The sequence below is a fragment of the Anabaena sp. WFMT genome (assembly GCF_051781005.1).
Lineage (GTDB): Bacteria > Cyanobacteriota > Cyanobacteriia > Cyanobacteriales > Nostocaceae > Anabaena.
The window spans coordinates 57,672-173,014 of sequence record NZ_JBPWOA010000026.1 but is presented as its reverse complement, the minus strand read 5'-3'; the positions used below and the strand labels follow the sequence as shown (position 1 = coordinate 173,014).

Here is a 115,343-nt window from a genome sequence, read left to right as displayed (position 1 = left end):
TATTGTTCGATAGCGTTTATTTTCGGTAAAAGCTGTACCAATAATAGCTAACATGGGGAACACAAAAAAGCCTAACATCAACCAAAAAATTCCTGAAACTTCATTAAGTGATGTAGCTGGTTGAGATTCAACAACATTTAAACCGTGAAATAGTGGCATTAAACCCAGTTGGGTATGGAACAGTGTCCCCAGCAAAAACACTATCCATAAAACGATAATTTTTTCTCGATAATTAATCGTCATACTCACCTCAGCTATAACTTATAACCTATATGACGCAGTAAATCCTGACGTGATTTTATATCTTTATTGCCTTCTACACCCTTTGGAGAAAATCCATCAATCACACCGAGAATACCTTGCCCTTGTGAGGTTTCTGCCAAAATTACTTGTACAGGATTAGCTGTAGCACAATAAATTGTACAAACTTCTGGGCATTGTTTAATCGCATTGAGAAAGTTAATTGGATATGCGTCTTTGAATACAATTAAAAAACTGTGTCCTGCGGCTATATTTTTAGCATTAATCGTGGCTATTTCTTGCAAAAGCTGGTCATTTCCAACAACTCTAATTAAACAAGCTCCTGATGCTTCACAAAAGGCGATACCAAACTTGACTTGTGAGGATATCCCCACCATTATTTCATATAAATCTTCTACCGTTTTGATAAAATGTGTTTGTCCTAAAATCAAATTACAACCGACTGGAATTTCTAAAGTAACCGTTTTGAGTTCCATATTTTTAGTACATGACCAGTTACCAGCCCCAACAGAAATGATGAGTATACAAACGAAATGCTATATTGTTTTTTGTAGGCGTTGGTGAATTTGAGGTATGAAAATCAAAAATTCCATTGCTCAAACTCTTACTCTTTGCGCCTCTGCGTGAGACAAATTCATAATTTTATTCACCAACGCCTATTGTTTTTGTAAAGCAATATCCTTAAATTTACCTTGTAATTTTTCCCATGTCATACCTGCTAAATTAGGTAAAATGATGTGTGCAGCCCCGACTCTTTCCGGTGGACCCATGCCTACAGCCCACATACCTGCGGCTAAAGCAGCATCTACACCTGCGGCTGCGTCTTCAAAAACTACACATTGTTGAGCGGGAAGTCCTAACTGCTGGGCTGCGAAGAGAAATAAATCTGGTGCGGGTTTGGGTCTTTGGACACTATAACCATCTGCGATCGCATCCATCTTATCAGCAATTCCCAATTTCTCAATGACTACATGGGCATTTTTACTTGCTGAACCAAGCGCTATCTTCAACCCAGCTTGACGCAAATCATCCAACAAGGAAACCACACCGGGTAACAAATCCTTGGATGTAATGTCTTGAATCAACTGTGTATAATAGTCGTTTTTGCGTTCCATCATCTCCTGTATTTGCACTTCCGAATACCGTCTATCGCCAATAATCAACATCAGCGAAGCACGTCGGGAGATTCCCCGCAACGCCTCATTAGCTTGACGGTTAAAAGGTATACCTTGCTCATCTGCTAATTTCTGCCAAGCCAAATAATGATATTTTGCAGTATCAGTTAACACTCCATCTAAATCAAATATAATTCCCCGGATAGTAGGGGCGTGGTATCCCCGCCCTTCCCCAGTCCCCAATTCTTGATGTAAATCGAATTCATGCCATTTCCCACGCCAGTATAATTTAAACTTCAACCTTGTCCAACCTGGCGGTAAATGGGGATGAGCTACGGGTTGATTATCGGTAAATTGGATACCGCCAAAGCCGAAAACCACAGCTTGCCAAATTCCCCCAGCACTAGCACCGTGAATACCTTCATTTGTATTTCCCCGTCTATCTTCTAAATCCACCATTGCTGCTTGCATGAAGCGTTCGTAAGCTTCCTGGGTTTTGCCTAAATCTGCGGCTAAAATAGCGTGAATTGCAGGGCCGAGAGAAGAACCATAGCTAATATCTGTGCGAGGTGCGTAATAGTCCCAATTTACCTGTAATGTTTTTTTGCTGTAAGGGAACTCAGCAGATTCCCGCATGAGATAGAGTAACATTAATACATCTGGCTGTTTTAGGACTTGGCGTTTGTTCGCTCCTTCAATCCCCAAAATAGCTTGCATTGACTTTTGACGCGGTTCGTAGTCTGCTAAATTAATATCCTCTAATTGGAAAAATCCCTCACATTGCTCAATTAATTCCGTTTCTGGGTTGTAGAGAATCCAGATTTTTTTGATGATATCTTGCCAATTATCACGGATTTTGGCGGTAAGTTGCAATTTTTCCGCTAACTCTGCACTACGTTCAGGGAAACTACGCTGTAACCAGTCGTAAATTATACAAGCTTTTTCTAAATGCCATTGCACCAAGCGGTTAGTAAATGTGTTGTTATGTACTAACTCGTGGTATTCATCTGCACCTATGACCCCGCGTATTTCATAACGTTCGGCTTGAGAATTAAATTCAACTCGACTATCCCAAAAAATTGCCGTATCGAGGATGATCTCTGCACCATAATCTCTCATCCATTCATCGTCCCCAGTGACTCGCCAATAGTACCACACCGCATAGGCGATAACTGCACTAATATGAATTTCGCGATCGCGACACCAAATCCGTATATCTTCAGCATAAAAATCACTTAGGAGCGCCCACCGAGGTGTTACCTCATCACCTGTAACCGCACTTTCCCAAGCATACATAGCTCCCTGATAACCATAATGAGCCGCTTTCCGTCGCGCTCCATTTAAACTATGATAACGATAACTCAGTAAATTCCGAGCTAGTACTGGTTGAGTAAATGTAAAAAATGGTAATATAAAAATTTCTGTATCCCAAAAAATATGCCCGTGATAGCCAAATCCAGATAGGGTTTTAGCAGGAATACTCACCTTTTCATCATCACGGGGAGCAGCAATTAATAGCTGGAATAGATTGTAACGCACTGCAAAAGCGGCTTTGCTATCTCCCTCAATCACAATGTCGCTTTTGTCCCAAACTTCTGTCCATGCCTGTTCATTAGCATTGCGTAAGGTGATATAGTCTGCTAAGTCTGCGAGTTTTTCCTGTGCGGCTGCAACTGGTTGCTCAACATCCCGCGAGGTAAAAACTGTGACAATCTTCTCTATGGTTACTGTCTGGTGTGGTTCAATGAGAAAAGTTGCACTGATGCTAGGATAGCCAGGTGCAGTATTAACTTGTAGAGCCGCTTCAATTCCTGAAATCCTCATTCTCGCAGCCATACCAATATCAATTTGGGAGGTGCGGGTACGACTGTGGAACCAGAAACCTTTGTCAATTTTCCCTTGGTCTAGTCCTTCCCAGTGATTGAAACCTTTATTTTCGGGGTAGCCGTTGATACTACCTTGTATTTCAATTAATCCGTGAAAATCTACTGCTTCTAACTGGCAACGTTGCCCTAATACATGATGATCCGCTAAACTTGCAAAGCGTTCAAAGGTGATATTTATTGTTTTTCCACTGGGACTACGCCAACGCAGAGAACGGCTAAGAAGTCCTTGACGCAAATCAAGCTTCCGATTGTATTCCAATATTTTACCTTGATCTAGGCGAAAGCGTTCGCCATCAATCATCACTACCAATGGTAGCCAGTCTGGACAGTTTGCTAGTTCGGTATAGACGACGGGAACTGCGTCATAAATACCATGAATAAATGTAGCTGATAATGCAAGAGGATGGCTTTCTTCAAATGTTCCTCTTGTACCTAAATAACCGTTACCAATGGTGAAAATTGTTTCTCTGGCGTGTAATTCTTCAGGTTCAAACTGAATTTCAGTTAATATCCAGTCTGTGTAGGTGAAATCGTGTTTTGTTTCCATTTTTATCTTTAAGATGTTGCTGAATATAGGATTTTTTCACGCAGAGACGCAGAGAGGAGGAGGAGATATGATTTTTAAATGTGAGCGTACTTTGTCTGATGTTCTGCTAAAATTTGTTCTGCTCTAGGTTTGTAAATTAGATGAAATAATGTTTCCATATAGCGATCTCTTGCGTCGTTGTCTTCTGGTGCGATAAAGTTCCAAAAACTAAACATTTTTGTTAGTAGCAATAATTGTTCTGTGTGTGATTTCCAGTTATATTTATGGCGAATTCTGGCAATTACTCCTTGAGATATTTCTGTCCAATATTCTGGGTTATGATCACATTTGTCTAAGAAGGTAATAATTGTTTTTGCTGTTGCTTCTAAATTTGTTGGGTTAAGGTGAAATCCATTTTCCCGGTCTTCTATAATTTCTAATGCTCCACCAAATTGAGTTGCAAATGTTGGTAAACCGGAAATCATTGCTTCTAAAATACTGCGTCCAAAGGCTTCATAAAGAGCAAAGTGAATATAAATACCTTGATGGTCAGCAATTATTCGATAAGCTTCTCCGATGTTGCGACTAGGTAAACGCATTCCTATCCAACGAATTTGACCTTGCAGTTGATATTCGTTAATAATGTTGTGTAGTTTTTCAATTTCCCTGGCTTCTTCTAGATTTGTGGCTTCGTCTGAATATAATTTACTACTTAATAAAATCAGGTTACACCGATTTTTTAATTCCTGACTTTTACCAAAACATTCAACCAAACCAGTGAGGTTTTTTATTGAAGTGATAGGTGCAACTGCAAAAACTGGTCTTTTATTAAGATCGTCTATGTTACCGAAAATGTGAGCATCTTCACGGCTAAAAAGCAGTTCTTTAATTTCTTGGCTTTCTTGATTATTTCTATTTTCTGTTTGGCTATAGGGGAAAAAGAAGGTTTCACTTACTCCCGGTGGCACCATGTTGAATTTAGGATTAAATAAATCAATTCCATCCACTACATGATATAGTTGGGGCATGGTAAAACATTTATAAGATTCATATTGTCCTATTGTGTCTGGTGTACCGATAATTTCTTGATAGGATGAAGCTATGATAAAATCAGCAGCATTCATGCTAATTAAATCGGCAGTAAATTGGGCAGAGAAGTGATATTTTTCTTCTAAATCTTGCCAGTATAAGTTACTAAATAAGTTTTTGGGTTTTTCTAAAGAATGAGCTATATTGCATTGGGTAACTTTCAAGCTGCGGGAGAGGAGAAAAGCGACTAAATTACCATCACTGTAGTTACCAATAATTAAATTAGGCTTGCCTTTGAACTGTACTAATAGTTCTTTTTTGGCATCTTGAGCAAATTTTTCTAAATAAGGCCAAATTTCAAATTTAGAAATCCAGCTATTCGTAATTTCTGGATCTGAATCTGTAAATGGAATCCGTAAAATCCAAGCATTTTCTGTATTGTTAACTTTCTCTAACCGCAAATCACAAAATGTACCTTCGCAGTTAGGGATGAGGCGGGTTAAAATAATTACGTGAGGTTTAATACCCAGTATGTCAAGACCAGCGAGTTTAATTTCTGCTTGGAGTTTGTTTTCTAAACTGCGTGCTTGTTCGAGGACATAGATAACTTGTCCTAATGTTTCATCTCGTCCTAAAACATCTTCTTGCGCTACCCAGCCATGTATGGAAACGAGAACAACGCGAAAAACTGCGGGAATACGCGCTACAAAGGCTTCGAGAATGGAGGGTTGAGGGGTGTCGATAAGTCTTTGCAGGAGTTCTAGAGTTTCTATAATTCGCCCTGCATTGTTACCCCACCCGGCTTCTAGACCCAGTTTTTGGAGGTGAAAGCGAAATTCTTCATAGGGTTGGTGAGGGGGTCTTTCAGTTAAAAAATTGATGGCTGGTTTAATTTGTCTGGCTAGGTCGATTCCTGAGTGAATGCGATCGCTAATTAACAGCTTCACGCCATTATAGCGTAACCCTTGCAATGCTTGAAATAATAGCTCTAACCAGTATTTTGGGTCTGTGATGAATTGATTGCATAGATAATAATTCAGGAAAGTTAGACCTTGACCAATGTCTCTGGGGTCGCTAATTTTGGGGGATTGTTGGTAAAAGGGGTGGAGGTCAATTTCTAGTAAATTCGGTTGATAGCGGTTGACTAAGCGATCGCTCTCATCTAAAAAGGCTTTAGGTGTCATCAAATCGAAACTAGTGAAATCTGCGGTGAGTTTCCACACTTCTTGACTAGCTATTTTTGGTCTGACTACAAACCAAGTACTTTCCCTTTCCAGAATTATTTCATGGGTGTAGTGTATAAGTGTCCCCAAGGAAGAAGAATGATAAAAGTAAGCTGGCTTTTGAGATTGATGACAGTAATTTGCAAAGACTTGTAAAATTTCGTTCCTCAAAAAGTAACGTTTAGTTCCAGTATCTAAAGTCAAGAGAAACTGACTTAGTGCAGTTTTTTCTTCACTATTTAAAATAGCTTGAAATAATTCATACATAAAGAATTACCGAACTTTAGCTAGGTGAAAACCCCATTTCTCTCTCTTGAACACTATTGTTTTAGATGATGGTTTGGGTTAGGTGTATTTTTTTAATCATAAAATATTTGTAACAATTATCGCGTCTAGCTGAAGGGTGAAAGCCAAAGTAGTTCTTTAGGTATAGAACAAGATTAGTTAAGAATTATTCTACGTCTGTGCAATTGCTAAACCCACCCAAAAAACCTTATCAAAGTTAGATACGTAGGATCCGTTACTCTATCGCTAACGCACCCTACAAATACTTAGATTTTTTCAAAATTCAAATCCTATTTCTATAGGACTCCTATTTGATTTTTGTTGGTATAACCTGCCCTTTGCTTTGAAAAACTTAGTACACTTTTATTCTTTCTTCCCTATTCCTTATTACTGACCTACACGAATAAATATAGCTACGCCACCCTACACAAACAGGAATAAAATCGGATTACTATAGTAGATTCACAGACTACTTACAAATAATGTTAATTGCCATTAACTCTTTCTGTATCTAGATTACAACATTTTTATTAACCTGAATATTCAGCTTAATATTGTGCATAAAATTGACCATTAACCACAGTAAATATACAACTATTATGATTATTATTTTAACCTTATTATTCTAATAGCTGCTAGTTGCAATTTTGTAAACTCCTCTTGTGACAGTATTTAAATAGGCATTTTATAGATAGACAAAAAATTCTATAATCTCTAGTTTCTTTTGGATAAAATTTGCCAATTTGGCTAAATTAGTTCCAAAAAAATAGTATTCTGCATATCATGTGACTGTGTATGTTCCCTATTTTTTAATTCCAAAATTGACTTAGGCACTAAAGTACAGGCTATTTGTCTAGAATTTGCATCATGGATAAGATGAAAGTAATGATTAATAAAATTTCTGACTTACAAACTCAAACAGGTCAAATCACAACTTGTCATAATCACGAGTTGTTAATGATACATATAAACCAAAAAACGGGACTAACTTCAGCACTAAGTTGTGAATTAAACAAGCACTGCTATTAAACTTTTTTAGAGCAGTACAGAATAAAAGTCACAGAAAATCAAAACTACTTTTGTGTAGCCAAAAATCCTGTTGATATTTACATGAGTTTGAATCTACTCAATCTTAAATATCAATCATCTAATATACATCGGTGGCTAATCAAAGTAATTTATATATAGCGGTATGCATTTGAATGAAATACATCATAGCCCCCTCATCGCTTGCGGGGAGGGGGTTGGGGGTGGGGTTCTTGTATCTCACTCAACCAAGAACCGCTATAGGACTTATACAAGTGTCATGTAAATGTCTCTTGTCGGCTGAGTCAGATGTCGAAATTTTTTTGATTGTTACCAAATTATTGGGTCTGAAACACCCTACTAATATGCCAGTTACCTAAATTCTGTCATGCACTCTCCATGTTTGGATGATCTTGAGGTAGCGACAAGTGATAACTAAATGTTTTTACTTGTATTTTTAGCCTCTCTAAAAAACATCATCCACCCAGCAAATATGTAACGCCAAATTCCTCAACTATACAAGTTATATCAGGGTTAGTCATGAACTACCGAGTTTCTCCTTCTCAAACTAATGTTCAGAATGTTATTACTCCTGAAGAATTAAATCAGGTGATTGAAGCTATTGCTGATGGTCGATATTCCTGGGCTTGCGTGCTAATTTTACGTTTTATTGGCTACAATCCATTGCATTATATTCCCCAGCGTACTTATAGCCGTTTAATGAAAGAAAATAGCCAAGTTGTGACAACATCAACATCTACTAATAAACAGCAATTACACACCGTAAATAACACACATTGTATTGGTTCATCTCAGGCTTTTAGCAATAACTAATAACTAGAATTGGCTGAAGTGGGCTGTAATACCATTTCAGTCTAGAACTTTTCTGGACTCAATAAGCACTTTCAACAATAACTCCACCATTTTAACAGCCACACGCATTTGGATTAACTTAACCGACTTGCCTGCGGCTTTTTCAATTTTCAGAAAGAGCGGATACTTGTCGCATTCGTTCTTTCTACAGCCCTCGGAATTTTGCTCTTTTACGACGCATTGCTCTTAATGCCCTCAATCGAGAACAGACTTACAAACGTAGTCTCAGACAAAAAATGAAACGGACAGTGATGGATAACGATTATATGATTCAAGTTCTCAGTTCTTGTTTTCTTGACCCTACATTAGATTCTTCTGAGTCCTTGTGTCAAGCCTAATTGAGATGCTCTTACCCTGACCTTACATCACAGTGAAAACTTACGTTAAATTAGCTCGTCGGGCGCTTAATATAAAAATAATTGAACCCGACTTGAAAAATTAGTAGAAATTAATTAATTTTTATTAAAACTAAATTTTAAATACTTATGATTATAGTAAGTCTAAATTTATGGCTTGTTGCCATGCTTGTTCAAAATCAATTCCCTGCTTAGTAGAGATATATAATAGTACTATAACTACTGAACGTTTGGAGTTATCGCAATGTATCAAGAGTGGCTTAGGTAATTCACTAATGACATGAAATACCTCGATTGCATACTGATGATGGAAATTTTCAATCTTAATTGGGAAATTGACATAGCACAATCCTAAAAGCTCAGTTTTTTCCTGTTCATTGTTCCATGAGTTTTGTTCATCTGCAAAACGGAGATTCAGGATAGACTTGTAACCATCATCAGCAAGAGTTTGAAGCTGTTCTGGTGTAATTTGCCCACATATAGTCAACTCCTGATTAATCTTCCTAACAACATTCATAGTCTGAGTTTTCATTGCTCATGTCTATAACAATCTGGCTTTATTTGTGATAGCTTGTATGGTATAACCATGTTGATTCTGCGAAGCATTTGAACTTTGGGGTAATGTCCAGCCTAGACTAGAAATCTGGTAAAAAATCGTTTTGGTGATAGCGTAGCGTTAGCCATAGAGTAGGATTCATACCGTTTTACTTTAAGTTTGATACATAAAAGATACCCCCTTTTAAAGGGTAGCTAAGAGAAGTTATAAGTATCAGAGTTTTAGTAAAATGGTATCAGGAGTCAGGAAGGGGAGAAAAAGTCGTTGTGATTCTGTGAAATTGGATAATGTATTTTATAGTTGTAAATTTTCTCAACCACCTACTTACCACCCCAAACTAAATAACTAGCAACTTGGGTTACTTCATATTTGGCACAAATAATTTAGGATTCTTATAGTGTTAACGGCACTATTAACTTAGATCCAAAGTTTGAGGATCTTGTGAGGAAGTCATCCCTGAGGAGGAATTTTACAACGTTTTTCTGGTAAATCCAAGTACACAGGTAGAGACGAACAGCCCTTAACCTCTACGATAATTTGTAACTCACTACGGGAGTTAGTCGAAAAAATAAATAGATTTGTGTGCAAAATTATGAAACGCAGAGGTATCCTCACAACTTCCTCAAGTTTTGATCTTAGCTTCAAGTTAGAACCTGGGATTGAGGGAATGGTCAAGGGGAAAACTCTTAGCGATTTACCCACAATTGAGTAGTTATTAAAGGGGAAGAAATATGAAAACAAGAACCTTTGCAACTATAGATGGTAATGAAGCTGTTGCTAAAGTCGTCTACCAACTAAACGAGGTGATTGCCATTTATCCTATCACTCCATCTTCCCCTATGGCTGAATGGGCGGATGCTTGGATGAGTGAAAGCAAACCTAATATTTGGGGGAGTGTTCCCACTGTAGTAGAGATGCAAAGTGAAGGAGGTGTAGCGGGTGCTGTACATGGTGCTTTACAAACGGGTTCACTGACAACCACATTTACAGCATCTCAGGGATTGTTGTTGATGATCCCGAATATGTACAAGATTGCCGGTGAACTTACACCTACAGTATTTCATATCGCCGCGCGATCGCTCGCAGCCCAAGCTTTATCTATTTTCGGTGATCATAGTGATGTTATGGCCGCCAGAAGTACAGGTTTTGCGATGTTGTGCGCTGCTTCTGTGCAAGAAGCTCAAGATTTTGCCCTTATTTCCACACGCGCAACTTTAGAATCACGCATACCTTTCTTACACTTTTTTGATGGTTTTCGCACCTCCCATGAAGTAGATAAAGTAGAAACATTAACGACTGAAGACTTACAAAAATTTATTCCCATAGAATTAGTAATTGAGCATCGTTTACGGGCTTTAACTCCTGATAGACCAGTATTAAGAGGGACAGCCCAAAATCCTGATGTTTACTTTCAAGCTAGAGAAACAGTGAACCCATTTTATTTAGCTTGTTCAGATATTACTCAAAAGGTAATGGATGAATTTTATCAAATAATAGGAAGAGAATATAAATTATTTGATTATCATGGACACCCAGCACCAGAAAGAATTATTATTCTCATGGGTTCTGGTTGTGAAACAGTTCATGAAACAGTAGATTATCTCAACCAGCAAGGTGAAAAAGTTGGAGTTATCAAAGTGAGATTATATCGTCCTTTTGATACCCAAAAATTTATTGAATCTATCCCCAAAACAACCCGCAGTATTGCCGTTTTAGATCGCACCAAAGAACCAGGTGCAACTGGTGAACCTTTGTATACTGATATTGTTACAGCTTTGGCAGAAAATCAATTCAACAATATTAAAGTTGTCGGGGGAAGATATGGTTTATCATCTAAAGAATTTACACCAGCAATGGTGAAAGCTGTATTTGATAATTTGATCCCCCCAACCCCCCTTGATAAGGGGGGCAAGGAGGGATCACCAAAAAATCATTTTACAGTTGGTATTAACGATGATGTCACCTATACCAGTTTAGAATATAACTCAGAATTTAATATTGAAGCAGATAATATAGTTAGAGCTATTTTCTACGGTTTAGGTGCAGATGGTACAGTCGGTGCAAATAAAAACTCTATCAAGATTATTGGAGAGGAAACAGATAATTATGCTCAAGGTTATTTTGTTTATGATTCCAAAAAATCTGGTTCTATTACCGTTTCACATTTGCGCTTTGGTTCTCAACCAATCCGTTCTACCTATTTAATCACCAAAGCTAACTTTATTGCTTGTCATCAATGGGAGTTTGTAGAAAAATTCCCGATATTAAAAGACATTATTCCTGGTAGCACGTTTTTATTAAATGCACTATATGACAAAGATGAAGTTTGGGATAAATTACCTGCATCTGTACAAGAAGAGATAATTAAGAAAAATCTCAAGTTTTATGTAATTAACGCCTATAAAGTTGCCCGTGAAGCGGGAATGGCTGGTAGAATTAATACAGTAATGCAGGTTTGTTTCTTTGCTGTATCTGGTGTTTTACCAAGAGAAGAAGCGATAGAAGAAATTAAAAAATCTATCCGCAAAACCTACGGTAAAAAAGGTGAAGAAATTGTCCAAATGAATATTCAAGCCGTTGATAAAACCTTGGATAATCTGTATAAAATCAACATCATAGAGAAAACTTCCCAGTCTCCAATCTCCAATCCACAATCCCCAGTTCCAGATTATGCAGCAGCATTTATACGCGATGTTTTGGGTAAAATGATAGCCCGTGAAGGTGATGATTTACCTGTAAGTGTATTACCTGTAGATGGTACTTATCCGACAGGAACATCTAAATGGGAAAAACGCAATATTGCTCAAGAAATACCTGTTTGGGATACCGACGTTTGCATTCAATGTGGTAAATGCGTAATGGTATGTCCTCATAGTGTGATTCGCAGTAAAGTATATGAACCAGAAGAATTAGAAAATGCACCAGAGACTTTCAAAAGTGCCAATGCAAAAGAACATGATTGGCATGATTTGAAGTTTACCATTCAAGTAGCAGCAGAAGATTGTACAGGTTGCGGTATTTGTGTGGATGTTTGTCCTGCGAAAAATAAAGCCGAACCACGCAAAAAAGCGATTAATATGGAACCGCAAAGACCATTGCGGGAACAAGAACGAGAAAATTGGGATTTCTTTTTAAGTCTTCCTAACCCAGATAGACGCAATTTGAAGTTGAGTCATATTAATCAACAACAAATGCAAGAACCGCTATTTGAGTTTTCTGGTGCTTGTGCTGGTTGCGGAGAGACACCCTATATTAAGTTAGTAACACAATTATTTGGCGATCGCATGATAGTCGCTAACGCCACCGGCTGTTCTTCTATCTATGGCGGTAATTTACCCACCACACCTTGGACTAAAAACGCCGCAGGAAGGGGGCCAGCTTGGTCAAATAGCCTTTTTGAAGATAACGCCGAATTTGGTTTAGGTTTCCGCGTTTCCATTGATAAACAAGCCGAATTTGCAGCTTACTTACTGCGACAACTCGCACCCCAAATAGGTGAAACTCTAGTCACAGATATCCTCAACGCTGAACAAAAAGACGAAGCTGATATTTACGAACAACGGGAACGGGTTTCTATTCTCAAACAAAAACTAGATCAAATTATCAACGCAGATGAACACAGATTAACGCAGATAAAAGAGGATGATATCGGCGTTCATCTGCGTTTATCTGCGTTCAAAAATCTCAAATCCTTAGCTGATTATTTAGTTAAAAAGAGTGTTTGGATAATTGGTGGTGACGGTTGGGCTTATGATATTGGTTACGGTGGTTTAGATCATGTTATTGCCAGTGGACGCAATGTGAATATTCTCGTCCTCGACACAGAAGTTTATTCTAACACTGGTGGTCAAATGTCCAAATCTACTCCTAAAGGTGCAGTAGCAAAATTTGCCGCAGGTGGTAAACCCGCAGCTAAGAAAGATTTGGGTTTAATAGCTATGACTTACGGTAATGTTTATGTTGCGAGTGTGGCAATGGGTGCAAGAGATGAACATACTCTCAAAGCTTTTTTAGAAGCTGAAGCTTACGAAGGTCCATCCTTAATTATTGCCTACAGTCATTGTATTGCTCATGGTATCAATATGAGTACAGCAATGCAAAATCAAAAAGCCGCTGTAGACTCTGGAAGATGGTTATTGTATCGTTATCACCCCGACCGCATCAAGCAAGGAGAAAACCCCCTACAACTTGATTCTCGCACGCCAAGATTACCAATAGAAAATTCCATGTATATGGAAAATCGTTTCAAGATGTTGACTAAAATTAACCCAGAAACAGCTAAGGAACTTTTAAAAGAAGCTCAAGCTGATGTTAATACTCGTTGGCAAATGTATCAATATTTAGCCGCAAGAAAATTCCAAGAAATGTGAATCAGAATTATGAAATTTTGGATTTTAAAGTTAAAGTTTATCTCGTTCCCAGTCTCTGACTGGGAATGCTATCAAGAGTCTCTGACTCTCTCTACTTTCATGAAAGGCAGAGCCTTCTAAAATTCATTCCCATACAGAGTATGGGAACGAGAAATTAACAATTACCAATTACCAAAATTATGAACTTAACTACAACATATTTAGGCTTAGAATTAAAATCTCCTCTTGTACCTTCTGCTTCTCCACTTTCAGAAGAAATTGATAATATTAAATTAATGGAAGATGCGGGTGCTGGTGCTGTTGTTATGCACTCGTTATTTGAAGAACAATTAAGTTTAGAAAAGTATGAACTTCATCATCATCTAACTTATGGTACAGAAAGTTTCGCGGAAGCTTTAACCTATTTCCCTGATATAACTAATTTCCGAGTTGGCCCAGAAGAATATTTAGACCATATTCGCAAAGCTAAAGAAAAAGTCGATATTCCCATTATTGCTAGTTTGAATGGTTCTTCTGTCGGTGGTTGGACTGAATATGGTAAGCTCATTCAAGAAGCAGGAGCATCTGCACTGGAATTAAACATTTACTATGTGCCGACAGACCCGGATTTAATTAGTCAAGATATCGAACAAAATTATATTAATATTCTCAATGCTGTTAAAGCCGCAGTTACTATTCCTGTAGCAGTGAAACTCAGTCCTTATTTTACTAATACTGCGAATATGGCTAAACGTTTAGATGATGCTGGGGCTGATGGTTTGGTTTTATTTAATCGTTTTTATCAACCAGATATCAACTTAGAAACCTTAGAAGTAGAACCTCATGTATTGTTAAGTACTCCCCAAGCAATGCGTTTACCTCTGCGCTGGATTGCTATTCTGTATGGTCGCATCAATGCCGACCTAGCTGCAACCAGTGGTATCCACAACGCCCATGATGTTTTAAAAATGCTCATGGTTGGAGCTAATATTACTATGCTTTGTTCTGTGCTGATGCGGCATGGTATTGACCATATTCGGTGTATTGAGCAGGAAATGCGCGAATGGATGGAAAAACACGAATACGAGTCTGTAAAGCAATTACAAGGCAGTATGAGCCAGTTAAACTGTCCTAATCCTAGCTCTTTTGAACGCGCTCAGTATATGCGATTGCTCCAAACTTACAACCCAGAATGGGGCAGAATCTATATACCGTCTTAAGAATTCGTAATTCGTAATTATCTCTTCTGCCCCCTGCTCCCTACCACTCCTGAATCCTGACTTCTGCTGTATGAAAAAACGAATTGGTATTTTAACTAGTGGTGGTGACTGTCCTGGTCTAAATTGTGTAATTCGCGCTGTTGTTAGTCATGCAACACTTACATTCAATTGGGAAATATTGGGTATTCCTTATGCCACCCAAGGTTTACTTGAGCGTCAAACCATGCCTTTAAATATGCACGGTTGGGATTTGCGGGGAATTGATCCTTTAGTCAACATGGGGGGAACGATTTTAGGAACTATCAATAAAGGAGATACTTTAGCCCATGCTGATGAAATTTTAGCCAGTTATGAAGCATTAGCTTTAGATGCTTTAATTGCTATTGGTGGTGATGGTAGTTTAAATATTATTCATCAGTTAGCTAATTTAGGTAATTGGAATTTAGTCGCCATTCCTAAAACGATTGATAATGATGTGGCTTTGACAGAACGTGCAATTGGCTTTGATACGGCTGTTAATACTATTGTCGATGCTCTCAATCGTCTCACATTCACCGCTGCAAGTCACGATCGCGTGATGATTGTGGAAGTCATGGGACGCACAGCCGGTCATTTGGCGCTACAATCAGGAATTGCCGGGGGTGCAGATGTGATTTTAATTCCTGAATTACCCTATACTATTCGGGGTTTATGTGAACATTTAGCCCAATTGCGTAATCGCTGGCAACGAAAATTTGCCATCATTGTAGTTGCAGAAGGCGCTTCTCATTGTTCAGAAGATTTGGATAATACAGCTAGTTGCACTTCTCCTAAATGCGGTCGTGGTCAATACATTGCTGAACAAATTGCTAGTTGCAGTAATAATCAAATTGACACGAGAGTTTCTGTTTTGGGACATATTCAGCGCGGTGGTATTCCTTCAGCATTAGACCGTCTCACAGCAACAGTTTTTGGTAAAACAGCAATTGATTTAATTGCCCAAGAAAAATACGGACAAATGTTAGCTTGGCAAAATGGAAAAGCTGTACCTGTTCCCATCTCAGAAGTAGTAACTCACAGTCCCGCACTCGTCGATTCTCATGGTGATCTAGTCCAAGTAGCCCACTCTTTAGGCATTTATGTAGGGGGATAGGGGACTGGGCGCAGGGGGCAGGGAGCAGGGAGCAGGGAGCAGGGAGCAGGGAGCAGGGAGCAGGGAGCAGGGGGCAGGGGGCAGGGAGCAGGGAGCAGGGAGCAGAAGAGATAATTACGAATTACGAATTACGAATTATTTGATCGATGTTTCGCAATAATTCATTAGCAGTATAGGGTTTGAATAAAACTGCCTGTACTTCTGTATTGGCTGATTCTGGCAATATTTCTATTGTACTTAGCCCACTACAAGCGATTACTTGGACTTGTGGATTCATTCTTTGCAAAGTGCGAATAGCCGTGATACCATCCATTTCGGGCATCATCATATCCATTAAGACGGCACTGATGCGCTTTTTGTGTTGAGCATAAAGTGCGATCGCTTCAATGCCATTACTAGCAGTTATCGTTTGATAATTATATTGTTCGAGGATGATTTTAGCGACATCACGAATTTGAGGTTCATCATCTACCACCAAAATCAATTCTCCTTGTCCTGAAGGCATTTCCAAATCCTCTATTGCCGGAATTTGAGACTCTTCTACAGACGGCAAGAAAATCTTAAATGTACTGCCATTAGCCACTTCGCTAGAAACTGTTATAAAACCATCATGGCTTTTAATAATTCCCAACACTGTTGACAAACCTAATCCTGTTCCAGCACCAACTTCTTTAGTGGTGAAAAATGGCTCAAAAATTCTATTTAATATTTCTGGTGTCATTCCCACACCAGTGTCTTTAACTGTAATAACAATGTGATGCCCAATTTTGGATTCAAAATTCATCCGCGTATAGGTTTCATCAATAAACATATTTTCCGCAGTAATTTGGAGACTACCTCCTTCTGGCATCGCATCACGAGCATTAACTACCAGATTCATCAGGACTTGATGTAGTTGTGTCGTGTCTCCAGAAACAGCCCATAGGTCTTCGGATATCTGAGCCGCAAATTCGATAGATTTGGGAAATGTCTGTCTACCAATTTGAATGATATCTGCAATTAAATGTTTAACTTGTACAATTGCCCGTTCTCCTTTTAATCCTCGCGCAAAAGATAACACTTGCTTGACTAAACCTGCCCCGCGTTTAGCATTATTTTCAATGATTGTCAATAGTTGGGGATGGCGTTCTTGATCTTTGACAAATTTACCTTTGAGTAATTGCGCTGCGCCTAAAATGGGTGTCAATATATTGTTGATGTCGTGGGCGATGCCACCTGCCAGAGTCCCGATACTTTCTAGACGCTGGGTGCGATAAAACTGTTCTTCTAGTTCTTTTTTCTTAGTAATATCAGTATCTACAATCAGGATAGATTTGGGTTGTCCCTCAGAATCAAACATCAGTGTCCAACGACTTTCAACGATAATTTCTTGGCCGAATTTAGTTTTTCTACGTAACTCACCATGCCAAGTTCCAGACTTAACTACAGTCTGGAGTGCAATTACTTCTGGCTGTAGCGAAGTTGTAGAGTAGAAAATATCCCTGAGGTTTTTACCCAAAGCTTCATGATTTTGCCAACCGTATATCTTTTCTGCACCTTGATTCCAAAATAAGATTTCGGTATGGAAATCTCGCACGAAAATTGCATCGGTAGCAATATCGAGTAGGGATGCTTGTTCGTGGATTTTTTGTTCTGCCTGCTTTCGTTCGGATATGTCTCTAGTTGTACCGAGCATCCGTACTGGCTGATCGTTTTCGTCATAATAAACCTTACCTCTGGCACTTAACCAATGTAGGCTGCCATCAGTCCAAATAACTCGATGTTCGGAAACAAATTCAACTTTTTGCTCAATGGCAATTTTTACAGCTTGAGTGAAATTATTACGGTCTTCAGGATAGATTAAATAGAGAAAGTCTTCGGGGCTGGGGCATAATGTATAACTCGATAAACCATAAATTGGCCCCATATTGCTAGACCATTGGGTTTTGTTGGTCTGGATTTCCCAATCCCATATACCCATGTTGGCAGCTTCTAGGGCTAAAGTCAGTCGTTCTTCGGTCTTCCTGCGTTCTTCTTCTGCTTGTTTGCGTTCTGTAATATCTTCGGCAATACCACCAAAATATTGAATCTGTCCTTGTTCATTTTTGATAGGAAAGCATCTAGCCAAGATCCAGCGTATTTCTCCATCTGGTTTTACAAGCCGATACTCTAGATTAGAACGATTATCCTTTTGGAAATTCTCCTGTATTTGTGCCAAAATGCGATCGCGGTCTTCTGGATGAATAGGTTCTGTCCACGATTGAGGATTGTCGAACAGACTTTGGCAACTCCGACCCCATATTTTCTCATAAGCAGAATTTACATATACAGTTGCGCCGCTATTGCAGCATTTGATCCAGATGATTTGTGCTTGAATATTGTCCCCAAATTGGCGAAATTTTTCCTCACTCTCCCGCAGTGCTGCTTCTGTCTGCTGACGCTCAATAATTTCCTGTTGCAGAGATTGATTAATAACAACTAGTTCGGCAGTACGTTCTACTACCCGTATCTCTAACTCTTCAGAGGTTCGGCGTAACGCTGCTTCTGCTTGCCTGCGTTCAGTAATATTGCACAATAACCAACACCAGCCACACCACTGTTTTTGGGGATCATACATGGCTGCAATCCTCACGTTAGCAGGAAAAGACTCTCCATGTCGTGGCTTAAGTTCAATTTCCCATTCTTGGAACTGCTGGAAATTTCTCAGTTGTGATGTAATGTTGTATCGATCTGGTTGAGCAATAAAAATCCCTATTGGCTTGCCTATTAAGTAATTTTGGTCTACCGATAGTAACAATGAGGCTGCATGGTTGGCTTCTTGAATTAGACCCAATTTATCAGTTACTACATAACCATAAGGAGTAAATTGAAACAAATCTTGATAACGTCGGCGCTCTAATTCTGCAATCTCACGAGCAACGGCCAGTTGTTCATTTTGTTGAATTATTTCCTCTTCAAATATTTGCATTTCTTCTAAAGTTTGCTGAAGTTCTTCGTTAATTTTTACTTCTCCGGCAACTTGTTCTTCTACCCATCTTTGTAAAAGATTCTGAGTATTATGGACTACTCCCTCTATTTGCTGGTTATTTTGTGGCGATTCATCTGTTGACTTACCTAAATATTGCTGTGTAGCTTTGGCAATACCGACTATTTTCACTAGATCCAATTCTTGTAATAAGCTAGATTCAGTGACTATTCCTACCAATTTTCCCCCATCATCCACAATTGGTAAATGGTGAATTTGATACTGCTTTAACAGCAAAAAAGCTGTGGAAATATCTTGAAATTCTGATTGTTTTAATGTGATAGGTTGTTTTGTCATCACTTCAGCCATTGTCTTACTAGATAAATCCAGTCCCAATGCTGTTAATCTCAATACGTCTGTAAGGGTGAATATTCCTACTAACTGCGTTTCTTTTACCACCAAAACATAGCTAGTGACTTTTTGACTCGATTTGCGGCTTGGCAATGACGCTGAAAAGTTGATGAGTTCTAAGCTATTACTTTGTTCTTGATTCATCAAGATAATAGCATCGACTACATAACTATCAAGACTAATCGTCAAGGGATAACGATCAATAACTTGATGTAGATTTGGCAAATCAATCAGTTGCTCGTTGAATTGCATAGTAAATCGTCGATTTTAATTATCTTATTGATATCCGGGCATAATTTAAGGCTGTTTAATCAAAAGGTTCCAAATCCTAAATTTTTGACTTTTTAGAAGTATTTATGCATTTTTATTGATTAATATAGATACTTTACTCTTGCTGAGTCAGCACAGAATAGAGACAATATTAATCCTTTGGATACGACTTTAAATAAATTTTAGAGCCTACAGTTTTATCCCTATTTCTAACTCTACCACTAAACCTCTTGACAAAGGTACAGGGTTAAGATTGTCTATATAGTTACCAAATTGTTGTTGCCAAACATCTCATTGGTGTTTAATTCTTTCCCCCTGCTCCCTGCCCCCTGCCCCCTTCAACCTTCTGCTTCCGCTGCTGCAATTTCTAATAGAGTTTTGAGTACAGAGTCAGGGTTGAGACTGATTGAATCAATTCCTTCTTGGACAAGGAAGCGGGCAAATTCGGGATAATCGCTAGGGGCTTGACCGCAGATACCAATTTTGCGTTTAAACTGTTTTACAGTAGCGATCGCTCTGGCAATAGTTCTCTTGACAGCTGGATTGCGTTCATCAAATAGATGTGCCACCAACTCAGAATCCCGATCTAGTCCTAAAGTTAATTGTGTCAAGTCATTGGAACCTATGGAAAAGCCGTCAAAGACTTGGCTAAACTCATCAGCTAAAATCACGTTACTGGGTAACTCACACATCACATAAACTTCTAAACCATTTTCGCCCTTTACCAATCCATTTGCTGCCATTTCCTCCAGTACACGCCGTCCTTCTTCAGGAGTGCGACAAAAGGGAACCATCAAAATCATATTGGTTAAACCCATTTCATTCCGTACCCGCTTCATAGCTTCACATTCAAGGGCAAAACCTTCACGGTAACGAGGATCATAGTAGCGAGAAGCACCACGCCAACCAATCATCGGATTTTCTTCTTTCGGTTCAAATTGTCTACCACCCAAGAGGTTCGCATATTCGTTACTCTTGAAATCTGACAAACGGACAATTACAGGTTTAGGATAAAAAGCAGCAACAATTGTCCCAATCCCTTGTGCAAGTTTATCAATAAAGAATTCGGCTTTATTTTCGTATTGGGCAGTTAACTCAGCAATTTTGTATTTAGCAAGTTCATCTTCTAAATCATCAAAATGCAGTAACGCTAAAGGATGGGCTTTGATGTGGTTAGCAATAATAAATTCCATCCTGGCTAAACCCACACCATCATTAGGAATTGCTGTTAAACCTAATGCCTCTTCTGGGTTGCCCACATTCATCATCACTTTAGTACGGGTGCGGGGCAAATTTTCTAAAGGTAATTCTTTGACTTCAAAGTTCAATAAACCTGCATAAACTTTGCCTGTTTCCCCTTCTGCACAACTAACAGTAATATCTTGTCCAGTTTGTAATTCTGTCGTCGCATTACCACAACCGACAATCGCTGGAATGCCCATTTCTCTGGCAATTATGGATGCATGACAGGTTCTACCACCAGAGTTGGTAACAATAGCACTGGCTTTTTTCATAATTGGTTCCCAGTCTGGATCTGTGCGGTTTGTCACTAGCACATCTCCCGCTTGAAATTGTTGAATTTGAGACGCGTCAAGAATGACTTTAGCTTTACCTTGACCAATCATTTCCCCGACACTACGACCTGTTAATAAAACTGTACTTTTTTCTTTGAGATGATAACTTCTCAGAACGGTTTTCGATTTTTGAGATTGTACTGTTTCTGGTCTAGCTTGGACAATAAATAATTCTCCTGTTACCCCATCTTTTGCCCATTCAATATCCATTGGCGTGTACATACCACGCACTTGGGAATAATGGTCTTCAATAATGCAAGCCCAGTTTGCTAGTTGGAGAATTTCGTCATTATTTAGGGCAAATTGGTTGCGTTCTGAGGGGAGAACAGAGACATTTTTAGTTAATTTCATCCCTCCTAAGTCATAAACCATCTTAATTTCTTTTGTCCCCAAACGTTTTTGGAGAATTGGTTTAAATCCTTGTTTGAGAGTTGGTTTAAATACTAAATATTCATCTGGGTTAACTGCACCTTGAACGACGGTTTCACCCAAACCATAGGCAGCAGTAATTAATGCTGCATCTTTAAAACCTGTTTCTGTGTCAATGGAGAACATCACACCAGAACAAGCTAAGTCAGAACGTACCATTTTTTGTACACCCACGGAAAGGGCTAACTCGAAATGGTCGAAACCTTTGTTTTGACGGTAGGAAATTGCGCGGTCAGTGAAAATAGAAGCAAAGCACTTATGACAAGATTCTAATACACCCTTGAGTCCGTGGACATTGAGATAGGTTTCTTGCTGTCCTGCAAAACTAGCGTCTGGTAAGTCTTCGGCTGTGGCACTAGAACGTACTGCAACATCCGTATCTTCACCGTATTCTTGGCAGAGAATTTGATAGGATTGTGCGATCGCTTGTTGTAATTCTAGCGGAAATGGCGTGTTTAGCATCAGCAACCTAGCTTGTTGACCACATTGCCGCAGATTATCTATATCCTCTACATCTAAAGAAGCAAATATCTTTCTGAGTTTTATCTCTAAACCTGCTCCGGTAATAAAGTATCTATAAGCATACGCAGTAGTAGCAAACCCGGTAGGAACTTGTACTCCTTTGGAACTCAGTTGTTGAATCATCTCTCCTAAAGAGGCATTTTTTCCACCTACGAAGGGAATATCTGCAATTCCTACGGTATTAAATGGTAAGACTAGTGCTTGTTCTTTGGATAATAGGCGCTCATTTGCTTGATTTTGTTGTATTTCTCGCATATTTTGGAATCCTTTAAAAGCTATAAATATTTTGATGAAGCAGTTTTTAAGTAAATTGATCTACTTCTGAATTACACCATTATTTTTATACAGGCTAAATTTGAGGAACTTGTGAAGATATAACTAGTAAGGCTGTGCAGAAATCAAAATTCAAAATTCAAAAAACTTAATGGCACAGACTTGTTGTTAATTTTGTATTTTTTTCTCCGTAGGAGTATGGAAGGTTGATTTCCGCCATCCTGTACAAGAAGAAATGTAAAGTAAATATTATTGGTTCTCATGAACCTATTATGCCAAATAAATAATTTATGGGGCAACGGGCAAGAGTACAAGCTATGGAAGCTTTATTTTTCCTATTTTTGTTACCTCTCACTTTAAGTCAGCATACTTGCAGCGGAAGAACCTTATCATTGCTAGATTAAAGTTAATGTATAGTAATATTACCGAATATATTATTATTAAAAGTTTCCTCACAACTTCCTCATATTCATAAATTATAGTTGAGAATTATAAATACTTGTTGTGAATATCTCTGAGTTTTTCTCATGGCTATCCTCAATGGGTGAACACATTTTAAAACCGGATTTTAGAAATAAATGAATTATTGTCCCTGTTGTTCTAATTTACTTTTACAACATATACGCAAGTCTGAAACTTACTGGTTCTGTCGTAGTTGTTGGCAAGAAATGCCAGTGTTTACTCAGATTCTTTTCTGTTCCTTGCCACAAACTGTTTTAAGTAAAACCCCTATAAAAATTCAACAACAAAAACGGGTAAGTCAGTATACTTACTTGCGTGAACGACATTTTACTAATGGGTGGATAGGAGTAAAGAATTTATCTAATACCAATTCTATGTAAGGTTGCGCCAAATAAATCCTGTAGAAACGTTTTCGGAAACGTCTCTATCAGGGTTGTAAAACGCGCATATTTAATTTTTGGATCTGTCCATTGATTAACGAGTTTTTAAAAGATTATCGCTTTTTTCTCGCACCTAATAACATCTAATCTAGACTGTTGATAGTAATTAAAGCCTAGATACAGCTGTTTTTTATATTTTGCTCTATCGAGCATAGATAAATCTAACCAACCATACACCAAGCCAGCCTAAGAGAGAATATATGATGATTGCAATTAAGGCATTTACATCAAAAATGTTCGCGCCACCACCAGAAACGGGACTGATAAATAAGGTGGAAAATGGCGCAATGAAGGGAGCAGAAAGATTGTAAATAAACTGGGCAAATGTATTTTGCGTATTTGCACCAGAAAACCGCAGCAAGAAGCGTAATATAAGTAGGATTTCCAGCAATCCCACTAGAAGGTAAATGCTATTGATAATCCAGGCAAACGTAGCACTACGTTTACCAGTTTCCAGCCGTCCCTCTTCTTGTTGCAGTCGGAAAGCTTCTTCTTCACTCCGAAGTTCTTGTCTCCGCTCAGAATTGCTTTGTTCATGAGGATCTTTATTCATTGATGATTCCCCAGATTAATCAGTGGTATAGATTGAAAACTATTCATGATGTTTAATTTGTTATGGGTTGGAATTGGCTGAATTGCAATTTGGGTCTAGGAAGAAGATCTGCCATTAATTCTGTGCCAAACAAATACAGCGATAACTGCACCTATAACAGCAATGAAAATACCAGAAGGAGTGAGAGTAGAACCAACCAGTGCAAACTTTCCAGTCGTTATCAGAGTGGTTAGTGTACCGCCAACAAATGCACCGATGATACCTAAAACCAGAGTTCCAAGAATGCCACTTCCTCTGGCAGCCGGGTCAATCGCTTTAGCGATCGCACCTGAAATTAAACCTAATACAATCCAAGCAATAATGGTCATAGTCACAATACCTTTTTGTAAGAAGTCAGGAGTTAGGAGTCAGGAGTCAGCGGTGTAAATTTTTATCGACCGCTATTTTATTGCCAAACAAATACTTTGGCTTCGTAAGATCCCAAGTCTGTAATAATGCCATCATCCCCAGATTCGATATCATAATTACCTGTCCACTCGTGCCATTTTCCATTGGCGGGGAAGTTAGGAATGTGATATCCTGCCAGGAAATTGTCTGAAAAATTCGCCACGACAACTATACGAGAGCCTTCATCATTCCATCGGCTGTAGGCTAAAACTTTAGTCTCGGCATTTTCGTGGAAAAAATCAATATTTTCTGTGTAAAGTGCATGATTATTTTTCCGCAGCCCAATCAAGCCTTTGTAGTATTCAAACAAGCTGCTATTTAGGTCATTGCCCATCAATTTCCAATCTATTTTGGATGATTCAGGTGTTTTGTGCTTGTACTCACCAAACTCTTCTCCCATCCAAATCAGCGGTACACCAACTGCTGTCATCAGTAGAGCAGCACCCAGCTTAATTCGCTTAAATGCTTCTTCATCAAATATCTTGCGATCGCCTAACTCTACCATTAAGTGATTGTGGTCGTGGTTAGTCAGGTAATTGACAACATTAGTCGCACCCATGAAACCTTGTCGTTTGCAATCAATCACATCCTTGAGGCTTTCTAAATCAAAGGTGTCACCGCAAATATGTACTGTAATGACATGACGGAAACTATCGTGCCAGCAACCATCCATCGGTCCATCTGCATTGGTGATGCTAGGTGTCTCAGGAATATGTTCGGCAACGGTGTAAAAAGGCTTCATACTAGCAGCTTTTTTGGCTTCCTGAACAATCCAGTGCATTAAGTCATAGTTAGCAATTTGCCGGGCAGCATCGAAGCGAATACCGTCAGTATGATACTCCTCAATCCAAAAACGCACATTATCGCCGACAAACTGCCGGGCTGGGTATGTGTCTAAAGTTTCATCGTAGAGTTCGTAGTTAAACTCTGGTCCCCAGTTGTTATCAGGGTCGCGAGGAGAGTGGTGATACCAGTAATCGTGGTCAATCTGGGTGAGAGGGGCTTCTGATTCCGAGTGGTTATATATCCCATCCATGATGACGCGGATACCTCGTTCATGGCATGAGTCGATTAGCTGTTTTAACCCCGATGTTGAGCCGTAGCTAGATTCGGTAGCAAAGAAGTGTCGAGGGTTGTAGCCCCAGCTATGATCTCCTGGATATTCCTTGATGGGCATCAATTCAATGGCGTTAATACCCAGTTCGCAAAGGTGATCTAATTTTTCAATAACGTGCTTATACTTACCGCGAGTGTCAGTATCATCCTCACCCCCGGAAAAATCGCCAACGTGAAGTTCATATATGACTAACTCATGATCTGCTGGCAGCGGCTTGTCATCGTGTTGCCAGACGTAGGTATCAATAATGCGATCGCCGTTTTTGATGCACACTACCGCATTCTGGCTGGAGTTATCAATATCTGTTGCGTAAGGATCTATGACTTCTACCCATTGGTCTGGTTCAAAAAACCAGCTACGGGATTGAATGCGAAATTTATATTGATGATTGCCGTCTTCCAATTCTACATGGGTACGGAAATAACCGTCTTCACTTTTTTCCATAGCGATTTCTTCCCAGTTGGAAAAAGATCCGATTAATACCGCTCCTTTATTGTAGGGAGCAAACAGCTTGAATTCAATTGAGTTAGCCATAAAACCTATTGGGAGTCAAAATTCTTAAAAATGCCAGGAAAATGTTTATCTAGATCCACTTAGTAAAAGTACTATTGGCTAAGTTAAGTTAGATGGTGTAGTTGAAATGAATGCAACTAGACTCATCTTCAGGCAAAATTTTTGGGCTTGGCAAATTGAAATCATATTAGTTTTTAAATGTCAGTTATTTGTTCAAAAACTAACTGTTTTATCTATCAGTCAGTTGAAGCAAAGTAGAAAATCTAGATAGCCTATTCACTATCTAGATTTGCTGGATAAATCATCCTTATACCAATTCTGTATGATAGCTTATATGGCGTAGCCATAGATGCGCCAAAAGGATCATCATGTTTAAGTTTGTGTTGAACCTTGCTGCACAAATTTCTTGAGCGCAGCCTCAAAAAGAAATGGTATTAATCGATTGTCTTTTTGACTGCATCTTTCACATTTTCAACAGTATGCTGAACTGCTGCTTCTACCTGTTTTGCCTTACCCTCTGCTTGATTTTGGGGATTTCCAGTCAGATCGCCTACTGCTTCTTGAACTTTACCTTCAATATTTTTGGCGGTTGCCTTGATTTTATCTTCTAAGCTCATAATCTACTCCTGATTAAATTTGAGAACTGCTTGGTTGAGTCAAATTAATGACTGCATTTCTACCATGATTGTCACAGGCTGTTGGTTTATTTACTGATTGAATTGATTGAATTGATTGAATAAGATACAAAATTTATGAGAAACAGTTTGGAAATGAAACTTTAGTTGAGTAATTAGGAGGATTTTAAATCTCTTGAACTGTTATAGCGTTTCCTAATCACATGAGATAGTCATAAGTAGGTAAGCACAATAAAACCAAATTGTGTAAAGAAAAGTAAACAAGGCTAAAACCCTTTTTCTCCCTGCTCCCTGCTCCCTGCCCCCTGCCTTATCCCAACGACAATTTTTAACGCCAACCTACTTAGTCCCCTCTACGAGACAGCGGGGAGAGGATTGGGGGTGGGGTTCTTGTAGGTCACTCAAGCGAGAAACGCTATATTAATCTTTCAGTTCCTGTTGAGGAAGTAGCAAAGTGGCTTCAATTTCTTGCCGAACTGCCGTTGTCACTTCGCAGTTACTATTCAAGCAATCGACTAGGAGTTGATTGGCATTGTAGTAGCTTTCCAGCACTTGCTGTTGCTCAGGGCTAAACTGCCAGGGATGGTTAATATGCCGATGTTGAGCGATCGCACCTTTCAACTGTTCCACCCAGGTTGAATAGTTTTGCTGCCACCAGTTTTGAAGCCGTTCCCGGTTTTGACTGGAAGATGGCAATTGGTCTTTGAGTTGCTGTAGAGACTTATAAAATCCAGCATCCAGAACCATCACCAGAATATTGTTGAGTGCTTCGCTACAGGCATGGGCATAGGCAAAGTTTTGACTATGATCAATCGCCGACTCTAGCAGCAAACTATCTAAGGCCGCATCTAAAAACATCCCCTGATCAAGGGTGCTGGCTAACGCTAACTTAGCCGCTGTCTGGGGTGACTGGGCAAGGGCAAGATAAAATCCCCGTGATGTTGCCACATTGGGACTTGTCGACACTGTTTGGGATTTTTGGCTGGCCCACATCAAAAATTCTTGCAGATAGGGGTCTTGAGCAACTAAGACATCAATTTGCTGCTTCATTAACTGCACTAAGAAATCTGCACTTCGCAACATGGCAGCCGTTAACAAGAAAACTTCGCGCCAGTGCGGATCACTGATATGACCCACCAATCCTCCCAAAGCTTGCTCTAATGCCTTCAGATTATGACTAGCAACGATTTTTCGCGCCGTGAAGTATTCTTGAAATGCTAAATAGGAAAACGAAAAAATTCCTCGCGCTCGTTCTGTGAGTAACCCATGTTGAGCTTCGATTTCTTTCAGCATTGCTTCGCTTTCAAGTTGGAGTGCCTCTGGTTCTATAGTTGCGTTAGGCAAATTTCGTAAATAGTCCCCAATATATTGCTCAATAACCCGTTGCTCAAAAAAATACTGCCCCTGTTCAAAGGTAACAGCCGCAAGCTGATTCAGCAGCTTCAACTTTTGAGGCAATAAAAGCCCTCGATCAACATCATCCCGGTCGATGCCTTTAGATTCATCCCATTTGCCCAGCAGCAAATCCAGTCCTTGCTTATAAAATTCTGTCCGTTGAGTCGGAAATTTATCCTGATCATGAAACATCGAGCAAGCTAGATGCAAAAACAGTGGTGTTACCGCCATTTGCCGATACTGCTTGTTTTCTGGCAAGTCCAATTTTTGCATAAACTGAACAGACTGATCTTGTCCTGATTGAGCAGTTGTTTTGGTAAGTGTCACAAACCACTTTTGGGCGAAAGTGATGATTTGAGTCTGGGTAAAGGGAGCAATTTCTACATCCGTAAAGCCCCGCAGTTGCAGTTTTCGGGCAGCGGTGCGGCAAGTTGCCACGAACTGATTTTTGTGATATTTTTCCGAGAACTTGCGAATCTCTCTCAGAACCGCTGTAATGTCCTGGTTTAGCACTTCATCCATACCATCTAGCAGCAGCATGACTCGACCTGCTTGCAATAAGCTTTCAATCACAGTCGGGTGGGAAATTCCAGAAGTGAGAAATGTCTGATGAATGTAAGTTAGGAGGCTGAATTTACCATTATGCCTGGACTCTTCGGCAAAATCTCTCAGATCAATGAATATCGGCACTTGATTGGCGGCAAACTTACCCTGATTACACTGAATAGCCAAATGTTGCAGAAAGACGGTTTTGCCGACTCCTGGTTTACCAAGCACTCTGAGCTTCGAGTAAGTTTTAACAGCCTGTATCCCTGGTATTTGCTTCTGATTAGGGACTTCCAATCCCACGGGATCAAATTCAGCGGGTTTCAAGTTTTGCAGGTCAGCAATCTCAGTCCACTGTTGACTGGCAATTTCTTCCAAAATATTCACATCTACATAAATGTCATCAATGCTGACGGGATGGCTGATTTCTAGTAACTGCAAGATGCCACACTGGTTTTGAATAGTGTCCCGGCGTTGCGATCGCACCTGTTGCACCAGACTATCAATATCCAGAGAGGTGGTCTCAACCAGCTTTCCGGGTTCAGGAAATTCCGCAGGTGCATTATCCGCAATCTCTCGCCAATCTAAATCTAAAATTGCACAAATTTCCATAAAAATTTGGCGATCAACGGGTTTCCCTGTGAAAAATCGCCAAATCGGCTGGCGGGTCTTTACGTTCACTTCCGCTGCCAAATTTTCCTGTGTCCACCCCTTCAGAGCAAACGCGCGTTTAGCCTGTTGAATTCCCGACGGGGATGCCTGGTGCGATCGCTTAACCATAAAACAGGGAGAAAAAACTTATTAAAAAACATTCTCTCAGATGAATGACGAATCCCCAGCCAGGTTTTCTGGTCAGATATTCATTTCTTGACCACCAATGCCGTAAGCGAAAACCAAGCTGATAGGTAAGTGTCGCCAAAGATTTGGGTCTTGGGAATCAGGACTCTTGCCCTTGGAGGAAATGTCAGACTTTCTATCCGTATTTCTCACAAACAATGTAATCGCAATTTGTATAACCCGTATAGAGAATCGGTTTCAGGCATTTTTTACGGGGTTGATTTTTGATGCAGTGTGAAACTCCAGAATCCAGATTTTATAAGGGTTTGAGAATTTTGGTGAGAAATCCGGGTCTAGTACTACGAAGTCCTGAAGGCTATTCCCAATGAATTGGGAAGCCCTGTCCGTCTTACGGCAGGGTATTTCACTTTTTGAGTATTATGCGATCGCAATCAAGCCTTTTTCACACTATGGCAATTCTATTTGAGTTAAGGGACTTCCAAATAAAAAAATGTACAAAAATTTCTTGTGGTGCAGGACGAAAAGCCCGCTCATCAATTAGTTGGTTTAGCAACTCAACCACTTAGTCATAACTCAGACATTAAAAATATGAATAAATGTAATAAAATCCCTGAAGAGAAGATTTAAGTGTTGCGTTTACACAAGAATTTATATGACATTTATCCATCTTGATCAACGAGATGTGTTGTTAAATTAACGGTCTGTAATCTTAAAATGCCCCCAGTAAAATTTAATGCGTAGAAATGAATTCTTTGATGCCTATGTGAGAAGACACAGACATAGATAGTGAATATGCTTTATTCGGATTATTTTCGGGCATTTCTTGCCAACAATGGCGACAAAATAGAACTACTTGATGGTTGCGAATGTGGCGTAGTAGCTTGTTGGAGCAACAAAGACAGTTAGACATAATTTTTTTTAAACCTCATCCTAAAAAAAGTTTTTTTATAGCAGACTAAACTTGTTTTAAAGAACTGGGTTTAATCTTCCTTTAATTTAGTAGGCAAATTTGAAGAAAGTTTGAAGATGCCGACAATGTAACAAAGAAACAATGATTAGATACTTTTCGACACAAATATAGGAAGCAGGAGGCAGGAGATACAAGGTTGGCGTTAAAAATTGTCGTTGGGATAAGGCAGGGGGAAGGGTTCAGGGTGCAGGGGGAAAAAGGGTTTTAGCCTTGTTTACTTTTCTTTACACTGTTTGGTTTTATTCTGCCCACCTACTTAATTACAAATTACGTAAAGCCCTTGCGGGCATAGCCTGCCGTAAGCACTATTACTCATTACCACCCAAGGTAGTCACAAACTTGATCGACTAGTAATATGGGATCAAAAGGTTTAGCGATCGCACCAGCTACCCCCAAACTCAATAAACGCTGGGGTTCGGTAAAATCAACCTTCGCTGTAATTAGCACCACAGGAATAGATTGGATATTGGGATCTGCTTTCAAATATCGTAGAAATGTCATACCGTCCATTTCTGGCATCATCATATCCAGAACAATAGCATCGGGCTGTTCTTTCATAGCCTTAACTAAACCTTCCTTACCCGAACTAGCAGTAATCACATCCCAACCAGCAATATCCTCAAAACAGGACTGGACTATCTCTTGAATAAATTCTTCATCATCAACAACCAAAATGCGTCTGGTGGTCATTTTTGCCACCTCAATACCATCTTTAGTCCAAACATATTTAGTCTAAAAAATCTCAAAGTCTGCATCTAGAGGCTCTATTTTGCTCAATAACCTGGAACTTGTTTTATCCAGCTTATAAAAAATAATTGAAGAAAACTTGAAGTTGGTAAAGTTCATACATCCCAATGAAAAGCATTTGCCACCAAATCAGCTAAAATCAAGGGATCAAACGGTTTGGGGATAACCCCAGCAACGGCTAATTGAGAAAACCGAGCTTGATCAGCAGGTTGAACCTTAGCGGTTAACAGCACAACAGGAATCCTTTGAGTCACAGGATGTAGTTGTAATTTTTGAAGCGTCTCTAAACCATCCATTTCGGGCATAGATACATCCAACAGTATGCCATCTGGTAATTTAGACTCAGCTACTAACAATCCTTCTTTACCTGAACCAGCAGTAATAACTTCCCATTCTCCTATATCTTCCAGGCATCCCTGAATCACTTCCTGAATTACCTCTTCGTCATCAATTACCAAAATGCACTTTATGGACATAACATCATAATTCGTAATTCGTAATTTGTAATTTGTAATTTGTAATTCGTAATTATCTCTTCTGCTGCCTGCCCCCTGCTGCCTGTTCCCTGTTCCCTGTTCCCTATTCACTGTTCCCTATTCACTGTTCCCTGTTCTTTTTAAGGTGAAATAAAAACTACTGCCTTCACCCATAGTACTTTCAGCCCAAATATTACCATCATGTTGTTGAATAATCCGACGACATATAGCTAGTCCTAAACCTGTTCCCCCTTTTTCACGAGAATCAGAAGCATCAACTTGTTGAAAACGATCAAATATTGCTTCAATTTTGTCTAGTGGAATTCCTCTGCCTTGATCTTTCACTTGAAATCTAACCAGGGAATGAGGTGAAGAAGACCCAGAGCAATTATCAATATCTTCACAGCATTCAACATTTACCCAAATAGTCGTATGCGGAGGAGAAAATTTAATTGCATTACTTAACAAATTAGTCAAAGTTTGAATAATGGCATCAGGATTTGCCCAAATTTGGATAGATGGAGAATTTACAGATAGGGTAATCTGATTTTGTTCCGCACTAGATTGCATAGTATCTACAGATTTGCGGATTAGTGTCGCTGCATCACAACTTTGCATTACCAAAGTCATTTTTCCCGATTCCAATCGTCCCAAATCTAGGATGTCATTGACTAACCGCACCAGTCGGTCTGTTTGCTCTGAGGCAATTTGTAACATCCGTTTTCCCTTTTCTGGCTTTTTGTCGTAGACTCCCGCAGCTAACAATCCTAATGAACCACGAATAGCGGTGAGGGGGGTACGAAGTTCATGACTAACAATAGAAATGAACTCATTTTTCATTTGAGCAATTGCCCGACTGGCGGTAATGTCTTCCATTGTGCCAACATTAGCAATAAATTTATTATTTTCAGCAAAAATAGGCGCACTTTGTACTCGTGCGTAGCGAATTGTGCCATCTTTATGAACATACCGAAGTTCTTCATATACAGTTCCTTGCTGTTCTGAAAAGGCTTGAATCCACTGAGGAGTAATTTGCTTTCGGTCTTGAGGATGAACAAATTCCAACCATCCAAATCCCAAGGCTTCGGCAAAGGTGTATCCAGCAATTTCCTGAGCGCGAGGATTAGTATAAATACACTGCCCCTGAGCATCGTTCATAAAAATGCCCATTGGTGAAAATTCACTTAAAGAACGAAATTTGGCTTCACTTTGCCTTAATGCTACTTCTGCCCTTTGACGCTCTTTCAGTTCTAGTTGGAGTTGAGCATTTGCCTGACTGAGTTCTATAGTGCGTAAGGCTACCCGGCTTTCTAATTTTACATTTGCCAGTTTTAACGTTGTTTCTGCTTGTTTTCTATCTGTAATATCTCGTTGAATGGCAATCCAATGAGTAAACCAGCCTCTTTCATCTTTAACAGGGATGATATTTAATTCGACCCAAAACTCAGAGCCGTCTTTGCGGTAATTGATCATTTCTACTTGGACTGGTTGCCAAGTTTGGAGATTGGCTCTGATTTTATCTAATGCTGCTTGTTCGGTCTTTTTTCCCTGGAGAATGCGCGGTGTTTTTCCTAATATTTCTGCTGAGGTATATCCTGTCATTTGCGTAAATGCAGGATTGACATAAACAATCTGTGGCCCTGGTAAATCTATGGGTTCGGCTGCGGTAATGAGAATGGCATCATTGCTGGTAACAATTACAGATTCTAGTAGTCTGAGTTGTTCTTCTCGTTGTTTGCTTTCACTAATATCTGTGACAGTGCCAATATAGCTAATTACTTCTCCATTGTTTGTTTGTTCCACTACTGCTTGAGTGAATACCCATGTCACTACACCATCAGGACGGAGAAATCTGAATTCCGCAGCAATAGATTTTTCTTGGTTTTGAGTGGTTTGACTCCATATTTGAATAATGCGATCGCGATCGTTTGGATGCAAAGCTTGTACCCAGCCTGTTCCCAGCGCCTGATCAAAGGTCATTCCAGTTATTTTGCACCACTGTTCATTCACATAGAGACAATTTCCTACTGTATCGGTGCGAAAGATGCCAACGGGAACTGCTGCGGCTAAACTGGCGTAACGCTGTCTACTTTCTCCTAGCAGTTGCTGGTTGACTTGTTCTAGTTTCTTTTTACTTCTTTGTAAGTCATAACTGAGTAAACTGATGATTGAACTATTTGCAAAAAATAACCCTAACAAAATAAAATCGTTCCAAGTTGCAGGAGTAAAGCTGTAGATTGGGGGAATAAAAAAATAGTTAATTGTCAATACCGATAGTATGGTTGTCTTTAACCCTAATCGGAGTCCGCCATACCAGGTAGAAACCGCAACCGCCACAAAAAAAAACGAAGCGATCGCATTTGTGAGTACAGATTTCAGTTGCCAGGTCATGAAGAGGGCAGTGCATACGGCGAGCATAGCTATCGCTAATGAACTAATAGCACCTATATAAGGGGAAAATCGCTGGTAAATTCTTGCATTCATAGCACTTTTCATGCCCTTAAATTTCAACTCGCTTGAGACGACGGATAATTCTCGTTGTTAGTTCTGTTATATCTGTAGACTTACTAATATAATCGTCTGCCCCAACTGTAAATGCTTGATCAAGATCACTAGCTTTATTGTGTATTGACCAAAATATGACGGGTAAGTTGTACCATTTAGGGTCATTTCTGACCACTTTACACAAATCCAATCCACTAAAATTTGGCATTTCTTGATCTAGCACTAATATATCTGGAGTGGCATCTGTCAGCACATCCCAAAAATGTTTTGAATTATTAAGGACTATCACTTCTAGTCCTAGAGGTGACAATAAACTAGATATATGTGAGAGTGCTGTTAAATCATCATCTACTACCATCACACGATGACGAGATTTGACTTGATTGCGATTCAAAATCCCGGTTACTGCTTTGAGAATTTCATAAGTTGGTAAGGGTTTTTGTAAAAAAAGACACCCGCCTAAATTTGCTACTTCGAGTCTGTCGGTTAAATTGCCCTTACCTGTGAAGGTTAATACAGGAATTTTCGGAATTTGCTGTCTTAGTTGTTTAAGTAATGTTAGTCCAGTTTCTGTGGAACTAGGAAAATTCAGATCGAGTAAAACAATATTAGGGGGATTTTGGGTGATAGCTTTTCGGGCTACATCTAGGTCTGTAGCGATTTCTACCCTTAACCCCCAAGCGATCGCTTCAATTCTAATTCTTTCTGCCAAAATTAGATCATCATCCACAATTAAGATCAATGGCGAATAAGAAGTTTGATCTGATTTTGATTCTAATTCTGGTGTTTTATGTATCTCTGCTGCTAACATTTTCACCAATTTAAAAATTTGCTGGCTCTGCAACTCCTCTATCTTGATTTGCGGTTCTAACAAATTTTCTAACTCTCTAGCAATTTCAGAGCCTTGGATTAAGCCAAAAATACCTAAGGAGCCGGCTAATTTATGTGCTTGATATTGTGCCTGCTGTTTTAATGCAGGTGTGAGTTTTCCGATTGCTAATAAGTCACTAACTTGCTCTAAAACAGCAAATTGTTCTGCAAATTTGCCTTTAAATTTCTCCCAAATTTTATACGTGCTGGATTTTACCTTTTGTTGGTAAGATTTTTCTGGTTTCTGAATGTCACTAGATAAAACTACAGCAGTAGCAGATGCTTGTAATTGAGATGGAGGTCTAAGTTTATAACCTAATCCATGCACAGTTTCAATAGGGTCTGATGACCCAGCCGCTTTAAGTTTTTGGCGTAAACATTTAATATGGGTACTAACTGTTTCCTCTCCAGGTGTATCGGCAAAATCCCATAATTTTTCGAGAATAGCACTACGGCTAAAAATCCGTTTGGGATTAAGTAAAAAAAGTTCTAATAAACAATACTCTTTAGGAGTTAGGTGCAGCAGTTTATCTTGACAAGTTACCTCACTATTAATGGAATCAAAGTACACATTTTCCCAAACGATAACTGATGATGGGATAGCTTTTCCTCTCCGTAACAAAGCGCGAACTCGTGCCATCAATTCATCTATATTACATGGTTTAACCACATAATCATCTGCACCTGCATCTAACCCCATCACTCGGTCAGTTGTACTATCTTTTGCAGTCAGTAGTAGAATAGGACTTTGATATCCCTGCGAGCGGAGTTGTTTACAGACGCTGATACCGTCAAGCTTGGGAAGCATGAGATCCAACAGAATTAAATCATATTCATAAGTTGTTGCTAGTTCTAAACCAGCTTGTCCATCTATTGCTAGGTTAACTGTATAGTGATGAGCAATCAGGTTGCTAGTAATTACTGAACTAGTAAGCTGGTCATCTTCTACCAACAAAATTTTCATGATGGTATATATCTATTAATTTGTTAAATAAGTTTGTAATTATTTGTAATTTTTAATGTCTAACCTGATTAATTTTTTCTATTAGACATCTTCAGCAATTAAATATGTGTTATCCAGAACTTTTGCATAGGCGCTCCATACAACGTCTATACTTGAGTGGAAATGTCTATTAAAATAGTAACAAAAATTTTCCCTAACTGTTGTTTTTAGCTAAAAAGCCCAGGAATTAGTTCAGAGGCTTGATTTAGGGACTTCCAAATAAAAAATATCCCATCGTTGTGATAACGTAGCGTGACTTAAGTCATAGGCAGGGGGCAGGTTTACCCTGAGTTTCGAATTGTCTTCGACACACTACGTGAACGCTCAACTACCGCGTAGTCGAAGGGGAGCAGGGGGAGAAAAAGTCATTTTGATTCCAGAAATTGAATAATTTATTTTTTGGAGTTCCCTTATTGACCAATGATTCCTTGATGTTATAAACCACTAGATTTATCAGTGGAATCAATCTAAAATCTAAAATTCCTAAGCCCCCAGATTTATCCGTGGGGTCAATCCAAAATCCAAAATCGTTCGACTAACGCGGTAGTTGAGCAGTTCGACCCTTCGGCAAGCTCATTGTAAGACTTGTGGAAACTCACGACGAAGTTTAAAATCCCAAATTTTCTGACAGTTTATCTTGTAATTGAAAATTGATATCGGATGTTGCTAATTGCTAATGAATTCTCAGTAATGCCTCAATCTTCTTCCCATGTCTCATGATCAAGCAGGTCAATAATTCTATCTCTGAGCAAATATTCATTTTTTTCTAGTTCTTGCTCAAAATAAGCCCATTCACGATCAGGAATATATTTACCAAGGGTATAAATTGGCTGTTGACGGTTAACAAGTCCCTTTTTGGCAAGTTGAAGTGCTTCTTCCTTGATAACCTCAATGTCATATCTAATAGCGGTATCCATAGCTTTTTCTCTCGTTTTTAATCAAGGAATTAAGAGATAAAATTATACTTTTTATCTCTACTTTAAACGTATCAAAAAATTGGTTGATTTTGTGAAAAATCACAAGATTAATTTTTACTAGTGCAGGCATGGCAAAATTTCAAAAGCGAATAAAGCAGATTGTAGATAAATGAGGCTTCGCCGTGAGCGTCAGCCGATAGCTTGCGTGGCGTAGCCATACGGTGCAGGATCTAAATTTAAAGCCAGATTCCAAGCCAGTGTTACTCCTAACTCCTTGTCCTGACGTGGCGTTAGCCATAGTGTGTCGAAGACAAGCCGATAGCGTAACGTGGTGTAAGGCATAGGGCTAAATTCTGCTGTAAGAGTAAGCCACAAAATATACTAAAAACGGGTTAAAAGTGTCATTCTGTTTATGGCGTTCTCTAAAGCTTGCTTTGTTACCTTCCACCTCCTTTTGTAACTAGACACCAGGCCAGAATAAATGAAACAGTTTCCCCTTGGGATGACCCCTAGGAGATAATTCTCAAGAAATATTGTAATCACCAATCACCAATTACCCATTACCCAACTGTCGTCTTTCTTCAATTTCTTGGGCTGAAATCATACTTTTGATTTTTTCGATATCTGCCATCATCAAAACTACCCCTTCTATTTCTTTGTCGATGAGGGGAGTGAGAGCAAGATAACATTTGATTTGTTTACCTCGGCGATTGGTAGCATCTAAAATCATTTCTTGGAAGTCTTTTTTACCAGATAGGGCATCACAGATAGGCGATCGCAATTGCTCGATTGATAAACCAATATCCAAACTGAAGAAAGATTTATTTATTACTTCGTCATTACGTAATCCCCACATCTCTTCTACTAAATGATTCCAAATTACGATGTCAAAACTTTTGTTAATTACTACAGTTCCTGTTTGTAGACTTCTAAGGATGGAAATTAAAAAAACATTTGTATGGTTGAGTTCTAAGGTGCGCTGACTTAACTCATAATTAATTGTCTGTAATTCTTCATTTGCAGATTGGAGTTCTTCGTTCATTGTCTCCAGTTCTTGATTAGTAGACTGGAGTTCTTCGTTGGTAGTTTCTAACTCTTCATTAGTAGACTGGAGTTCTTCGTTGGTGGTTTCTAATTCTTCATTAGTAGACTGGAGTTCTTCGTTAGTGGTTTCTAATTCTTGCCGAGAACGTTGCAGAGCTTCTTGGAGTTTAATATAACGGGTGACATCATGAAAGGCGATGGTAACACCGAGGAAGCTGAGATCAGAGTCTTGTAGAGGTATAATCCGCACATCCAAGTATTGGGTTTCTGAGTTAGATAAATAACGTTCTACATTGGTAATGATGATGAGACGGCGTTCGTTATATGCTCTTTCTATGAGCGATCGCAATTCTATCGGCCGATAGGAAAGTTCCAAATCCTGAAAGGGACGGTCTAAATCCTTGCTTGACAAACCAAACAAAGTTCGCGCTTGCTCGTTCATCATCACCAATAAGCCATTAATATCAATCACTACTTTGGCATTTGGTTCTGTATCAAATGCTAACTCTCGCAGTCGAAGATAGCGAGATAATCGGTGGCTAGATTCATCCTCGACTGAATGGGTCATAACCAAAAGGCGATCACGCACATTGGTTGTTGATACTCTCTTAAATATACGATTTTTTAAGTCTATAGGTGCAAACAAATTGGAATACATTGACAACATCTCTGCTTTACCCAAAAACAGATAGCCCTTGTCATTGAGGGCAAAATGAAACCGAGCCATAATCCGTCCCTGAGTCTCGGAATTGAAATACATCAGGGTGTTGCGACACACTAACAAGTCTAACCGAGAAATTGGCGCATCCTGAAGTAAATCATGACGACCAAAAATCACAGAACGGCGCAAGTCTTGGCGGAATAGATAATTATTTCCTAATAACTCAAAATACTTATCCCGCAGTTCTGGTGAAATAGCATGGATATTTTTAGCTGAATACACAGCTTGACGAGCCTGATATAGAGCTTCTTCATCTATATCTGTGGCATAGATTTTTACCCGGTGACGAAAATCCTCTGCTCCCAATGCTTCAGACATCAATATTGCTAGAGTATAAGCCTCTTCTCCAGAAGCACAACCAGCACACCAAATGCGAATCGGTTCACCACTTTTTTTATTTTTAATAATATCCGGTATTACTTGCTGTGCTAGGCATTCCCAAGCGGAAGCATCCCGAAAAAAGTCAGTAACATTAATCAAAATAGTATTGAATAGATAATTGAATTCTTGTGGGTAAACTTGTAAATAATCTATGTATTCCCCAAAGCTTTCTATGCTCAATGACTGCATCCGCTTGTTTACCCGACGCATCAAAGTTGAGCGTTTATAACCAGTGAAATCAAACCCCCGGTTCTGTCTCAAATAAATGAGTAGATTTTCAAAGTCGGGATTTGTGTCTGTGGAACTCATAGGTTGTCCAGGAAATCAGGATTCCTACAGATTAATTTTTTTGATGTGATAATCATAACTTTAATGAGGAGCAATTTAACCGGAAGCCATGACCAAATTTATCAAGGCTGAAGAAATATCTTCCTTTGGGAGGATGAAATCCACATTACCAGTTTGAATAGCAGCTAAAGGCATCCCCTTAAATTCAGCGGTTTTTTCATCTTCAGCGATGACGATACCACCCATTTTGTGAATAGCTTTTACCCCGATTGCACCATCAGAGCCATTTCCAGTTAATATAACTGCGATCGCCCGATCTTTGTAACTAGCTGCTACCGATTCAAATAACACATCAGCTGAGGGACGCAGAAAATGTACCTTTTCCGACTGAGACAAAGAAAGTGTACGATCACCGTTAACTAACAAATGATGGTTAGGAGGAGCAACATAAACTGCCCCTGGAGTCAGCTTATCTCCATCCTCTGCCTGTTTAACATCGAGAACAATATGACGACGGAGAATTTCTGCCATTAATGATCGAGATTTAGGATCAAGATGTTGGACTATCACAATTGCCGCTTTAAAATCAGTTGGTAAAGCCGATAAAACTTCAGTTATGGCTGTTAAACCACCCGCAGAAGCTGCCAGAGCCACAATATCGAAGCCAGCATGAGTAAAGTCAGGAATTTGATAATTATTGGTAAATTCTGACCGCGAAATCATGATTTTTAATTTATGACTATACCCGTTACTAATAGGATAAACAAATATGACATCATTTATCATCTATCCTTAAAAAACATGAGGCAGGCTTGCCCTGAGTTTCGACTTGTCTTCGACACACTACGTGAACGCTCAACTACCGCGTAGTCGAAGGGAATCAGGAGTGGTAGGGGCGAAGCATTCGGAAAATAGTCTTTGACAAAAACCGATCATTGAGCGCCCGAATGCTGATCCCGGATTTCTCACAAAGAAAGAGAAAATAGGGGTCAAAAACTGCCAAAATCTATATTGCACAAATATTCCAGCAGTTAAAGCATGACCCCAAATAATATAGATTGTATACCAGGACAGTTAAAAGTTAAACAAGTAAAGTCACGTCCAATCGTAGTCAATTTTCACAGTGAGACTGTAACATCAGATGCCGGAGTCAGTTTAATTGCGGAGCTAGACCGAAAGCGAAAAATTACATCACGCCTAACTGAATGTTTTAAAGATTACCGAGATGCCAATAGAATAGACCATTCAGTAAAAAGTCTCATTGGGCAGAGGATATATGGTTTAATAATGGGCTATGAAGACTTAAACGACCATGATGAACTACGCCACGACCCAATGTTTGTCCTAGCATTAGGGCAAATAATTGATTCAGGAAAAGAACTACCAATCCTTGCCGGAAAAAGTACATTAAATCGTCTCGAACATTGCCCAGAAAATGTCTCTTCAAAAGCTAATAGCAGATATCATCGGATTGAACATGATGGAGAAGCCATAGAAAAACTGCTGGTGGAAATATTTTTAGAATCTTATTCAAAACCACCACAGCAGATAATTTTAGATTTAGATGTAACGGATGATTTAGTCCACGGAAATCAAGAAGAAGCTTTCTTTAATCCTTATTATGGAGGATATTGTTATGCGCCCCTTTATATTTTTTGTGGACAGCATTTATTAGCTGCAAAACTTCGTTCTTCTAATGTAGATCCAGCATCTGGAGCATTGTCAGAATTGCAACGTGTAATTGAAAAAATCCGTTCCTGTTGGGTGAATGTCAAAATTCTTGTGCGTGGAGATAGTGCATATTCGAGAGAAGATATCATGAGTTGGTGCGAATCCCAAATAGGTGTTGATTACGTGTTTGGACTAGCACAAAATAGTCGGCTGCTCCAACTATCCCAATCAATTAAATACAGAGCATTTAAAGAATATTCGCAAAAACTTCAACCCGCAGTCGAGTTTTTTGAAACCTTATTTACGCCGTCATCAGACTTAAAGAAACAAGCAGCCGCAGTTGTTAATAGTTCGATTTGGTATTCTTCACTGGACTATAAAACTTTAGACTCCTGGAGTCGTAATCGTCGTGTTGTTGCCAAAGTTGAGTATAGTAGTGAAAGAATAAATACTCGTTTTGTTGTGACTTCATTGTCTACAAAAAAAGTACCTCCCGGAAAACTTTATACTCAAATATATTGTCCGCGAGGCAATATGGAAAATTGTTTTAAGGAACAAAAATTAGAACTCAAAAGTGACAGAACTAGTACTCATACATTCGCTGGAAATCAACTACGTCTTTGGTTTTCTGCTATCGCTTATGTTTTAATGAATGCTCTACGAAAGCAATATTTAGCAACAACCAAACTCAAAAATGCTACGGTGGGAACTATTAGGACAAAGTTATTGAAGCTAGGCGCAATTATCACTGTTAGTAGCCGAAAAGTTTTAATTTCAATTAGTAGCACTTGTCCCTACAAAGAAATTTTTGTTCTGGTCTACAATTATTTATCTCGTTCCTCCTGTCCTGGTTGATTTTCACCTGATTGAAATTATAGTTATTAGCTTGCTATTCGGGTGAATTTACTTGATTCAACCCTGGTTTTACTATGCCTATTTCTCTTTTTTAAGCTTTTTCTTCTCTGTATATGTTATATTTATTGTCTTTTATATATCTTTGTGTTTTCGGTTTATACGTTGCTTTACCCTGGGTTTAATTCTAAGCCAAAGATGTATCAATTAAACCTTCCTAAATTTTGCTTATGTCGATGATCTTTTCTCCCTTGTGAGAAATCCGGGTGATGCTTCCAGCACGCTACGCGAACGCCCGTACAGGGAGTCAGGGAGCAGAAGAGATAATTACGAATTACGAATTACGAATTACGAATTACGAATTACGAATTACGAATTACGAATTACGAATTACGAATTATTTCAATCTTCGCTTTCCAGCATTTTTTTAGCTTGCAAAAGTCTCTCCCTGTGTTCTTCACTAATAGTAGGATATTGTAAATTTAAATCTTGTAATTTTTTGCAGATAATCTCCGACACAACTAGACGCGTAAACCACTTGTGATCAGCAGGAATAATGTACCAAGGTGCAGCTTTAGTACTAGTGTGATTAAAAACTTGCTCATAAGCAGTCATATAATCATCCCAAAAACCTCGTTCTCGCACATCACTATCTGAAAATTTCCAATGTTTTTCTGGTGTTTCAATTCGATCTAAAAAGCGTTTTTTCTGTTCTTTTTTGGAGACATTTAGAAAAAATTTGAGGACAATAATGCCATTGTTTACCAAATATTTTTCAAAATTATTAATTTCTTCAAAACGCTGCTGCCATATTTTATTTTCCTGGGGGAAATAGTGCAGTTGTTGTTTTTCCAATATTTCTGGATGTACACGCACCACTAGCAGTTCTTCATAATATGAACGGTTGAATATGCCAATTCGTCCCCGTTCTGGTAAAGCCTTCATCGAGCGCCATAGGTAATCATGATCTAAGTCTTCATCACTCGGTGCTTTAAAACTAAAAACCTGACAACCTTGAGGATTTACCCCAGACATAACGTGTTTGATAGTGCTATCTTTACCAGCAGCATCCATTGCTTGAAAAATAATCAGCAAAGCATAAGTATTTTGAGCATAGAGAATATTTTGATAATTAGCGAGTTCTTTAATACCTGCCTCTAATTTTTTTTTCGCATCCTTTTTTTCATGAAACTCAGCTATATAACTGGGGTCATAATCATTTTTTAAAGAAATCTGAGAATTGGGAGAAACAATAAAAGGATCATGATTCATTTGCGATCGCACCTTAATCTAACTGCTGTAAAGATTATATCTAGCGTTTGCGGGGATAACGCATTGCTTCCCGACCAAGAATAAACATTCCTGCCACACCCAAACTAACATACCAAATATATTGATACCAATATTTTCGGATCTGCTGAACAGTAGTTAGTTCTGGATGTAAAGTATTTATGTATAGTAATAGTACCAAAATTAACAGCGCCCCAAACCCAACAAAAGTTAAACCAACATGAATTCTAGCAGGGTGCAATTCAAAATCGCTAATTTTCTGGATATCAATTTCTGCCAAATCCTGGAGTGACTCTTCTGCTAGAAACGAAGCAGATTGCAATCTTTGGCTTAGTTTTGGCGATAAAATTGGCTTGAGTGTAGCTACAGTAGGACGACGTAACCAAGCCTCAGTATCTCGTAGCAATTCTAGAGGCTTACGGGTATTAGTCAGTTGAGCAAATTTAATATCTTTTGTCGCAGTTGGGGTAGTAGCTTTGCTTTCAAACTCCATACAAACCACGCCTCAGAATAACCGATAATATAACTAGACTAGCGAATCATAGAGAAGATATGCAAACTTTACCCCCAAAAGTATAACAACAGAGGTTAATTAACAGTAGTCAAAAAGCTAACAATTGCTAACAATTAAACACTTATGCTTGCAGCCAAAGTCATACTTTCTATAAAAATGTTGGGTGTTTGGTATAGAATATAATCATGTTACTAGGATTCAAGACTCAATTAAAAGTCAACAAGCAGCAACGGCTACTACTGGCGCAACACGCAGGAGTAGCCAGACACGCTTGGAATCAAGGATTAGCATTATGTCAACAGGTTCTCATACATAATCGTACAAACCCTGAAGACCCTTCGGGTATGCCTCCGGCACGCCAAGGGCGAACGCAGTCGCCTACGGAGGGAGACCCTCTTGCAGCGCTGTCTCACAAAATCAAATTTCCTACCGCCATAGACTTGCATAAATGGTTAGTAGCAGCAGTTAAATCTAAGCATCCTTGGTATTATGAAGTATCTAAATGCGCTCCCCAATACGCATTAAGATATTTGTCAGATGCCTTTAAATCTTTTTTTAAGAAAACCAAAGGGTTTCCTAAATTCAAGAAAAAAGGTAGACATGATTCTTTTACATTAGATGGTGTAATTCATATTGACCATAAGAAGGTAAGAGTTCCTATAATTGGATGGATAAAAACTTATGAGATTTTACCTTGTGGATATAAACCCAAATCAGTCACAATTAGCAAACAAGCTGATCAGTGGTTTATCTCCTGGAAAATAGAAGTAGAAACTAGCCAAACCCCTAAAAAGCAAGAGTTTGTCGGAATTGACTTAGGAATAAATCATTTAGCCACATTATCAACAACAGAAGTATTTGATGGAGCAAAAAGTTATAAAAAGTATGAGTCTAAACTAGCAAGAATGCAATATCTGAACCGTCATCAACAAGTTGGTTCAAGTAATTATAAAAAAGCCCAAATTAAAATAGCGAGACTACACCAAAAAATAGCCAACATCAGGAAAGATACATTACATAAAATCACCACCTATATCAGCAAAAACCACGCGGTCACAGGAATGGAAGATTTGAATGTATCAGGAATGTTAGCTAATGGTAAACTATCTAAAGCTATAGCTGATATGGGATTTTATGAGTTTCGTCGTCAGCTAGAATACAAAACTCAACTATATGGTGGTAAGTTGATAGTTGTAGATAGATTTTATCCTAGTAGTAAAACTTGTTCTCATTGTGGCCAGAAAAAAACATCTCTATCACTGTCTCAAAGGGTATTTCAGTGTGATAACTGCGGTTTTGAGTGTGATAGAGATTTGAATGCTGCTATTAATTTAAGACAAGAAGCGGCTAGATTAGTCGTGTTAGTCTGTGGACTGGATTGTGCCGACACTTCCAGGATGAAACAGGAAGAAAAAGCGGACATTTGTTAGCTTTTTTGTATCGGAAACATCTCTCTGTGTTCCTCTGTGTTCCTCTGCGTTTACCTCCGCGTACCTCTGCGTTTCAAATCATGAAACTGCTGATTGCAACTTCTCCAGTTGTGTCAAAACTTCCGTACTGTGAATACTTGGATTCACCTTCACAAAAGTCTCACGGAGAACTCCCTGAGGATCGATAATAAAACTATGGCGCATAGATACATAACCAATCCAAGAACCATAAGCTTTACTGACTGCACCGTTAGTATCCGCCAACAGAGGGAATTTTAACCCCTCAGAATCACAAAATTCGGCGTGGGAATCAATATCATCAGCACTCACACCAATAATCTGAGTATTTTTATCTAGATATTTGGGTAAGTCTTGTTGAAAACGCCGTGCTTCAATAGTGCAACCAGAGGTGAAGTCTTTAGGATAAAAATACAAAACTACCCATTTACCGCGCAAATCAGAGAGGGAAATTTTGCCATCACCTGTGTTGGTAGGTAAAGTAAATTCAGGTGCTGGTTGGTTAATTGCAGGTAATTTACCACCCAAAGCTTGAGCAGAGGGGGTAAAATTCAACCAACTGATCAATGTAAAACAACTAGCAAATAAAATGCTGATAAAAGTGCGACGAGAAATCATTGTGCAAACCAGAATCAAAACTTTACACAAGTTTACATTTTTGTCTGGCCACTTATTCTGATTCTGGCTGAGATTCAATCGGATTTTCTGTACTTTCGATGTATTGGCTATCTATGAGGAAAGCACCTCTAGTAAAGCGCACTCCCCAATATCCTCCAGGGCGGCGGTCAAGGACTATACCTTCTTCACCAATGCTAATGACTTCAGGAGGGCGCAGCATAGGCATAGGATCAGCAGTTTTGACGTAGGGTGGTAAGGCGACGACACGGACTTTACTACCAATGGGAAATTCTTGGGTCATTTTGAACTGGTGACGTTATACTGCAAACGGGTGAAATCTGGACTTATGTCATACTGAGCGTAACGTAGTGCAGCGAAGTATCTCGGAGATTCTTCACTTCGTTCAGAATGACACTTTTAACCCGTTTTTAGTATAACTCCTAACTCTTCACTTTTAGCAGGAATTCGCTTAACTTTCTATTTTTACCTTCTATGGAAGGTTGATAAACTGAAGGAATTGAATTAAGTTCTGATATCACCAAATTTCCCCGTAGACAATCAATAAACCAAACCATGCCATTGACATTTCCACCACAGTACAACTTCTTACCTCGCTTTTCTCGACTGGCAAGTGTCAGTGTTTTTTCCAACATGATGGTTCCCCTTGCAGGTTTAGTTGATATTGCCTTCTTGGGACATTTGGCAGATATCCGCCACTTAGCGGGGGTTATCTTAGCAACTATTCTCTTCGATTACCTTTATCGGGTTTTAAAATTTCTGCGTTCTAGTACTAATGCCATGACGGCCCAAGCTGTTGGACTTGATGACCCCAAAGCTGTGCTGCTGGCGGGATTACGCAGTGCTGTGATTGCTTTAGCTGTTGGTTTACTGATTGTATTGCTGCAATACCCACTGCAAAAGATTGGATTTACTATTCTTAGTGGTTCCCCAGAGATTGAACTTTCGGGAGTTGATTATTTCTCTGCCCGGATTTGGGGCGCTCCTGCTGTTTTGCTGAACTTTGTGCTATTTGGTTGGTTTCTAGGGCGGGAAATGAATGGGGTAGTGCTGTTGATGTCTTTGGTGGGCAATGGTTCTAATGTGTTGCTGGACTATTTGATGATTGTCAAGTGGGGCTGGGAAAGTATGGGGGCCGGATTAGCAACAGCAATCAGTCAGTATCTGGCTTTAGTGATTGGTTTGGTTTGGGCTTGCTTTAGTATCGAGTGGCAAGTTTTACCAGCTGTCTGGGAAGAGATGTTTGATTGGGTGGCGCTCAAAGAGACTGTTGTACTTAATAGTAATATTCTGATCCGATTTTTGGCGCTGATTTCTGCCTACGCCATTTTTATGAATCTTAGTGCGCTAATGGGAACAACTTTTCTGGCAGAAAACGGGTTGCTGCTGCAAATTGCTTTTTTGAGTCAGTTTGCAGTTCAAGGTGTAGGAGTAACAACCCAAACTCTGACGGGCAACTTTAAGAGTAAAGGGAAGATAGAACAGATGAGTCCTTTGTTGATTGTTTCTATATTCAGCAGTTTGCTGATTGCATTAACTTTCGCCACTGTGTCTATTCTTTTCCCTGAGCAGGTTTTTGGGCTGTTGACTAATCATGCAGAGGTGAGTGGGGATATCACGAGTTATACGATTTGGTTACTACCTGTTTTAGTGATTACTGCGATCGCATTTATCTTAGAAGGATACTATATTGGCTTGAAGGAAGGAGCAATTTTACGTAACGCTGTCTTGCTCGCTTTTGGTATTGGTTTTGTTCCTGTAGCGATCGCAGCTTGGTATTTCCACAACAATCATCTACTATGGTCTGCGATCGTCTCGTACATGGCAACTATTATGGTAGTACTGGGAGTACAGCTACCTCAGACATTCGCTAAACAAAGTCTCCAAAATCAAGAAACCCTTCCCAGTTCATATCCTCAAAACGGCTAGAAATTTGACTTTTTGATAATACAAATAACAATTTCAAAGCCTCTCCCCGTTCACGGGGAGAGGTTTGGAGAGGGGCTCCATATTTAGTTAAACTATGAACCGTTTGCAGTATAAATTCAAATTAATTCTTGACTACACAAAACAATCCTTGCACATCAGTTAAAGATAATTGCCAAAGTAATTCCGGTTGCCAAGTATCTGGATCAAAATTAGATTGACAACCACGTTGATATGCTTTTTGTAGTCTTTCCCAAGTCAATTTTTTTGGATAATTGAGGTTTGTGTAAATCATTCGCAACAGTCCTAAACCCAACATTAGGTTAGCAACTGTAAATTTAGCTCCTAATAAAAATGCCTGTACTTCGGCTTCACCAATGGGGTCTGTAGCGTAACCGGTAAGAACGTGAACACCATCATGGAGTTGTTTGCGACGGGTTCCTGTAATGAAAGGTTGTAAGTTATTTTGATTCAGAAAATCTGCCCAAGTTCTGCCAAATGTACCATGAGGGAGCGATATCAATTTCTCTATATCTACTATTTGGGCAACATTTAATCCCTTTACCTCAGTAAAGCGATCTAATAAATCCAAAAACTTTTGAATGCGATGAGCAGAATTTGGTGAGTTGGTGAATGACTGCATCATAAATTTATTTAGGTATGAGATGGGCGGTTTTGCCCACCTGATATTATCTAAATTATTGTTTTAATTTGTTTGCAATTATTGGGAATTACGTTGTTGACGACGTGAACCCCGATTTGCTGACATTTGTTTGAGTTGTTCTTGCTGTGCTGGAGTCAGAACTGCTTGCATTTGCTGTTTTGATGACTCCTTAATTTCCCGCATTCTGGTTTTTTGGGCTTCAGTTAAATTCAACCCACCAAAACCATCCTTTTTCCATTGACCTCTACCTCTACCTTGACCTTGTGAACCCTGTTCTTTGCGTGCTTGCATTGCCGCTTTTAACTGTTCTTTTTGTTCTGCAGTGAGAACCTTGTCCATTTCTGCACGGGTATTGCGGCGAATTTCCTGCATTCTGGTTTTTTGTGCATCCGTCAGTCCCAGCTTTTGCCAAGGGCCTTTTTCTGAAAATTCTTTACCTGGTTGACGTGAAGGGGGGGTTTGTTGTGCTTGAGCGACAAAGGGGGTTGCAGTTAAAGTCAAAGCAAAAGCAGCAGCTATAAATGATAATGATTTGAGTTTCATAAATTACCTTGTATTTATTCCTGGTGGGTTGTCACCATCATAAAAAATTATTCTATTAACCACATGAGGCGAAAGTCACCTCTACACCCATGACTTTAGTCATAATTCAGCCATGATTAATGTAACTAGCTATAAATTAGAAATTATAGTAAGTGTATATAAGCAAAATATAGGAATCCTATTTAATTTTTGTGTAGGTAGGTGGGCAGAATAAAACCAAACTGTATAAGAGAACTCCACAAAAAAGATGATCCAATCTTGTGGGATGGGCATCCTGCCCGTCCTTGTATTATTAGCAGGCAAGACTTGTACTGATCTTGTCGATAGCGTAGCGTGGCGTTAGCCATAGGGCTGCCTTATCCCAACGACATTAACGCCAACCTACTTAGGGATGTATTGCAATACGCCACTTATCCCCCTTGTGTGACTTAGGCACAATTATAAATTACAAATTAATTATGACTCGTTCTATTCAAATTCATAATCATCCTTTTCGTTTTCTGCTTTATTTAGAGTGGGTATTGCTAGGACTTTCGGCATTATTTGCAATCATGCCATCTCCATCACCCCGATTTGCTGTCAGCTTCCCAGAATTAACAATTTGCAGCTTGGCTTTATTTGGTGTGATGGGCTTAAGGTTGCCAACCCAAAATAAATTTATTAAAGTTTTATATACTGCTAGTGAAGTATTATTAATTTTAATTACTGGTTTTTTTGGTGGAAAAACTACTAGATTTTTTCCATTTCTCTATCTAATTTTAGTCACTCGTAGTTGCTTAATTTTTCAATTACCAGGGCGGTTAGCAGTTACTTTTTTATCATTTGTACTATTTTTGATTACTCTGAGAAATCGTGTAATACCTTTTAGATTACCACCTTTAGCACAAGAAAGATTTCGTTTTTTTAGTTTTAGTTTAGCTGTTTTATTTGGTTTGAGTTTAGTATTTGTTTTACTATTAATGAATGCAGTTTTATCCGAACGTCAAAGTCGAGATAAACTAGAAAGAGCTAACGAAAAACTTCGTCAATATGCTCTGCAAATTGAAAATCAAGCTACTTTAGAAGAACGTAACCGTATTGCTAGAGAAATTCATGATTCATTAGGACATTCTCTGACGGCTTTAAATCTACAATTAGAAACTGCTTTAAAACTTTCTAAATCTGATATGCCCAGAGCTATGACATTTTTAGCAACGGCGAAAGAACTAGGCTCAAAAGCATTACAAGATGTACGTCAATCAGTTTCTACTATGAGATCGCACCCCTTGCAAGAGAAATCATTAGAACAGGCAATTGTGATTCTCTCAGAAGATTTTCAACGTTCTAATGGCATTTTACCAAATTGCAAAATTTCCTTAGAAGATCCCTTTCCAATGGAAATGAGTACGCCAATTTACCGAATTATTCAAGAGTCTTTAACAAATATATCTAAATATGCACAAGCTTCAGAAGTGAAATTAGAATTAACTACAACCACCAAAATTTTTAAGTTAATAGTTGAAGATAACGGCAGAGGTTTTGATATTCAACAGAATACTACTGGGTTTGGTTTGCAAAGTATGCGCGATCGCACTTTAGCACTAGGAGGTGAGTTTATCATTAACTCTGCCCATGATGCTGGTTGTCAAATTATAGTTACTATCCCCTTACCCAAATGGAAACAATGATTAGAGTCTTACTTGTAGATGATCAAGGTTTAATTCGTCAAGGTTTAAGAGCATTATTAGAATTAGAAACAGATTTAGAAATAGTCGGAGAAGCCGAAAACGGTGAAATTGCCATTAATTTGGTTACACAATTACAGCCAGATGTAGTTTTGATGGATATCAGAATGCCTATCATGGACGGAGTTGCAGCTACAAAAGAAATTCAAAAACAGTTTCCCTGCACCAAAATTTTAGTATTGACCACTTTTGATGATGATGAATATGTAAAAGCAGCCTTACAGAATGGTGCAATGGGTTATTTGCTTAAAGATACACCTTCAGAAGAGTTAGCTGTTGCCATTCGCGCTGTTGATAAAGGATATTCCCAACTAGGTCCAGGAATAGTCAAAAAACTCGTGACTCAATTTCTAGCCAATGCACCCATTTCCAGCCCATCTGTGCCACCGAGTTTAGCAGAACTCACACCTAGAGAAAAAGAAGTTTTGCAGCTAATAGCCACAGGTGCTAGTAACCGAGAAATTGCACAGGAACTCTACATTTCTGAAGGAACAGTCAAAAATCATGTTACGAACATTTTAAACCGATTAAATTTGCGCGATCGCACTCAAGCCGCTATTCTTGCCAATACATACTCATCTTACTTAGAACAAGATACGTAATTTCCGTATTACCTATATTTCAAAAATTACTAGTGTTTATTTATAGTTGGGATGTATAGCATATTTTCCAGTAACCAGCATTTTTATTGTCAAAAATTAATACATAATGAGCAATACCAGACCATAATCTGCAATTACTAAGCTTGAGATTAAATCCCACATTCTTTACCCTGTAATAGTCTCAAAGCTTGAGCCAAGAATAGTAATCTGTTATATTTGCTTAACTTATGACAGCTATAACAAAAACTAAATTCAGTAAATTCTCGGTATTATCTTAACCCTTCATTCAGCATAATTGAGTCAATAGGAAATCAGGGGAAACGCATCCATTTACACAGTTTCACTTTTGCGAAAACATAATTTGGAAAGCTAATTTTTTCCTACTAGCCTAGAGATTCTACTCATAACTCCCTAATTACAAAACTCTAGTCGTCAAACTCACATGGAGATTTAAATATGCCAGATGTATTGCGAAAACAACTAGGCAATTTTAGCAGCATTGTCTGCTTTAAATCAGTAATTGTAGGCATGGAAGATGCTCTGGGGGAAAAAGCTACAGCCATTGCTTTAACTACAGCAGGTCGTGCGCGGGGTAAAAAACTAGCAGAAGAACTGGGTTTAGTTGCATCTTTAGATTCTTTAGATAGTGTAGCAGCCAAATTGTCCCAAGCCTTAGGTCTGGATGGTACTAGGTTGTGCATTGTTGATAAAATTGTTGCCGATGGAGATGTCATTAAAGTCTACACATCTGAAACCGTGTGTTCTGCGGGTGAACCGCTAAATTCAGAACGCAAGTGTACATTTACAATGGGTGCAGTTTGGGGCGCTTTAGAACAAGTACTTAATAAGCGTTTTAGAGGAGTGCATACCGAATCCGTATTAAGGGGAGGTAATTACGACGTATTTGAATTTACCCCTTTAGGCTAAATCTTGTCTAATTAAATCCAAAATCGAGATTATTTAATTCGACATTACGAAAATTTCTTACTCACTTTCAAATTCAACACAACGGAGACAATTATATGGCTATTAATACAGAAAAACTGGGCATGATTTTGCAAAACTTTGTAGCTGCGACAACAGATGTTCAAGGAGCAGCACTTGTTACCCCAGATGGTCTACCTTTAGCAGCCAGTTTACCTGGTGGAATGGACGAAGAACGGGTATCAGCAATGTCAGCATCCATGCTATCTTTAGGTGAAAGAATTGGGATTGAGTTAGCTAGAGGTACAGTTGACCGCATCTTTGTAGAAGGTAAGAAAGGCTTTGGCATCTTAACTGGTTGTGGTGAAGATGCAGTCTTCCTAGTTTTAGCCAGTGAATCTGCTAAACAGGGAGTATTAATGCTAGAAATCAAACGAGTTCTCCAAGAACTAAAACTAGTTTTAAGCTAAATGATCCATGCATCAGCCAACTCAATCCAAGTTCCCTGGCAAGAAAATGCTGGTTAAACTAGGGAACTTTCTATCCATTATTCAACAACTGTCAAAACCATTGAGGAGTTTGTTTACGTTAGTGAGTCATCAATCATTTATTTGTTTATTTATGGAGTAAATAAACATGGAAGTTATGCGCTTGATCGTCACGGGTTCGGTAGGAGCGGGCAAATCCACTTTTATCCGTTCTGTCAGTGAAATTGAAGTCGTAGATACAGATACCCGTGCAACTGATGAAACAGCGTTGCTAAAACAAAAAACCACGGTGGCCTTTGACTTTGGTCGGCTGCAATTTGGTCCTGACATGGCTTTACACCTTTATGGTACACCTGGTCAGTCTCGTTTTGATTTTATGTGGGATATATTGATTCGCAAAGCCCATGCATATATCTTACTAATAGCAGCACATCGAGCTAGAGAATTCCGCCAGGCCCGCAAAATTCTCAACTTTATGGAAGAACGGGCTCAGGTTCCCATGATCATTGGTCTAACACATACCGATTGTCCAGGAGCTTGGTCTGAAGAAGATGTATACCTTGCCATTGGATATGTTAATGAAGCTCAAAGACCACCTATGGTCAGAGTCAATCCCAACGAAGGAGACTCTGTAGCAGAGGCAGTCATTGCTCTAGTACAGTGCTTGATGGAAAGTTGTACAGTGTAATCTATCTCATTAATCTTGGTTATTTTAGGAATATTCCCTAAATTAAATAAGAAGTTTTTGAGGTTAAATATCGGAATATTTTTATTCTGATTTGTTAAATATTTAGATCCTTTTATGAAGGAGGTAAATTATGACTATTACTGGTAACTTTGCAGATTTTTCCTTGCCCGAACTACTTCAGTTTTTAGATCAAGGAAAAAAAACAGGTCTACTTTACATTGAGTTTTTACCTGACGCAAATGAGAATGGAAAAAAACAAGTTTATTATATCTGGTTGCATCAAGGTCGTGTAGTCAGCGCAGCTGATCGCTTAGACCAACAAGGCTTAACATTAATGATTGCCCAAAGAGGGTGGATAAGTGAGCGCGTAATCTCCAGAGTCACTCAAATTTCTTCTTGTTTTATCAATTCACCATTGGGGTTATGCTTAAAATCCCAGGGACTGGTACAACCAGAACAATTGAAACTGCTATTTAATAGCCAAGTACTACGTCCAGTATGCTCCTTATTCCAAGTCAAAGATGCTCTGTTTAGATTTGAGCCGACATCATCTTTGCCTTTGGGGGAAATGACTGGTCTAAGTATGTCTGCAACCGAGGTGATATTAATTGGCTTACGTGCGCTACGAGATTGGACGGCTTTAGAAGAAAAGCTCCCAGATCCAACTTCCGGTTTGTCAGGTTTGATGGTGAAACAGCCCAAAATGCAGTTAAATGCTCAAGAATGGCAAGTGTGGGAATTTGTCAACGGACAAGTTTCTTTACAACATATTGCCAATCAACTGACAATTCCTATAAAAACTGTACAGCAAATTGCTTTTCGATTGATTGTCGTTGGTTTAGCAGAAGAGTATTTTATGGTTGCTGCTACACCCACATTCACTCTAGAAGAGTCTCTTTCTACCGCAACTCCTGTAGTCACTTTTCCCGAACCAGTTCAGGAACTTGTACCTGTAACTAAACCTATAGAAAAGCCAGCAGAAAAGTCATCTGTTAGTCAATCATTTCTCAAAAATTTAGTTGGGTTTCTACGCAGTAAAACATCATAATTCCAAAAACAATTTTGGTATTTTATCGTGGGCAAAAATTAATAATCAAAAATTTATATTTTTGCAACTCTCTCAAATAGCGTAATCTTAAACTATACTCTTATCCAGAGCATACACAAGACTTAATTCAACGAATAGTAAACAGTAATAACTTCAACCACAACTATTTTTTAAAGGGGTTAATTATGGCTATTGAACCTACCGCTTTTATGATCAAAATGGAAACAAGAATTGGTTTAACTTCTGAAGATAAATCTATTCTTAAATCCCATGCTGACTGGGGACTAGCAAATGCTTCCACAATGGCTGATCACTTCTATGCTTATCTGGGACGTGATGAAGAAATGAATGCCATTTTAAATCAAAGTGAGGGACGAATTCACCGTTTACATGAAACATTTATTCAATGGTTTCATCAAATGTTTACGGGAATGGATGATTGGGGTAAAGGCTATGCTGATTGTCGTTGGCATATTGGGCTTGTTCATGTGAAGATTGGAATTGCCCCTCAGCACGTAGTTCCAGCTATGGCAGTTGTCGTCCATGAAGTTGGTAAAAAGCTCAGACTTGATGGCAAGTCAGAGGGCTTACAAGAAGCATTAGGTAGAATTTGTATGATTGATTTAGCTTTTATTGAGCAAGCTTATGTAGAAGTTTCTTCATCTGCTGTACTTAGAGAAACTGGTTGGTCAGAAGCTTTATTCAAACGTCTCATTGCTACTGGTGCATCTAGTATGTAAGCCAATCTGAGTTATGAAAACTTGTTGCATCTAGCAAGCAATATACACAAGCCCTGGGTAATATATGTCCAGGGCTTTATTTTTTTATACAGCAAATTGCAACTTAGTGAGGTACAAATTATCCTAGGGGTGAATGGCTATTTGCCCCTACTTCATTTACCTAAAAAACGCTGTATATGTTGCTAAATCGAGAAAAAATAGAATTTTATTTAACAGACCTAGAAACACCAATTGGTAAAACAATTAATTTAACTATTGCAATTCTAATTTTATTATCATCAGGAATTTTTGTCGCGGAAACTTATAACATTTCTAATGATGCTCGCTTGGAGCTTAGAGCATTAGATACTTGTATATTGATAATTTTTGCTGTGGAATATTTACTGCGTTTATGGAGTGCAGAAAATAAATTCAAGTATATATTTAGTTTTTATTCAATTATTGATTTAATGGCGATTTTACCATCTTTTGTTGGTTTGGTAGATATCAGTTTTATCCGCTTATTGCGATGGTTCAGAATTTTGCGATTAATTAGGTTTATAGATAAAAGATTCTTCATTGGTAGTATAAGTAGTGAAGATGGTGTAATTTTTGCACGAATATTATTTACTCTATTTGCAATTGTTTTTGTTTATTCTGGTTTAATTTACCAAGTTGAACATCCAGTTAATCCACAAAATTTTGGAACTTTTTTGGATGCTTTTTATTTTTCAGTAGTGACAATGACAACGGTGGGATTTGGAGATGTCACACCAATTTCTGAATTAGGTCGTTTGCTGACAGTGTTGATGATTTTAACAGGAGTAGGTTTGATTCCTTGGCAAGTGGGAGATTTAATTAAGCGGTTGGTAAAAACTGCAAATCAGGTAGAAAAGATTTGTGAAAATTGTGGTTTGGCTTTTCATGATCTAGATGCTGAATTTTGTAAAAGGTGCGGTACTAAGTTGCCTATAAAAAAGGTTGATTAAGGCGTAATTATCAATGATCATAGATATTTTTTCGTAAAAGCTGTGACTCCTAATGTAGAACTTTAACGGTGAAAGCAATATTAAGGGCAAATTCTCATGAATGTAAGGCAAGCCTTATCCCAATGACAATTTTTAACGCCAACCTAGTTACCACCCCTCATCTCAAAACTCAATCATTAGGTTAGGATTTCTATGTCTTTTTTAGGAGTATAAATATGACCCAAAGTTTTTACGTAAATCCTGTAACAGGTGCTAATACTAACCCTGGTAGCCAACAAGCACCTTTTAAAAATCTTACCAAAGCTTTACAACAAGCCACAATCGGTACTATCATCCAACTGGCAGATGGGAATTATAATGCCGATAGTGGTGAAACTTTTCCTCTGACTGTACCCGTTGGTGCGATCGTAGTAGGGAATGAAACAAACAAGGGTCAAGGTGTTGTGATTGAAGGTAGTGGTAATTATCTCAGTCGCACTTTTGCTGGTCAAAATGTCACCTTTGTAATGCTTAATAGTGCCGAATTACGAGGGGTAACTGTAACGAATCTTGCTACTCGTGGTACTGCTGTCTGGAGTGAATCAAGTAACCCTACTATTGCTAATTGCACATTTACCCTGTGCAAACGTGAGGGAGTTTTTGCTACAGGTGATGCTAAACCTGAGATTCAAGGTAATGTTTTTAGTGAGAATGCTGCTAATGGTATTTCTATTGCTAAAAATGCGACAGGTCAAATTCAAAATAATATCTGCGTGAAAACAGGTTATGGCATTGCTGTTAGTGATACGGCATCACCGACACTTATAGATAACAAAATTTCTGAGAACCGTTCTGGGATTGTCCTTTCTGGGAATGCACGTCCGATATTGCGAAATAATCTATGTGAGAAGAATACTGATGATGGCTTGACTGTGATTAGCACTGCTTTACCTGATCTCGGCAGTATAAATAGTCCTGGGGGTAATATTTTCCGCAATAATGGTAAATTCGATTTACAAAATGCTAGTTCTAATACGCTTGTTTCTGTCGGAAATCAAATAGATCCGGCTAAAGTTAAGGGAAATGTAGAGTTTACTGCAACTCCAACTCCGACTCCGACTCCGACTCCGACTCCGACACCAACTCCAACTCCAACTCCGACACCAACTCCAACTCCGACACCAACTCCAACTCCGACACCAACTCCGACACCAACTCCAACTCCGACACCAACTCCAACTCCAACTCCAACTCCAACTCCAACACCGACACCGACTCCGACACCGACTCCAACACCGACTCCAACACCAACTCCAACTCCAATAACCAATGAATTAAAGGATATTGCTAATCATTGGGCATTTGCGTTTATTCAGGAATTGGTTAAACTGGAAATAATTAAGGGTTATCCAGATCGCACCTTTAGACCGGATGCGACAATGACAAGGGCCCAATATGCTGCGTTACTGGTGAAAGCGTTTAACCCACCTAGTAAACGCACTGCTATCAATTTTAAGGATGTGCAAAATAATTTTTGGGCATTTCAAGCAATTCAGCAAGCATATCAAGGGCAATTTCTTTCTGGTTATCCTAATAATACGTTTGCTCCCAACCAAAATATTGAACGTGTACAAGTTATTGTCTCTCTGGTAAATGGTTTGGGTTTATCTGCGAGTAATACAACAGTTACAACATCTTTTGAAGACCAAGCAAAGATCCCTAGCTATGCTAAAGATGAGGTAGTAACAGCTATTCACAAGAAGCTGATTGTTAATCATCCAATTACTAAACAACTGAACCCTACCCGTGATGCAACACGCGCTGAGGTAGCGGTGATGGTGTATCAGGCTTTGGTAGATTCTGGTCGTGTGGTGGCTATTAATTTCCCTTATATTGTGGTTTGATAGAGTAATTTTTTATCAATACTGCTCGGTTAACGAAAATTTTCTCGTTTCTATACTCTATATGGGAATAATTTCTAGAAGGCTCTACCTGTTGATGATAGTAGAGGCAGAGCCTCTGTGATAGCATTCCCAGACTGGGAACGAGATAAACGAGATCAGGACTTACGCAAAATCATGAAGAGACGTTCGCAAAGCGTGCGCGAAGCGCATACCGCAGAGGACGCAGAGGACACAGAGGAATAGGAGTTTGGGAGAGTTTTTGCGTAAGTCCTAGAGATAACGAGATACTGGGAACAAGATAATTACCAATTACCCATTACCAATCACCAATGTTGTCCACCTCTCTGATAGAACCAAATAATCTAGAACAGGCTGTTGCGGATAAGCCTTTGATTGTTAGGTCGGATACACTAGCAACGGATGCGATCGCTCTCATGAGTAGCGCACGGGGAAGCTGTGCATTGGCAGAATGTGGTGTCGATACCAGTTACGCGTTGACTGATTCCCGCGCTAGTTGTGTTTTGGTGATGGAAAATAACCAATTACTGGGAATTTTCACGGAACGGGATGTGGTGAGACTGAGTGCTGAGGGGAAACAAATTGCTGGGGTGATGATTGGTGATGTCATGACTCGCTGTGTGATTACTCTCCGCAAATCTGATTTTACTGATATTTTTGTTGTTCTTAACTTATTTCAACGTCACCGGATTCGTCATCTGCCGATGATAGATGATAATGGACAGTTAGTAGGACTACTCACCCACGAAAGCTTGCGTCAACTGTTGCGTCCTGTAGATTTGTTGCGGTTGCGTCTGGTGTCAGAAGTGATGAGTGTTCGCATTGTTCAAGCTTCCCCAGAAACTTCGGTGCTGGAAATCACTAAGTTAATGGCTAGGCAAAATGTGAGTTCAGTGATAATTGTGGAAGAGAACAATTCTCTACTGATGCCCATAGGTATTGTGACTGAGCGTGATATTGTCCAGTTTCAGGCTTTAGCTCTCGATTTGGAGGCAATGCAGGCGCAAACAGTGATGAGTAGTCCTGTTTTTTGTATGTCTCCAGATGAAACACTTTGGACAGTATCAATACTGATGAGGGAAAGGCGAATCAATCGGGTTGTGATTACAGGTGCAGAGGGAGAAATGCTGGGTATTGTCACCCAAACGACTTTGCTGCAAGCCTTGAACCCCCTGGATATTTATAATATGGTAGATAACCTCAAACAAGAGGTATCGCGGTTAGAAAGAGAAAAACTAGAATTATTGCAGGTGCGTAATGCGGAACTAGAACAAGAGGTACAAAGCCGCATAGCAGAGTTGCAAATACAGGCAGAACGAGAACGACTATTAAATGGAATTACCAGCCGCATTAGACTGTCATTGGACTTGCAAGAAACCTTAAATGCGATCGCGCTTGAGGTGCGAAAATTCTTGAATTGCGATCGCGTTTTAGTCTATAAAATTCAGTCCCCTGGTGACGGTATCATCATTGCCGAAGATGTGCAAGCCGGATGGTCATCTCTACTAGGACAACAGGTAAGCGATCCTTGTTTTACATTCGATTGGGTCGAACAGTATATCAATGGCCGAATTCAAGTTGTTAATGACATTCTTCAGGTAAATATGACTCCCTGTCATCGGGAATTATTGGAGAGTCTGCAAATCAGAGCCAAGATTTTGGTTCCTATTGTTGTTGGGGAAGAACTTTGGGGTTTAATGCTGGCTTGTCAAAACGATGCTCCCCGTATATGGCAACCACAAGAAACAGAATTGCTCAAACAGCTTTCCAATCATTTAGCAATTGCTATCCAGCAAGCGGAACTATATCAGCGTTTAAAAGATAGTGAAGAACGTTTACGAACCATTGTGGAAACCAGTGGTAGTGGTTTTGTCACCGTAGATAATCAAGGTCATATTTTATTTGTCAACCCGGCTGCGGCTAAGATGTTTGGTAGAGGTAGAGAAGAACTCTTTGGTTGGCCTTTTGCAGTTCCTTATGACTATGATACTCAGCGAGTAGAAGAAATTGAACTACTGCAATTATTTGGTCAACAGCGTACCGTCAATATGCAAGCTGCGGCAATTGCTTGGGAAGGTCAGAATGCTTTTTTGATGTCGATGTCAGACATCACCGATTTGAAAAAAACTGAAGAATTACTGCGTCAAAGTGAAGCTAAATACCGACTTTTAATCGAAAATCTGCCGCTGGGTTTGATTGTTCATGCAGTGGATGGCAGTATTCTGACTTCTAACGCTAAAGCTGGCGAATTCTTAGAACTAACTTCTGACCAAATGCAGTGTCAAACTGATTTAGATCCGGCTTGGCATTTTTTGAGGGAAGATGAAACAGTGATGCCAGTGTCAGAATACCCGATAAATCAGGTTATTGCTGCACTTCAACCTTTAGAAAACTATGTGCTGGGGGTGAATCGACCCCAGAGTAAAACGCAGATTTGGTTATTGGTTAATGCTTTTCCAGAATTTGATAGCAATGGTAATTTACAACGAGTAGTAGTCACATTTGTTGATATTAGCGAACGGCAAGCTGCACTCAGGGAACGCCAGCAATCAGAAATTGCTCTCAGGGATAGTGAGGAACTCTTTCGACAAATTGCCGAAAACTTGCCGCAAGTCATTTGGATGAATAACAAAGAAGGTTCTGACCCCATTTTTGCAAGCCGACAATATGAAAAAATTTGGGGTCGTAGCTGTGAAAGCCTTTACCAGCAACCTTACAGTTGGCTTAGTGCTATTCACGAAGAGGATCAAGAACGGGTAAGGACTACTTTTGTGACGAAAGCTATATTAGGGGAGTATGACGAAGAATACCGCATTATTCAACCGGATGGTACAGTACGCTGGATACGCGATCGCGCTTTTCCTATAGAAAACAATGATGGAAAAGTCTACCGCATTGCTGGTTTTGCTGAAGATATTACCAAACGCAAGGAAGCAGAAGAACAATTACGACAACTCAATGAAGAACTAGAAGCCAGGGTTGAACAACGTACCACAGCTTTAAGAGAATCACAGACAATGTTGCAATTAGTTCTAAACACTATTCCTCAGCGTGTTTTCTGGAAAGATCAGCAATCAGTTGTGAGAGGTTGTAATCTTAACTTTGCTGAAGATTTGGATGCGACTCCAGAAGACATTATCGGGAAAGATCCTTATGGTATGTCTGCAACTCGTGAAGAAGTTGATTTTTACCTAGAATGCGATCGCCTGGTGATGACAACTGGTCAACCACAAATGCACATCCAAGAAACTTTCCATAAACCGGATGGTTCTTTTATGTGGATAGAAACCAATAAAGTACCGCTGCGGGATGCTGATGGCAATATTATTGGTATTCTGGGAACTTATGATGATATTACCAGCCGACGCACCGCAGAAGAAGCTCTCCGCTACAGTGAAGAACGCTTTCGCATTGCTTTAAATAATTCGCCAATTGTCGTATTTAACCAAGACCTTGACCTGCGTTATATCTGGATTTATAACCCTGCATTGGGTTTGACTCCTGAACAGGTAATTGGTAAGTTTGATACTGATCTATTTCTCCCTCAAGATGCTCAGAAATTAGAAGCCTGGAAACGCAAAGTGATAGAAACAGGTATTGGCATGAGAGATGAAATAGTTATTGGTACAGAAGACAATTTTCTTTGCTACGTTTTAACAATTGATCCACTGCGCGATCGCAATGGTGTCATAGAAGGTGTAACCTGTGCAGCTTTAGATATCACCGACCGCAAAACAACTGAAATTGCTTTAAAAGAAAGCCAGTATTTAATTCAACGCATCACTGAAGCCAGTCCAGATATCCTCTACATCTACGATTTGCAGGAAAAATGCAATGTTTACGTTAACAGAGAAATTGCTCGATTACTAGGCTACTCTCCCGCAGAAATCAAAAACATGGGTTCAGAGTTATTTTTGCAAATTGTCCATCCCGATGATATCTCCAAAATCGTTGATTATCATACTCGCTTTGACACAGCTAAAGATGAGGATATCAGGGAGATAGAATACCGGATGTGCGATCGCCAAGGCAACTGGCACTGGTTTGTTAGTCATGATACTGTATTTAGCCGCGATGCCGAAAATATACCTAAACAAATTATCGGTGCCGCTTTAGAAATGACAGAACGCAAGCAGATAGAGGCAGAACTACGGCAAACCAATGCTGAACTAGCCCGTGCCACTCGTCTCAAGGATGAGTTTTTAGCGAATATGAGTCACGAACTGCGTACCCCTCTTAATGCCATTTTAGGGATGTCGGAAGGGTTATTAGAGGAAGTTTTTGGGACTGTGAGCGATCGCCAACAACGATCCATCCAAACCATCGAACGCAGCGGAAAACACCTATTAGACTTGATTAACGATATTCTCGATTTATCAAAAGTTGAAGCCGGTAAACTAGAGTTACAACCTACATCAGTCGCCGTTAGTTATCTCTGTGATTCTAGTTTGACATTTGTCAAACAACAAGCGCTGAAAAAAAATATTCAAATCTCCGTAGAATTATCTCCAAATCTACCTGACTTAATTGTAGATGAACGCCGTCTTCGTCAGGTGCTAATTAATTTACTCAACAATGCAGTTAAATTCACTGCCGATGGTGGAAGTGTCAAACTCATCGTGCAGCAAGAGGAGGGGAGGGTGCAGGGGGCAGGGTGCAGGGTGCAGGGGGTAGGGTGCAGGGAGCAGGGGGCAGGGGGCAGGGAGCAGGGGGCAGGGGGCAGGGAGCAGGGAGCAGGGGGCAGGGAGCAGGGAGCAGGGGGCAGGGAGCAGGGAGCAGGGGGCAGGGAGCAGGGGGCAGGGAGCAGGGAGCAGGGGCAGGGAGCAGGGAGCAGGGGGAGAAAGTTCACCTTTCTATAATTCTCAAACCCTAAACCCTTCTTCTTCACTGTCACCTTCTTCCCCAAATCAATGGATTTGCTTTTCAGTTATTGATACAGGAATTGGTATTGCTAAAGAAGAATTGGATAAACTGTTCAAACCTTTTGTGCAGATCGACAGTAGTCTGAATCGTCAGCACAATGGGACAGGATTGGGTTTAGCTTTGGTACATCGACTGGTAGACCTGCATAATGGTCAAATAATAGTCACTAGTGAGCTAGGTGAGGGTAGCTGTTTTACAGTTCGTATCCCCTGTGTAGGGAAACCGAGGGATGGCGAAAAAAGTCTATTTTCTGGAAATTGTCAACTTTTACCCAATACTCAAATCCAAAATTCACAGGTACTAATCATTGAAGACTCGATGGTTGCAGCAGAACAGGTTGCTCGATATTTGAATGAATTGAATATGCAAACTACTATTTATACTAAAGGTGAGGGGGCTATTGATGAAGCACTCCGCATCCATCCCGTGCTGATCATTTTGGATATTCTGTTACCGAACCTTTCTGGATGGGAAGTATTACAACAATTGAGAGCTAATCCGCAAACGCAGAATATACCTATATTGGTAATTTCAGTAGTTGATGAGCGATCGCATGCAATGTCTTTAGGTGCTACTGAATACTTAGTTAAACCTATTAGCCGAGAACAAATTCGCAATACTTTACAGAAACTCCAGAATCCCAAAGATGTCTCTAATACAACTCTAATTATTGCCCCAATTACTACTACTTCTACAGAACCAGCTTCCCCTCCCCTCATTCTTTTAGCAGAAGACAATGAAGCCAACATTGCCACTATCTCTAACTATCTGGGTGCTAAAGGATATCGCCTCATTATGGCCAAAAATGGTGAAGAAACTGTTACTCTCACTAAAAAGCAACATCCAGATCTAATTCTCATGGATATCCAAATGCCAGGTATGGATGGATTAACTGCTATGCGTCTTATTCGTGCTGATCCTTTGTTTATACATACTCCCATTATTGCCTTGACGGCTTTAGCCATGCCAGGGGATCAAGAACAATGCATCGCATCTGGAGCAAATGACTATCTGCCAAAACCAGTCAAGTTGAAGCTTTTAGTAGAGAAGATTCAAGATTTGTTAAATCAGAAAACGGATCACAAGTAATTTATAACTGATATAATATTCGTATAAATACTTATCATCATATCTAGTAGGAATTATAAATAATATCAGAAACAGTTTAAGTCAGTAGAACGACTTGAAAAGACCGTAGACGCGCAGCGGCTTCTCAGAGAGCAGTTATGTAACGAAAAATAAATTTGCCTACAAACCTCTTCCCTTCTGCCCCATGCCTTGTCATAATGACAATTTTTAACGCGAACCTACCTAGTTTAGGGTGAGCAATGACTACCAAACCAAACTGCATAAAGTATATATATCTACCCGCGTGTTCAAAAATCAAATAGGAGTCCTATCTTCGGGACTTTTATCAGTAAATTATCTGAACTTGATATGATATTAGCTATGAAACCACTGCCAAAGATTTTGGTTATTGATGATGAACCTGATAACTTTGATGTTATTGATGCATTATTAGATAGTGAAGGTTATGCATTAAGCTATGTTGCTAATGGACAGCAAGCCCTGGATCTCATGGCTTTCTTTCAACCGGATGTGATTTTACTAGATGTGATGATGCCACAAATGAATGGTATCCAATTCTGTGAGAAATTTAAATCTAATTTTCAATGGAAGCATATTCCAGTGATTATGGTGACAGCACTTACTGCTAAAGAAGATTTGTCCCAATGTATGGCTGTAGGTGCTGACGACTTCATTAGTAAACCTGTGAATGGGATGGAACTGCGATCGCGGGTGAGATCAATGTTACGCATCAAACAACAATATGATTCTCTCCAAGAAACTCTGCATTTGCGGGAAGACCTTTCTAACATGATTGTTCATGATTTGCGGAATCCTTTAACCTCAATTATTCTCGCGGCAGAAATGTTGCGAATTGCTAACTTATCACCCGAACGTCAGTTTCAAAAAAGCAGTCAGATCATCGCCGCTGCACAACAATTAAGATCGATGATTGATAGTTTACTGCTGTTGGCAAAATTAGATTCTGGAAAATTGATTTTGCAACGCACAGATGTTGATTTGTATGAACTTTGTGCTTCAGCCATTACTGATATTGAACCATCTGTCATTCAAAAGAATATTAAACTAATTAGCGACTTACCCAAACCTGGAGGGAGTATTAGCCTGGATGCGAATTTATTCCGTCGAGTTATTGATAATTTACTTTCTAATGCAATTAAATTCACCCATCCCCAAAGTGAAATCATCGTTCATGCTGACTATCCAGCACCAGGACGAGCCAAAATTCAAGTTGTTGATTCAGGCCCAGGTGTGAAAGAGGAATTGCGTAAAGTCATTTTCGAGAAATATGAAATCGGCACTTTTAACAAAGCAGCATCTCAAATTGGTTTAGGTCTTGCTTTCTGCAAAATGACAGTAGAAGCGCATGGGGGAAATATCAAAGTGGAAAGCAATCAACCAACAGGGGCAATTTTTACGATTGAGATTGATGACAATCAACCAATTTTGGAAACTATTATTAATTGATAGTTCTTCCTTATCAAGACAGAGTATATCAGATTTTTAGGTCGAAATCAACAGTTGCTACTCATTTTTACCGCCTATCTTCTGTTTTCCATATCTGCTCAATGCGTGAAATAAATCTGCAATCTGAACCGGTTTGCTAATATAGTCATCCATACCAGCTGCTAGACAGATTTCGCGATCGCCCCGCATTGCATTAGCCGTCATAGCAACAATATAAGGACGTTGACTTGCTTCCCAATCCTGACAAATGATTTGGGTTGTTTCCAGTCCATCCATTTCTGGCATTTGTACATCCATCAATACCACATCATAAGACTGACGCTGCAATGCTGTGAGTACTTCCAAACCATTAGCTGCGACATCCGCTCGATAACCAATTTTCTTGAGCATCAGTAAAGCTACTTTCTGATTAACAACTGTATCCTCTGCCAAAAGAATCCGCAATGGTAGTTTCTCTGCCAAATAAAAATCAATTTCTGGTATTTGAGTTGGGGAGATAATGGCTTTAATCGGTTGATTACCTAAAACACGAGCAAGGGCATCATAAAGTTGATACTGTTTAACAGGTTTAGTCAGGCAAGCCGCAATTTTAATATCACTGTATTCTTGACTCGTTTCTGCTTTAGTTAGAGAAGTAAGAATTACCAGAGGTATAGTTTGACAGTTTGATTGCTTGCGGATTTCCTGTGCTAAGGTGACTCCATCCATCTCCGGCATATTTAAATCTAAAATAGCAATATCAAACTGAACACCTTGGCGAAGTTGTTCTAAGGCTTGCTGTGCTGATGTCACGGCATAAATTTGCATATTCCAAGACCTTGCTTGCAGGCTCAGAATTTGGCAGTGAACAGGATTGTCATCTACAATCAACAGTCGTTTACCAGTTAACTGCACTGACTCAATTGATAATTCTTCTGAATCTGAATTAATATCTTCTGGGACAGTGATAGTAAAAGAAAATGTTGAACCTTGGCAAAACGGTAAACATGAAATTAGAAATTCATCTTGCCAGAGAGAGCTAGGAGTACCACCAATAGCTCCTTGACTTTCAACCCAAAGAGTACCATCCATCATTTCACTTAACCGCTTACTAATCACTAAGCCTAATCCTGTGCCACCATATTGTCTGGTGGTAGAAGAATCTGCTTGGGAAAAAGGTTGAAATAAAAGGTTCATTTTATTTGCGGGAATACCAATACCTGTGTCTTTGATGGCAAATAAAATTTCGTAAGTTCTAGGAAATGGGTAAGATTCTGTGGCTGTGTTTGTAATTGGTTTTGCGTGTATGGAGAGGATCACTTCTCCTTTTTTGGTGAATTTAATGGCATTACTTAAGAGATTCATCAGTATCTGACGCACACGAGTTAGATCGCCAATAATCCTGGTGGGAACTTGAGGATTGATCAGATAAGCTAGTTCTATATCTTTTGCTGCTGCTTTTGGGGCTAAGATGTCAAGCACTCGCTCCACACAATTTCTTAAATCAAAAGATTGTTCTTCTAGTTCTAGCTTGCCCGATTCGATTTTGGAGAAATCGAGAATATCGTTGATAATGGTGAGCAAAGATTCTCCACTATTGCGAATTGTTTCTACAAAGTCTTGCTGTTGGGAATTCAAATTAGTATCTAACAGTACTCCTGTCATGCCAATAACAGCATTCATAGGGGTACGAATTTCGTGACTCATCATGGCCAAGAATTCACTTTTTGAACGGTTAGCTGCTTCTGCTGCGTGTTTAGCCTGTTCTAGAGCAGAGTTTTTTAAAGTTAGTTCTTCCCGTTGACGGGTTTCTTGTTCTAGCAGATGAGCTTGTGCTAAAGCAATACCCAATTGAGCAGCAACGGCTTCTAGTAATTCAATTTCTTCTGAAGTCCATTGACGAAAATAACTGCATTGGTGTAAACCAATAGCTCCATTGGGTTGCCCTTGATAGGAGGTACGAATTGCTAACAAGGACTTAAGTCCAATTGCTTGACAAAGAGGTGCTGCTGGCTGGAGTAAGGGATCATTGTACACATTGGAGGAAGCGATCGCTTGATCCTGTGCAATCATGTTAACAATATGGAAATTACCGTCTATTGGAATCTCCATCTCTAGCATTGATGAGTAATTAGGAACAACATACTCCGCTACTAAGGGAATGCGAGCTATGGGGTGACTAATATAAGAGTGAATCAAACAGCGATCTGCTTGAAAAGCCTTGCCAATTGCAGTAGCAGATGTCTCAAAAATTTCTTGAACATTAAGACTTTGACGGATTTTGTCAGTGATTTTTTTGAGTAGCAATGTGCGTTGCAATTGTTGTTTTAGTTCCTCTTGTGCTTGCACACTTTCAGTAATGTCTTTAGTTGAGCCAACCATTCGCACCGGATTACCTTGTTCATCCCAAATGGCTTGTCCACTTACCAACACCCACTTATAGCTGCCATCATTCCGACGCATTCGATACTCAACAATATAATTGGGGATTTTGCGATTGAGGTAATCTTGCTTAATGGTCATTACCCGGTCATAATCATCGGGATGAATGCGATCGCTCCAATCTTTGTTATCACTAACAAATTGATGTTCTTGTTTCCCCAAAAGTTCCGCCCATTTATCAGAGCGAAAAGTTTGATTTGTAATGATATTCCAATCCCAAATGGCATCTTGGTTGCCTTCAAGTGCTAGTTGCCAACGTTCTTCTTTTTCTTTGAGGGCTGCTTCTGCTTCTTGCCGTTTGGTAATATCATTTTGAATACCAATAAAATGGCTTAATTGTCCATTGTCTTCATGAATAGGGGAAATACTTAATTCATTCCAAAATAATGTACCATCTTTGCGATAGTTACGAATCACAACACTGCAACTTTTTCCCATGATAATTGCTGTCCGCAGTTCTTCTAGTCCTGATTGATTGGTATCTGTCCCTTGTAACAATCGACAGTTTTTCCCCATGACTTCGCTATAGGTATAGCCTGTAATTCTCTCAAAAGCTTGGTTAACATAAATAACTGGATGAGAAGGGCTTCTCACATCAGTAATCACAATTCCATTATTGCTACTATCAACAGCCATTTCTCTCAGCTTTAAGGTTTCTTCAACTAGCTTAAGGTCAGTAATATCAAACATGAAACCCCGCAGCATAGTTGGAATTTCTGCTTCTGCAACTACATTGATAATGTCTCTTAACCAGACAATTTTTCCATCTGCTGCAAATATCCGGTATTCAAATTGATGAGCTTCACATTGAGTTGCCACTGCTTGGCAAAATTTTAGAGACTTTTCTCTATCATCTGGGTGCAGATGATTTTTCCAAAAATCTTGCTCATACCATTCGGCAATTGGGTATCCTAATATAGCTTCAGCTTGAATACCGACATAAGTAAATCGCCATGTTTTTAAATCTAATTCCCAAGGAATAACTTTGACAGTTTCTAGTAACTGTTGTAAACGGGTTTCATTTGCGGAAAAATTAATTTTTGTTTGTTTATATTGAGATATTTTCTTGGTTAGTTTGTGGTTAATTAGTGCTATTTTATTTTGACTCTTGAAGGTAGATTGAGCAAAATAGGTTAATAAGATCAATTTTATCCCCAAAATAATTCCAGCAAACAATAATAATATCGGTAGGGGTGAGTGTAAGTTTGCTAATAATTCTGGAGTAGGTGAAATTATCATTTGCCATTTAAGGCTATAAGAGTCAACTTGGATGTTTTGTTGCCAAGGAGATATTTCAATTTTTTCACCATGACTGTAAATCAGTTTTTGATCAGCAAAAATTTCAATTTGATAATCATTTAGTATCTTGACAATTGTATCTAAAAAAGGTTGGATTTGAAAAATTCCTACAATAAATCCATCAAATTTATTTTCTATAATTAGGGGAATATATACCAAAATTTCTTTGCCATTTTTGAGCAGTTCAACTGTATCTCTAACCGTAACTTTGCTGTCATTTTGTGCGGTTTCTAGCACTAATTTGCTTTTAAATTCTGGGCTTAAATCAAAATTTTTGGCTATTTCATTTCCTGATTTGGTAACAACCCAGCGGATTTGATCTGATTTATCCACCCATGCGATCGCTTGATAACCTCCGAAGTCTTTCACAGGGTTTTTTGCATCTGCCTCCCATTTTTCCCAGCGTTTTCCCATGTGCTGGAGTTCCATAATTCGGTTATTTAGTTCGTTGGTTAACTCAATTTTAATAGAAATAGCTTGCTGTTGAATTAACTGTTTAATGTGAAGTTCTTCTGCCACTAATAACCTGTGCCAAACTATGGTCACTATCATAAAGAATAAAATTCCCACTAATAGAGGCAGCCATTTATTTTTGCTGAGAAAATTAACTATTTTAAACTTGTTGAGTTTATGTAAAATATCCATATTATTTATTACCATTTACTTATTTAGTGTCAATTTGCAGAAGCAACAAAAAAGCAATTATGCCCTGCATTTTTGACTTTACAAAAGCGCTTGATCTGAGTAATTGGCGTGACGTAGCCATAGATCTGCTTTATTTATCATTGTAGAGATTTTTCACATAACTTCGCTACAAAATTCATTTAGTACAATGTCAAATCAGTTTCCCTCCTGCCTTCGATAAATAATACTTTAAGTATCATGCTTGATATTTTTGTTAAAATCTCGAATCTGTTAATTACTGATTTGACAATTCTTCTGACTCCTGAGTTCTTACGGATCAGTACATTTTATTTGCAAAGCTAACTTTACTCTTTCATATTCAGTTTCCATCTGCTCTAAGAGAACTCGATATTTATCAATAGTTTCATTGTGATTAAGTATTTCCATTTTTTTGCAAAAATTGGCTAAGTTTATAGCCCCAACAGAAGCGCTACTAGATTTAAATTTATGGGCTATTTGTTTAAGGGTAGTAGTATTTTTTTGTTTAATTGCTAGATTTAAATCTACTAATAATTTGGCAGATTCTTCTAGATATATATTAATTAACTCAGGTATAAAGATATTAGCATCTTCACCAATCATATCCCGTAGTGACTGAAAGGTGCGAAGATCAATTGCAGAGGTATAACTGAGTGAAGATAGGGTTGCTACTGGTTTTTTTTCTTGATCGTAACTATTAACAAATGAGTATGTTGCTGAACTATTTTTTTGAGAGACTAGTTGACATTGAGTTAGTACTCTGACTAGATCTTCTAATCGAATTGGTTTGCTGATATATTCGTCCATGCCTGCTTCCAGACAAACTTCTTTATCTCCCTGCATTGCATTTGCAGTCATGGCGATAATCCGTGGTTGTTCTTCCCAATGCCACATTCGGATTTGTTGAGTGGTTTCTAGTCCATCCATTTGTGGCATTTGTACATCCATAAGAATAACATCATAGGATTGACGCTGTAAGGCAGATAATACTTCTAACCCATTACCTGCTACATCTGCTCTTAAGCCCAGTTTAGACAAAATTAAGATGATCATTTTCAGGTTAACGGGATGGTCTTCCGCTACTAAAATTCGCATTGCTAGATCACTTAGATCAGGATATGTTTGCACAATATTGCTGTCTGAACTACTAAATCTAATTGGTTGCTGACGAGTAAGATTGAGCAAACTATTATAAAGTTGAGATTGCTTGAGAGGTTTATTTAAGAAAGCTATTCCTTCTATAGGGTTAACTCGATGTTTGATTTCTGGCTGATTGATATCTTTTAATATGAGTAAAGGTAATGTCTGGTAATGTGGATGCTGACGGATTTTTTTGGCTAATGCTAAACTATCTATTTCAGAAAATTGCATATCTAAGATGGCAATATCAAACTGTTCTCCTTGAGGTTGATATGAAAAAACTTCAGCGGGAGATTTAAAGGTATGCACTAACATTTCCCAAGACTCAGCTTGCATAGTCAGAAATTGCCGATGAGCCAAATGGTTACTGAGAATTAGTAGTCGTTTGGTGTTGAGTTGATTGGATGACTTATTTAAGTTGATTGATTCCGTGTGAGGATCTACAGGAACTGTGATGGTGAAATAGAAAGTAGAACCATTGTCTATTTGACTCTCTAACCACATTCTTCCCCCCATCATTTCGCTGAGTCGTTGGCTAATAACTAAGCCTAATCCTGTGCCACCATATTTGCGAGTCATGGACGAATCAACTTGACTAAAAGGCTGGAATAATCGATCTATTTTTTCTGGGGGAATACCAATACCTGTATCTTTAATGGCAAATTCGATTTCATAAAGTGGGAAAGTTGGTGCTGTTGTGACTATTGCTAATGGTTTGGCTGTGGTTGTGACAATGACTTCTCCTAGGTTGGTAAATTTGACGGCATTGCTCAATAAATTCACGAAAATTTGTCGCAGACGGGTGATATCGCCGATGATGATGTTCGGTGTCTGGGGAGTTAGTAAATAAATTAACTCTATTTTCTTAGTGGCTGCTTGGGAAGCTAATAAGTCTAAAGATTCTTCTAGACAATCACGTAGACTAAAGGGTTGTGCTTCTAAATTTAGCTGGTTAGACTCTATTTTTGAGAAGTCAAGAATATCGTTAATTATTGATAGTAGGGCATCACCACTGCTGCGAATAGTGGTGATCAAGTCGTGCTGTTGTGAGTCGAGGTGGGTGTCGAGTAACAAACCTGTCATGCCGATGACAGCATTCATGGGAGTACGAATTTCATGACTCATCATGGCTAGAAATTGGCTTTTGGCTCTGTTGGCGCTTTCTGCTTGGCGTTTTGCTTGTTCTAAGTCAGAGTTTTTGATTGTCAGTTGTTGACGCTGTTGTTTTTCTTGTTCTAGAAGATTTGCTTGGGCGATCGCAATTCCCACTTGTGGTGCTACTGCTTCTAGTAGTTCTATTTCCTCTGCTGTCCAACTACGGATGCGATCGCACTGATGTAAGCTAATTGCTCCATTTGCTTCTCCTTGATAGGATGTGCGAATTGATAATATTGATTTCACCCCCATTTGGCTATACATCGCTTCAGCCGTCCTGAATAGAAGGGGTTCAGTATAGACATAGTTAGAGCCGATGCCTATGGACTGGCTATGATAACGCCCAGTGTCTCGTTCAGGTAGTGTCTCCGACAGGAGAAGAGATGCGATCGCTTTGTCTTGTGCAATCATCAATTCTGCATGAAGATTACCTGAAATGATAATTTCTAAATTTAGTAAAGATTCATAACCTCTATCTAAATGTTCAGCAACAACAGAAATTCTCGGTATAGGCGTAGCAATATAAGTGTGAATCAAACAGCGATTTACGTTAAAAGCCAGGCTGATTTGATTAGCTGTAGTTTGAAAAATTTCTTGTGTATTTAAACTTTGGCGAATTTCTTCTGTAATTTGTTTTAGCAATAAAGTTCGATTAAATTGTTGTTGTAGTGCTGTTTCTGCTTGTTTACGAGCGATTTCACTACCTACCCATTGCGCCATCAGCATTAATAGTTTTTTGTCTGCTAATGTAAACGGCTTTAGTCGGGGGCTGAGACTAGAGAAACTGAGAGCGCCATACAACTTATCCCGGATCATGACTCTAATCCCAATATAAGCTTCCATATGGAACATTTGATAACCCGGATGTTGGCACCATTCAGAAGCACCAGCATGAATAATAGTTACAGGTTCTTCTTTATCTATAACTTCATTACACAACATCTGTCGCACATCAAAAATATCGCCTGGTTGCAGGGAATTATCTGGGGTTTGAGCCTGTAAAAGGTGATAATGTTGATTTTCATCTATATGGCCAACAATACCAAATTCCATTGTAAATGTTTGACAGCCCAGACTTAAAACCCCTTGAATTCTTTCCTCAAAATCTAATTGATGAGATGCTATATCATATAATCTTCGCAGAAATGCTTCACTTTGTTTTAATTCTAATTCTAAATTTCGGCGTTCAGTAATATCATCATATTTCCATAAATGTCCACAATAATTTTCATCCACAAAAATAGGAATATAACAACACTCAAATATGCGATTATCTGCCAGAATAAATTCATCAATAACAACACGCTTGTCTGCCAATATTCTTGATGATTGTTCCACAAAAAAATCTAGTTCTGCAAATAATCCTTTTCTTTCTTTTGGGCATTCGTTAAAACTTACACCAATCAAACTTTGTGGTGCAACATGAATATCAAACATATGACAAAATTCTTGATTGATCAGAATAATTTTGTTTGATTCATCCTCAACTAAAACACCCGCTTGTAAGTTTTCAATTAATGCTGTTAGTCGTGATGTTGTCGCCCGTAATTTAGTTTCTGTTTGTTGGCGCTCTATAATTTCATCGTGTAATTCCTGGTTAATTCTCTCCAATTCTCTGGGACTAGGTAAAGCTATAGCTTGAGGTATCAACGGTATGAGTAGTATAGCTGTATAGCAGGAAATCAGGGCTGTAATGGCTTTGATAGTACCAGATAGCCAATAATCTGGATGCCAAAGTGTCCATATTCCCATCAAGTGGGTTGTACCACAAGAAATAATAAAAGCTCCAAATAAGGCAAAGATAGCCCTGAATGGGACATCGGGGCGTTTATGAATGAAATACACTAGCCCGATGGGAATGGAGTAATACGCTAATACAATCAGCACGTCGGAAATAACGTGCAGAGACACCAAATCAGTCTTCCACAAGTAACAGTGTCCATGCGGTATAAACATTGGTGATAAAAGTAAGTAGTTAAAAAACTCTAACATAGAGAAATGAACCTTCAAATAACCACAATAAAATGCAGATATTATCACGCTCTTTTATTAGATAAGTCTAAACTTGTCTATTAGGCAATAGTATCAGCAGTATAGTGAACTACCCCATCCTACTTCGTTGAAGATGGGTTGGAGATGTCTAAGAGAACTCCACAAAAAAGATGATCCAATTTCACCAAATTAAAGCGACTTTTTTTCCCCCTGCTCCCTGCTCCCTGCCCCCTGCCGTCACAACGACGGGATATTTTTTTAGTTGGAAGTCTCTAAGGGAATATATCCTCGCACTGGCTTCTCTGTGTTAAAAAAAAAGGTGAGCCATTCAGCCCACCCCAAAAAATAACTAAACTATTGCTAATTAACCCAACAAAGCCTTAGCCTTAGCTAACACATTATCAACAGTGAAACCAAACTTCTCCATACAAGTACCACCAGGAGCGGAAGCACCAAAGGTATCAATACTTACAGTATCACCATCAGTACCAATATACTTGTGCCAGCCGAAACTGCTGGCTGCTTCTACAGATAGACGCTTGGTGACAGCTTTAGGTAGAACAGATTCTTTATAAGCTGCATCTTGAGCATCAAATAAATTAGTTGAAGGCATAGAAACAACACGAACTTTCTTACCTTCCGCTGTCAGTTTCTCCGCTGCGGTGACACAGAGGCTCAATTCTGAACCTGTACCAATCAGGATAATATCAGGTGTACCTTGGGAATCTACAACTGTGTATGCACCTTTCTTGACACCTTCAACTGATGTACCTGCTAAGTTAGGAACATTTTGACGGGTGAATGCTAACAGAGTAGAAGCTTGTGCTTTAGACTTCTCAACTGCGACTGTATAAGCGCCAGAACATTCGTTACCATCAGCCGGACGAATCACTGTTAAATCAGGAATAGCTCGCAGGGAAGCTAGAGTTTCAATGGGTTGGTGAGTGGGGCCATCTTCACCTTGGCCGATAGAATCGTGAGTCATTACCCAAATTGAGCCAGCTTGGGAAAGAGCAGCCAAGCGAATGGCAGCACGCATATAGTCTGTAAAGATCAGGAATGTCGCACCGTAGGGAATTAATCCCGAAGCGTGGAGCGCCATACCATTACAGATTGCGCCCATAGCGTGTTCCCGGACACCAAAGTGGATGTTACGGTTTTGGTATTGCCCTTTCTGGAAATCACCAAAACCCTTGAGTTCGGTGAGGTTGGAGTGGGTTAAGTCTGCTGAACCACCAATTAATTCAGGTAAAACTGCTGCTAGTTTGTTGAGGCAGTTTTCTGAGTGTTTCCGGGTGGGTAGTGCTGCATCTGCTGGGGTGTAGGTGGGTAGTACCTTATTCCAACCGTCTGGGAGTTTACCGCTAACAAAACGCGTAAATTCCGCTGCTTCTGCGGGGTATTTAGCTTGGTAGTCAGTAAAGGTTTTGTTCCATTCGGATTCGTAAGCTGCACCACGTTCTACTGCTTTGCGGGTGTGGTTGAGGGCATCTTGTGGAATTTCAAAAGGTGCGTGTTCCCAACCTAAGTTTTTACGAGTCAGTGCTGTTTCATCTCCACCGAGAGCAGCACCGTGAATACCAGCGGTGTTTTGCTTGTTGGGAGCGCCATAACCAATGGTGGTTGTCACCTTGATCATGGTGGGTTTGTCGGTGACAGCTTTTGCTGCTTCGACGGCTTTGGAGATTGCGGCTAAGTCGGTGTTGCCATCTTCGACGTGCAGGACGTGCCAACCATAAGCTTCAAAGCGTTTGGAAACATCTTCGGTGAATGCTACATCTGTAGAACCATCAATGGATATATGGTTGTCATCATACAGAGCAATAAGTTTACCTAATCCATAGTGACCAGCTAAAGAAGCTGCTTCACCGGAAATACCTTCCATGTTGCAACCATCACCTAGAATTACGTAGGTGTAGTGGTCTACGATTTTGGCATCGGGCTTGTTGAACTTGGCAGCTAGGTGTGCTTCTGCCATTGCTAAACCAACGGCATTGGCGATTCCTTGACCCAAGGGGCCTGTGGTGACTTCCACACCTGCTGTTTCAAAGTTTTCTGGGTGTCCAGGAGTTCTAGAACCCCATTGACGGAATTGTTTGATGTCTTCGATGGTAACGCTATCGTAACCTGTTAGGTACAGCATGGCATACTGCAACATACAGCCGTGACCAGCAGACAAGACAAAGCGATCGCGGTTGAACCATTTGGGATTTTTGGGGTTATACCGCATAAAGCGATCCCAAAGGACAAAAGCCATTGGAGCCGCGCCCATTGGTAGTCCGGGGTGTCCCGATTTTGATTTTTCTATGGCATCTACAGCCAAAAAGCGGATTGAGTTAATACAAATTTCTTCGAGGGATTGGGTTGCAACAGCCATAATCTCTTGTTTTTAACGACGGGTTAACACTCTTTGTAGCTTTTTCTTGCTGGGGTCATATACAGCGATCCCACCATTCTCATCATCCCATTCCTACCTGTAGATGGACAAGCGGGATCTTCTTAGTTTGTGGTGATGAATAAGGCTGATAATTTGGTAATGCTGAACCCTTAATGTTGATAGGAATGATATCTGAGATACTTTCCCATGTTCATTTCAGGCAGGGTAATTAATTGGTGATGGTGATTGGTGATTGGTGATTGGTCATTGGTCAGAGACTATAGATAACTCTTCCCCTGTTCCCTGTCACCTGTCACCTGTCAACTATTCCCTGTTCCCTATTACCAAAATTTAGACGTATTTTTTAAAAGCCAGAGTGACATTATGACCACCAAATCCAAAGGAATTGGATAGTGCTACCTCTACTTTTTGAGGGCGGCTTAGGTGGGGGACATAATCTAGGTCACATCCGGGATCGGGATTGTCGAGATGGATGGTGGGGGGAATGTGGTCATGAGCGATCGCGAGGACTGTAGCTACTGCTTCTATTCCTCCTGAGCCACCTAACAGATGCCCGGTCATGGATTTGGTGGAACTAATTGCTATTTTGTAGGCATCATCGCCCAAAGCTTTTTTAATTGCTGCTGTTTCTGTCACATCATTGGCTGGGGTGCTGGTTCCATGAGCATTGATGTAGCTGACCATTGCTGGTGTGAGTTCACCATCTTTAAGTGCCAGTTCCATTGCTCTAGCTGCACCTAAACCACCGGGGACTGGGGAGGTCATATGGTAAGCGTCACAGGTCATGCCATAGCCGACCATTTCTCCATAAATACGAGCGCCACGATTAAGGGCGTGTTCTAATTCTTCGAGAATTAAAATTCCTGAACCTTCACCCATAACAAAGCCATCTCGATCTTTGTCAAAGGGACGACAAGCATAATTGGGGTCGTTACGAGTTGACAGCGCTCTGGCTGCGGCAAATCCAGCTACAGACAATGGTGTCACAGCTGCCTCACAACCGCCACAAATCATGGCTTGGGCATATCCATTTTGAATTAGGCGAAAGGCATCCCCAATGGCGTTAGAACCAGCGGCACAAGCTGTAACTGAGCAGGAATTTGGCCCTTTAGCACCGGTATGGATGGCTGTTAATCCTGCTGCCATATTGGCGATCATCATTGGGATCATGAATGGACTACAGCGGTCTGGACCTCGATTGAGGTAGACTGTTTGCTGATCTTCCAACACTTTAATACCACCAATGCCTGAGCCGATCATGACACCTATATGTTCGGCATTGAGGTCATTGATAACTAATTTTGCGTCTGATATAGCCTGTTTAGCCGCTGCGATCGCAAATTGGGCAAACCGATCTGTGCGCTTGGCTTCTTTGCGCTCCATATAGTCATGTGGATCGAAGTTTTTGACTTCTCCCGCAATGCGACAATCATGTTTAGACGCATCAAAAGCAGTGATAAAATCAATGCCATTGCGTCCATTTAACAATCCTTCCCAATATTCAGTTGGTGTGTTACCAATAGGTGTAATCGCGCCAACACCAGTTATAACAACGCGTTTACGTTTATAGTCTGTCATGATTCAGTTAGAGGTGGCGAAAAAGCAGCAGGCAGAACAATCCAAAGTGCTAAGTTTTGAGTCCTGAGTGAATATATTGATATTGAGTGCTTCTCAAAGAAAAGCCCAGAGTCTTCTACATATTCAGGACTCAGAACTGTTTCAGGCAGATGCAGCAACGTGATTTTTGATGTAATTAACTACATCTTGCACGGTTAGGATCTTTTCGGCATCTTCATCAGGAATTTCGATCTCAAATTCTTCTTCCAAAGCCATGACCAATTCCACGATATCTAGGGAATCTGCCCCTAAATCATCTGTAAATGTGGCATTTGGTACGACTTTCTCCGCGTCAATTTCCAGTTGTTCGACGACGATTGACTGTACCCTTTCAAAAATATCTGCTTGGCTCATAGATAAAAGTCCTTAACCAGTTGCTATGATCTGCTCTTTACGAGAAACGTTTTTTGAGCATATATATCTTATCGGAAAGCGTGATCGCCCGTATACTTCTCAGGGTTTTTCCTATTTCCGGTTATCTATCCAGGAGTAAAAGACTCCTCTTTCTATTAAGTGGTATGTTTCAGATAGGGTATAAATTACTATCTAAAACCCCCTTGTTTCCTGTTACCCATTCCCTATTCTCTCTTTAAAATTATATGCTATCTCAAACGCTCAAATACGCTTACTACCCAGGTTGTGTGGCTCAAGGAGCCTGTCGGGAGCTTTATTTATCAACACAGGCACTTACCCAAAAACTCGGTATTGAACTTATTGAATTAAAAAAAGCTGCCTGCTGCGGGTCTGGTACGTTTAAAGAAGATTCCCAATTATTGGAAGATACGGTTAATGCCAGGAATATAGCTTTAGCAGAAGAATTAAATCTACCCCTTTTGACTCATTGCAGCACTTGTCAGGGTGTAATTGGTCATGTTGATGAACGTTTGAAAGAATGCCAGTCTACTAACCCCACTTATTTAAATCAAGTTAATGGGTTGTTGCAAAAAGAAGGTTGTTCACCTTATCGCGGTAGTACAGAAGTTAAACATCTACTTTACGCCTTAGTTACAGATTATGGTTTAGAGGAAATTAGCGATCGCGTCACCCGCAAATTATCTAACCTCAAATGTGCAGCTTTTTATGGCTGTTATCTCCTCCGCGCTCAAAAATCCATGCCCTATGATGACCCTTTCCAACCAGAAGCGATGGAAAATGTCTTTCGGGCAGTAGGTGCAACACCTGTATATTATCGTGGTCGCACTCAATGCTGTGGTTGGCCTTTATCTAGCTATGCCACTAATGAATCTTTCAAAATGGCAGGAATGCATATTCAAGACGCTTTAGAAAATGGTGCTGATTGTATTGTGACACCTTGTCCTTTGTGTCATCTTAATTTAGATTCTCGTCAACCAGAGGTAGAAAAAGTAATTGAGAAAAAATTAGGTTTACCTATTTTACATTTACCTCAATTAATTGCTTTGGCGTTAGGTGTGAGTCCGAAAGAATTGGGTTTAGAACGTCATATTGTTTCCACAAAACCAGTTTTGGAAAAATTGGGATTTTAACAGCTAAAAGCCTACGCTGCTAATATTCAAAACAACGGCTAAAGCTTGACTGATTCCTTGCATTGTCTTGTCAGTCAGGGTTCCCACTTGCCTGATCAGTCTTTGCTGGGAGACAGAACGTACCTGAAACGCATCTGCGGCTGACAATTTGCTCAATCTATTGTCTGTTGTAGGTTCAACTCTTACCATCCAGGGAACTTCAGTAAATGCGTCATTCCAGCCTGTAATTGGCACAACAACTTTCAAACGGAGAACCCCGATCTCATCATTGCTAACAATCACACAAGGGCGTGTTTTACCAATTTCATCCCCCATAGTGGGGTCAGCACTATAGAGCCAAATCTGACCTCTACGCATAGTCGTGATATTCTTGAAAGTCTTCATCACAAGTATCAACAAACTCAGTCAGTTCACTGCCTTCTGCATAGAAGGCTCGCATGACTTCAGCCGCAGCCGTTAAGCTGAGTTTTTCTGGTTTATCCATATCTTCTCGCACTAACCGCAAGGCAAATTCAATTACCTCCAGTCGTTCCACATTCGGCATTTGCTTGATTGCTTCTAAAACTTGAGTTTTTATCATATTTTTTAGAATCATTAGTTTTTCAGAAGAGGATGGCGAATTTAGTGCAATTTATCATTTATTCTTATTCTTACTAGTAATAACCCTTCTAAAACTAAAATCAATCTTTTTTCTCGTCCTACTCCTTGAATATCTATTTGTGCTTGAAGCCCAACTATAGTTTCATTTATCACTCTACCGTCCTAACCAATGTACCACCAACCGCATAGAAGGCATTAAACCCAATTCTTTCTGTCCAAAGTGCTACATCTGCTTGTTTGGTTCGTAGCCGCAGACTTGTTGTCAGTAAATCATCACCTATTTCATATTCGCCAGTCTCAACATTGATTGAGATAATTTTGCCGATATTTTCTGGTGTTTCTACTTGAGAACGAATGCTATTTTCATAGAGTTCTTTGCCACGTTTGTTATTAAGTAATTATATATAGGTAATATTCTATTCTTATACATAAGATAACCGTATAACTACCCCATTGAGGATGCATATCTAGAATTATTCCATATATTATCCTGGCTTAATAATCAATTGTGACACCAGGGGGTGCGGAATGTGTAATAAAAACGATCGCATTTATGCCCTTGTAATCAGTCAGGGAAACCCTACTTTATTTAGCAGTGCTTCCCAGAAACTATGTAGGATTGTTGAATGAACCGTTTACTTTTGTCCTAGTTGACGCTGCAATTGTTTGAGAGATTGATATATATCTGGCAAGCGACTATAAACAGCAGATACTTTGAGATATAGTTTGTGTGGCATTGCTGGACTACCAGAAACAATCTCCCCCGGTGCGACATTGTTGTGAATGCCGGCTTGAGCAGATGCGATCGCACCATCTCCAATTTTGACCTGATTGGCTATTCCTGACTGTCCGGCTAAAATTACCCTATTTCCCACCTTCACACCACCAGCCATACCTGCTTGACCTGCGATCGCACAACCAGAACCAATTTGACATCCATGTCCTATCTGCACTAAGTTGTCAATTTTGGTATTGCGTCCGATTCTAGTTTCCCCCACTGCGGGACGATCAACTGCACTGTTACAACCAATTTCTACCCCGTCTTCTAAAACTGTATAACCAGATTGTTCCATTTTCAACCAACCTGTGCGGGTGGGAACAAAGCCAAAGCCTTCTGCACCAATGACAGCACCGCTATGAATTACGCAATCTGCACCAATGATGGTACGTTCGTGAATGCTACAGTTAGCGTGTAGAGTTGTGCGATCGCCTATTTTCCCATCTGGATAAATTACCACATTGGGATGAATGATTGCACCATTGCCAATTTCCACACCTTGGGAAATCACCACATGAGCGCCAATATAAACATCATTACCGATTTTGGCAGTGGGGTGAATGACTGCGGTGGTGTGTATATCTGGATTGGGACGATATGGTTGATAAAAAAGAGCGATCGCTTTAGCAAATAATAAACGTGGTTCGGGAGTTGCTAACCATGCAATACCCTTTTCTGTAGCTTGGATTTGCAACTTTTCATCCAGAGGCAAAATTAAAGCACTAGCCTCTGTCGAATTGATTAAAGAGGCAAACTTTCCACCTTCCACATAGCTGATAGCACCCTTTTTAGCTTCATCAATAGCTGCTACTCCAGTAATTTCTGGGTTTTGGTTGGGCTGACTAGTAATACTGTGAGAAGTAACTGTGTCTGCTAATTGGCTGAGAATTTCACTAAATTTCATTATTGGATCATATATTTTCTTTTGCTTTTTATTTATCACATTTTGCTCAGTTACTGTACGTTCGCTCATTTTTAACCTGCCAATCCTAATGAAACCCTACAAGGCTTGTAATCCAGGTGATTAATCAAATGCCAGCAAAGTGCTATCATTTAGGTAATGACCCGGTAGTAAAGCATCATTAGCAAAGGAGGCAGTATGGCAACAATTACAATTCGCAATATATCTGATGAGTTGCTTAATCGCATTAAACGCTTGGCGGCACAAAAAGGGGTTTCGATGGAGCAAGAAGTCCGTGATTTGTTGCAAAAACGCTATGGACAACGGGATGAAGTGCTTGATCGTATTCGTCAACGGACGGAGACATTACCGATGGAAGCAGAAAGTCGGGTGCAGTCTTGGAAATCAGAAGGACGACCTTGATGGTAATTGATACGATGGTGTTTGCCTATACTCTCTTACACGTAGAGGACAGGTATGAACAGGCGATCGCTGCTTTAGAAAGTGTAGATCAGATTGTGGTGCCTGATTCGTTGTTTGCTGAGTTGGGCAATGTGATCTGGCAATGGATACAATTTAGACAACTACCATTGCAAATGGGATTAGATGCGATGCAAGATGCCGAGGCATTGGTTGATGTCATGATTTCCAGTTCTCAAATTCGAGATGTTGCTCTAAAACTAGCAGTCGAGGCAAGTCATTCGTTCTACGATACGTTATTCGTGGCAGCAGCAATTCAATCTGATATTCAGGTGCTGACTTATGATCGGAAACTGGCAGCTAAGTTTGGTGATAGGGTTCTATTACTGGAATAGGTTAGAAATTGCACACTTGACAAAAAAGGTAATAAGTGCATCAGGCGAATGCAGAAAAAACAAGCGATCGCTTGTCACCAATGCTATACGTTTGCTCATTTTTAACCTGCAAACCCTAATTAAAGCCTACAAGGCTGGTAATCCAGGGGATTCAGGTTTCCTTATAATGGGGGTCTGAATCTCACTGAATTCATTCTCAACTCCTGATAGCGCAACGAATCGCACAGCCATACTCCTTACTTCTGAACTCCTTCCATTCCCATTTCTCTACCAGCTAAGTAGGCAGTTGTCCAAGCACTTTGGAAGTTAAAGCCACCAGTGATACCATCAACATCCAATATTTCACCAGCAAAGTATAAACCCGGAACTAACTTACTTTCCATTGTTTTAAAGTTAACTTCTTTGAGGCTAACCCCACCACAGGTAACGAATTCTTCTTTAAAAGCACCTTTACCTGTAATTGCATATTCTCCCTGAGAAATTTCTTGGACTAGCTGATTTAAGGTTTTATTAGAAATACCTGACCAACGATCTTCTGTGGTTATATCTGCACGGCTGATCAGATATTGCCAGAGACGGTGAGGTAAGTCTACGCCACGATGGAGTGCGATCGCTTTTTTGCCCCATTCCTCTTTTACGTCTAACAGCTTTTGTCTAACTTCTTCTTGTTGTAAGTTTGGCAACCAATTAATGAATAATTTACATTGATAGCGGTTTTGATTGAGAATTCTTGCACCCCAAGCGGAAAGTTTGAGGACAGCCGGACCACTTAAACCCCAATGGGTAATTAACAAGGGGCCTGTTTGTTGTAATTGGTTTTTACCTGCAATTGATAACCGCAGATTTACAGGATTAACGCTAATTCCTGCTAATGCTCGCAATTTAGGGTCAGCAATATTGAAGGTAAATAAAGAAGGGACTGGGGGTTCGATGTGATGACCTAATTCTCTGGCGATTTTATAACCTATGATGCTGCTGCCTGTAGCTAAAAGCAAGCGATCGCAATATTTAGTTTCTCCTGACTTGAAAATAATTTCAAACCCTTCATTTTGTCGGTTCACAGAAATTACAGGTGTGCCAATACTCAGTTCTAACCCCGCAGTAAATGCCGCTTTAATCAGACATTCGGCTATAGTTTCGGAACGATCTGTAATCGGAAACATCCGCCCATCAGCTTCAGTTTTCAAATTTACACCATGAGCTACAAACCAGTCTACGGTGTCTAGGGGTTGAAAACGAGTGAAGGCACCCCGCAAGGCTTTTCCACCCCTGGGGTAATTGAGGACTAATTCTTCAGGATCAAAACAAGCGTGAGTGACATTACAGCGTCCCCCACCGGAAATTAGCACTTTCGCCAAAGGTTGACGACTGGCTTCAGTTAATGTAACTTTGGCTTGGGGATTAGCTTCAGCACAAGCGATCGCACCAAAAAATCCCGCAGCCCCACCACCAATAACTACAATTTGCAACGGTAATACCATTTTAGATTTTAAATTTTAGACTGTAAAAGACTTGCTACATCAGCTTTGCAGTTTTACCATCTTTTTATTTCTTCATGTCAAATTAATCAGATTTCTTCTTATTGATCCTTCCTTCAATCTCTATTTAACTAGTTCGTACATACTATTTTATATGCCTTTTAGTGAACTCCAAAAAATAAATTATCCTATTTAACCGCATCAAAACGACTTTTCCTCTCCCTGTCCTAAGGAACTTCCAAATAAAAAAATCCCCAATTTGTAGGGTGGGTTAGCGCAGCGTAACCCACCATTATCCCTAAATTTATGGTGGGTTACGGACTAACGTTCTCTAGCCTGCGTGGCGTAGCCATACCCACCCTACGATTTTTGGGTAATTTATTTTTTGGTGTTCCTTAAAAACCATGAGATATTGTTTTATTTGGCAGTCTCTTATTGGAAACAGGTTAAGTTTGTTTGCTAATTTGGTTTGCTTGGAACTAAATCCATGCTCATGTCGGTCTTGATATTCAAGAGGTTGTTGAAAATTTTAGTTTTCTAATTTGGTTTGCTTGGAACCAAATTCATCCTCATGTCAGTCTTGATTTTCAAGAGGTTGTTGAAAATTTTAGTTTTCTAATTTGGTTTGTTCAAAACCAAACCCTTCCTCATGTCCATCTTGATATTCATGAGTTTGTTGAAATAACAACTTTGCTTAAAAACTGTGAACTTAACATTTATGAATTACCAAAATCTAAAGAATACATCTCTCAAATTTGTACAAGTTTTTCTGGCTGCATCTGCGCTGATGACGGCTTCTTTCGGACCCGCCTTTGCTAACGAAAAAGTTAAAATTGTAGGCGCAAACTATGGTGGTAACGGTTGTCCTGAAGGATCTGCTAGTGTAAGCGTCAGTCCCGATGGCCAAGAGCTAAGTATTCTCTTTGATAAGTTTGTAGCTCTAGGGAATAAATCAGCGGAAGCACGTAAAAGCTGTAATTTGAGCATACCGATTAAAGTTCCCCAAGGCTTTCAAATTTCCTTCTACGATGCTGATTATCGGGGCTATGTTGCTCCCGCCACAACTGGGAGACTAAGAGCAGAGTACTTTTTTGCTGGTCAGCGTGGCCCTGTTTTTACTAGAACATTTAGAGGCGAAACTGATTACAACGTTCGAGATAAATTAGCAACTGTGGGTGATATCTGGTCAAGTTGTGGCGATAGTGTAAATATGCGTGTGAATGCTGCAATGATCGCCAGTGGTCAAGGTATGGCAACCGTTGACTCCTTTGATCTGACTCACCGTGGCTTGGTTTATCACATTAAATATCGAAGTTGCCGTAAATAATGCTGATTTTCCGCTTTTCAAAGTAGGGACTGTCAATCCTTATTTCCTTTCCTAACAGCTTATCATAAATCAGCTATCAGCCAATGACTATGCCACGTTACACAAACAGAGATAAAACCCTATTGTGGCATAGCTTTGTGATTAAATTTTTTTACCTTATTTACCTGGAATATGCTCTATCAAGACGCAGACGCAAACAAACGCAAAGTATTTAATTTAATAGATATCAAACACGCCACCATCTCCTTTGAAGAGAATTTAAAATCCCTAGTGCGATCGCACTTAAGAATAATAGCAAAATCACACCACCAGGAATAAAAGTCAGAATTCCCAAGCCTCTAAGTATCCAAATGGCTATTCCCATACCCAGAAGGATACCCAGTATTTGGGTTAATTTGCGATTTATGGAAGATTGATTCACTCTGTTTTCCTCTCAATTTCAGTTAAATTTACAGTTATACTCAAGATTAGTCATGAAAATGGTTAGATACTAGGAAAATTTTAACTAGGATTGCAAGTTAAGACATCAATCATGTTTGTGTCATTCTAGCTGTTATTCACTCAATTTTTGATTTACACGTCTGCTACTGAATGAAGTACTATAGTTTATACGAATGTTAAGTAATATTAAAATATATTTTTTTAGTCAGAATAAACTTAAATTAAATCGTTTCCAGAAAGTCTCCGAATTTAACTGTAATTAGAAGATAATTTCCAGTTTCACAGCTAGGTTTAGTCTGTTCATTGAGGAGTAATGAAAATAACTATGTCTGCGTTTAATATTTCAGACTCAAATATAAAAGGTTCAAATATGTTGTGGAGTCAAGACAAGCAAAAATTGCTGTTACAGGGTGAAATTTTGCTAGAAACGCGATCGCATACTACCTGGGGTGGTGCTGTCACCGCGTGGATGTATTTACCCTTAGTGCGCTCCAATGTATGGCAGCAACTTACTGACTACCCACGTTGGGTACAATATTTTCCTGATATCACTAAAAGCGAAATTACATCTAAAGGCGACGCAAAATTTCTGTATCAAGCAGCACAAAAAGCATTTTTATTTTTTACAGCCCAAGTTGAAATTTACCTGAACGTCGTTGAAGTCATAGGTCAACAAATTCAATTTAGGATGGAAAGAGGCAGTTTTGAAGACTTTCATGCCAATTTAGACCTAAAAGATTGGGGTAATGGCACATTGATAGCTTATTCAGTCCAAGCAACACCTCATATTCCCATCCCTTCCATTTTCATTCAACAAGCAATGAGTTTGGAATTACCTACAAATATGCGTAAAATGCGACAAGTGCTTTGTAATACTCAATAACAGCAATGTCAAAGGCAAAAGCTATTTTGGAATTTTGGTTTGGTCATCCTCATGAATCAGATTACGGTAAACCTCAACAATTTTGGTTTCACAAACAACCAGAGATTGACGAAGAAATCCGCACCCGGTTTTTTGAAGATTACCAAAAAGCAGCAACGGGATATTTAGACGATTGGATAAATACACCCGAAACCTGTCTAGCTTTGATCTTATTGCTAGATCAATTTTCCCGAAATATGTTTCGTGATACCCCAGAAGCCTTTGCAACTGACTGGGAAGCACTCTCAGCAGCACAACACGCAGTTGCACAAGGTTATGACCGAGAATTATTGCCTGTACAACGCTGGTTTATTTACTTACCCTTTGAACACAGTGAAAATCTAGCTCATCAGCGTCAATGTGTAAAGCTATTTCAGCAACTTAGTCACGATTCTGATAGTATTATTGCGATTGAATCTGCTTTTGAGCATATGAAAATAATTTCCCGTTTTGGGCGCTTTCCTCATCGTAACCACATTTTGGGACGTATATCTACCCCAGAGGAAGAAGAGTTTTTACAGCAGCCTGGTTCATCTTTTTAGTTGGTTTTGCAAATTAAGTAAGTGGGTAGGGTGATTGCTGAGTGTAAACCCACTCACTTTTTTAACAAGACCGGAAGTACTATAGCGTTTCCCAGTCTAATGAAGTACACACCAATTTATTCACTGTTCCCTGTTCCCTAAAACGAAAAAACTTTGTACCTCACGAGCATGGGAACGGCTATATTACGAATTACGAATTAATTTTACAGGCTCACTTGTAAACAATAATTCCTCTAATTCACCTTCAGTAAAGCTGTAGCCAAGATTAGCGGCAAAATTGACAATTTTGGCTTTATCCCAATGACAACTGTCAAAAAGTCCTATCTGACAGCAACTGTGATGGTATAACTCATAAAGAGTTGTCTCTGAGCTCAACATCTCATAAAAACTTTCAACTTGTTCTAAAGACATATACTCGAATATTTTATATTTTTCTACTACTCAAAAATACCTTGATTGAGAGTACATTCTAGTTAATTGTTTCGATAAGTAAAAAATTTTAATTTACCAAAAATATTAATAAACATCGGCCGAATTTAAATAGGCATCATCCAGAACCTTTGTAGAGACGTTCCATATATACTAAAAACGGGCTAAAAGTGTCATTCTGAACGAAGTGAAGAATCTCCGAGATACTTCGCTGCACTACGTTACGTATGGCTACGCTCCCGTTAGGAATACAGTATGACATAAGTCCAGATTTTACCCGTTTGCAGTATAACGTCTCTACTTTCTATATATCTAATACACGCGACTGTTGCAAGTAGCCGGGTTGATGAGTGAAACTAACTGGTGAATACCTCCACAGGTAAACGACTAAATGAAAGGCGTTCGTTCTGCACATCAACAAAAATGGTATCACCGTCGTTGAATTCACCCCGCAAAATGGCTTTAGCGATTTGGGTTTCTAACTCTCGCTGAATTGCCCGCTTTAATGGTCTTGCTCCGAAAACGGGATCATATCCTACTTCGGCTAAAAAGTCAAGAGCGGAATCGGATAATCGCAGGGACATTTTTCTGTCGCTCAATCTTTGTCTGAGCCTATCCACTTGTAACTGGACAATTTGCCGTAATTCCGATTTTTGTAAACTGTGGAAGATGATAAATTCATCAACTCGGTTGAGGAACTCAGGACGGAAGCTACCTCGCATTGCCTCCATAACACGATGACGCATTTCATCATAACGGGAGTCATCACCAGCCACATCTAGAATGTACTGCGAACCGATGTTACTAGTCATGATGATGATACAGTTTTTAAAGTCTACTGTTCGACCTTGGGCATCAGTGACGCGACCATCATCAAGAATTTGCAAGAAAATATTAAATACATCAGGGTGGGCTTTCTCGATTTCGTCGAACAGAATCACGGCGTAAGGACGACGACGAATCGCTTCTGTTAATTGTCCTCCTTCTTCGTAACCCACATATCCGGGAGGCGCACCAATTAACCGAGAAACGGTGTGTTTCTCCATATATTCTGACATATCAATCCGCACTAAAGATTCTTCGGTGTCGAACATATATGCAGCCAGGGCTTTGGCTAATTCGGTTTTACCTACACCAGTGGGACCGAGGAAAATAAAACTAGCAATGGGGCGGTTCGGGTCAGAAAGTCCAGCGCGAGAACGTTGAATTGCATCTGCTACTGCTGTGACGGCTTCAGCTTGGCCGACGACACGGTGATGAAGTTCATCTTCTAAATGTAGTAGTTTTTCTTTTTCCGATTCCACCAATTTGCTGATGGGAATTCCTGTCCATTTAGAAATAATTTCGGCAATATCAGATTCGGTGACTTCCTCCCGTAACAGAGATTTACCAGTTCCTTGGGTATTTGTGAGTTCGTTTTCTGCATCTTCTAATTGGCGATGTAAATTGGTTAAAGTCCCATATTTCAATTCGGCTGCGCGATTGAGGTCATAGTCTCGTTCGGCTTGCTGGATTTCTAGGTTAACTTTTTCAATCTCTTTTTTTACAGATTGAATTTTGTCGATAATGTCTTTTTCCGATTGCCATTGTGTACTCAAAGTTCTTTGTTCTTCTTTGAAATCGGCAATTTCTTTTTCGAGCCTTTCGAGACGTTCTCTAGAAGCAGCATCACTTTCTTTTTTGAGTGATAACCTTTCCATTTCCAACTGTAAAATCTTGCGATCGATTTCGTCAAGTTCTTCGGGTTTGGAGGTAATTTCCATTTTCAGCCTGGCTGCGGCTTCGTCTACTAGGTCGATGGCTTTGTCTGGTAAAAAGCGATCGCTAATATAACGACTCGATAACGTCGCAGCTGCAACCAAGGCACTATCAGAAATCTTTACCCCGTGGTGGTTTTCATACCGTTCTCTCAAACCGCGCAAAATCGAAACCGTATCTTCCACACTTGGTTGATCTACATAAACTTGTTGGAAGCGTCTTTCTAAAGCCGCATCTTTTTCGATATGTTTGCGATATTCATCTAAAGTTGTCGCCCCAATACAACGCAGTTCTCCCCGCGCTAACATTGGTTTTAACAAATTACCCGCATCCATAGCCCCTTGTGTTGCACCTGCACCAACAACGGTATGAATTTCATCAATAAACAAAACAATATTACCACCAGAATCGGTGACTTCTTTTAATACGGCTTTCAGGCGTTCTTCAAATTCACCTCTGAATTTTGCCCCCGCAATTAAAGCCCCCATATCTAAGCTAATTAATGTCCGATCTTTGAGAGATTGGGGAACATCACCAGCAACTATTCGCTGTGCTAATCCTTCAGCTATAGCCGTTTTACCTACACCAGGTTCACCGATTAATACAGGATTATTTTTAGTCCGACGGGAGAGAATTTGAATAGTGCGACGAATTTCGTCATCACGTCCAATGACTGGATCTAATTGACCTTTACGAGCAGCATCTGTTAAATCACGCCCATATTTTTCTAGTGATTGATATTTTCCTTCTGGACTTTGATCTGTCACTTTTTGACTCCCCCGAATTTGTTTAATAATATTTTTTAGTTTGTTTTCATCTAAACCAAATTCTTGGCATAGAGCTTTACCAAAGCGGTCATCTTTGGCGTAACCTAATAATATGTGTTCAACTGAAATATATTCGTCTTTAAATTCTTGACGATATTTTTCTGCCCGATCAAGTAGTGTATCTAAGCTGCGTCCTAAATATACAGAACTACTGCTACCTGATACTTTCGGTTGACGTAAAATAAATTGGTCGGTGCGATCGCGCACTTTTACCAGATTTGCACCTGCTTTAGTAAAAATAGCATTAGCTAATCCATCTTGTTCTAGCAGTGCTTTCATCAAGTGTTCGCTTTCAAGCTGCTGCTGTTGGTATTGCTTGGCGACATCGGGAGTATGAGCGATCGCTTCCCAGGCTTTTTCTGTAAATTGGTTTGGATTAGTGGGTTGCATAGATTTTGATATAAATTACTCCATATCCACAGAGCTTTGATTCCTTATAGAACTATTGTAAAAACAGGAAAGCTCTCACCTGGATCGGTCTTCACATCTTGATAAGGTAGTATTATCAGGACAGAAGTCAGGAAAAGCAAAAATTTCCACTTTCAAGCTTCTTAGCTTCTATAAGTTTTTTCAATAGGGATTTAACCAAAATAGGTATTTTCCTGCTTATTGAGAAAAATATCCTATCTATTCTCAATATTATTGAGATATATTATCAATAATATACGAGTTTTCGTCTTTTGGGCGATTGATATTGACCTATTGATTTCTTGTGTTATTATTAGTGTATACTCATGCAAGTGAGTGTGAAAATTTTAAAAGCAGCCAAATAGGATAATTACAGAAATACCTGAAAGCTTTTGGGTATTGCTGAACTAAAGTATGATTTTCGGTCTAGAGCCGAGAATCTCTACCCAGAGAACGTCTCTGCAAAGGTTTTGAGATCAAGTAAAATTATTTTTATACCTAAAATTCAGTAATGCCAATTTCTCGAAGCCAGAACTTACCATCTACATCATCCTTGATGCAGAAATTCGTCTAATTAGATACAATTTATTCAAATTAGGAGAGCCGAGGAGAATAAATTGGTCTTAACGAAAGGCTTTGAGATTGAGATGTATACTGGCACACCTCAAGGTGAAATCGTCGGACTCTCCGACCAAATCATCACAGATTTAGATGGGTTTATGCGGGAGCCAGATAGCCGCAACGTAGAATACATAACTAATCCATCCACTAATTATGAAAATCAATTATGTGGTTTGTTGCGTCCTCGACGGACATTGCGTAAATATTTGCAGGGTTTAGGCAATTACACCTTAATTCCAGGAAGTACCTTATCTTTGGGTGGGAGCGATCGCTTTTACCGTTCTGACCCCACCAACTCGTATCATGACTACATTGAGCAAACCTACGGTACAAAAGTAGTCACAGCCAGCGTACACATCAATGTTGGTATCAGTGACCCAGAAATTTTAATGCGTGCCTGTCGAATTATCCGGCTGGAAGCACCCCTATTATTAGCCCTCAGTGCCTCCTCACCTTTCCTCAATAGTCAAGCCACAGGCTATCATTCCACCCGTTGGGGACTCTTCCCCCAAACCCCCACACACGTACCTTTATTTGCCAGTCATGCCCATCATATCCAATGGGTAGAAGCACAACTAGCCGCCGGAACCATGCAAAATGTCCGGCATTTGTGGACATCAGTGCGGCCAAATGGCGATCGCCGCCCTTATGATCTAAATCGTCTAGAACTGCGAATTTGTGATTTAGTCACAGATCCCATTTCCTTATTAGCAATCACAGCTTTACTAGAAGCTCGATTGTTACAAATCATTGACAATCCCAGCATCGACCCCTTAACCCAAAGCAGTTTATCTCCTGAAGAACTGATCACTTTAACCGCTAAAAATGAAATGGCAGCAGCCACGGCTAGTCTTGATGCCCAATTGCAACATTGGCAAGATGGTAGTAATATTCTCGCCAGAGATTGGATTTCCGAGATATATCAAGACGTTTGGTCAATAGCTAAACAACAAGGCTTCAGTTGTTTCCTCTCCCCCTTACAAAAAATTCTCCGCGAAGGTAACGAAGCCCAACAGTGGTTACAGTTACACAAAGTTGGTTTTGATGCCCAGCGTGTCATTAAGCAAGCAATTGTCGCCACCCAAGAACGGGAACAGGAACTAGAAAACAAACTCTGTTCGTCTTTATTGACTTAGGTGACAGGGGGCAGGGTGCAGGGGGCAGGCTTGCCCTGAGCGTTCACGTAGTGTGTCGAAGACAAGTCGAAGGGGAGCAGGGAGAAAATTATTTATAATCTCTTCCCAATGACCAATGACCAATCCCCAAATCCTACTTTTTTCGTTTTAAAATTCTAATCTCTAGTTACAACTTCAGACCTATTAACAAAACCTATAGGTTGTCGATATCTGTCTTTCGGTAGATTTTCTAATTGCGATACAGTGTTCTATAGAATTCTTAACATTACGTGACCATGCCGCAGGTAGTCTTAGTTAACCCACAAATTCCTCCTAATACAGGCAATATTGCTCGTACTTGCGCCGCTACAGGCACAGAACTGCATTTAGTTGGGCCTTTAGGATTTGAAATTAGCGATCGCTACCTCAAAAGAGCAGGTTTAGATTACTGGCCTTACGTTAAGCTGCACCATCACGAATCTCTAGAAGCATTCAAAATCATTCATCAGCAGCGTGGAGGCAGATTGTTAGGCTTTAGCGTCAGAGGCAGCATCAACTATCTAAATTGTCAATTTCAAGCTGATGATTGGCTGTTATTTGGTAGTGAAACTACTGGTCTATCTGCAACCGTTCTCTCTCATTGTGACTCCATTCTCCACATACCCATGACCGAACCTGGAGTTCGCAGCTTAAATTTATCCGTAAGTGTAGCTATCAGTTTATTTGAATCTCGCCGCCAGTTAAATTTTTTACAATAAACAGCCATTTATTAAGTATTAAAACTGCTTTATCCTGCAATTAAGCAGCGGTTTAAATCCTTGGCGTATAGAAATATACGTAAACAATCAATCAAATTGACTAAAATTTAAAACACCTCTCAACCTCATATCAAAAAGTGTTAGCCAATCGGAGAGAACTAATATAAGAAATTTGTATATAAACTTTGATTCCAGGTCAATTGTCAATGATAGATTTTAGTGAATTCAAATTCTATTTGACAGAGGGACAAAATCATCAAAAACCTTAACAGGAGAGCATCTTGGCAATTTGTATTTTCAGACACAATCAAATACCCCAAAAGTTGCTGCGAGTTTGTACGGTTGTTTTTTAGGGAATAAACCGCGTAAAGTCTCGTGTTGATAAGACTGATTGGATAAAAAAACCTAGAAAATATCAACAGCAGGAACATCGTTTTTTCAGAAGTCACAGCAGAGCAAATGCTAACAGCGATCGTGGATTCAGCAAAGTCATCATTTTTGTCTAGTCCCCGCTTAACAAGCAACATCGGCACAGATAACTGTCAACAGCGAGCAGTCCTGAACTTTATGAAGAGTGGTAATAGACAAGTCAACACGAAAAATTTAAGGTTTACTCACAAGTATGAACTTGTCTAAATCAGAGAAGCAGGTTAATCTTGCGTAAGTATCTCTGGTGAATGTGATCTTGATATGTCGTTTAATGTGATCTAAATCATTGATTAGTATCCAACTGAAAAATCAAGGTCTATTGAACGCTAGTGATCATAGGAGGTCGTCTTTGAAACGAGCATTGAAAAAGAGAGTGAAGGCTGTGTTGAACAATACCCCCAACAGCGATGGTGTCCCGGTAGTGCAGTTAAATGAGACTAATCACAAACCAAACCGCCGAGCGGGAACCAAGGCCGCAATGATTGGCTTGGCAATCTCAATGGGCGCAACCAGCCTTTTGGTGACTCGACAAAGCGATCAAGCCCAAGCAGCGGCTCCTGTTGGCAGTCAAAAAGCAGCCTCAACAATTCCAGCTGTTTCTGACAATGAGATCAAATTTACAGCCACAAAGCTGGAGTCCCAAGCCGTCTCCTCAGCGAGCGTGCCTGAAAATCCTGTCATCTTGGAACCAACAGCAGTTTCGCAAGTGCCTGGGCTTGAAGCTAAATGGCCAGTTACAGCCAACGAAATGACTGTTCAAATTTCTGCGCTAGAAACCGACCAAAGTGCAGCCTACTTACAACCCCAAACGGGGCAGAGATTGAATAGCAATTCAGTTCAATCCAGATTACAAGCAGATCAATATCTGCCCGAAACAGGACAACAATTTACTCGAAATCAGAGCGTTGCTGGCAATCAAACCACAGATATCACTGTGGCAGCAGCAAACACAGTCAGTAATGACGTTAATGCACAACTGAAAGCGCAGCAAGAATTTGCTCTGAATCGTTTACAAGAAAAATCGAACCGTTTAAGAAATAGTCTGGCGGAGTTGCGGTCTGAGGAGACCCAAAACTTATCACAAGCTGGTATTGAGATAGCACAACCAACCACTGTAGCTGATAACACATTAGCAGCGCGGTCGGAAAATTTGAGAGATGCCCAACAAACCAGCCTGATATCAAAATTAAAACAGGAGAAACAAACAAGTGAGGCAGAGCAGAAGGTAACAAAACCTGCACTAGCCGCACCCAAAGTTATCGCCCAATCAGCTCTAAAAACCTACGAAGTTAAACCCGGAGATACATTAGCAGAAATTGCTAATAATTACGGTACTTCAGTCTCAGAACTAGTCCAAGCTAATAATCTAGAAGATCCTAATCAACTGCAAATCAGCCAACAACTGATTATTCCTGGTGCTAGAGCAGAGCGTAGCAGTTTCAACCAGGCAAGTGTACCAACTAGTCCTACTTTCGTCCAATCTGGAAGTAATACCACAGTTGCTAATTATCCTGTGAGCAAACCTAATTTAGAGGCTAATCTACCTCAGGTATCACAGTCATTAGTAGTTGGCAACAAGAGCAGTGTTACTATCCCAGTAGTTCAAGAAAATCAGCTGCGGGTAAATACTCCTGCTATCACCAGTAGAGTCTCTATACCTGTGCCAGTAGCTGAGGATAATCAGCTTCAGAACCCAGCAACTGAACTCAAAGCTGCTGCTGATGGTATTGGTGGCGATACTCCACTACCCTATAGTGTTGCTGAAGCGCGAACGGCTAAAAGACAGCCTCAAAAGGTAGTTAAGGCCAAGGGTAACGAGCGTCTCCGCAGCTTACAAGCTGAAATTGAGAGACTACGGGAAAAATATCGCGCCCAAGAGTCTGGAATAGTTATCTCCACAGTTGCTGAAGATGGTAATGCAGGAATTCCTATTTCTGTCGAAAATGCTAATGAATTCAAGCCTTTTAAGGTGAATTCACAATTGAATGCAGTAGCAATTCCAGTACCTAAACCAATTCTGCCCAGCTACAGCGGAAAACCTGTTCAGCCAGCATTCCGTGCTGCTCGTATCACTAACGAGCCAATTAACCCAGAATTCCTGCGAAATCAAACAGCTTTTGCTGGCAGTTCTTCTCGGAACTCAGGTGGTATTAGATTGGTAGTTCCTCCCGCAGGTACAACCAATACTGATTCGTTAGGTAAATTGCGAGGAAGTAGAGTATCTCCAGCCTTGCCTCCGTTGGCCGCAGTGGATATATACTTGCCAAGATCGGTTGACCAAAATTCTAATTCTTCAACATCAGCTTATATTTGGCCAGCAAAGGGCGTACTCACATCTGGCTATGGTCAGCGCTGGGGAAGAATGCACAGGGGTATTGATATTGCTAACTCTACTGGCACACCAATTTACGCCTCTGCTCCTGGTGTTGTTGAAAAAGCAGGCTGGAATAATGGTGGTTATGGCAATTTAGTCGAGATTCGCCATCCTGATGGCAGCAAGACTCGCTATGCTCACAACAGCCGGATTTTAGTACAAGCAGGTCAATCAGTAGAACAAGGGCAAACAATTGCTGCTATGGGTAGCACTGGTTTCAGCACTGGTCCCCACACCCACTTTGAAGTTCATCCAGCAGGTAAGGGTGCAGTGAACCCCATTGCTTTCATGCCTCCAAAGGATCGTTTGTAATACCTAACTGGTTTTAACTCAAGTATTGCCTTGTTTTTTGAGGGGGGATAAACTCCCTCTTTTATTTTTTTATTTTTAGGGATATTTTTTTAATTGGGAATTGCCACAGCTAAATTTGTATGCTATCTTAATAGAAGTTGATAAAACAACACGGCTCAGTAGCTCAGTTGGTTAGAGTACGGGACTCATAAGCCTGGGGTCGTCAGTTCAAATCTGACCTGAGCCATTTCCAAAATTTTATGATTGTTATTATTTGAGCCGATAGCCAGCATCTTGTGTCTATGCGGCTTTTGTCATTAATTTCTTGCCACTAAAATCTTCCATCGAGTGTAATACGCAGCACTAATCCTATCTAAGAAAATTTATAGATGTGCGGTAGTTTATTCTATATCTTTGAGTAGTGAAACTAGATCATGGTAACTTCTACTTGCTGGGTGGAGTAAAACCAAACTTTGTAAAAATCCAGTGATACCATTCTTGATGAGTAGTAATAAAATCTAATGCTGATTCCAAATCAATATCTAAATCTTTGTTATAAATACTGATAATTAAATCATAAATCAAGTCAAACAGAATTCTATCTTCTTTATTGAATAAAACAAAATTTCCGTTAGCACTATTTTCTAGTTGTTTTATTCTTTCCTTACCAACTTTACCAGTAATCTCTGGTTGACGTTCATCTCTAATTAAATCAAACTTACTTTGAGGATTATTAATAACTAATTCGTTGAAATTGGTAATACGAGTAGTAAAAGCAGTACCACTGATTTCTAGAAAAGCAATGATATGATGTTGATTTTCCTTTTCTACAACAATATGTTCTGGTAATACCCTTTTCCCTAAACGATACTGTGTTAATTTAAATGACTGAATGTGAGTTAAAGCTTCAGCAATGTTCTTCAACTTACCAATATCATCACCATCACTAATAATAGATGGATTATGATATTTTTGTGTCAACTCAGTTCTGTGTTCATTGAGATATTCAATTACAGGATTTGGAAGAATTGTAGTTTCACCGGATAAATAACTTGCTAATTTCTCGTGTAAGTTGCTTAAATCAACAGAATTAGGCGCTTGTATAGCTTGAATTAGTTGGCTTAAAACTTCTATTGATGTCTGTTGTTGTTGCTGTAAAAATTTTAATTGCTGTTCTATTTTCTCACTACTATCTAATTCACGAATTGGTTTTCTTTCATCTGGTAAAGGAATACCATTAACTCTATAGTCATAGTATTTACCAGCACGATTTAAAGCTGCCCGAATAGGTTTTTTAACTAAAATATCATCTAAATCTTCAGCAGAAAATAGCTGTTCTAAGGTAATATCTAAAGATTGCATTTTTACCTTAAGGATAGATTTAACTTCTGTTTCTGTGGGTTGACGTAAAGAAACTTGATGTTGAGATACTCTGCCAATAATAGACTGATCAAAAGTTGTTTGAAACTTTTCCCACCTGTCAGGAAATAAATTCAAGATAATTAAACTATTAGGAACATGAGTAAAAATTTCTTTAATAGCTTCCCCAAAGTTCAACAAAATTTCTTGGTTATGAGGAAGTCCTAAACCTTCTAATTGATCAAAAATAATAATTAAAGGTTCATCGAGAGTAGATAATTTACCTAAAACTGAAATAGCTTCTAAAGAAAAAGCTTCTTTACTAATTTCTTCTCCCCAATTTGGTAAACCAATTGTTTCTGCTTCTTCATCAGTTAAAATATTTCCTGCTAACCAGCGAGTGGTTATATTTCTATATTTATAATCTGTATAGCTGCAATATTTAACCATTCCTTTAATAATAGATAGGGCAAAACCTCCCGCAGCATAATTACTCATCCACCATTCATTAATGGTCTTTTCTATGTATTGCCAATATCCTCGTTTATGTTGAGTATTTTCTTTACCCAGAGCATTAAGATTATTATCTTCTAAATCATATAAAGCTTTTAAAATGTCTATATCTTTTTGTTTAACTTCTCTATCATTAAGACTAATTATTTTCCGAAAAGTGTTAATAATTAAAGAATCTAGTTGAGGTAAATTTCCGGCTTTTTCAACTAGGGATTCTAAAATCCTACTATAGATATGATAAAGTACAGATTGAGCATTATTAGGTTGACGAATAAACAGTAATCTATTTCTGGATAATCTCTCATTAGCAAGTCGCATCATTAAATGAGTTTTACCAGTACCTGGTTCTCCAATTACAATAGCACCCTTACTCTGATGATTAGAATCTGATTTGATGCTGTTTAAAGCAGTTTGTAAAATCTGGAATTCTCGATGATAGGTATCAAAATAATCTGGATGATGCTGAAAAGGAGTATCAACTCGACTGCTACTAAACGGATTGGGTTGTGGTTTGAGATTTTCTAACATAATTTTTCTATAAAGATGATAAGTAAATGTGGCATCATAACGAGCGGTATGTGCCATATTAGGAAGAAAATATTGATTATTAGCTCGAAGATTAAAATATTTGCTTAGATATTCTAAAGAATAACTTTCTAAATCAGGAAAACAGTCTTTAGCCAGAAGCCAGGTACAATCAAATTGTAAATTTTGCCAAGGTAAACCAACTTGTCTAAAACTACGCTTGAGGATATCAATATCATGTTCTGCATAGTGACAGATGATTTTTTTATCTTGAACAATAGTCAGAAATTCTGTTAGTAAAGTTTTGAGACTTTTGAGATTTAAAACATTTTGAAATCCATGAGAATTACCATCACAAAAACCTTCATAAATTACCATACCTTGACTATCAACAATAGCTAATTCACTTAAATGTGGGTTGCCTTCGGTATCTAAAACAACAAAGTCCATAATGATTTAATTATAAGTAGATTAACGTAAATCTTGTCATAATTAGATCATAAACTATCAAAGAGAAAATAGGCAATTTTACAGCCCATACTCCCGCATTCCTCTCTGTGCCTCCGCGCCTCTGCGTGATAAAATCATTTAAAATGCCGAATCACCTCAGCCACAGACCAAGCTTGAGCGATCGCACCTCTGGATATATGCGGTGCATCACCATCAAAAATTTCCGAGATTGAACCCAAACAACCATCATCAAGAAAGTGTTTAATTAACGGTTCCCAGTCAAAAGGTAAAGTTTCCTGTGGGTAAAAACGTTCCCAAGCTCGGATATATGCACCAATTAACCAACACCAAACAGTACCTTGATGATAAGAGCGATCGCGCTTTTCTGAATTTCCCTCATATATGCCTACATATTCTGGATCACCAGGATCAAGACTTCGCAAACCATAAGGAGTCAACAATCGAGAAGTAGCCAAATCTACAACTTGACGACCTTGTTGTTGAGAAAAACCGCAATGGTGCAAAGATAAAGCCAAAACAGCATTAGGGCGAATTTGCGAGTTCCGTCCATCATCTGGATCAATGAAATCGTAAAAATAGCCTAACTGCGGATTCCAGAACTTTTGCAACGAAACTTTTACCTGTTCTGCTTGCTGTCCATAGCGTTGCGCTTGATGAGTTAAACGCACAGAATTTTCTATATCTATTTGGCTCAAACGTTCGGCCCACTGACTCAACCAACATAAAGCGGAATACCAGAGAGCATTGATTTCTACAGCTTTACCGCGACGGGGTGTAACAGGTAATCCCCCCACTACCGCATCCATCCAAGTCAAAGCTACACCATTAGCATCCCAACAAATTAACCCGTCAGTGGCATCAAGTTGAATATTGTAGCGAGTACCACCAACAAAGGCTTTGTGAATTTGCTGCACTACTGGAAATTGCTCTACTAAAAACTGCCAATCTTGAGTAGCTTCTAAATAAAGTCCTAAAGTTTCAATCCACCACAATGCGGCATCAATACTGTTATAAAACGGTTCGCTATCAACATCAGGAAAGGCATTGGGAATCAGTCCATGACGACAGTAACGTCCAAAAGTTTTTAATAGTCCTTTAGCTAAATCAAAGCGCTGTGTAACCAGTGTCAATCCTGGTAAAGCAATTAAAGTATCTCGTCCCCAATCATTAAACCAGTGATATCCAGCAATTACTGTCGGACCCGCGATGGAAGCACGATAGACAATAAATTGGTCACTAGCTTGAAGTAGTTTTTGCCGAATAGGTGATTGGTGACTAGAGAATGAGTAATTTTTCCCCCTGCCCCCTGCTTCCTGCCCCCTGCCCCCTGCACCCTGCCCCCCTGCTTCTTCTAGTCTCCATCCAAAAATTTGCGAAAGTCTCTCTTGTTCTGCCTCCACGGCTTCTGCAAAGCTGTCAGGAGAGAGAATAGGTTGTTGGGGGTCGGGTAAACCTAATTTTGCTTCTAGGGTGAGAATATCTCCTGGTTGAAGATTAACTGTTAAATAACCGGGACTATAGAGGTCTTCGCGATCGCATAAACCCCGTTTTTTTTCTTCTGGTAAACCATAATTCCAGTACCAAACTCCATTGGCTTGATACTCTCCTTGTGTCCAGCGTAGATACCAAGGTGTGCCAAATTGCCCGAAATTGTTCGCTTGTAGACAAACTAGCTGTGGACTAACCAATTGGGAAAACTGTAATTTCTCGCTTTCACTTTGCTGCTGATGAAAATCGCGATCGCCTATTAACAGTCTTAACCTTAAAATCCCCGCGTCTTTACCCTCATACCGATATTGAATGAAAATGTTCTGAGCATTGATATTTGGTAATTTATTCTCCCTACCGCCCCATCTCCCCATCTCCCCACACGGCATCACCAACTGTCTAGTTAACTGCCAGTTTTCCTCACTCCAAACCCATTTAGGAACTGGGTTAACATCGAAATAGCGCAGCATCTTATAGCCTGTCGGCTCAATTTTTTGACCACTGTCCCAAAAATTTGTCCCCAGTGCTATCTCTTTACCTGGGATTTCTAAACTGGCTTCTAAATGGGAAAACAGTAATTTGCGCCCAGAAGGTGGATTTGTTGCAGCAAATAGCCAACCATGATAAGTCCGTGTATGTACATCCGAAACTGTACCACTAGCAAAACCACCCAAGCCATTGGTTAGTAACCATTCTCTAGTATCTAAATCAGTCATTGGTTACTCAAAATCGTTATGAGTATGATATAGTTGTAACAGATCGTAATTAAACTGTGACAAGCTTAGATGGGTGAGTTGTAACTTGCCTAAAGTCCCAAGCTAAGAAATGGATATAAGTTAAAGGAGAACCAGGTTAATGACGCTCACTTATGGAACAGTAGATTGCCTCCGCGTTGGTCAGCAGGCTCCCGACTTTGCAGCAACAGCAGTGCTAGACCAGGAATTTAAAACGATTAAACTTTCCGAGTATCGGGGTAAATATGTTGTTTTATTTTTCTACCCCTTAGACTTTACCTTTGTTTGCCCCACCGAAATTACAGCATTTAGCGATCGCTACGAAGAATTCAAGAAGCTTAACACAGAAGTTCTCGGTGTTTCCGTTGATAGCGAATTTTCCCACCTAGCTTGGATTCAAACAGATCGGAAAGCCGGTGGTGTTGGTGACTTAAATTATGCCCTAGTGTCCGACATCAAGAAAGAAATTAGCGCTGCTTACAATGTTCTCGACCCCTCAGCAGGTATTGCTTTGCGCGGTTTGTTCATCATTGATAAAGATGGTATCATTCAACACTCCACTGTTAACAATTTAGCTTTTGGTCGGAGTGTTGAAGAAACTCTACGTACATTACAAGCTATTCAACACGTTCAAACTAACCCGGATGAAGTTTGTCCTGCTGGTTGGCAACCTGGAGAAAAAACAATGGTTCCCGACCCAGTCAAGTCCAAAGTTTACTTCGCAGCAGTTTAGAGTTCCCCAGCGACAAAACTCCAGTTAATTGGAATAATAAGCGTAATAAATCATCACCACAAGTAAACACGGCTATATATTCAATCAGTTTCAATCACCGTGTTTGCTTGTGGTTTTTACGTGGAATAAGTAGATACGGAATTAACAATAAAGTTATTTTTAACACTAAATCATCTAAATTGCTTCACATTTACTTCATATTAGGCGCTGATAAAGACCAAAAATAATAAATTTTTAGTAAAAACACTGAAAATGACTTTTTAACTCAGTGTTTTTACTCTAATATCGAGCATAGTAATTTTTTTGACCAATTTAAAGTTAAGTTCAAGGAAAAATTGAGAATGAGAAATATAAGCTTGCTCAACAAAATGACAGTAGCCATTGCTGGAGTAGCTACTGTTGGAACAGTGGCTTTCGCCAGTGTAGATATGCCAGCAAATGCAGCTACATTTGTCGGATCTTATGCAGTTTATGATGGTCCATTGTGGCCAGACAACCCTCCCGTTTATTCTGCTCAAGAAGCTGCTGCTTTAATCTTTGGTGGAAGTCCCACAGATTACGCTATATCAATTTTTGCCGATAGCATTACAAATACTGCTTGGTATGATGGCTGGGGCGAACATAATGGTATGATTTTTGCTGAAGACTATAAACTAGACCTTGGAGCGCCTGGTTATAACGATCCAGCAGGGGAGGGGACAGCTCGTTCAGCATACGTTCGAGATGGTCTATTTGATACAAATAAGTATCGAAATTATGTATTTCAAGTCCAGGCAGTCCCTGAACCTTCAAGCCTTGGCATGACAGGAGCTGCTATAGCAGTAGGTCTGTTGATGATGAAGCGTAAATATAAGAGTTCTCTATCCGCATAACTTACATTATTAAGTTAATAATTCCTAAAGTCTGGAAAGTGTTGGGTAAACGCAATCAGCTACTACACAAACGAAGTTAGCTCGCGCTAATTAACCAAAAATTAAAGCTTTATCTGTGTAGTTTAGCACCTGTATTGATATAGTTGAGAAGTTAGACTTCTCCGGCAAATTCTAAGAACTAATTAAGATATTTTCCAGAAATATGGTGCATCTTATACCCTCTAGAGGTAGAAGATGCATTTATTTTTTATTGCTTTATCAGCTTAATGTTATTTTTGTCTATACTAAATAAATAAGATGATTTTTTAATCAAGCAAAATATTATCAAAGGTAATTAGATGCTGACATCAACTGATTTTACTGGCTTATTCAATGAGCGATTTTTCCGCAACCTGTTACCAAAACCTGCACTCGATGAGTTTAGATTGGGAGTAGGAACACCAGATTTTAAATTATCTGATATTACAAATAATCGTACCTTAAAATTATCTGATTATCGAGGTAAACAGCCCGTCTTGCTGGCCTTTACCCGGATTTTTACGGAAAAACAATATTGCCCTTTTTGCTATCCCCATATTAAAGCCTTAAATGAAAATTATGAAGAGTTTAAGAATCGGGGGATAGAAGTTTTGATGATTACAAGTACCGATAAAAAGCAAAGTCAAATAGTTGTCCAAGACTTAGGCTTAAAAATGCCTTTATTAAGTGACCCTAGTTGTCATACATTTCGGACTTATCAAGTAGGACAAGCTTTAGGAGCGCCTTTGCCAGCACAATTTGTGTTAGATAAAGATGGAAAATTGCTTTATAGGCATTTATTTTCATTTTTAAATCATAATGCGACTTTAGAAAGATTGTTAGAGCAATTCAATTAAGGTAGAGTGCAAAATCGGCATTATGTTTAGGTTTTCTCATGCTCAAACTTTATCATGAACCAATTTCTCCAAACTCACGCCGAGTCTGGATTACTCTCATAGAAAAAGGGTTAGATTTTGAACTGGTAAAAGTAAAACTGAATGGAGAGCAGTTTAAACCAGATTTTTTAGCGATTAGCCCTTTCCACCACATTCCAGCTTTAGTCGATGACGGTTTTACAATGGTGGAGTCTTTGGCAATTCTAGATTATTTAGAAGTGAAATATCCAACTCCGGCAATGTTGCCAAAAGATGCAAAAGATTTAGCAATTGTGCGAATGGTGGAAATGGTAAGTGTCAATGAGCTATTACCGGACATTACTCCACTGATGCCAGTGATGTTAGGCTTGCCTGGAGGAGATCCAGAACAAATTGAGCAAACAAAACAAAAAATTGCTACAGCACTAAACTTGTTCGAGAATCTACTTGATCATCGTCCATACTTTGGTAGTAAGAACTTAACTTTAGCCGAGGCTGTAGCGGGAAGTATAGTAACCTGGTTGCCGAAAGGAGATGTTTCCTTGGATGGCTATCCAAAATTGAGTGCTTGGTGCGATGCCTGCGGCGAGCGAAGCTATCGCTTGATTGCACGTCCATCATGGCAAACTACCCAAGCGACACCAGAGATGATAGAAGGGTTTCGGACGATGTTAATGGCAAAGGTGGTATAGTTTCGGTTTTTGACTTCTACTGAAAAGTCCGGATACAAGACGGCGTAAATACCCATACCTTTGACAAAGGTTTCAAATCACAGATTTTCCCCGACTTTAACAGCCTTCGGGCGAGGCAGAAGGGAAAATTTTTAATTAAGAATAAAGCCTTTTTGCCCCGACCATTTGGGTTGAAGTCCCCCCGCCACAATCTCAGATTTGGCGGTCTTCAATTAGAGATGGGTTTGAATCCCTCCTCTAAGAAAGCCTCCTGCCTCCTTCAATGGTGGGTTTACTTGCGCCGTCTTTACTAAGATAAAAATCTGGGATTGACTGTGTATTAAGTAATTTTACAGAATTAATTGCAAAAATTCGGTGCTAAATTTTTGTCTAAGTAGAAAGGCGCAAAAAAACCGTAGAATGTAAAAAAAGTAAAGTTGCCCAAAAACCTTTTCCCTTCTGCCTTCTGTATTCTGCTTCGTTATAACAACAATTTTTAACCCGACCTACTTAATAAAAAAATTACGTAAATATAGCTATAAATATAAACTGACTTTCTTGTACAAAATTTATCCTATCTCCTACTCAAAATACTTTCACAATTGCAGCCAATAGTCTTCACTTAATCTTTAAGAATATATCCGTATAAGTACAGTATATTTTTATATCAATAAGCATCAAGATAATATCATAGAGCTTCAAGAGAGATTAATCTTTTGCGGCTTGCAAAAGTCAAATCATAGACAAGACAGATAATCCTTGTTTCTATGTCTTTGAAGTCATAAATCCAGCTTATTCATAGCTAGGTTTTCAGAAAAAATCTGTTTCCATCCAGTTGATACTTATTTAGAGGTTACTTGTTTAGAATGCTGCAAAAATTATCCTTGGCTTTACTCGGAACAACTGCTGTAGTCCTGAGCGCAAATCCAGCTAGTGCTGTTAGCATGACAAAAAGCGGTGGTATGTTCTCTAGCTACTCTGATACAAAAACCATCACCTTTGATGATGGCACAGCAAATGACCCAAATGGTTTTGTTACCTACTCCAATATTACTACTAACATTGTTCAAGGCAGTAAGTCTGGTCAATATGCTTCACCTTATGGGGATGATACAAAATTTCTAACAATTGCTCCATCAGGTAGTAATGTTGCAGGCAACAGTGGATTTGTTAATATTAACTTCAAAGAAGCTATTGATTACTTCGGTTTTTATGCAGGCTCATTGGATAATTACAACTTTATTGACATTTACAACGGTGATCAGTTGTTAAAGTCTTTTAGTGGCTCAGATGTGCCAACTGCTGTAGCTGATGGTAGCTGGACTAGCACTCAAGCTAATATGTTTATCAATCTTGTCGGTGACGCAGGCGAAAAATTTGACCGAGTTGTGATGCGTTCAAACGGTATTGCTTTTGAAACAGATAACCACACCTATAGATTAGCTAATAGGAGTGTTCCCGAATCTAACATGATCTTAGGTGTGTTAGCAGTAGGTGCTTGTGGTATGACTTCATTATTCAAACGCTTACAACATAAAGTGACAGTGAAAGGATAGATTTATAGATTTATTCAGTAAGCGTAAAAATTAAATATGAAAAGAGCTGAGAGTCTCAAATCTCAGTTCCCTAATTTATAACTGCTATGTGTGTAACCTGACATAGCAGTTTTTTAGTTTAGCGAAATTGGTTCAGTTAAAAATTGGTTATAATTTAACTTGTGCCAAATGACTGCGGGGATTATAGGTACGGATAGCCCGGATTTTTTCATAATATTCCCTCTCTTGTGGGCTGAGGTCTTTTGGAGGTGCGATCGCAACTTTTACAAGCTGATCACCACGTCCACCTTTAGCCAGAGGCCAGCCTTTACCACGTAAACGTAGGGATTGACCAGAGCGTACTCCTGCCGGCAACTTAACATTTACATTACCATCAGGTGTGGGTACATCAATAGAAGCACCCAAGGTAGCCTCATCCGGTGTAATTAGCACTTCACAAACTAAATTATCACCCTCCAGTTGGAAAAAAGAATGGGGTTGCAATTCCACCTTTAAATACAAATCTCCCCGTTGTTGAGTCATGGGGTTGATTGGACCCTTACCCCGCACCCGCAGACGAGTTCCAGATTTAGCCCCGGAAGGAATGCGAACATCAATTGTTTCATTACCTAAACCGAAGCGTTTTTGGACACCTGCAAAAGCTTCAGCAAAAGTTAAGCTGATCACAGCTTCGGTATCTTGGGTAGCACTAGCACCTGCATCTTGAAAACCAAAATCATTAACACCACCAAAGCCACCACCTGCTCTACTTGTAGAAGTGCGATAAGAGTAACTTTGTTTTCCTGTGCGTGGGCCAGCACCACCAAATAACTCATTGATAAAATCATTAAAGCTGCCGTATTGACTGAAGTCGAAGCCACTCATATCAACACCAGCACCACCTCCAGGGAAGCCTTCACCAGCCTGTTTCCAGTATTGACCATATTGGTCGTACTTTTTACGCTTATCTGGGTCAGATAAAACTTCGTAAGCTTCATTAACTTCTTTAAATTTTGCCTCTGCTTGCTTGTTACCTGGGTTAACATCCGGGTGAAACTTGCGGGCTAGTTTACGAAAAGCTTGTTTAATTTCTTCTGGAGTGGCAGTTTTACTGATTCCTAAAATTGAGTAATAGTCTTTGAAGTCGGTTGCAGCCATCTACCAGCCTCCTGTAAAAATTTAGGTTATGTTTTTTTCTAAGATTTGAGATTTGCAGTTTGCCAGATATATAGGCAAAAGATTCTGATATTAAATTAACAAATAATATTGGAAATCAAGTGTGGTTGTCGCTCACAGTCTCAGCGCAATTCCCGTACTCTCACCATTTTGGAAAGCAAATCAGTCTATCTAGTCCTTCTTCTAAGCTGGGGGGCGCATCCCGGAGTTGACGGTGCATTCGCAAAATAATTTCTTCAGGAACTTGGCGATCGCGTTTTTGATTACGTACTAAACACATCCAGACTGGAGTTCTCACCCATATCCCTGTAATGTGTGTAAAGCCCAAATCACGGGCTAATTCTATGATTTCACGGCGATTTCTCCTTTGGGCGTTGGTGGCATCGAAAATAGTGGGGATACCTACAGTTGTGGCTTGCTGAAATTGCCGTTCTATTTCCCGCCAAATCAACAGCCATGTCCCCTGAATTGCTTGGGAACCAAAGAGTTGCCCCCGGATGGCATCTGTAGAAATTAGCTGCATCTGGGGGCATTGCGTCAGTAATTGTTTTGCCAATGTTGACTTACCGCTACCAGGAAGACCAATCAGCAAGAAGAGTACCAAGTTATGAGTACTAAGTACCGAGTGCAAATTTGGGAGTGTTGAGTGAGAAGTTAGGAGTGAAGAATAATTAGAAGTTTGATCCATAATTCAATTACTCATAACTTATGACTCATAACTCATAACTCAGGACTTTTAGATGATTGTACCGTCAGCAATTACAGCATTTTTGAGAACGACTACAATACCACTCCGGATGAAAAAGCCTTGCTTTTCACGTTCGGCTTCCTGCACATTGTCTTTATTGATAATTTTCACATTGTGACCAATGCGGGCATTTTTATCAATGATGGCTCGACGAATAATGGTGTCTGTTCCAATGCCTACAGGGATATCATCATGTTCTAGGCTACATTGGCGTTCTACAGATGGTTGGTAATAATCTGCACCCATGAGCAGGGATTCTTCAATCACACATCCTGACTCAATCCGCGATCGCACTCCCAACACTGAATGCTGAATCCGGCAATTTTTCAAAATGCAACCTTCGCCAATCATTGATTCTGTGATTTGGCAATTTAGCAGCTTCGAGGGAGGTAAATACCGCGCACGGGTGTAAATTGGAGCTTCTTCATCGTAGAAGCTAAAGGGCGGCATTGGTTGCTGAGTTAGAGCTAAATTGGCATTATAAAATGCTTCAATTGTTCCAATATCTTCCCAATAGTCATCGAAGAGATACGCCTGAACGTTGTGATCCTTTGCCGCATCAGGGATAATTTCTTTGCCAAAATCAGTCCGTTCTAAAGATTCTTTCAATAACTTGATCAAAACATCTTTTTTAAAGACATAAATCCCCATAGAGGCGATATATGGCTGTAATGCGGCTTGTTCTTTTGTCAATCCCAGTACGGTCGTATCGACACGCATTTGGGCTAAATCGTCACCTTTGGGTTTTTCACTAAAGTCAATCACCCTACCCGCATCGTTGATTTTCATCAAACCAAAATCCGAAGCACGGCGATCGTCAATAGGAATCACAGAAAGAGTAATATCCGCATTAGTATCTCTGTGGCGCTGGATAAACTGGCGGTAATCCATGCGATACAGGTGATCACCAGAAAGAATTAGAAATTCTTCTACATCCCAATCCTGTAACATCCAAATGTACTGACGCACTGCATCAGCCGTACCTTGGAACCAGTTAGGATTTTCTGGTGTTTGCTGTGCAGCCAGCACTTCTACAAAACCTTCGCTGAAACCACTAAAATTGTAAGCACGGGCAATGTGACGATTCAGAGAAGCTGAGTTGAATTGTGTCAACACATAGATTTTAAAAATTTCTGAATTGATGCAGTTGCTAACAGGGATATCTATTAAGCGGTACTTACCAGCAACTGGTACTGCTGGTTTAGCACGGAGTTTGGTTAGCGGATAAAGCCGAGTACCCGCACCCCCACCAAGAATGATTGCTAAGACTTTTTTCACAAAATTTCTCCGAACTGCCTTTCAACTCTCATCTACAGTTTAGGACTGTATGTGGCAGCTGATAAGGGGGGATCAAAGAATCTTGCGAAGGAATTTTTGAGAATGCTGTTGGTAATGAATAACGTTGCTGAATCAGGGAGAATATTAGAACATTTGTATTGATAAATGAGGAAAACCTATCAAAATCTCTCTCTCTAGATTTCAGCAGCGATATTTTGCCTGTTATCAACCTAAATAGCTCTAACGCTAAGAATATACATCGGCAATTTGATTCATGTGATGGGGTGATAGTGTGGTGTCTTTTGCTTTTACCCCTATCAATAGGGCTAATTCTAGCCACTTCCAGTAACAGTCAACATCTGTAAAACCAATCTTTCTTAACCAAACCAGTTGTGTTTCCACATCTAAAAGTTTATTTGAGGGGTCGTCGTTTTCTATTTCGATACTGAGTGCTTGTAAAAACTTTTCATGTACCGTGGGTGTTGACGAAGCTACGTGTTCTAAGTTACAGAAAATACCACCTGGTTCAAGACGTTGGAAAATTTCTGCATACAAAGAAAGTTTGCGTTCGTGGATGAGATGATGAATAGCAAAACTAGAAACAATTGCATCAAATAAACCTAAATCTGGTAAAGGTTCATCTAAATTATGGCTGATAACTTGCACTGTTTTATCTTCATAAAATCTATTTTTGACGGCTTCTATCATAGTGGGAGAAAAGTCAATTGCTATGCTGTTCATGTGGGGACGGTCAAGTTTGAGTAATGCTAATAAGCGTCCGTCTCCAGTTCCTAAGTCAAGTATGCGTTTAATATTTTGAGGAACTTGTGCTAACAAAACAGCTTCCCCTTCAGTGCGGTGGGGTATTTTATCTGCTTTTTCTAAATAGCGTAAAGCGTGTTCTGATGATGTCCAAAGATTGATATTATTCATGTTAGTAATTTTGGGAATTTTTCCGCCAACCAAGTAAATACAATAATACCCAAAATATCAGCAGCTAAATCTGTAATATCAGCACTACGATAAGGTACAAAAGATTGTACTATCTCATCAACTATAGAAACTAATAAGACTATGAATGGTGCAAGAGGTAAAGGAATATTAAATATTTTAAACTTACGTTGATTTAATGCTTGATGACCGAGATAAGCTGCAATTCCTAATAAAAGAAAATGCATAATTGTGTCGTAATGGGAGAATATTGCAAGTTCCGTAGGCATGATACGGAGGTAAGCTGAGATAAAAATAGAAAGTAAAATTCCCAAATAAACCCAAAACGCAAAAACCCAACGTTGATGAGTTGTCATTTATATGCTTTTGAATGGTGTTTTGCTGAATACAGAGATATCAGCACACATTCCGCAAATTGCAAACCTGGATATTGGGAATTTTAATCTAGCTGTTAACTAAGCGTGTAAATTGGCTTGTTCTTGTAACCAAGGATCTACGGGTTGTCCATCTTTGCGTTTTAGTTCTATTTCTATGACCATCACTTCTTTAGAACCAGGAGGTGCAGGTTTTTTGTGGAAAATAATCTCGTAGTCTGCTGGGTTGTGTTGGCGTTCTTGCAACCATTCTTGTACTTTGGTGATAGCAAAGAATGATTGCCCTTGTTCAAACATTCTGGTAATTTGTAACTGTAATGTGTACGGATTGATGCGACTCATTTCTATTGACTCCTTTGGTAGCTTGAATTATGATTATTTCACGCAGAGGCGCAGAGGCGGGGAGAGTAAGATTGAGTTGGGAGTTTTTTATTCTTCTGTATTAAAATCAACTTTATCATAAATATCTGCGAGAGTGATTTGGCAGGGAATGGAAGCTAAATTTAAATTTTCATCTGCATCTACAAATTCTGAAAATATCCATTTGTTATTATCAGTTCTAAAATATTGTTCAATGTGCATTGTATATTGATCAATTAAAATATATTCTTGTAATGTGGTAATTGTGCGATAAGCTGCAAATTTTTCATCTCTATCTTTGCTGCTGGTAGATTTGGATAATACTTCTGCAATCATCACAGGATTTACTAAAGTGTCTTTTCTTCCTTCTTCATAAATTAAGGGATTTTTCACAATCATAACATCAGGATAAGTGTGAATTTGTTTGTCAGGAATCCAAAGACGTTGATCTGTAATAAAGACTTGATAAGGTTGCCGTTTGAGAAGATAATTGAGTGTGCCGCTGAAATTAAGGGCAAGTTGGTTATGATTTGGTGTTCCGCCTGTCATTGGTATAATTAATCCATCAATATATTCATGACGTATTTCTGAGTTTACCTCTAATTCTAGGTATTCTTCAGGTGAATAGTAGCGTGTTTCTTGTGCAAGAGTCATGATGTTTTAATCCTCTATTAACTTTACCTAAATAAATGATAAGATTGATGATAATTAATTATCTTCGTAAAGACTTTTTAAATGTGCAGGTAAATCTATTTCCTGGCAATTTTCAACAGGAGTAGTAGGAAGACCACTTAATTCTGACAAATCTCTTATTTTTCTGGTTAATACTTCAATTAAAGTCACATTTTTTCTTAACTCAAATAAATCTTCTTTATCTAGAACTACGATTATTTTTTTAGTTCTGGCATGAAAAACTATCTGGCGAAGTCTACAATCACTAACTGCTCTTTGCCTTGGATTATTTCGTTTAGGAAAGCCTGTTGCTCCATTTAATGTAACAAAAATTCCAAGACCAGCACCTATCAAATTGTGTTCCATTATGCTACATAATCTAGCAAATTGTTTATCTGGTAAAGGATCTTTTGTGGCTTTTGCCTCAATTACTATATTTCTATTTTCCCATTCAAGATATAAAGTTTTAGTCACTCCTTTCCAGTAAATATCATCCCCAGTTACTAATAAATCATATTGAGGTCCTGCGGATTGAAAACTCTTCATGCTTTGTACTCCTTTTAGTCCTTTAAACGATAAAAGTACAATCTGTTCTAGAAGTTTCCCTGCTTCCTGTGTTTGGTTCCGTGTAGGCTTTTTTATTTCTGTAAATGTCTTAAGTTTATCTAAATATTTAGAAAGGTTATTATCTGCTTTATAACAATAAGGAATTAGTTTATTTAATGCTGGATCTCCTGGCTCCAGTAAATCCATAGCATTAGTTATAAATTCCACAAGTTCATCTTGACTTGGCATGATTCAATTAAACAAATTCAATCGGTTGCTGAGATATCGCCATAAGATCAAAAGATAGCTCATCATAACTTTCTACAATACTTTCACAATGCGGACAAGTCCAAGGTAAATCGGGAAACCCTGTTCCATAAGGAATTGCATCTACAGGGAAATCTTGCTCACAATTATGATATATGAGAAGTGTCATTTCACACATTCCTTTAGCTTCAAGGTCTGCTAAGAGTGCCAGAGCTTTAGAGTATTCTATACCCAATCGCACAGCAAGTTGATGCGGCATTGCTGTTGTTGATGCCGTCATAAAATGCTTACTCAGTTCAGCCTTCTGATTTTCAGATAAGAAGTCCAAATGACCCTTGTGGATGAAGCTAGTCATAACTTTAGCCTTAGAATCCAAGTTCTTTTAGCAGAAATTCAAGAACAGAGGTACTACCACCATAGTACCCTGAATAGCACTTGAGGTGTTGAAGAGAATCTTGGGTTGTAGAGTTTGGTTTGAGTCCGAAATAGCAGTATGCTTTGAAAAGATGTTTTAATTTAACCTTTTTTAATCTGTCTGTCTCTACTTCATTCGCCATTAATTCTCTGTCCAGTTCAAATTCATAAGATTTAGTACCCCACTCTTTGATCAAAGTTAACAAAATCGCATCTTCAGCATTGTTCATCTTTTCCGGATCACCGGACAACCCAAGTATATTTAAAACAGAATAAGCTAACTGTTGCGATAGAGCTTGTAATCCCCTAACATCAATTTCTTGAATTCCAGAACTTTGAGCATTTATAGCAAGTCCTGACGCTTCTGCTCGAATCTTTAAGTGTTTCCATTTATAGAGAACACCATTTATTGATTTATTAAGATATTTATCCCACATATCATGCAGAACAAGATTGTGGAGATTAGGATGTGTCCAGTGAGCTTGGCAATGAATAGCTAATTCATCAAAAAATCTATGAATATGATTCCAGAAAGGGAATTGAGTACGTTGTTCTATATGTTCATCTGTAGTTGAACTATAAGTAAATCCGTCCCAGGATAAAGCTACATAATCTTTACCTACCTCAGCAATGACAGACCAGCGAATATAGCGTTCATCGAGTTTACTAGCAGTTCCAGTTCCTCGCCGAACATTATCGACAATTCTATAAATTCGGATATACCATTTCTTCTTGGGTTGACTTGCTTCCTCAATTGGTCCATACCAACCATCTTTGCCAAATTCAGTTAACAGCAATTTAGCAGAATTTAGATTTTGAGTAATAGTAGATGAACCTAATTTTAAACTCAACCATGTTTTTGACTGTTTTACGTATGGAAGTAAAATATCTTCTGGAGTAAGTTTACCTTTTTCTAGGGCATTAGCTATATGTCCAGCTACTTCGTTCTTTTTAAGCCGACTTGTTCCTGATGAAATAAGCTGGAGAGTTTCAACTGTAAACTCACTACTAGACAGAAATTTCTCACAAAACTCTCTACCTGGGGCATACCCATTATCAACAAAAGCGTTAATACTCATAAAATATTGGTCAGGATGTTGCACCGATGCCCTTGAAAGGATGTTAAAAAAATAGCATACCAAAAAAGTATATACGCTTCAGTGATTTCTGGTAGGGCAGGCAAGATGCCTACCCCACAAAATGCTAACTTAAAGATGTTTGCAATTCAGTTTTCGCAGTTTCCAAAGCTTGCGGTAACTTACTTGCGTCTCTTCCCCCAGCTTGGGCTAAATTGGGTTTTCCACCACCACCACCACCGCAAATCTTAGCTATATTCCCGACAAATTTTCCAGCTTGTATACCTTTCTTATTCACTTCGGGGCTGAAAGCTGCAACTATACTCACTTTCCCGGCTTCGGGAACTGAACCTAAAACCACCGCACCGTTACCGATTTTTTGCAATAATCTTTCCGCAGCAGCTTTTAATGATTCTGCGTCCACGTCTTCCATTTGGGCGATAATTATCTTATGTTCACCTACGCTTTCCGCAGTCTGTAATAAGCTGTCAGATTTGACTATGGCTATCTGTGCTTTCAGGCTTTCGATTTGTTTTTCGCTGTTGCGGAGTTCGGTTTGTAGAGTTGTGATTCTGTCGGGTATCTCTTCTGGTTTGACTTTAAAGCGATCGCTCAAATCTTTAACCACTTTATCACGCACGTTCAAATAATCCAATATCGCTGCACCAGAAACCGCTTCTATTCTTCTTACCCCAGAAGCTACTCCCGCTTCCGAAATAATCTTGAAAACGCCAATTTCCGCAGTATTGCTAACGTGGGTTCCCCCGCACAGTTCCATTGACACACCAGGGAAATCAATCACGCGCACATCATCACCGTACTTTTCCCCAAACATGGCAACTGCACCTTTAGCTTTTGCTTCCGCTATAGGCAGTACTTCTATTTTAGCAGTATGAGCTTCCGAAATCCAAGTATTTACTAATTCTTCAATTTGTTGAACTTCCTCAGCAGTTAAAGCGCGGGGACAGTTAAAATCAAACCGCAATCTATCAAAAGAAACTAAAGAACCAGCTTGAGAAATTCCTTCATCAACAACTTTCTTTAATGCAGCTTGTAATAAATGAGTTGCTGTATGATTAGCTTGAGCGCGACGACGACAAGCGGTGTCAATTTGTGCGGTGACATGATCACCAATTCTAATTGTACCTCTTTCAATGCGTCCGAAATGAATAAAGAAATCAGATTCTTTTTTCACATCTTCTATTCTGATTAAAACACCGTCACCGGAAATATATCCCTTATCTCCGATTTGTCCACCCGATTCAGCGTAAAAAGGAGTTTTATCTAAAACAATTTGTACTTCTGTTCCTGCTTCTGCTGCTTCCTCGGAAACACCTGAAACTAACAAAACTTCGATTTTTGCTGTTGTTGCTGTTGCGGTATAACCGATAAAATCTGTCGAGTGGATATGTTCTGCAAGTTTATCTAAAGAACCTTGCACAGTTAAATCAATAGTTTCGTGTGCAGATTTTGCCCGTTCTACCTGTTT

86 protein-coding genes, 1 tRNA gene and 2 pseudogenes (2 of these 89 cut by a window edge) are annotated in these 115,343 nt (G+C 39.4%); 35 read left to right on the top strand and 54 right to left on the bottom strand.

The features are described 5' to 3' along the window. The 4 genes from ACSQ6I_RS17730 to ACSQ6I_RS17715 all read right to left on the bottom strand — a co-directional run. Positions 1–243, bottom strand: the 5' portion of a protein-coding gene (locus ACSQ6I_RS17730) for a hypothetical protein (protein ID WP_438891612.1). 207 nt of this gene lie to the left of the window's left edge; the window shows 243 of its 450 coding nt (coding positions 1–243); its start codon is at positions 241–243; its stop codon lies off the left edge, out of view. Positions 244–254: 11 nt separating this feature from the next. Then, positions 255–737 carry an adenosine-specific kinase gene (locus ACSQ6I_RS17725; protein ID WP_438891611.1) on the bottom strand — a complete coding sequence of 161 codons (483 nt, stop codon included), beginning with the start codon at positions 735–737 and terminating at the stop codon, positions 255–257. A gap of 180 nt (positions 738–917) precedes the next feature. After that, the gene (gene pgmB, locus ACSQ6I_RS17720; protein WP_438891610.1) at positions 918–3,809 is read right to left on the bottom strand and encodes a beta-phosphoglucomutase; all 2,892 of its coding nucleotides are present in this window, start codon (positions 3,807–3,809) and stop codon (positions 918–920) included. 74 nt (positions 3,810–3,883) lie between these two features. Continuing rightward, a complete protein-coding gene (locus tag ACSQ6I_RS17715; RefSeq protein ID WP_438891609.1) occupies positions 3,884–6,307 on the bottom strand; it encodes a sucrose synthase in 2,424 nt (807 codons plus the stop codon). A gap of 1,584 nt (positions 6,308–7,891) precedes the next feature. On the opposite strand from ACSQ6I_RS17715, the gene ACSQ6I_RS17710 reads away from it, so the two are divergent. After that, on the top strand, positions 7,892–8,185 hold the full coding sequence (locus tag ACSQ6I_RS17710; RefSeq protein WP_438891608.1) for a HetP family heterocyst commitment protein: 294 nt from the start codon (positions 7,892–7,894) through the stop codon (positions 8,183–8,185). 146 nt (positions 8,186–8,331) lie between these two features. Beyond that, a pseudogene (locus ACSQ6I_RS17705) lies at positions 8,332–8,562 on the top strand (transposase); the annotation flags it as partial. 151 nt (positions 8,563–8,713) lie between these two features. Here the strand turns inward: ACSQ6I_RS17705 and ACSQ6I_RS17700 are convergent. Beyond that, the gene (locus ACSQ6I_RS17700) at positions 8,714–9,097 is read right to left on the bottom strand and encodes a fused DSP-PTPase phosphatase/NAD kinase-like protein (RefSeq protein WP_438891792.1); all 384 of its coding nucleotides are present in this window, start codon (positions 9,095–9,097) and stop codon (positions 8,714–8,716) included. Positions 9,098–9,867: 770 nt separating this feature from the next. Here ACSQ6I_RS17700 and nifJ point away from each other — a divergent pair. The 3 genes from nifJ (at position 9,868) to ACSQ6I_RS17685 (ending at position 15,837) form a co-directional block, all read left to right on the top strand. Then, positions 9,868–13,506: a pyruvate:ferredoxin (flavodoxin) oxidoreductase gene (gene nifJ, locus ACSQ6I_RS17695; RefSeq protein WP_438891607.1), complete on the top strand. Its 3,639-nt coding sequence runs from the start codon at positions 9,868–9,870 to the stop codon at positions 13,504–13,506. 179 nt (positions 13,507–13,685) lie between these two features. Continuing rightward, on the top strand, positions 13,686–14,705 hold the full coding sequence (locus ACSQ6I_RS17690) for a dihydroorotate dehydrogenase-like protein (protein WP_438891606.1): 1,020 nt from the start codon (positions 13,686–13,688) through the stop codon (positions 14,703–14,705). A 70-nt stretch (positions 14,706–14,775) separates the two neighbouring features. Next, complete coding sequence (locus tag ACSQ6I_RS17685; RefSeq protein WP_438891605.1) at positions 14,776–15,837, top strand: ATP-dependent 6-phosphofructokinase; 1,062 nt, start codon at positions 14,776–14,778, stop codon at positions 15,835–15,837. Positions 15,838–15,958: 121 nt separating this feature from the next. Here the strand turns inward: ACSQ6I_RS17685 and ACSQ6I_RS17680 are convergent, their stop codons facing one another. From ACSQ6I_RS17680 to ACSQ6I_RS17605, 16 genes are all read right to left on the bottom strand, one after another. Then, positions 15,959–19,444: a PAS domain S-box protein gene (locus tag ACSQ6I_RS17680; RefSeq protein WP_438891604.1), complete on the bottom strand. Its 3,486-nt coding sequence runs from the start codon at positions 19,442–19,444 to the stop codon at positions 15,959–15,961. A 356-nt stretch (positions 19,445–19,800) separates the two neighbouring features. After that, entirely contained in the window at positions 19,801–22,242 is a 2,442-nt protein-coding gene (gene ppsA, locus ACSQ6I_RS17675; protein ID WP_438891603.1) for a phosphoenolpyruvate synthase, read from the bottom strand. A gap of 1,062 nt (positions 22,243–23,304) precedes the next feature. After that, a complete protein-coding gene (locus ACSQ6I_RS17670; protein WP_438891602.1) occupies positions 23,305–23,715 on the bottom strand; it encodes a YggT family protein in 411 nt (136 codons plus the stop codon). 95 nt (positions 23,716–23,810) lie between these two features. Continuing rightward, the gene (locus ACSQ6I_RS17665) at positions 23,811–24,083 is read right to left on the bottom strand and encodes a GlsB/YeaQ/YmgE family stress response membrane protein (protein ID WP_438891601.1); all 273 of its coding nucleotides are present in this window, start codon (positions 24,081–24,083) and stop codon (positions 23,811–23,813) included. A 77-nt stretch (positions 24,084–24,160) separates the two neighbouring features. Continuing rightward, positions 24,161–25,813, bottom strand: coding sequence for an alpha-amylase family glycosyl hydrolase (locus ACSQ6I_RS17660; RefSeq protein WP_438891600.1), 1,653 nt, complete (start codon positions 25,811–25,813; stop codon positions 24,161–24,163). Between the two features lie 413 nt (positions 25,814–26,226). Beyond that, positions 26,227–26,409, bottom strand: a complete 183-nt coding sequence (locus tag ACSQ6I_RS17655) for a CsbD family protein (RefSeq protein ID WP_438891599.1) — start codon at positions 26,407–26,409, stop codon at positions 26,227–26,229. A gap of 438 nt (positions 26,410–26,847) precedes the next feature. Further along, entirely contained in the window at positions 26,848–29,049 is a 2,202-nt protein-coding gene (locus ACSQ6I_RS17650) for an NACHT domain-containing protein (protein WP_438891598.1), read from the bottom strand. A 171-nt stretch (positions 29,050–29,220) separates the two neighbouring features. Continuing rightward, positions 29,221–29,358, bottom strand: coding sequence for a hypothetical protein (locus ACSQ6I_RS17645; protein ID WP_438891597.1), 138 nt, complete (start codon positions 29,356–29,358; stop codon positions 29,221–29,223). Between the two features lie 1,093 nt (positions 29,359–30,451). Further along, positions 30,452–30,826: a response regulator gene (locus tag ACSQ6I_RS17640; RefSeq protein WP_438891596.1), complete on the bottom strand. Its 375-nt coding sequence runs from the start codon at positions 30,824–30,826 to the stop codon at positions 30,452–30,454. A gap of 152 nt (positions 30,827–30,978) precedes the next feature. Beyond that, the gene (locus tag ACSQ6I_RS17635; protein WP_438891595.1) at positions 30,979–31,359 is read right to left on the bottom strand and encodes a response regulator; all 381 of its coding nucleotides are present in this window, start codon (positions 31,357–31,359) and stop codon (positions 30,979–30,981) included. Between the two features lie 117 nt (positions 31,360–31,476). Then, entirely contained in the window at positions 31,477–33,855 is a 2,379-nt protein-coding gene (locus tag ACSQ6I_RS17630; RefSeq protein WP_438891594.1) for a PAS domain S-box protein, read from the bottom strand. Between the two features lie 4 nt (positions 33,856–33,859). Continuing rightward, a complete protein-coding gene (locus ACSQ6I_RS17625; RefSeq protein ID WP_438891593.1) occupies positions 33,860–35,698 on the bottom strand; it encodes a response regulator in 1,839 nt (612 codons plus the stop codon). Positions 35,699–36,432: 734 nt separating this feature from the next. Further along, on the bottom strand, positions 36,433–36,654 hold the full coding sequence (locus tag ACSQ6I_RS17620) for a DUF4327 family protein (protein ID WP_438891592.1): 222 nt from the start codon (positions 36,652–36,654) through the stop codon (positions 36,433–36,435). Between the two features lie 189 nt (positions 36,655–36,843). After that, a complete protein-coding gene (locus ACSQ6I_RS17615) occupies positions 36,844–36,996 on the bottom strand; it encodes a hypothetical protein (protein ID WP_438891591.1) in 153 nt (50 codons plus the stop codon). A gap of 211 nt (positions 36,997–37,207) precedes the next feature. Then, positions 37,208–39,109: a CheR family methyltransferase gene (locus tag ACSQ6I_RS17610; RefSeq protein WP_438891590.1), complete on the bottom strand. Its 1,902-nt coding sequence runs from the start codon at positions 39,107–39,109 to the stop codon at positions 37,208–37,210. A gap of 75 nt (positions 39,110–39,184) precedes the next feature. Further along, on the bottom strand, positions 39,185–39,811 hold the full coding sequence (locus ACSQ6I_RS17605; protein ID WP_438891589.1) for a chemotaxis protein CheB: 627 nt from the start codon (positions 39,809–39,811) through the stop codon (positions 39,185–39,187). 315 nt (positions 39,812–40,126) lie between these two features. Here ACSQ6I_RS17605 and ACSQ6I_RS17600 point away from each other — a divergent pair, with 315 nt between their 5' ends. Then, positions 40,127–41,614 (top strand): IS1380 family transposase, encoded by a 1,488-nt coding sequence (locus ACSQ6I_RS17600; protein WP_438891588.1) that lies wholly within the window; start codon positions 40,127–40,129, stop codon positions 41,612–41,614. Between the two features lie 399 nt (positions 41,615–42,013). On the opposite strand, the gene ACSQ6I_RS17595 is transcribed toward ACSQ6I_RS17600, so the two are convergent. Both ACSQ6I_RS17595 and ACSQ6I_RS17590 read right to left on the bottom strand, forming a co-directional pair. After that, positions 42,014–42,883 carry a polyphosphate kinase 2 family protein gene (locus ACSQ6I_RS17595; protein ID WP_438891587.1) on the bottom strand — a complete coding sequence of 290 codons (870 nt, stop codon included), beginning with the start codon at positions 42,881–42,883 and terminating at the stop codon, positions 42,014–42,016. A gap of 40 nt (positions 42,884–42,923) precedes the next feature. Then, the gene (locus ACSQ6I_RS17590; protein ID WP_438891586.1) at positions 42,924–43,394 is read right to left on the bottom strand and encodes a hypothetical protein; all 471 of its coding nucleotides are present in this window, start codon (positions 43,392–43,394) and stop codon (positions 42,924–42,926) included. 206 nt (positions 43,395–43,600) lie between these two features. On the opposite strand from ACSQ6I_RS17590, the gene ACSQ6I_RS17585 reads away from it, so the two are divergent. After that, the gene (locus tag ACSQ6I_RS17585; RefSeq protein ID WP_438891585.1) at positions 43,601–44,845 is read left to right on the top strand and encodes an RNA-guided endonuclease InsQ/TnpB family protein; all 1,245 of its coding nucleotides are present in this window, start codon (positions 43,601–43,603) and stop codon (positions 44,843–44,845) included. Positions 44,846–44,923: 78 nt separating this feature from the next. Here ACSQ6I_RS17585 and ACSQ6I_RS17580 read toward each other — a convergent pair whose 3' ends face one another. The 3 genes from ACSQ6I_RS17580 to ACSQ6I_RS17570 form a co-directional block, all read right to left on the bottom strand. Further along, positions 44,924–45,481 (bottom strand): peroxiredoxin, encoded by a 558-nt coding sequence (locus ACSQ6I_RS17580; protein WP_438891584.1) that lies wholly within the window; start codon positions 45,479–45,481, stop codon positions 44,924–44,926. Between the two features lie 52 nt (positions 45,482–45,533). Next, positions 45,534–45,782 carry a regulatory protein SipA gene (gene sipA, locus ACSQ6I_RS17575; protein ID WP_438891583.1) on the bottom strand — a complete coding sequence of 83 codons (249 nt, stop codon included), beginning with the start codon at positions 45,780–45,782 and terminating at the stop codon, positions 45,534–45,536. 139 nt (positions 45,783–45,921) lie between these two features. Beyond that, entirely contained in the window at positions 45,922–46,134 is a 213-nt protein-coding gene (locus tag ACSQ6I_RS17570; protein WP_438891803.1) for a hypothetical protein, read from the bottom strand. On the opposite strand from ACSQ6I_RS17570, the gene gntT reads away from it, so the two are divergent. Continuing rightward, on the top strand, positions 46,055–47,428 hold the full coding sequence (gntT, locus tag ACSQ6I_RS17565; RefSeq protein WP_438891582.1) for a guanitoxin biosynthesis MATE family efflux transporter GntT: 1,374 nt from the start codon (positions 46,055–46,057) through the stop codon (positions 47,426–47,428). The two genes, ACSQ6I_RS17570 and gntT, sit on opposite strands and share 80 nt — an antisense overlap. Positions 47,429–47,549: 121 nt before the next feature. On the opposite strand, the gene ACSQ6I_RS17560 is transcribed toward gntT, so the two are convergent. Together ACSQ6I_RS17560 and ACSQ6I_RS17555 are read right to left on the bottom strand one after the other, a co-directional pair. Beyond that, entirely contained in the window at positions 47,550–48,071 is a 522-nt protein-coding gene (locus ACSQ6I_RS17560; RefSeq protein WP_438891581.1) for a hypothetical protein, read from the bottom strand. Positions 48,072–48,146: 75 nt separating this feature from the next. After that, on the bottom strand, positions 48,147–48,632 hold the full coding sequence (locus tag ACSQ6I_RS17555) for a Spy/CpxP family protein refolding chaperone (protein WP_438891580.1): 486 nt from the start codon (positions 48,630–48,632) through the stop codon (positions 48,147–48,149). 458 nt (positions 48,633–49,090) lie between these two features. On the opposite strand from ACSQ6I_RS17555, the gene ACSQ6I_RS17550 reads away from it, so the two are divergent. From ACSQ6I_RS17550 to ACSQ6I_RS17495, 12 genes are all read left to right on the top strand, one after another. Continuing rightward, a complete protein-coding gene (locus tag ACSQ6I_RS17550) occupies positions 49,091–50,299 on the top strand; it encodes a sensor histidine kinase (protein WP_438891579.1) in 1,209 nt (402 codons plus the stop codon). Continuing rightward, positions 50,296–50,958, top strand: coding sequence for a response regulator (locus ACSQ6I_RS17545; RefSeq protein ID WP_438891578.1), 663 nt, complete (start codon positions 50,296–50,298; stop codon positions 50,956–50,958). Before ACSQ6I_RS17550 ends, ACSQ6I_RS17545 begins: the two co-directional genes overlap by 4 nt. 456 nt (positions 50,959–51,414) lie before the next feature. Continuing rightward, positions 51,415–51,885 (top strand): hydrocarbon-binding protein, encoded by a 471-nt coding sequence (locus tag ACSQ6I_RS17540; RefSeq protein WP_438891577.1) that lies wholly within the window; start codon positions 51,415–51,417, stop codon positions 51,883–51,885. Positions 51,886–51,980: 95 nt separating this feature from the next. Further along, positions 51,981–52,352 carry a roadblock/LC7 domain-containing protein gene (locus tag ACSQ6I_RS17535; RefSeq protein ID WP_323312509.1) on the top strand — a complete coding sequence of 124 codons (372 nt, stop codon included), beginning with the start codon at positions 51,981–51,983 and terminating at the stop codon, positions 52,350–52,352. Between the two features lie 166 nt (positions 52,353–52,518). Then, positions 52,519–53,058, top strand: coding sequence for a GTP-binding protein (locus ACSQ6I_RS17530; protein ID WP_438891576.1), 540 nt, complete (start codon positions 52,519–52,521; stop codon positions 53,056–53,058). A 130-nt stretch (positions 53,059–53,188) separates the two neighbouring features. After that, positions 53,189–54,106, top strand: coding sequence for a DUF4388 domain-containing protein (locus tag ACSQ6I_RS17525; RefSeq protein ID WP_438891575.1), 918 nt, complete (start codon positions 53,189–53,191; stop codon positions 54,104–54,106). A gap of 185 nt (positions 54,107–54,291) precedes the next feature. Continuing rightward, a complete protein-coding gene (locus ACSQ6I_RS17520; protein ID WP_438891574.1) occupies positions 54,292–54,846 on the top strand; it encodes a protoglobin domain-containing protein in 555 nt (184 codons plus the stop codon). A 176-nt stretch (positions 54,847–55,022) separates the two neighbouring features. Further along, positions 55,023–55,814: an ion transporter gene (locus ACSQ6I_RS17515; protein ID WP_438891573.1), complete on the top strand. Its 792-nt coding sequence runs from the start codon at positions 55,023–55,025 to the stop codon at positions 55,812–55,814. 215 nt (positions 55,815–56,029) lie between these two features. Next, positions 56,030–57,697, top strand: coding sequence for a DUF1565 domain-containing protein (locus tag ACSQ6I_RS17510; RefSeq protein ID WP_438891572.1), 1,668 nt, complete (start codon positions 56,030–56,032; stop codon positions 57,695–57,697). Positions 57,698–58,026: 329 nt separating this feature from the next. Further along, the gene (locus ACSQ6I_RS17505) at positions 58,027–62,574 is read left to right on the top strand and encodes a PAS domain S-box protein (protein ID WP_438891571.1); all 4,548 of its coding nucleotides are present in this window, start codon (positions 58,027–58,029) and stop codon (positions 62,572–62,574) included. A gap of 28 nt (positions 62,575–62,602) precedes the next feature. Continuing rightward, positions 62,603–63,727, top strand: coding sequence for a response regulator (locus ACSQ6I_RS17500; protein ID WP_438891791.1), 1,125 nt, complete (start codon positions 62,603–62,605; stop codon positions 63,725–63,727). Positions 63,728–64,087: 360 nt separating this feature from the next. Further along, positions 64,088–65,194, top strand: coding sequence for a hybrid sensor histidine kinase/response regulator (locus tag ACSQ6I_RS17495; protein ID WP_438891570.1), 1,107 nt, complete (start codon positions 64,088–64,090; stop codon positions 65,192–65,194). Positions 65,195–65,251: 57 nt separating this feature from the next. Here ACSQ6I_RS17495 and ACSQ6I_RS17490 read toward each other — a convergent pair whose 3' ends face one another. The 5 genes from ACSQ6I_RS17490 to ACSQ6I_RS17470 all read right to left on the bottom strand — a co-directional run bounded on the left by ACSQ6I_RS17490 (position 65,252) and on the right by ACSQ6I_RS17470 (position 78,233). Next, positions 65,252–69,466 (bottom strand): PAS domain S-box protein, encoded by a 4,215-nt coding sequence (locus tag ACSQ6I_RS17490; protein ID WP_438891569.1) that lies wholly within the window; start codon positions 69,464–69,466, stop codon positions 65,252–65,254. Between the two features lie 402 nt (positions 69,467–69,868). Beyond that, positions 69,869–73,864 carry a response regulator gene (locus ACSQ6I_RS17485; RefSeq protein ID WP_438891568.1) on the bottom strand — a complete coding sequence of 1,332 codons (3,996 nt, stop codon included), beginning with the start codon at positions 73,862–73,864 and terminating at the stop codon, positions 69,869–69,871. 364 nt (positions 73,865–74,228) lie between these two features. Then, the gene (tkt, locus tag ACSQ6I_RS17480) at positions 74,229–76,241 is read right to left on the bottom strand and encodes a transketolase (protein ID WP_438891567.1); all 2,013 of its coding nucleotides are present in this window, start codon (positions 76,239–76,241) and stop codon (positions 74,229–74,231) included. Positions 76,242–76,592: 351 nt separating this feature from the next. Then, positions 76,593–77,840 (bottom strand): beta-ketoacyl-ACP synthase II, encoded by a 1,248-nt coding sequence (fabF, locus tag ACSQ6I_RS17475; protein WP_438891566.1) that lies wholly within the window; start codon positions 77,838–77,840, stop codon positions 76,593–76,595. Positions 77,841–77,981: 141 nt separating this feature from the next. Next, positions 77,982–78,233: an acyl carrier protein gene (locus ACSQ6I_RS17470; RefSeq protein ID WP_438891565.1), complete on the bottom strand. Its 252-nt coding sequence runs from the start codon at positions 78,231–78,233 to the stop codon at positions 77,982–77,984. Positions 78,234–78,478: 245 nt separating this feature from the next. Between ACSQ6I_RS17470 and ACSQ6I_RS17465 the strand changes: the two genes are divergently transcribed. Then, positions 78,479–79,384, top strand: coding sequence for a CoB--CoM heterodisulfide reductase iron-sulfur subunit B family protein (locus ACSQ6I_RS17465; protein ID WP_438891564.1), 906 nt, complete (start codon positions 78,479–78,481; stop codon positions 79,382–79,384). 3 nt (positions 79,385–79,387) lie between these two features. Here the strand turns inward: ACSQ6I_RS17465 and ACSQ6I_RS17460 are convergent, their stop codons facing one another. From ACSQ6I_RS17460 to lpxD, 4 genes and pseudogenes are all read right to left on the bottom strand, one after another. After that, positions 79,388–79,741 carry a type II toxin-antitoxin system PemK/MazF family toxin gene (locus tag ACSQ6I_RS17460; RefSeq protein WP_438891563.1) on the bottom strand — a complete coding sequence of 118 codons (354 nt, stop codon included), beginning with the start codon at positions 79,739–79,741 and terminating at the stop codon, positions 79,388–79,390. After that, a complete protein-coding gene (locus ACSQ6I_RS17455; RefSeq protein WP_438891562.1) occupies positions 79,734–79,979 on the bottom strand; it encodes a hypothetical protein in 246 nt (81 codons plus the stop codon). The genes ACSQ6I_RS17460 and ACSQ6I_RS17455 overlap by 8 nt, the downstream gene beginning before the upstream one ends. 154 nt (positions 79,980–80,133) lie before the next feature. Then, positions 80,134–80,370 (bottom strand): annotated as a pseudogene (locus ACSQ6I_RS17450) (hypothetical protein); the annotation flags it as partial. Positions 80,371–80,619: 249 nt separating this feature from the next. Further along, positions 80,620–81,666 carry a UDP-3-O-(3-hydroxymyristoyl)glucosamine N-acyltransferase gene (gene lpxD / locus ACSQ6I_RS17445; protein ID WP_438891790.1) on the bottom strand — a complete coding sequence of 349 codons (1,047 nt, stop codon included), beginning with the start codon at positions 81,664–81,666 and terminating at the stop codon, positions 80,620–80,622. 195 nt (positions 81,667–81,861) lie between these two features. On the opposite strand from lpxD, the gene ACSQ6I_RS17440 reads away from it, so the two are divergent. Together ACSQ6I_RS17440 and ACSQ6I_RS17435 are read left to right on the top strand one after the other, a co-directional pair. Beyond that, positions 81,862–82,086 (top strand): FitA-like ribbon-helix-helix domain-containing protein, encoded by a 225-nt coding sequence (locus ACSQ6I_RS17440; protein ID WP_438891561.1) that lies wholly within the window; start codon positions 81,862–81,864, stop codon positions 82,084–82,086. Continuing rightward, entirely contained in the window at positions 82,086–82,478 is a 393-nt protein-coding gene (locus ACSQ6I_RS17435) for a type II toxin-antitoxin system VapC family toxin (RefSeq protein WP_438891560.1), read from the top strand. The genes ACSQ6I_RS17440 and ACSQ6I_RS17435 overlap by 1 nt, the downstream gene beginning before the upstream one ends. A gap of 236 nt (positions 82,479–82,714) precedes the next feature. Here ACSQ6I_RS17435 and ACSQ6I_RS17430 read toward each other — a convergent pair whose 3' ends face one another. Next, on the bottom strand, positions 82,715–83,959 hold the full coding sequence (locus ACSQ6I_RS17430) for an NAD(P)/FAD-dependent oxidoreductase (protein ID WP_438891559.1): 1,245 nt from the start codon (positions 83,957–83,959) through the stop codon (positions 82,715–82,717). A gap of 715 nt (positions 83,960–84,674) precedes the next feature. Here ACSQ6I_RS17430 and ACSQ6I_RS17425 point away from each other — a divergent pair. Continuing rightward, a complete protein-coding gene (locus ACSQ6I_RS17425; RefSeq protein ID WP_438891558.1) occupies positions 84,675–85,283 on the top strand; it encodes a DUF4360 domain-containing protein in 609 nt (202 codons plus the stop codon). Between the two features lie 226 nt (positions 85,284–85,509). On the opposite strand, the gene ACSQ6I_RS17420 is transcribed toward ACSQ6I_RS17425, so the two are convergent. Next, positions 85,510–85,704, bottom strand: coding sequence for a hypothetical protein (locus tag ACSQ6I_RS17420; RefSeq protein WP_438891557.1), 195 nt, complete (start codon positions 85,702–85,704; stop codon positions 85,510–85,512). A gap of 345 nt (positions 85,705–86,049) precedes the next feature. On the opposite strand from ACSQ6I_RS17420, the gene ACSQ6I_RS17415 reads away from it, so the two are divergent. Beyond that, on the top strand, positions 86,050–86,607 hold the full coding sequence (locus tag ACSQ6I_RS17415; RefSeq protein WP_438891556.1) for an SRPBCC family protein: 558 nt from the start codon (positions 86,050–86,052) through the stop codon (positions 86,605–86,607). A 5-nt stretch (positions 86,608–86,612) separates the two neighbouring features. Continuing rightward, complete coding sequence (locus ACSQ6I_RS17410; RefSeq protein WP_438891555.1) at positions 86,613–87,188, top strand: DUF924 family protein; 576 nt, start codon at positions 86,613–86,615, stop codon at positions 87,186–87,188. A gap of 183 nt (positions 87,189–87,371) precedes the next feature. Here the strand turns inward: ACSQ6I_RS17410 and ACSQ6I_RS17405 are convergent, their stop codons facing one another. Beyond that, positions 87,372–87,599, bottom strand: a complete 228-nt coding sequence (locus tag ACSQ6I_RS17405) for a Nif11-like leader peptide family natural product precursor (protein WP_438891554.1) — start codon at positions 87,597–87,599, stop codon at positions 87,372–87,374. A gap of 374 nt (positions 87,600–87,973) precedes the next feature. Continuing rightward, positions 87,974–90,592, bottom strand: coding sequence for an ATP-dependent chaperone ClpB (clpB, locus tag ACSQ6I_RS17400; RefSeq protein WP_438891553.1), 2,619 nt, complete (start codon positions 90,590–90,592; stop codon positions 87,974–87,976). A gap of 635 nt (positions 90,593–91,227) precedes the next feature. Between clpB and gshA the strand changes: the two genes are divergently transcribed. From gshA to ACSQ6I_RS17380, 4 genes are all read left to right on the top strand, one after another. Continuing rightward, entirely contained in the window at positions 91,228–92,367 is a 1,140-nt protein-coding gene (gene gshA / locus ACSQ6I_RS17395) for a glutamate--cysteine ligase (RefSeq protein ID WP_438891552.1), read from the top strand. Between the two features lie 275 nt (positions 92,368–92,642). Continuing rightward, complete coding sequence (locus ACSQ6I_RS17390; RefSeq protein WP_438891789.1) at positions 92,643–93,104, top strand: tRNA (cytidine(34)-2'-O)-methyltransferase; 462 nt, start codon at positions 92,643–92,645, stop codon at positions 93,102–93,104. A gap of 778 nt (positions 93,105–93,882) precedes the next feature. After that, positions 93,883–96,219, top strand: coding sequence for a peptidoglycan DD-metalloendopeptidase family protein (locus ACSQ6I_RS17385; RefSeq protein ID WP_438891551.1), 2,337 nt, complete (start codon positions 93,883–93,885; stop codon positions 96,217–96,219). Between the two features lie 152 nt (positions 96,220–96,371). Next, positions 96,372–96,445: transfer RNA gene (locus tag ACSQ6I_RS17380), tRNA-Met, on the top strand. Between the two features lie 197 nt (positions 96,446–96,642). Here the strand turns inward: ACSQ6I_RS17380 and ACSQ6I_RS17375 are convergent. Then, positions 96,643–99,045: an exonuclease domain-containing protein gene (locus ACSQ6I_RS17375; protein ID WP_438891550.1), complete on the bottom strand. Its 2,403-nt coding sequence runs from the start codon at positions 99,043–99,045 to the stop codon at positions 96,643–96,645. 134 nt (positions 99,046–99,179) lie between these two features. Then, entirely contained in the window at positions 99,180–101,270 is a 2,091-nt protein-coding gene (locus ACSQ6I_RS17370) for an amylo-alpha-1,6-glucosidase (RefSeq protein WP_438891549.1), read from the bottom strand. 139 nt (positions 101,271–101,409) lie between these two features. Here ACSQ6I_RS17370 and ACSQ6I_RS17365 point away from each other — a divergent pair, with 139 nt between their 5' ends. From ACSQ6I_RS17365 to ACSQ6I_RS17345, 5 genes are all read left to right on the top strand, one after another. Then, positions 101,410–102,021, top strand: coding sequence for a peroxiredoxin (locus ACSQ6I_RS17365; RefSeq protein WP_438891548.1), 612 nt, complete (start codon positions 101,410–101,412; stop codon positions 102,019–102,021). 341 nt (positions 102,022–102,362) lie between these two features. After that, positions 102,363–102,893 carry a PEP-CTERM sorting domain-containing protein gene (locus ACSQ6I_RS17360; RefSeq protein ID WP_438891547.1) on the top strand — a complete coding sequence of 177 codons (531 nt, stop codon included), beginning with the start codon at positions 102,363–102,365 and terminating at the stop codon, positions 102,891–102,893. 338 nt (positions 102,894–103,231) lie between these two features. Beyond that, positions 103,232–103,768 carry a peroxiredoxin family protein gene (locus tag ACSQ6I_RS17355; protein WP_438891545.1) on the top strand — a complete coding sequence of 179 codons (537 nt, stop codon included), beginning with the start codon at positions 103,232–103,234 and terminating at the stop codon, positions 103,766–103,768. A 38-nt stretch (positions 103,769–103,806) separates the two neighbouring features. Then, positions 103,807–104,478, top strand: coding sequence for a glutathione S-transferase family protein (locus tag ACSQ6I_RS17350; protein ID WP_438891543.1), 672 nt, complete (start codon positions 103,807–103,809; stop codon positions 104,476–104,478). Between the two features lie 845 nt (positions 104,479–105,323). Continuing rightward, the gene (locus tag ACSQ6I_RS17345) at positions 105,324–106,013 is read left to right on the top strand and encodes an Npun_F0296 family exosortase-dependent surface protein (protein ID WP_438891542.1); all 690 of its coding nucleotides are present in this window, start codon (positions 105,324–105,326) and stop codon (positions 106,011–106,013) included. Positions 106,014–106,160: 147 nt separating this feature from the next. Here the strand turns inward: ACSQ6I_RS17345 and ACSQ6I_RS17340 are convergent, their stop codons facing one another. The 11 genes from ACSQ6I_RS17340 to alaS form a co-directional block, all read right to left on the bottom strand. Continuing rightward, positions 106,161–107,150 carry a DnaJ C-terminal domain-containing protein gene (locus ACSQ6I_RS17340; protein ID WP_438891541.1) on the bottom strand — a complete coding sequence of 330 codons (990 nt, stop codon included), beginning with the start codon at positions 107,148–107,150 and terminating at the stop codon, positions 106,161–106,163. A gap of 160 nt (positions 107,151–107,310) precedes the next feature. Further along, a complete protein-coding gene (locus ACSQ6I_RS17335) occupies positions 107,311–107,856 on the bottom strand; it encodes an AAA family ATPase (protein WP_438891539.1) in 546 nt (181 codons plus the stop codon). A gap of 48 nt (positions 107,857–107,904) precedes the next feature. After that, entirely contained in the window at positions 107,905–109,194 is a 1,290-nt protein-coding gene (locus tag ACSQ6I_RS17330; protein ID WP_438891538.1) for a glucose-1-phosphate adenylyltransferase, read from the bottom strand. 246 nt (positions 109,195–109,440) lie between these two features. Next, positions 109,441–110,127: a class I SAM-dependent methyltransferase gene (locus tag ACSQ6I_RS17325; RefSeq protein ID WP_438891537.1), complete on the bottom strand. Its 687-nt coding sequence runs from the start codon at positions 110,125–110,127 to the stop codon at positions 109,441–109,443. Beyond that, positions 110,124–110,501 (bottom strand): VanZ family protein, encoded by a 378-nt coding sequence (locus ACSQ6I_RS17320; protein WP_438891536.1) that lies wholly within the window; start codon positions 110,499–110,501, stop codon positions 110,124–110,126. The genes ACSQ6I_RS17325 and ACSQ6I_RS17320 overlap by 4 nt, the downstream gene beginning before the upstream one ends. A 99-nt stretch (positions 110,502–110,600) precedes the next feature. Then, positions 110,601–110,861 carry a hypothetical protein gene (locus ACSQ6I_RS17315; RefSeq protein WP_015215350.1) on the bottom strand — a complete coding sequence of 87 codons (261 nt, stop codon included), beginning with the start codon at positions 110,859–110,861 and terminating at the stop codon, positions 110,601–110,603. Between the two features lie 87 nt (positions 110,862–110,948). Further along, on the bottom strand, positions 110,949–111,533 hold the full coding sequence (locus tag ACSQ6I_RS17310) for a Uma2 family endonuclease (protein WP_438891535.1): 585 nt from the start codon (positions 111,531–111,533) through the stop codon (positions 110,949–110,951). Positions 111,534–111,587: 54 nt separating this feature from the next. Further along, complete coding sequence (locus ACSQ6I_RS17305; protein ID WP_438891534.1) at positions 111,588–112,346, bottom strand: hypothetical protein; 759 nt, start codon at positions 112,344–112,346, stop codon at positions 111,588–111,590. Positions 112,347–112,353: 7 nt separating this feature from the next. Further along, a complete protein-coding gene (locus ACSQ6I_RS17300; protein ID WP_438891533.1) occupies positions 112,354–112,644 on the bottom strand; it encodes a hypothetical protein in 291 nt (96 codons plus the stop codon). An 85-nt stretch (positions 112,645–112,729) separates the two neighbouring features. Then, positions 112,730–113,857, bottom strand: a complete 1,128-nt coding sequence (locus ACSQ6I_RS17295; protein ID WP_438891532.1) for a hypothetical protein — start codon at positions 113,855–113,857, stop codon at positions 112,730–112,732. A gap of 124 nt (positions 113,858–113,981) precedes the next feature. Further along, positions 113,982–115,343: the 3' portion of an alanine--tRNA ligase gene (gene alaS, locus ACSQ6I_RS17290; RefSeq protein ID WP_438891531.1), read on the bottom strand. Its footprint extends 1,281 nt past the window's final position; 1,362 of the gene's 2,643 nt are visible here — the last part of the coding sequence; its start codon lies off the right edge, out of view — the gene reads right to left on this strand; its stop codon occupies positions 113,982–113,984.

Coding starts and splice junctions, on each gene's coding strand:
- ACSQ6I_RS17700 (WP_438891792.1), bottom strand. CDS start 9,097: ATGAATGTTGTTAGGAAGATTAATCAGGAGTTGACTATATGTGGGCAA.
- ACSQ6I_RS17310 (WP_438891535.1), bottom strand. CDS start 111,533: ATGACTCTTGCACAAGAAACACGCTACTATTCACCTGAAGAATACCTA.
- ACSQ6I_RS17725 (WP_438891611.1), bottom strand. CDS start 737: ATGGAACTCAAAACGGTTACTTTAGAAATTCCAGTCGGTTGTAATTTG.
- ACSQ6I_RS17320 (WP_438891536.1), bottom strand. CDS start 110,501: ATGACAACTCATCAACGTTGGGTTTTTGCGTTTTGGGTTTATTTGGGA.
- ACSQ6I_RS17405 (WP_438891554.1), bottom strand. CDS start 87,599: ATGTCTTTAGAACAAGTTGAAAGTTTTTATGAGATGTTGAGCTCAGAG.
- ACSQ6I_RS17485 (WP_438891568.1), bottom strand. CDS start 73,864: ATGTTAGAGTTTTTTAACTACTTACTTTTATCACCAATGTTTATACCG.
- ACSQ6I_RS17630 (WP_438891594.1), bottom strand. CDS start 33,855: ATGAAAAGTGCTATGAATGCAAGAATTTACCAGCGATTTTCCCCTTAT.
- ACSQ6I_RS17605 (WP_438891589.1), bottom strand. CDS start 39,811: ATGATTTCGCGGTCAGAATTTACCAATAATTATCAAATTCCTGACTTT.
- ACSQ6I_RS17585 (WP_438891585.1), top strand. CDS start 43,601: ATGTTACTAGGATTCAAGACTCAATTAAAAGTCAACAAGCAGCAACGG.
- ACSQ6I_RS17640 (WP_438891596.1), bottom strand. CDS start 30,826: ATGACCACCAGACGCATTTTGGTTGTTGATGATGAAGAATTTATTCAA.
- ppsA (WP_438891603.1), bottom strand. CDS start 22,242: ATGCGAGAAATACAACAAAATCAAGCAAATGAGCGCCTATTATCCAAA.
- ACSQ6I_RS17340 (WP_438891541.1), bottom strand. CDS start 107,150: ATGGCTGCAACCGACTTCAAAGACTATTACTCAATTTTAGGAATCAGT.
- ACSQ6I_RS17545 (WP_438891578.1), top strand. CDS start 50,296: ATGATTAGAGTCTTACTTGTAGATGATCAAGGTTTAATTCGTCAAGGT.
- ACSQ6I_RS17460 (WP_438891563.1), bottom strand. CDS start 79,741: ATGCGTAGAGGTCAGATTTGGCTCTATAGTGCTGACCCCACTATGGGG.
- ACSQ6I_RS17350 (WP_438891543.1), top strand. CDS start 103,807: ATGCTCAAACTTTATCATGAACCAATTTCTCCAAACTCACGCCGAGTC.
- ACSQ6I_RS17660 (WP_438891600.1), bottom strand. CDS start 25,813: ATGGCTAACTCAATTGAATTCAAGCTGTTTGCTCCCTACAATAAAGGA.
- ACSQ6I_RS17620 (WP_438891592.1), bottom strand. CDS start 36,654: ATGGATACCGCTATTAGATATGACATTGAGGTTATCAAGGAAGAAGCA.
- nifJ (WP_438891607.1), top strand. CDS start 9,868: ATGAAAACAAGAACCTTTGCAACTATAGATGGTAATGAAGCTGTTGCT.
- ACSQ6I_RS17390 (WP_438891789.1), top strand. CDS start 92,643: ATGCCGCAGGTAGTCTTAGTTAACCCACAAATTCCTCCTAATACAGGC.
- ACSQ6I_RS17560 (WP_438891581.1), bottom strand. CDS start 48,071: ATGATGCAGTCATTCACCAACTCACCAAATTCTGCTCATCGCATTCAA.
- ACSQ6I_RS17360 (WP_438891547.1), top strand. CDS start 102,363: ATGAGAAATATAAGCTTGCTCAACAAAATGACAGTAGCCATTGCTGGA.
- ACSQ6I_RS17335 (WP_438891539.1), bottom strand. CDS start 107,856: ATGGATCAAACTTCTAATTATTCTTCACTCCTAACTTCTCACTCAACA.
- gntT (WP_438891582.1), top strand. CDS start 46,055: ATGCCATTGACATTTCCACCACAGTACAACTTCTTACCTCGCTTTTCT.
- ACSQ6I_RS17715 (WP_438891609.1), bottom strand. CDS start 6,307: ATGTATGAATTATTTCAAGCTATTTTAAATAGTGAAGAAAAAACTGCA.
- ACSQ6I_RS17625 (WP_438891593.1), bottom strand. CDS start 35,698: ATGAAAATTTTGTTGGTAGAAGATGACCAGCTTACTAGTTCAGTAATT.
- ACSQ6I_RS17665 (WP_438891601.1), bottom strand. CDS start 24,083: ATGACCATTATTGCTTGGATTGTATTAGGTTTAATTTCAGGTGCGATC.
- ACSQ6I_RS17635 (WP_438891595.1), bottom strand. CDS start 31,359: ATGTCCATAAAGTGCATTTTGGTAATTGATGACGAAGAGGTAATTCAG.
- ACSQ6I_RS17535 (WP_323312509.1), top strand. CDS start 51,981: ATGGCTATTAATACAGAAAAACTGGGCATGATTTTGCAAAACTTTGTA.
- ACSQ6I_RS17710 (WP_438891608.1), top strand. CDS start 7,892: ATGAACTACCGAGTTTCTCCTTCTCAAACTAATGTTCAGAATGTTATT.
- ACSQ6I_RS17495 (WP_438891570.1), top strand. CDS start 64,088: ATGAAACCACTGCCAAAGATTTTGGTTATTGATGATGAACCTGATAAC.
- ACSQ6I_RS17530 (WP_438891576.1), top strand. CDS start 52,519: ATGGAAGTTATGCGCTTGATCGTCACGGGTTCGGTAGGAGCGGGCAAA.
- ACSQ6I_RS17430 (WP_438891559.1), bottom strand. CDS start 83,959: ATGGTATTACCGTTGCAAATTGTAGTTATTGGTGGTGGGGCTGCGGGA.
- sipA (WP_438891583.1), bottom strand. CDS start 45,782: ATGACCCAAGAATTTCCCATTGGTAGTAAAGTCCGTGTCGTCGCCTTA.
- ACSQ6I_RS17305 (WP_438891534.1), bottom strand. CDS start 112,346: ATGCCAAGTCAAGATGAACTTGTGGAATTTATAACTAATGCTATGGAT.
- pgmB (WP_438891610.1), bottom strand. CDS start 3,809: ATGGAAACAAAACACGATTTCACCTACACAGACTGGATATTAACTGAA.
- ACSQ6I_RS17490 (WP_438891569.1), bottom strand. CDS start 69,466: ATGATAGTGACCATAGTTTGGCACAGGTTATTAGTGGCAGAAGAACTT.
- ACSQ6I_RS17325 (WP_438891537.1), bottom strand. CDS start 110,127: ATGAATAATATCAATCTTTGGACATCATCAGAACACGCTTTACGCTAT.
- ACSQ6I_RS17600 (WP_438891588.1), top strand. CDS start 40,127: ATGACCCCAAATAATATAGATTGTATACCAGGACAGTTAAAAGTTAAA.
- ACSQ6I_RS17655 (WP_438891599.1), bottom strand. CDS start 26,409: ATGAGCTTAGAAGATAAAATCAAGGCAACCGCCAAAAATATTGAAGGT.
- ACSQ6I_RS17435 (WP_438891560.1), top strand. CDS start 82,086: ATGGTAATTGATACGATGGTGTTTGCCTATACTCTCTTACACGTAGAG.
- ACSQ6I_RS17365 (WP_438891548.1), top strand. CDS start 101,410: ATGACGCTCACTTATGGAACAGTAGATTGCCTCCGCGTTGGTCAGCAG.
- ACSQ6I_RS17590 (WP_438891586.1), bottom strand. CDS start 43,394: ATGGAGTTTGAAAGCAAAGCTACTACCCCAACTGCGACAAAAGATATT.
- ACSQ6I_RS17440 (WP_438891561.1), top strand. CDS start 81,862: ATGGCAACAATTACAATTCGCAATATATCTGATGAGTTGCTTAATCGC.
- ACSQ6I_RS17595 (WP_438891587.1), bottom strand. CDS start 42,883: ATGAATCATGATCCTTTTATTGTTTCTCCCAATTCTCAGATTTCTTTA.
- ACSQ6I_RS17685 (WP_438891605.1), top strand. CDS start 14,776: ATGAAAAAACGAATTGGTATTTTAACTAGTGGTGGTGACTGTCCTGGT.
- lpxD (WP_438891790.1), bottom strand. CDS start 81,666: ATGAAATTTAGTGAAATTCTCAGCCAATTAGCAGACACAGTTACTTCT.
- ACSQ6I_RS17345 (WP_438891542.1), top strand. CDS start 105,324: ATGCTGCAAAAATTATCCTTGGCTTTACTCGGAACAACTGCTGTAGTC.
- ACSQ6I_RS17520 (WP_438891574.1), top strand. CDS start 54,292: ATGGCTATTGAACCTACCGCTTTTATGATCAAAATGGAAACAAGAATT.
- ACSQ6I_RS17525 (WP_438891575.1), top strand. CDS start 53,189: ATGACTATTACTGGTAACTTTGCAGATTTTTCCTTGCCCGAACTACTT.
- ACSQ6I_RS17615 (WP_438891591.1), bottom strand. CDS start 36,996: ATGCCTTACACCACGTTACGCTATCGGCTTGTCTTCGACACACTATGG.
- ACSQ6I_RS17690 (WP_438891606.1), top strand. CDS start 13,686: ATGAACTTAACTACAACATATTTAGGCTTAGAATTAAAATCTCCTCTT.
- ACSQ6I_RS17315 (WP_015215350.1), bottom strand. CDS start 110,861: ATGAGTCGCATCAATCCGTACACATTACAGTTACAAATTACCAGAATG.
- ACSQ6I_RS17555 (WP_438891580.1), bottom strand. CDS start 48,632: ATGAAACTCAAATCATTATCATTTATAGCTGCTGCTTTTGCTTTGACT.
- ACSQ6I_RS17300 (WP_438891533.1), bottom strand. CDS start 112,644: ATGACGGCATCAACAACAGCAATGCCGCATCAACTTGCTGTGCGATTG.
- ACSQ6I_RS17415 (WP_438891556.1), top strand. CDS start 86,050: ATGTCTGCGTTTAATATTTCAGACTCAAATATAAAAGGTTCAAATATG.
- ACSQ6I_RS17375 (WP_438891550.1), bottom strand. CDS start 99,045: ATGGACTTTGTTGTTTTAGATACCGAAGGCAACCCACATTTAAGTGAA.
- ACSQ6I_RS17610 (WP_438891590.1), bottom strand. CDS start 39,109: ATGAGTTCCACAGACACAAATCCCGACTTTGAAAATCTACTCATTTAT.
- ACSQ6I_RS17515 (WP_438891573.1), top strand. CDS start 55,023: ATGTTGCTAAATCGAGAAAAAATAGAATTTTATTTAACAGACCTAGAA.
- ACSQ6I_RS17505 (WP_438891571.1), top strand. CDS start 58,027: ATGTTGTCCACCTCTCTGATAGAACCAAATAATCTAGAACAGGCTGTT.
- clpB (WP_438891553.1), bottom strand. CDS start 90,592: ATGCAACCCACTAATCCAAACCAATTTACAGAAAAAGCCTGGGAAGCG.
- ACSQ6I_RS17540 (WP_438891577.1), top strand. CDS start 51,415: ATGCCAGATGTATTGCGAAAACAACTAGGCAATTTTAGCAGCATTGTC.
- ACSQ6I_RS17670 (WP_438891602.1), bottom strand. CDS start 23,715: ATGAATAAAGATCCTCATGAACAAAGCAATTCTGAGCGGAGACAAGAA.
- ACSQ6I_RS17580 (WP_438891584.1), bottom strand. CDS start 45,481: ATGATTTCTCGTCGCACTTTTATCAGCATTTTATTTGCTAGTTGTTTT.
- ACSQ6I_RS17425 (WP_438891558.1), top strand. CDS start 84,675: ATGAATTACCAAAATCTAAAGAATACATCTCTCAAATTTGTACAAGTT.
- ACSQ6I_RS17455 (WP_438891562.1), bottom strand. CDS start 79,979: ATGATTCTAAAAAATATGATAAAAACTCAAGTTTTAGAAGCAATCAAG.
- ACSQ6I_RS17550 (WP_438891579.1), top strand. CDS start 49,091: ATGACTCGTTCTATTCAAATTCATAATCATCCTTTTCGTTTTCTGCTT.
- ACSQ6I_RS17570 (WP_438891803.1), bottom strand. CDS start 46,134: ATGTTGGAAAAAACACTGACACTTGCCAGTCGAGAAAAGCGAGGTAAG.
- ACSQ6I_RS17370 (WP_438891549.1), bottom strand. CDS start 101,270: ATGACTGATTTAGATACTAGAGAATGGTTACTAACCAATGGCTTGGGT.
- tkt (WP_438891567.1), bottom strand. CDS start 76,241: ATGGCTGTTGCAACCCAATCCCTCGAAGAAATTTGTATTAACTCAATC.
- ACSQ6I_RS17510 (WP_438891572.1), top strand. CDS start 56,030: ATGACCCAAAGTTTTTACGTAAATCCTGTAACAGGTGCTAATACTAAC.
- ACSQ6I_RS17410 (WP_438891555.1), top strand. CDS start 86,613: ATGTCAAAGGCAAAAGCTATTTTGGAATTTTGGTTTGGTCATCCTCAT.
- fabF (WP_438891566.1), bottom strand. CDS start 77,840: ATGACAGACTATAAACGTAAACGCGTTGTTATAACTGGTGTTGGCGCG.
- ACSQ6I_RS17470 (WP_438891565.1), bottom strand. CDS start 78,233: ATGAGCCAAGCAGATATTTTTGAAAGGGTACAGTCAATCGTCGTCGAA.
- ACSQ6I_RS17295 (WP_438891532.1), bottom strand. CDS start 113,857: ATGAGTATTAACGCTTTTGTTGATAATGGGTATGCCCCAGGTAGAGAG.
- ACSQ6I_RS17680 (WP_438891604.1), bottom strand. CDS start 19,444: ATGCAATTCAACGAGCAACTGATTGATTTGCCAAATCTACATCAAGTT.
- ACSQ6I_RS17465 (WP_438891564.1), top strand. CDS start 78,479: ATGCTATCTCAAACGCTCAAATACGCTTACTACCCAGGTTGTGTGGCT.
- ACSQ6I_RS17355 (WP_438891545.1), top strand. CDS start 103,232: ATGCTGACATCAACTGATTTTACTGGCTTATTCAATGAGCGATTTTTC.